Origin of the sequence: Streptomyces sp. RKAG337, from assembly GCF_023701715.1 — a bacterium.
Taxonomy (GTDB): Bacteria; Actinomycetota; Actinomycetes; order Streptomycetales; family Streptomycetaceae; genus Actinacidiphila.
Genome location: NZ_JAJOZA010000001.1, coordinates 7,049,445 through 7,161,421 on the forward strand (window position 1 = coordinate 7,049,445; position 111,977 = coordinate 7,161,421).

Below are 111,977 nucleotides of genomic sequence, written 5' to 3' on the forward strand. Positions count from 1 at the left end.
CGATGTCCTCGTACTGCGCCTTGGGTATGGCGCAGTCGCGCTCGATCCACTCGGCGTTCCGGCAGACCGAGCCGTCCGGGCGGGTGTACGTCCCCTGCAGCTGGGAGTAGGCGCCGTAGTGGATGAACATGCCGAAGTGGTCGTCGCGCCACCACTGGGTGCGGGCGCTGGTGAAGGGGTCGTCGTAGGCGTAGTTGGTGCCGGGGCCGGCGGCGGCCGGTGCGGCGGTGGGGGGCGCGGCGGCGGTGGCCGGGCCGCCGGTCAGGCCGATGGCCGTGACCAGGGCGACCACGAAGGCGAGTGCCAGGTGGAGGGTGCGTGCTGAGCGGCTCATGGGCATCTCCGTTGATGCGGGGACAGGGCTCATTCGCAGGACAGAACGAAGGCAGGGCTATGGCAGGGCTATGACAGAACGAGAAGCTTTCATCCGATGTCTAGTGCTGGTCGGCGACAACCGTCAAGGGAAGTTGCCGGATACACGCCGCTCCACGGCAATTTCCCATCCCGCGCTCGCACTTGAAGGGGGAAGTCATCCAATCTTTGACGCGTGACTACCAGGTACGGCCCGCCCGCAGCAGCTGGTCGCGGACCAGGGCGACATGCGGGATTTCACCGGCGCCGGGGCGCTGGGCGAGGTAGGCGGTGTTGATGGGCGGGTCCTCGGGTTCGAGGAGCGCGACGAGGGCCCCGGAGGCGAGTTCGGCGGCGCAGAGGTAGCGCGGCAGGACGGTGACCCCGGCTCCGGCGACGACCGCGGCGAGTACACCGCGAAGATCCGGGACGGTGATGGCGGCCTGGGTGGACAGCCGGGTGCCGAACACATGGCGCCAGTAGCGGCGGGCGATCGGCAGGTCCTCCGCGTAGGTGATCAGCGGGGCGGCGCGCAGCGCGGCCGGACCCTCGGCCGCGACGGTGCCGGAGCCGATCCGCCCGGCCCAGGAGGGTGCCGCGACGAGGACGAACTCCTCGTCCATGAGCGGGACGGCGGTGACGCTGCGGCCGCGCGGCCGGACCGTCGAGATCACGAGGTCGTAGCGGCCGGCGCGGAGTCCTTCCAGCAGGTCGTCGGTGAGGCCGGTGGTGATCCGCAGCCGCACGCCCTCCCCGGTCAGCGGAGCCAGCGCCGGGAGCGCCCGGAGGCAGAGCAGCTCGGCGGGCCCGGCCAGATGCACCGGCTCCGCGGGGGTCCGCCGGTCGGAGTGGTCCCGTCCGGTGACCGCCGCGAGGGCGTCCAGCGGTGCCGAGACATCGGCCGCCAGCTGGTCGGCGACCGCTGTGGACGCGACACCGCGCGGCAGCCGGTCGAAGAGCTGCCGCCCCAGCCGCTCCTCCAGGGCCCGCACCTGGGTCGTCACCGTCGGCTGTGACAGGCCGAGCAGCCTCGCGCCCGCGGTGAAGGAGCCGGCCCGGTGCACGGCCAGGAAGGTCCGCAGCAAGGTGAGGTCCACGGGGGCGGGTACGGATCCCGGTCCCGGCAGCTCCGATCCATCGGGATTCCTATGGGTCATGGTGGTGATTCTATTGGATTTCGATGGATCGGCGGCCTACGTTCGAGATCGACAGCGATCTGACACTCCGCGTACGGAATGTCGGACCGTCGCCCCCACCGAGAGATGTGACATGGCAAAGATCCTGTTCGTGATGACCGGTGCCGACCACTGGACGCTGGCCGACGGCACCAAGCACCCCACCGGATTCTGGGCCGAGGAGGCCGTGGCCCCCTACCGTGCCTTCACCGGTGCCGGCCACGAGATCGTGATCGCCACCCCCGGCGGAGTCGTCCCCACGGTCGACCGGGGAAGCCTCGCGCCGGAGGTGAACGGCGGCCAGGAGGCCGCCGACGCGATCGTCGCCGAGCTCGCCGCGATGACCGCCCTGAAGAAGCCCGCCAAGCTCGAAGAGATCGAACTGGCCGACTACGACGCGGTGTTCTACCCGGGTGGCCACGGTCCGATGGAGGATCTGGCCGTCAACGCCGACTCCGGCCGGCTGCTGACCGCCGCGCTGGACTCCGGCAAGCCGCTCGGAGTGGTCTGCCACGCCCCCGCCGCGCTGCTCGCCGCCACCCGTCCCGACGGCACCTCGCCCTTCGCCGGCTACCGGCTGACCGGCTTCACCAACGTCGAGGAGACCCAGGCGGGCTTCGCCGACAAGGCGAAGTGGCTGCTCCAGGACCGGCTCGTCGAGATCGGCGCGGACTTCCAGGAGAGCGACGCGTGGGCGCCGTACGTGGTCGTCGACCGCAACCTGATCACCGGCCAGAACCCGGCCTCGTCCGTGCCGCTCGCCGCCGAGCTCCTCAAGGCGCTGGGCTGACCGTCCGATGCCCACCGACCGGCTGACCGAGGTACTCGACGCCACCTACACCTGCCTGACCAGGTACGGCGTACGGCGCACCACCATGGACGACATCGCCTCCACGATGGAGGTGTCCCGGTCGGCGGTCTACCAGTACGTCCGAGGCAAGGACGACGCCTTCCGCCGGCTCGCCGAGCGCCTGCACATCCGGGCGCTCGAGCGGGCCCGGCGGGCGGCGGCCGCCGACGTCCCGGCCCCGGAACGGATCCGGGGCATCCTGGCGGCCAGGATCGACCTGGTGCGGGAACTCACCGGGGAATCCCCGCACACCGCCGAACTGCTGGACGGGAAAGCCCGGTTGTTCGGCGACATCTGCCATGACTTCACGACCGACCTGCGCGCCCTGCTGATCGGGGTGTTCGCCGAAGCCGGCACGGGTCCGTCCGACGCGGCCGACGCCGCCGACATCTGTCTCGCCCTGGTCAGGGGACTCGAAGCCACCGAAGACGGTGCGCGGCTGCTCCGCCCGGCCACCGACGCCCTGCTGGCCGGACTGCCGCCCTGACGCCCTGGCCGGCTCCCGGCCCCGCTTCCGGACGGGTCACTCCGCCAGGCCCTCCGGAAGACCGCCGGTGTGCACCACGGCCAGCGACCGGGTGGCACGGGTCAGGGCGACATAGAGATCACTGGCCCCGCGCGCGGAACCGGAGACGATGAGCGCCGGCTCGACGACGATCACCGAGTCGAACTCCAGCCCCTTGGCCTGCCGGGGTTCGAGCAGCACCAGCGGCTGCGTCAGATCGGGCTCCTCGCCCGCCAGCACCCCGGGGAGTTTCCCGGCCAGTGCCTCGTGCAGCGCCCGCGGCGCGATCACCGCGAGCCGGCCGTCGTCCGGGGTCTCCAGGGACGCGGCCTCCGCGACCGTACGGACGAGGTCGTCCGTGACGCACACCCGGGGCCGTACTCCCGTCGAGCGCACCGAGCGCGGCGGCTCGTACGACGGGTCGGCGGCCCGCGCCACACCGGCCGCCAGCTCCATGATCTCGGCCGGTGTGCGGTAGTTGACGCCCAGCCGCACATGGCTCCAGCGGTCGCCGACGTACGGGTTCAGGATCTGCCGCCAGGAGTCGCAGCCCGCCGGATCGCCGGTCTGGGCGGGGTCGCCGACCAGGGTCAGCGAACGGGTCGGGCAGCGGCGCATCAGCAGCCGCCACGCCATCGCGGACAGCTCCTGCGCCTCGTCCACGATGATGTGGCCGAAGGCCCAGGTGCGGTCGGCGGCGGCGCGTTCCGCGGCGCTGCGGCGGTCGGTCTCCTCGTGCCGGTCGGCGAAGCGCTCGGCGTCGATGAGGTCGTGGGCGGTCAGCACCTCGGACTCCCCGTCCTCGAACTCGAAGGAGCGCGAGCCGTAGGACAGTTCCAGAACTCCCTGGGCGTAGGCCACCTGCTCGCCGCGCTCCCGCGCCGCCGCGGCCCGCGCCGCCCGGTCGTCCTCGCCGAGCAGTTCGGCGGCCTCGTCCAGCAGCGGGATGTCGCCGACGGTCCAGTCGCCACCGGTGCGGCGGACCAGCTCGGCGTCCGCGTCCGGCAGCTGGACGGGATCGGCGAGGAAGTCGCCGACCAGCTGCTGCGGGGTGAGGTAGGGCCAGTACGCGTCGATGGCGGCGTGCACCGCGGGGTTGTCGTTCAGCTCGCGGCCCAGCTGCTCGACCTCCTCCGGGCCGAGGAAGTTCTCCCCGTCGTACGGGTCCGCGCCCAGCCGGTCGGCGAGCTGTGCGGTGAGCGCGTCGAGGACGAAGCGGCCGAAGTGGGCGCGGGCGAGGTTGTGCGGCAGGCGGGTCTGGCGCGCGCAGTGCCGGGCGTCCTCGGCGACGGCCCGCTCCAGCAGCAGCGTCTCGCGCTCGTGCTGGATGGGCAGGGCAGGATCGGGGACGGTCTGCCGGTCGCGCAGCACCCGCGCGAGGACATCGGCCATGCCGGCCCGCCCCTTGACGGCGGCGGCCCCGGGGCTGTCCGTCCCGGTGGCGGAGACGCCGGGGAAGAGCTCTCCCACGGTCGACAGCAGCACGCCGGTCTCGCCGAGCGACGGCAGCACCTCGCCGATGTAGCCGAGGAAGGCCGGGTTGGGCCCGACGATCAGCACCGCGCGGCGGGCCAGCTGCTCCCGGTACGCGTAGAGCAGATACGCCGCGCGGTGCAGTGCGACGGCGGTCTTGCCGGTCCCGGGCCCGCCCTCGACGACGAGCACGCCCCGGTGCGGGGCGCGGATGATCTCGTCCTGTTCGGCCTGGATGGTCTGCACGATGTCGGCCATCCGGCCGGTGCGGGCGGCACCGAGCGCGGCGAGGAGCACGGCGTCCCCGCGCGGGTCCTCGTACCCGGTGCGGACCTGGTCGGTGAGGTCCAGGACCTCGTCGTGCAGCGCGGTGACGGTGCGGCCGACGGTGGTGAGGTGCCGGCGACGGCGCAGGCCCATCGGGGAATGCCCGGTGGCGAGATAGAAAGGACGTGCGACGGGGGCCCGCCAGTCCACGACGAGCGGGGTACGGTCCGCGTCGTCCTGCCGGATTCCGATACGGCCGATGTGATGGCGTATGCCATCGGCGAAGTCGATTCGCCCGAAGCAGAGCCCGGACTCCACGGAATTCAGCGCGGAGAGCCGGTCGGTCCGCTCGGTGGCGAGCACATCGCGCTCGAGGCGGGCCTGGAGACCCTTGCCCACCTGGGCAAAGGACGCCTGGACTGCGGTCTCGGCCTGCTCCCGGAGCGTGTCGAGGCGCTCGTAGAGCCGTGAGACGAATTGCTGTTCATTCTGCAATTCCTCGGTTGACAATTCAGCTCCTGACGCGGTACAGTGTCCACATAAGAATTCTCCGCGCTGTTTTGACGCGCGAAGACATGAAACACCTAATATACGCAAGGAAATACCCCGGACGTCAATACGTCCGGGGTATTTTCTGCCCGGAATGATTTCGGGCGGCGCGGCGCGGCGTCCGTCAGCGGGAGGCGGGGGCGGCCCCGGCCGGGCCCGGTGCACCGGGCTGGTCCGCGTCCCGGCCGGTCGCGGCCGGGCCGACCAGTTCCTTGAGGACGTCGGCCATGGTGACGAAGCCGATGCTGCGGCCCTGCTCGTCGACGACCGAGGCGAGGTGGGCCCGGCCCGCGCGCAGGGCGGTGAGGACGTCGTCGAGGGGGCTGGCGGCACTGACCGTGGTGATCGGGCGCAGCGCCGTACGGGGGAACGGCCGGTCCCGCGGCTCGGTGAACAGGGCGTCCTTGACGTGCAGATAGCCCAGCACCCGGCCGTCGCCCTCCGCTACCGGGAAGCGCGAGAAGCCGGACCGGGCGGACAGCTGCTCCAGGTCCTCCGGGGTGATGCCGAGCGGGGCGCGGACGACGCGGTCGGTCGGCAGCGCCACCTCGCCCACGGGCCGGCGGCCCAGCTCCAGGGCGTCCTGCAGACGTTCGGTGGCCCGCGAGTCCAGCAGTCCCGCCAGACCGGCGTCGGTCACCATGCGGGACAGCTGGGCGTCGGAGAAGACCGCCGCGACCTCGTCCTTGGTCTCCACCCGGAGCAGCCTCAGCAGGGTGTTCGCGAAGGCGTTGATCGTGAAGATCACCGGCCGCAGCGCCCGGGTGAAGGTGACCAGCGGCGGGCCGAGCGCGAGCGCGCTGCGCGCGGGAGCGGCGAGCGCGATGTTCTTGGGGACCATCTCGCCGATGAGCATGTGGAGATAGGTGGCGACGGACAGGGCGATCACGAAGGCGATCGGGTGGATAAGCGCGTCGGGCACGTTGGCGGCGTGGAAGACCGGTTCGAGCAGATGCGCGATGGCCGGTTCCGCGACGATGCCGAGCACCAGGGTGCAGACCGTGATGCCGAGCTGGGCGGCGGCGAGCAGCGGTGACAGGTGCTCCAGGCCCCAGATGACGCTGCGGGCGCGCCGGTCCCCTTCGTCGGCGCGCGACTCGATCTGGCTGCGGCGTACCGAGATCATCGCGAACTCGGCGCCGACGAAGAAGGCGTTGACGACGAGGGTCAGGGCGCCGATGAGGAGTTGCAGGGCGGTCATCGGGCGCTCTCCCCGTTCGGTGCCGACCGGGTGTCGGCGGCGGGCGGTGCGACGATCCGGACGCGCGAGGCGCGCCGGCCGGCCGCCTCGGTGACCTCCAGCCGCCAGCCGTCGAGCTCGACGGTGTCCCCGGTGGCCGGGATCCGGCCGAGGCGCTGGGCGACGAGTCCGGCGAGGGTCTCGTAAGGGCCTTCGGGGGCGTGCAGGCCGATCTCCTCCAGCTGGTCGTCGGTGCGGGTCGCGCCGTCCGCGTCGTAGCTCCGCCGGCCGTCGGCGTCCTCGCCGGTGAACGTCAGGTCGGACAGCTCGTGCGGGTCGTGCTCGTCGCGCACCTCGCCGACGACCTCCTCGACGATGTCCTCCAGGGTGACCACACCGGCCGTGCCGCCGTACTCGTCGATGACGACGGCCATCGACTGCTTGCCGCCGAGCCGGTCCAGCAACCGGTCGACGGTCAGCGATTCGGGCACCAGCAGCGGTTCGCGCAGCAGCGAGGTGACCGGGAAGCGCGGGCGGCGCCCGGCGGGGACGGCCAGCACGTCCTTGATGTGGGCGGTGCCGATGACGGAGTCGAGGGTGCCGCGGTAGACGGGGAAGCGGGACAGGCCGGTGGCGCGGGTCGCGTCGGCGACGTCCTCGGCGGTGGCGCGCGAGTCGAGCGCGGTGACCTGGACGCGCGGTGTCATCACGTTCTCCGCGGTGAGTTCCGACAGGTTCAGGGTGCGGACGAACAGCTCGGCCGTGTCGGCCTCCAGCGTGCCGGCCTTGGCGGAGTGCCGGGCCAGCGCCACCAGCTCCTGCGGGCCGCGCGCGGAGGCCAGCTCCTCCGCGGGCTCCAGGCCCATCCGGCGCAGCATCCGGTTGGCGGTGTCGTTCAGATGTCGGATCAGCGGGCCGAACGCGGCGGTGAAGGCGCGCTGCGGGGCGGCGACGGCCTTGGCCACCGGCAGCGGCCGGGAGATCGCCCAGTTCTTCGGGACCAGTTCGCCGACGACCATCAGCAGCACGGTCGACAGCGCGGTGCCCAGCACCAGCGCGGCCGAGGAGGCCGCGGAGTCCGGCAGCCCGGCGGCCCGCATCGGACCGGTGAGCAGCTTGGTGACGGAGCCCTTGGAGAGCATGCCGATCACCAGGCCGGTGACCGTGATCCCCAACTGCGCGCCGGACAGCTGGAGCGTCAGGGTGCGGACGGCCTGCAGTGCGGCGGACGCACCGCGCTCACCGGCCTGCTCGGCGCGTTCCAGCTCGCCGCGTTCGATCGTCGTCAGCGAGAACTCGGCCGCGACGAAGACACCGCAGGCGAGGGTGAGCAGCAGAGCGACCACCAGGAGGAGCACTTCGGTCATCGGGTCACCTCCGTCCCATGATCGGGCAGAGGTGGTCGGTCCGCACGGCACCGGCTACTGGGAGGTTCGTCCATGGAGGGACGCTCACACCTTCCTGGGGTCGTTCCGTCGGAGGACTCGAGCACGCTCATAGTAAAGGAAAGGCAAAGGCGCGGCGTGGCGCGGGGCCTCCCGAGAGTTCGGCGGGTCGCTCACGGCGCCACGCGCGGGCTACCCCACGGTGTTGCGCGAACTCGTTCCGTGATCGCCCCAGGTCACTGTTTCACGCCGTTTTCGATCGAGTGGGAAGGGTCTCCAGGAGGCTTCCGGTGAGGGTGCCGAGGGATAGGGTGGAGGCTTCCCGCGACCCGCCCCGGAGGTGCCTGCCCGGTGTCCGACAGCTTTGTCCACCTGCACAATCACACCCAGTTCTCGCTTCTCGACGGCGCGCAGAAGCTGCCCATCCTCTTCAAGAAGATCGAGGAGGAGGGGATGCCGGCCGTGGCCATGTCGGACCACGGCAACATGTTCGGCGCGTACGAGTTCTTCCAGGTGGCGAAGAGGGGCCCGGTCAAGCCGATCATCGGCATCGAGGCCTATGTGGCGCCGTCCTCGCGGCGCAACCGGAAGCCGGAGTTCTGGGGCCCCGGCGGGCAGCGGGCCGTCTCGGACGACGGCGAGGGCAGCAAGGACGTCAGCGGCGGCGGCCGCTTCACCCATATGACGATGTGGGCCGAGCACGCGCAGGGGCTGCGGAACCTCTTCCGGCTCTCCTCGCTCGCGAGCTTCGAGGGCTTCTACGGCAAGCCCCGTATGGACCGCGAACTGATCTCCCAGCACGCCTCGGGGATCATCGCGACCACGGGCTGCCCCTCGGGCGAGATCCAGACCCGGATCCGGCTCGGCCAGTTCGACGCGGCCCTCCAGGCGGCCTCCGACTTCCAGGACATGTTCGGGCGGGAGAACTACTTCCTGGAGCTGATGGACCACGGCCTGGACCTCGAGCGCAACGTCCGCGAGGACCTGCTCAGGATCGCCAGGGAGCTGAAGATCCCGCTCCTGGCGACCAACGACTCGCACTACGTGCACGAGAGCGAGGCCGACTCGCACGACACGCTGCTGTGCGTCGGCGTCGGCAAGAACAAGGACGACCCGGGCCGCTTCCGGTTCAACGGGACCGGCTACTACATCAAGACCGCGGCCGAGATGCGGGAGCTGTTCTCCGAGCTGCCCGAGGCGTGCGACAACACGCTGCTGATCGCCGAGCGCATCCAGGACTACGACGAGGTCTTCGCCGAGGTCAACCAGATGCCGCAGTTCGTGGTGCCCGAGGGCGAGGACCAGGAGTCCTGGCTGCGCAAGGAGTGCATGCGCGGCCTGGCGATGCGGTACGGCGACCCCATCCCGGACGCCGTCATGGAGCGCTTCGAGACCGAGATGAAGATCATCGGTCCGATGGGGTTCTCCAGCTACTTCCTCGTCGTCGCCGACATCTGCAAGTACGCCCGTGACAACGACGTGCCCGTCGGCCCCGGCCGTGGTTCCGCGACCGGTTCCATCGTCGCGTACGCCACCCGCATCACCGAGCTGTGCCCCCTGGAGCACGGGCTGCTGTTCGAGCGGTTCCTGAACCCCGAGCGCATCAACCCGCCCGACGTCGACCTCGACTTCGACGACCGCCAGCGCGACCGGATGGTGCGCTACGTCACCGAGAAGTACGGGGAGGAGTACACCGCCCAGGTCAACACGTTCGGCACCATCAAGGCCAAGGCCGCGGTCAAGGACTCCTCCCGGGTCCTTGGCTACCCCTTCGCGATGGGCGACCGCATCACCAAGGCGATGCCCGCCGACGTGATGGGCAAGGGCGTCCCGCTCACCGGCATGTTCGACCCCTCGCACCCCCGCTACGGCGAGGCCGGCGAGATCCGGCAGATGTACGACAACGAGCCGGACGTCAAGCGCGTCATCGACACCGCGAAGGGCATCGAGGGCCTGGTCCGCGGCACCGGTGTGCACGCGGCCGCGGTGATCCTCTCGAAGACACCTCTGCTGGACCTGATCCCGATGCACCGCCGGGACAAGGACGGCGTGATCATCACCGGCTTCGACTACCCCAGTTGCGAAAACATGGGGCTGGTCAAGATGGACTTCCTGGGTCTCCGGAACCTGGGCATCATCCATCACGCCCTGAAGATCGTGAAGGAGAACCGGGGGGTCGACCTCAAGACCGAGACCATCCCGCTGGACGACGCCACCACCTACGAACTGATGGCCCGCGGCGACACCCTGGGCGTCTTCCAGCTCGACGGCGGCGCCATGCGCGCCCTGCTGAAGCTGATGGAGCCCACCCGGTTCGAGGACATCGCGGCCGTCCTCGCCCTGTACCGGCCGGGCCCGATGGCCGCCAACGCGCACACCAACTACGCGCACCGCAAGAACGCCCGCCAGGAGATCGAGCCGATCCACCCCGAGCTGCGCGAAGCGCTCGACCCGATCCTGGGCACCACGTTCCACCTGCTCGTGTACCAGGAGCAGATCATGGCCATCGCCCGGGAACTGGCCGGCTACAGCCTCGGCGGCGCCGACCTGCTGCGCCGCGCGATGGGCAAGAAGAAGCCCGAGGTACTGGCGGCCGAGTGGGAGAAGTTCCACGGCGGCATGCAGACCAACGGTTACAGCGAGGAGTCCATCAAGGCGCTGTGGGACGTCATGCTCCCGTTCTCCGGCTACGCGTTCAACAAGTCGCACACCGCCGGCTACGGACTCGTCTCGTACTGGACCGCCTACCTCAAGGCGAACTACCCCGCCGAGTACATGGCGGCGCTGCTCACCTCGGTGGACGACGACAAGGACAAGGCCGCCATCTACCTGGCCGACGCCCGCAAGATGGGCGTCAACGTGCTGCCGCCGGACGTGAACGAGTCCACCGCGGACTTCACCGCCGTCGGCGACGACGTCCGGTTCGGTCTGAAGTCGGTGCGCAACGTGGGCACCAACGTCATCGAGTCGCTGGTCGCCTCCCGCAAGTCCAAGGGCAAGTACACGGCGTTCAGCGACTTCCTCGACAAGGCCGAGATCACCACGCTCAACAAGCGTGCCGTGGAATCCCTGATCAAGGCCGGCGCCTTCGACTCGCTCGGACACACCCGCAAGGGGCTGTCCGCGGTCCACGAGGACGCCATCGACGCGATCATCCCGGTCAAGAAGGCCGAGGCGTACGGGCAGGACGACCTGTTCGGCGCGCTCGACAGCGGTGACGGCGGCGGTGGCGGCGGCTTCGGTCTGGACTTCAAGATCGGTGAGGACGAGTGGCCGCGCAAGCAGCTGCTGTCGACCGAGCGCGAGATGCTGGGCCTGTACGTCTCGGCGCACCCGCTGGACGGGGCCGAGCACATCCTCGCCCGCAACCGTGACACCTCCATCGCCGATCTGGTCGCCTCCGGGCAGACCCAGGGCGTGGTGAAGCTCGCGGGGCTGATCACCACCGTCGAGCGGCGGATGACGAAGCAGGGCAACGCGTGGGCGATCGTGCACCTCGCCGACCGTGACGCGAACATGGAGATCTGCTTCTTCCCCGCCTCCTACCAGCTGGTGCAGCACGCGCTGATCCCGGACACCGTGGTCGCGGTGACCGGACGGATCAACGACCGCGACGGAACGATCAACATCGCCGGTCAGGAACTGATGGAGCTGGACATCTCGTCCGCGGAGTACGGCGGCAAGCCGCCCGTCCAGCTGTTCATGCGGGCCCACAAGCTCAACCAGCCGACGATCAACGAGCTCAAGCGGATCCTGCGCGCCCACCCGGGCGACAGCCCGGTGCGCATGCGGGTCCGCGGGCCGGAGAAGACCACGGTCTTCGAGCTGGGGTTCCTGGTGAACCACGAGACCATCGCCTCCGACATCAAGGGCTCCTTCGGCGCCGAGAGCTGGCTGGGCGTGGCATGACCGGCCAGTGGTCTCCGTCCCGCCCGTTTCCGGGCTGACGGGACGGAGACCACTGGCCGCGGGGCGGGCCGGCTGTTTGACTGCGCCGCATGAACGACCTTCACCTCCGCGCGGCGGACCCCTCGGACATCGCGGCCGTACTCGGCCTCTGGCAGGTGGCGGCCGAGGGCGCCAGCATCAGTGACGACGAGCAGGGCGTGGCCCGGCTGATCGCCCGGGACCCGGAGGCGCTGCTCCTGGCCGAACGCGACGGTGTGCTCCTGGGATCGGTGATCTCCGGCTTCGACGGCTGGCGGTGCCACATCTACCGGCTGGCCGTGCACCCCGCCGCCCGGCGCCAGGGGATCGCCGCGGCGCTGCTGGCGGCGACGGAGGAACGGTTCGTCGCGCTCGGCGGGCGGCGGGCGGACGCGATGGTCCTGGAGCGCAACGAGCTGGCGCACCACGCCTGGAAGGCGGCCGGCTACGGCCCGGAGGAGCCGTGGCGGCGCTGGACCAAGCCGCTGCGCTAGCCGCTGAGCATCCCGCCGGCCGGCGGGATCCGCCCGCGGCCCACTTGCCGCCACTAGCGGATCGGCGCTAGCTTGTAGGTATGGCCAAGACCCAGTTGAACGTGCGGGTGGAAGAGTCCACCGCCGAAACGGCCCGGGACCGGGCTTCGCGCCGGGGCATCAGCGTGAACCGGTACATCGAAGAGCTCGTCCAGCAGGACGCGGGTGAACGCGGACGCACCTTCGTCGAGGCCGCGGCCGACTTCATGAAGAGCTATGAGTCGGTGTTCGCGGAGGAGTTCGGCACGGAGCACGAAGGCAGCCGTTGAGCCTGCGTATCGACCTGGCCTGGCTGCTCATGGTCGCCGAGCACAACACCCCTGGCGACCCACAGGTCACCGACTGGGGCGCGCTGCTCGCGGCGGTGAGCCGGCACCAGGCGGAGATCTTCGGCACCCCCGTCTACCCCGACCCGCACGACCGCGCCGCCGCACTGCTGCAGATACTCGTGCACGTTCCCGCCCTGGAGCGGTCCAACGCGATGTTCGCCTCGGCGGTCGCGTACGCCTACCTCGTCGCCAGCGGACTCAAGGTCACCACCTCGCCGGAACAGGTCCGTGATCTGGCCCGGCTGGTCAAGGACGGCTCCGCCGGCGTCGGCCGGATCGCGGACGAGCTGCGCGGCTGGGGCGGATAGCCGGACGGGGTCCAGCACCCGTCCGGCCGGAGCACCGTCGCTAGCCGAGTCCCTCGGTCCGGGTGAACTCCTCCGCGTCCCACACACCACCGAGCTGCGGAGCCAGCCAGCCCGGCGCGGCGGCGCGGAACTCCTCGGGCGTGAGAGTGCTCGCACCGGCCGGGAGCACACCGAGCAGCGGTACACCCGCCGACTCCGGGAGGTCGACCAGGTTGCAGCGGGCCGCCAGGTCCGGTTCTGCCGGCCAGCTGCCGACGATGAGTCCGGCGCACCGCAGGTCCCGCGCGGCCAGCGCCTCCGTCGTCAGCGCGGCCGTGTTGAGCGTGCCGAGACCGGCGGGCACCACCACGAGTACGGCGGCGCCGAGCAGCTTCGCCACATCGGCCAGCGTCGAGCCGCCGTCGTCGAAGCGCACCAGCAGTCCGCCCGCGCCCTCGATCAGCACCACGTCGTGCACGGCCGACAGCTTCGCGGCCGCCTCGGCGATCTCGGTCGGACGCACCGGGTGCAGTCCCGCCCGCCGGGCCGCGGTCGCGGGCGCCAACGGCTCGGGGTAGCGGGCGAGTTCGACCGCGGTGACCCCGCCGGCCAGCCGCGCGACCTCGGCCGCGTCACCCGGCTCACCCTCCGCGAGGCCCGTCTGGGCGGGTTTGAGAACGGCGACGCTCAGCCCCTGCGCCAGTGCCGCCGCGGCGACCGCCGCGGTCACCACGGTCTTCCCGATCTCCGTGCCCGTCCCCGTGACCGCCAGTACCGCCATGTGACCGCTTCCTCCTCGTGTCGATGCGGACGGCGCGCCGACCCTCCCGCGCCGTCCGCCCCCGGTTGTCAGCCCGAGGTTGTCAGCCCCGGTCGTCAGCCCGCGCGCGCGGCTGCCAGGACCGCCGCACAGATCCGCGCCACGTCCTCGTCCCCGGTGACGTAGGGCGGCATGATGTACACCAGATCACGGAACGGGCGCAGCCACACACCCGCCCCCACCGCGGCCCGGGTGGCCGCGGCCATGTCGACCTGGTGGTCGAGCTGGACGACACCGATCGCGCCGAGCACACGCACGTCCCGTACGCCCGGCAGTGCGGCGGCGGGCGCCAGTCCGTCGAGCAGTCCGGCCTCGATGCGTTTGACCTCGCCCGCCCAGTCCTGCGACAGCAGCAGGTCGATCGAGGCACAGGCGACGGCCGCCGCCAGCGGGTTGCCCATGAACGTCGGGCCGTGCGCGAGCACCGGGACCTCGCCGCGCGAGATGCCGTCGGCGACCCGGGTGGTGCACAACGTCGCCGCCATCGTCAGATAACCGCCGGTCAGCGCCTTGCCCAGACACATCACGTCGGGGGAGACACCGGCGTGCTCCGCCGCGAAGAGGGCGCCGGTGCGGCCGAAGCCGGTGGCGATCTCGTCGAACACCAGCAGCACGTCGTGCTCGTCGCACGCCTCGCGCAGCACCCGCAGATAGGCGGGCGAGTGGAACCGCATCCCGCCGGCGCCCTGCACCACCGGCTCGACGATGACCGCCGCCAGCTCGTCGGCGTGACGGCCGATCAGCTCCCGCAGATGGGCCACGTAGCGCGGGTCGGGCCCGGCGTCGAAACCGGACGGCGGTGCGTCGGCGAAGACCTGCCGGGGGAGCGCCCCCGACCACAGTTCGTGCATCCCGCCTTCGGGGTCGCACACCGACATCGGCTGCCAGGTGTCCCCGTGGTAGCCGCCGCGCCAGGTCAGCAGCCGCTGCTTGGCCGGCCGGCCCAGCGAACGCCAGTACTGCAGGCACATCTTGATCGCGACCTCGACCGACACCGAGCCGGAGTCGGCGAGGAAGACATGGCGCAGCGGCTCCGGGGTGATCTCCACCAAACGCGCCGCGAGCCGGACGGCGGGCTCATGGGTGAGCCCGCCGAACATCACATGGCTGACCCGGTCGAGCTGGCCGCGCGCCGCCTCGTTGAGGACCGGGTGGTTGTAGCCGTGGATCGCCGACCACCAGGACGCCATGCCGTCGATCAGCTCGGTCCTGCCCTCCGCCGGGGCGGCCAGCCGCAGCCGGACCCCGGACGCCGATGCGACGATCAGCGGCTCCTGACGGCCGGGCATCGGCCCGTACGGATGCCAGACGTGCTCCCGGTCCAGCGCCAGCAGCGCGTCGGGGGTCAGCGCCTCCGGAGCCGGCGGCGCGGTGAGGGGCTCAGGCATTGGGCGGCAGGTCCGTTCCCGCGCCGCGCCGGCGGACGGCGACCAGTCCGGTACGGGTGGCACCCGCCGGGACGGGCTTTTGGGCCGGTGCGCCGGCGGGCTCCGCCACCGGCTCGGGCGCGCTCTGCGCAGCGCCGCCACAGGGACCGCAGCCCCCGCCGTCGGCGTGCGAACCGCAGCCCGCGTCCTCGCTCTGCGAGCCGCAGCCGCCACCCGCTTCGTGCGAGCCGCAGCCGCCACCGGCGTGCGCCACGTCCGCGCGGTGCTGCGGGAGGGTGACCGTACCCGCGCCTTCCACCTCGAAGCCGGCGTCGGCGATCATGTCGAGGTCGGCCTGGCCGGCCTGGCCCTCGCTGGTCAGATAGTCGCCCAGGAAGATCGAGTTCACCAGGTGCAGCGCGAGCGGCTGCAGGGTGCGCAGGTGCACCTCGCGGCCGCCGGCGAGCCGGACCTCGACGTCGGGGCAGACGAACCGCACCATCGCCAGGATCCGCAGGGCGCGCTGCGGGGTGAGGTTCCACTCCTCGGCCAGCGGGGTGCCCTCGAACGGGATGAGGAAGTTGACCGGCACCGAGTCCGGGTCCAGCTCGCGCAGCGCGAAGACCACGTCCACGAGGTCGGCGTCGGTCTCGCCCATGCCCGCGATCAGACCGGAGCACGCGGACAGCCCGGCGGCCTGCGCCTGCTGCACGGTGTCCACCCGGTCGGCGTACGTGTGCGTGGTGGTGATGCCCCCGTACGTCGCCTCGGAGGTGTTCAGGTTGTGGTTGTACGCGTCCGCGCCGGCATCGCGCAGCCGGTCCGCCTGCCCGGCGGAGAGCAGGCCCAGGCACGCACAGACCTCGATGCCCTCGTTCTGCTCCTTGATCGCCTCGATGGTCCGGGAGACCCGGTCCACATCGCGGTCCGTGGGACCACGCCCGCTGGCGACCAGGCACACCCGCTTGGCCCCGCCCGCGACACCGGCCGTCGCGGCGGCCGCCGCCTCGTCCGGTTTGAGCCAGGTGTACTTCAGGATCCCGGCCGTGGAGCCGAGCCGCTGCGAGCAGTACGAGCAGTCCTCCGGGCACAGCCCGGACTTGAGGTTGACCAGGTAGTTGAGCTTCACACGGCGCCCGAACCACTGGCGCCGCACCTTGCCGGCCGCGGTCACCACATCGAGCAGGTCATCGTCGGAGGTCGCCAGTACGGCAAGCGCCTCATCCCGGGTGGGCAGCTCTCGGCGCAGCCCCTTGTCCACCAGCGTGTTCAGCAGATCCATAGGGGCGATCCTGGCCCACCGAGGGGCCGAGAGCCAATGATGGACCGCACAACAGGGGTGGCTACAGGTGTGTGTATCGCCACACCCTGTCCGGGCGGCCCGACCAGTACGTTGCTGCCAGGCCCACCCGCACCTCCGCACCGCCCCGCCGGACCCCCCTGGCGGACCCGCCCGAGCCCGCCCCGCCGACCCCAGGGACCCCGATGAGCCGCGACCCGTTCGACTGGATCGACGCCCACGCCGAGCGGCGCCGCGAGGCCGGTCTCGTCCGCACCCTGCGACCGCGGCAGGCGGAGTCGGCTCTGCTGGACCTGGCGGGCAACGACTACCTCGGGCTGGCCCGGCACCCCCGGGTCACCCGGGCCGGGGCCGACGCCTGTCTGCTCTGGGGCGCGGGCTCCACCGGCTCCCGGCTGGTCACCGGCACCACCGAGCTGCACACCGAACTGGAGGCGGAGCTCGCCGCCTTCTGCGGGTTCGAGGCCGCCCTGGTCTTCGCCTCGGGCTACGCCGCGAACCTGGCCGCCGTCACCGCGCTGACCGGGCCCGGCACCCTCATCGTCTCCGACACCTCCAACCACGCCTCGCTCATCGACGGCTGCCGGCTGTCGCGCGCCGACACCGAGGTCGTCGCGCACCGCGACACGGAAGCGGTGCGCAAGTCGCTGGACGCGCACGACGGGCCCGCCGTCGTCGTCTCCGACTCGGTCTTCTCCGTCGACGGAGACGCGGCCCCGCTCGCCGGACTGGCCGCCGCCTGCCGCGAGCACGGCGCCGCGCTGCTCGTCGACGACGCCCACGGACTGGGCGTCCTGGGCGAGGGCGGGCGGGGCGCGGCCTGGGCCGCGGGGCTGGCCGGCGCGCCCGATGTGGTCGTCACCGCCACGCTCTCGAAATCGCTGGGCAGCCAGGGCGGCGTGGTGCTCGGCCCGGCCCGGGTGATCGAGCACCTGGTGAACGCCGCCCGCACCTTCATCTTCGACACCGGGCTCGCGCCCGCCGCGGCGGGCGCCGCCCTCGGCGCGCTGCGCCTGCTGCGTGACGAGCCGGAGCGCGCGGAGCGGGCCCGCGTGGTGGCCCTGCAGCTGTACGACCGGCTGACCGCGGCGGGGCTGCGGTCGGCGCGGCCGGACGCCTGCGTCGTCGCGGTGCGTGCTCCGTCGGCCGGGGAGGCGCTGCAGTGGGCGGCGGACTGCAGGACCGCCGGCCTGGCGGTGGGATGCTTCCGCCCGCCGTCGGTGCCCGACGGCATCTCGCGGCTGCGGCTGACCGCCCGCGGCGACCTGACGGATCAGCAGATCGCCGAGGCGGTCGAGGTGATCGTGCGCACCGCGCCGCGGGACTCAGCCCGGTCCGGCGAACTCACCGGCGCGTAGCGCCCGTACGAAGCTGTCCCAGGCGGCCGGCGCGAACAGCAGCGCCGGTCCCTGAGGGTTCTTGGAGTCGCGTACGGCCAGCGGTCCTGCGGACAACCGGGCCGTTTCGACGCAATTGTTGGCCGCGGTGCTGTAGCTGCTGCGCTGCCACCGTGCCGCACAAAGCGTTGTGCTGGAGGAAACGTACCGAGGCAGTACCGGCATATGGTGCCTCCTTACGCGCCTTTGCTGTTCCCGGAGCCGATCCAGGAGTCGCTCCCGGAGCCGATCCCGGAAATGAACGCCAATGAGTCGTCGTACGACAGGGCGTGGGAGCGCAATCGGTCGAACGCGGCGCTGTACGCCCTGAGATCCTCTTGTCGATCCACATAGAGACTACTCGTCAAATGGTCGATAACAACAACGTCCAGATCGGCGATGAGCGGGAATGAGAAGATTACGAAAGATCCCGTAACACCTATGTGGCCGCCCGCGGTGAAGGGCAGAACCTGCAGCCGTATCCGCGGCATCCTGGCGGCTTCCGCGAGGTGTCGCAACTGCGCCCCCATGACCTGTTCTCCACCGACCTTGCGCCGCAGCACCGCCTCGTCGAGCAGAGCGTGCAGCTCCAGTGGGGAGTCCTGCTCCAGCACGGCCTGCCGGGCCGTCCGCACCTCGACCAGGGCGTCGACCTCCCGTGCCCCGAGCCGCGGGAGGACCGACCGGGTGAGCGCGCGGGCGTACGCCGGGGTCTGCAACAGGCCGGGCACCACGCTGTTCTCCATGGTGCGCGCCCGGCAGGCGCCGGTTTCCAGACTGATGAAGTCGCGGTACTCCGGGGGCAGTACGTCGCGGAAGTCGTGCCACCAGCCGCGCTGGGTACCCTTCCCGGCCAAGGTCGCCAGCAGGTCGCGCAGTTCACGGTCGCGGACCCCGTAGATGTCCAGCAGGCAGGCCACGTCCTCCGGCCGCGCGCTGCTGCGGCCGGTCTCGACACGGCTCACCTTCGACTGGTGCCAGCCGGCCCTGCGGGCGGCCTCGCCGCTCGTCATCCCGGCCAGATCGCGTTGCCGCCGGAGTTCCGCTCCGAGCTTTCGGCGTCGTACCGCGGGGATCTGTTGCATCGCGCGCCGCTCCTCCTGAAGGGACTTTTCAGACCGTCACCAGTGCGACAGTCTGCGCCTGAATACGTTCTCGCGTAGCAGGGTTCACCGCTTTGAGCGACAGATATATGCATATCGCTGTGGATCGGCCGCAATAGCGGCACCATAGGTGGCACTCTGGCGCGAAGTAGCCGTCCGCGGCTCCCTGCGGGCAGACCGCACGACGGAGTCTCGGGGCACGGCGGGAAAGGGACAGCGTCGCCATGGCAGACCTCCAGGAAGCATCCGTCACCCTGCCGAGCGACCCCGCCTCGGTCACCACGGCTCGCCGGTACGTGTGCGGGCTGCTGGCGGACTGGGGGATGCCGGAGAACGCGCCCGCCGTCGACGCGGTGCGGCTGATCGTCTCCGAACTCGCCACCAACGCCGTGCTGCACACGCTCGGCCAGTCACCCACCTTCACCGTCGACGTCCAGCTGGAGCGGTCCGAGCAGCTGCGGATCGGGGTCACCGACAGCCATCCGCGCTGGCCGCAGCGGCTGCCGGCCGCCGTCCAGCAGGACAACGGGCGCGGCATGGTCATCATCCGCCACCTCACCGCGGAATCCGGCGGCCGGCTCTCGGTCACCCCCACGCCGGACGGCGGCAAGACCGTCTGGATCATGCTCCCCTGGGCGGTTCCGGTGCAGTGAGCGGTGCGACGCGGCCGGTGCGCCGTGACCGGTGCGCCGTGATCGGGGCCCGGGAGACCGGACCGGGATGTCAGGCCTGGGCCGCGACCAGGAGCGCCTCCGCACCCACCGGGACGTATCCGGCGGCCAGGAAGGCGCGCACGCTGGCGGCGTTGCCCGGGGCGATCTGAGCCCACAGCGGACGGCCGTCGGGCACCAGGTGGCGGGCGGCGCGGGCGAGGCGGCGGCCCAGACCCGTTCCGCGCGCGCCGGGGTCGACCTCCAGGGCCGCTTCCCAGCGGCCGCCGACGCCCCGGCCGATCAGTACGGTGCCGCCAGGTGTCGTCCAGGCCCGTACGTCGTCACGGCGCCGCAGCGCGCGGGCGATCCGCGGATGGGCGCGGTCGGTGGCCGGCTCCAGTCGCAGATCCGGCGGCCCCGGCAGCGGCCGGGCGAGCAGCATCATGTCGATGTTCTCCACCCGCCGGCCGACGCGCCGGCCCAGGGCGTCCAGGAACGCGGGGCTGAGCGGCGCGGCGAGATCGCCAGGGGCCAGCAGGCCGAGCATCCAGCCGTGGTCGGTATCGGTGAACACGACGGCGTGCGCGGCGAAGGAGAAGACCCCGGCGTCGCGCTCCGAAGGCTGCGGCACCATGGTCACTCCGCCGTCCGGGGCGGGCAGGACGCCCTGCTCCACGTCGGCCAGGATCCGCGGCAGGCTCATGCCTGCGCGGCCTCAGCCGCCTGCGTCGCCGCGGCCGCCGCCCGGGCGCGTTCGGGGGCGCTGCGCTCGACGCAGAACTCGTTGCCCTCCGGGTCGGCCATGTACACCCATCCCGTTCCGTCCGGCCTCCGCTGGTCACTGACCACGGTTGCGCCCAGCCCCGCCAGCCGCTCGACCGTCTCGTCGCGGGTACCGGTGGGCGGCTGGATGTCCAGGTGCACCCGGTTCTTGGCGGACTTGCCCTCGGGCACCCGGATGAACAGCAGTCTGGGGACGCCCGGTTGGCCCGGATCTATGAGCACCTCGGCGTCGCCCGGGTCGGAGTCCTCCAGTACGTAGCCGGTCAGTTCGGCCCAGAACACGGCGAGGCGGTACGGATCGGCGGCGTCGAAGGTGATGTGGCGGACGGGGTTGAGATAGGTCATATGCGGCTCCCGGCCGGTGGGTTGGTCCCGAACGGGGTCAACATAGCCGTCAGGCGGGCGTCCTTGCCGGGAATATCGGCCCGCCCCGCGCAACGGCCGCGCGGGACCGAGGCGTCCGGGCCCCGCGCGCCGTCAGCGGACCCGGCCGTACCAGACACTGCCGGTCCAGATCTTCTCCAGCCGGACCCGGGTGCCGGTCTTGGGGGCGTGCCAGATCTTGCCGCTGCCGGCGTAGATGCCGACGTGGTAGACGCTGCTGCCGGTGTGGAAGAACACCAGGTCGCCGACCTGGCGGCTCGACGCCGTGATGTGCTTGGTGCTGTTGTACTGGGCGCCGGTGGTGCGGGGCAGCTTCTTGCCGGCCTTGTTGAACGAGTACAGGGTGAGTCCTGAACAGTCGAAGCGGTTCGGCCCCGCGGCACCGTACTGGTACGGCGAGCCCTTCTTCGACGCCGCGACGCTCAAGGCCTTGGCGGAGACGGTGGCCGCGTCGGCGTGGGTGGCGGTGGCCGGCAGCAGGGCGGGGACCGCGACAGCGGCGGCGGTGAGGACCGAGGCGGCCCCCAGACGGGACAGACGTGTGGACATGCCGGACCTGGCCATGCGAAACCCTTCGTCGTCCGCTTGCGAAGGATGACCTGTCGGGTTCGGGCAGGCGAAGAATCCCGGCCGCTGACGCGGCTTCACCCCAAGGGGACGGCCTGGATACCGCTGGGCCGGCCCCGTCGTGCCTGGGTCCTCCGTTCCTGCCGTTGCAGTGTCGACCGGGCATCCGGGCGGCGGCAGGATTGGGCGTCCGCTCGGACCGCCCCACCACGGCGGCGGGGTCTTGTCGTCGAAGGGAGCATGACTCACGAATGCGCTCGGATCGGTACACAAACGGCTTTATGTGATTCTCATCACCCATCACCTATTCGGGTGGACGGAACGCCGACCGCTGCCGTTTCCGCCCGGGCGCACGCCGGTTGACCTGGGGCGGAGGCAATGACCGTGACGGGCGGACGTCGCAAGTCGGTGCTGCAACATCCACCCGTCACGCGCAAGGGTGACTACTCCGAACGTGCGGGCGGATGTCGCCCCGATGGGCCGTCAGTGGTCCGGCTGCGGCGGGACGGTCACCAGGGACGCCCGCCGCTCGCCGTCCAGGACGCGCAGCGCCCTGCCCAGCGTGCCCGTGTGCACCTCGGTCTCGCCGCGGTCGTGCATCACCGCCAGCGCCTCGCGCAGCGCCGTCGCCCTGCCGACCAGGGCCTGGGCGGCGCGCAGCGCGCCGTAGGTGTCGCGGGAACGGGACGGGTTGATCCGTCCCAGCAGGTCCACGATCTCCAGATAGCGGTCGACGAGTTCGCCCTCGGAGCGCGTCAGGGCCGGCAGCGGCGGCGGTTCCGGCACCACCGGTGTCACCGGATGCCGTGCGCGGTGCCGCTGGTCTTCCGGCTGAGGGTGACCCGGTCGACGATTCCGTAGGCCAGCGCCTGCGTGGCGTCGAGGATCATGTCGCGCTCGATGTCGGCGCTGACCCGCTCGGGCTCCTGGCCGGTGTGGCGCACCAGCAGCGCCTCCAACTGCTCCCGGGTGCGCAGCAGTTCGCGGGCCTGGATCTCCAGGTCCGCGATGGTGCCCTGTACGGCCTGGCCGAAGGACGGCTGGTGGATGAGGACCCGCGCGCCCGGCGTGATCATGCGCTTGCCGGGCGCCCCGGCGGCGAGCAGCACGGCGGCGGCCGAGGCCGCCTGGCCGATGCAGACCGTGGACACGTCGCAGGTGACGAACTGCATCGTGTCGTAGATCGCGGTCATGGCGGTGAACGAGCCGCCGGGGGAGTTGATGTACAGCGAGATGTCCTGCCCGGGTGCCGAGCTCTCCAGATGGATGAACTGCGCCATGACGTCGTTGGCGGAGGTGTCGTCGATCTGCGTCCCGAGGATGACGACGCGTTCCTGCAGCAGCTTGGAGTACGGGTCCATGGTGCGGGTCCCGGAGCTGGTGCGTTCGGTGAACTCGGGCAGGACGTAGCGGGCGGTGGGTCGGATCATGGCGGCACCTCCATGTAAAAAATGTACAGGACGTACATCTCGATATGATGGGGAGCATGGCCCATGAAGTCCCGGTGACACAAGCGCGTGCGGAGCTCGCGGAACTGATCAACCGCGTTGTCTACGGCGGTGAGCAGGTGGTGCTGACGCGCCACGGCAAGCCGCTCGTCGCCCTGGTCTCCGCCGCTGACCTGCAGCGACTGCGCGATCTTGATGCGGCGGCCGAGGAGCCGGTGATCAGCACGGTCTCCTCGTACGGCTCCCGGGCGTCCGCCACGGGCGAACGCCGCCGCTTCGGCATCGCCGCCGAACACCGCGGCCCGGACGCCGGGGATCGGCGTCCGGGCCGCGAATGAGACGGTCGGAGCGGTCGTCGTGCATGAGGTGCGGTGCGCACCGCCGGGCGCGCGCCCGTGCGGTGCGCGCTCAGCCCGTCAGAAGGTGAGCTTCCAGCTGTTGATGTAGCCGGTGTCGGCGCGGGCGACGTCCTGGACCTTGAGCTTCCAGACGCCGTTGGCGACCTCGCTGGAGGCGTTGACGGTGTAGGTGGCGACCACGTTGTCCGCGGAGTCCGACCCGCTGGAGTTCTTCAGCCGGTAGGCGGTGCCGTCGGGGGCGACCAGGTCGATGACCAGGTCACCGCGGTAGGTGTGGACGATGTTGACGCCCACCTGCAGGGCGCTGGGCGCGTTGCCCGTGATGCCGCTGACGGTGACCGACGAGGTGACCGCGGCGCCCGCGTCCGGGATGGCGACGTCCGTGGTGTTCTCGAAGACCGTGCCGGTCGGCGGTGTCGTGGTCCCGGTGCTCAGGTTCCAGACCGCGTACGCGATGGCGTCGCTGTTGTTGTCCAGCGCGCTGTCGTTGAGGTTGGCGGAGGTGTCGCACGAGCGGTGGTAGCAGGCGTCGAACGCCTGGCCCGAGGTGCCGCCCCACTTCTGCGCCTGTGCGGCGGTCTTGGTGTAGTCCGCGCCGCTGAAGAGCCCGCCGACCGGCACGCCCGCGTCCTTGAAGGGGGCGTGGTCCGACCGGCCGTCGCCCTCGGTCTCGATCTCGGTCGGGATGCCCTTGGAGGCGAAGAAGTTCTTGAAGACGGTCTCGAGCGCCGCGTTGTCGTCGTAGACGAAGTACCCGGGGTTGGGCGAGCCGATCATGTCGAAGTTGAGATAGGCGTCGATCTTCGACCGCTCGGCGGCCGGCAGGTTGTTGACGTAGTAGGTGGAGCCGACCATCCCCAGCTCCTCCGCGCCGAACCAGCCGAAGCGCAGGTGCTTGGTGGGCTGCAGCCCGGCGCGCGAGACGGCGAGGGCGACCTCCAGCGTGCCGGCGGTTCCGGAGCCGTTGTCGTTGATGCCGGGGCCGGCGGTGACGGAGTCCAGATGCGCGCCGTTCATCACCACGTGGTTGGCGTCGCCGCCCGGCCAGTCGGCTATCAGGTTGTAGCCGGTGGAACCACTGGAAGTGAACTGCTGGATGGTGGTGGTGTAGCCGGCCGCGTCCAGCTTGCCCTTGACGTAGTCGAGGGAGGCCTTGTAGCCGGGCCGCCCGTGGGCGCGGTTTCCGCTGTTGGCGGTCGCGATGGACTGCAGTTGGGTCAGGTGCGCCTTGACGTTGGCGACCGGGATGTCCGGTGCGGCGACGGTCGGCGCGGGCGCGGCCGGGGCGGTGGCCGCGGCAGTGGCCGCGGGCGATGCGCTGATGAGGGCCGCCGAGAGCGCGGTGACCGCGCCGATGGCGGTCAGGGCATGGCGCAGCGTCAGTCTTGTGGACACGTGGTGCTCCGTTTTCCGTGGTGGGGGCGCGGAACGAACGAGGCACGCCGCGGCGTCGACCGCGGCGCGCAGGAGCGTCTTCTGGCCAGAAGTCTCTTTGATGCGGACATGATGATCCGGCGGTCCCGAAGGAGGCGTCAAGGGCGATAACCGGACAGGAAGTTCCGGTGAACGGACGAAGCCAGGCAAAGGCGTTGCAAAAGACCCGCAAAGTGGGGCCCTGGGGCTCACGCCACCGCACGCCGACCGGTACACACTGGCGACTCCGACCAGGGCACTGCGCGTAACGTGAGTTAACGCCGGTGAAACGCCGCCGAACTAACGTTCCGCACCCGATCGACTGTGAGGTGTGGCCGTGCAACTGACCCCCCATGAGCAGGAGCGCCTGCTCGTACACGTCGCCGCCGACGTGGCGGACCGGCGCCGCGCGCGCGGGCTGCGGCTCAACCACCCCGAGTCCATCGCGCTGATCACCGCGCACATCCTCGAAGGCGCCCGCGACGGCCGCACCGTCGCCGAGCTGATGGCCTCGGGCCGCACGGTGCTGAGCCGGGCCGACGTCATGGACGGCATCCCCGAGATGATCCCGGACGTGCAGGTCGAGGCCACCTTTCCCGACGGGACCAAGCTGGTCACCGTGCACGACCCGATCGTCTGACGAGGAGGCCCACCGATGATTCCCGGAGAGATCCTCCACGCGGACGAGCCCGTGCCGCTCAACGCCGGAAAGCCCGTCACCCGGCTGACGGTGCTCAACACCGCCGACCGTCCGGTCCAGGTCGGCTCCCACTACCACTTCGCCGAGGCCAACCCCGGTCTGGACTTCGACCGCGCGGCCGCCCACGGCCTGCGGCTGTCCGTCGCCGCCGGCACCGCCGTGCGCTTCGAGCCGGGCATCCCGGTCGCGGTGGAGCTGGTCCCCATCGGCGGTGCGCGCATCGTCGCCGGGCTGCGCGGCGAGACCGCGGGAGCCCTCGATGGCTGAACTCACCCGCGCCGTATACGCCGACCTGTTCGGCCCTACGGCGGGCGACCGGATCCGGCTCGCCGACACCGACCTGCTGATCGAGGTCGAGCGCGATCTGTCCGGCGGCCCGGCCGGCTCCGGCGACGAGGCGGTCTTCGGCGGCGGGAAGGTGATCCGCGAGTCCATGGGGCAGTCCCGGGCGACCCGCGCGGAAGGCACCCCCGACACCGTCATCACCGGCGCGGTCGTCCTGGACCACTGGGGCGTCGTCAAGGCGGACATCGGCATCCGGGACGGCCGTATCGCCGCGATCGGCAAGGCCGGGAACCCCGAGACGATGGACGGCGTGCATCCGGACCTGGTGATCGGACCCGAGACCGAGATCATCGCGGGCAACGGCAGGATCCTCACCGCCGGAGCGGTCGACGCGCACGTCCACTTCATCTCGCCGACCGTCGTCGACCAGGCCCTGTCCGCCGGGGTGACGACCATCGTCGGCGGCGGCACGGGCCCCGCCGAGGGCAGCAAGGCCACCACTGTCACCCCGGGACCCTGGCACCTGGCCCGGATGTTCGCGGCGCTGGAGGCGTATCCGGTCAACATCGGACTGCTCGGCAAGGGCAACACCGTGTCGTCCGAGGCGATGTACAGCCAGCTGCGCGGCGGCGCCGTGGGATTCAAGATCCATGAGGACTGGGGGGCGACCCCGGCCGCCATCGACGCCTGTCTGACGGTGTGCGACGCCACCGGAGCGCAGCTCGCCATCCACACCGACACCCTGAACGAGGCCGGCTTCGTCGAGGACACCCTCGCCGCCATCGCCGGGCGCGGCATCCACGCCTACCACACCGAAGGTGCGGGCGGCGGGCACGCACCCGACATCATCACCGTCGTCTCCCGGCCCAACGTGCTGCCGTCCTCGACCAATCCCACCCGGCCGCACACCGTCAACACCGTCGAGGAGCACCTCGACATGCTGATGGTCTGCCATCACCTCAACCCGGCCGTCCCCGAGGACCTCGCCTTCGCGGAATCGCGCATCAGGCCCTCGACGATCGCCGCCGAGGACTTCCTGCACGACCTCGGCGCGATCAGCATCATCAGCTCCGACTCCCAGGCCATGGGGCGGGTCGGCGAGGTCGTGCTGCGGACCTGGCAGACCGCGCACGTGATGAAGAAGCGCCGTGGATCCCTGCCCGGGGACGGGCGCGCGGACAACCACCGGGCTCGTCGCTATGTCGCCAAATACACCATCAACCCGGCAGTCGCGCAGGGCCTGGACCAGGAGATCGGCTCGGTCGAGACCGGAAAGCTCGCCGACCTCGTCCTGTGGGAACCGGCGTTCTTCGGCGTCAAGCCGCTGCTCGTCATCAAGGGCGGCCAGATCGCCTACGCGCAGATGGGCGACGCCAACGCCTCCATCCCGACCCCCCAGCCGGTGTTGCCCCGGCCCATGTTCGGCGCCGTCGGACGTGCCCCGGCCGCCAACTCCTTCAACTTCACCACCCACACCGCGCTCGACGACGGACTCCCGGACCGGCTCGGCCTCGGCAAGCGGTTCCTGCCGATCCGCAGCACCCGGGCACTGACCAAGGCCGACATGCGGGAGAACGACGCCCTGCCACGCGTCGAGGTCGACCCCGACACCTTCACCGTGCGCATCGACGGCGAGGTCGTCGAACCGGCACCCGCCGCCGAACTGCCCATGGCCCAGCGCTACTTCCTCTTCTGATGACGTCGAGTGCCACGGTGCCCACGACGGCACCGGCCCCCGCCGCCAGGGCCGCGCTGCTGATGCTGGCCGACGGACGGTTCCCGGCCGGCGGCCACGCCCACTCCGGCGGTGGCGAGGCGGCCGTCACCGCCGGCCTCATCCATGACCCGGCGAGTCTCGCCGCCTTCTGCCGGGGCCGACTGCACACCTCGGGGCTGGTGGCCGCCGCGCTCGCCGCGGCGGCCTGCGCGGGTCTCGACCCACTGCTGCTCGACGCCGCCGCCGACGCCCGCACCCCGTCACCCGCACTGCGCGCCACCGCCCGCAAGCTGGGCCGGCAACTGATGCGCGCCGCGCGGGCCGCCTGGCCCGCAGCGGAACTCGACCGGCTCGCCGCCGCCCGCCCGCGCGGCGCCCATCAGCCGATCGTGCTCGGTGTCACCGCCCGTGCCGCGGGCCTGACCCCACTGGACGCGGCGCACGTGGCGGCCTACGAAGCCGTCACCGGACCGACCACCGCCGCCGTCCGGCTGCTCGGCCTCGACCCCTTTTCCGTCGGTGCCGTCCTGGCCCGCCTCGCCCCCGAACTCGACGCCGTGGCCGAACGCGCCGCCCTGGCCGCCGCCCGCGCCGCGACGGAAGGGCTCGAAGCCCTGCCCGCCGCGTCCGCGCCGCTGCTCGACCTCCACGCCGAGCAGCACGCGGCCTGGCCCGTCCGGCTCTTCGCCTCCTGACCCCGGGACGACCGCGAACCTCCCGGCCGTCCGCCGCCATCCGACCGACCCTGGAGCCGACCATGCACCTCGACCACCCGGACACCTACCCCGAGCGCTACACCTACGGCACCCCCGCCCGCCGTCCCGACGGCACCCGCCGGGCCCTGCGGGTGGGCCTCGGCGGACCCGTCGGCTCCGGCAAGACCGCCACCGTCGCCGCGCTCTGCCGCCGGTTGCGCGACGAGCTGTCCATCGCGGTGGTCACCAACGACATCTACACCCGCGAGGACGCCGAGTTCCTGCTGCGCAACGCGGTCCTGCCCCCCGAGCGCATCAGCGCGGTGGAGACCGGCGCCTGCCCGCACACCGCGATCCGCGACGACATCTCCGCCAACCTCGAAGCCGTCGAGGACCTGGAGGACGCGGTCGGGCCGCTGGACCTCGTCCTGGTCGAGTCGGGCGGCGACAACCTCACCGCCACGTTCTCCAAGGGCCTGGTGGACGCACAGATCTTCGTCATCGACGTCGCGGGCGGCGACAAGATCCCCCGCAAGGGCGGGCCCGGCGTGACCACCTCGGACCTGCTGGTCGTCAACAAGACCGACCTCGCCCCGCTGGTGGGCGCCGACCTCGGCGTCATGGCCCGCGACGCCAAGGCCCAGCGCGGCGACCTCCCGGTCGTCTTCACCGCGCTGACCGCCGAGGACGGCATCGCCCCGGTCGCCGACTGGATCCGCGAGCGGCTCGCCGCCTGGACCGCGGACCGGACATGACCGCCGCTGTCACGGGCGGGTCGCGCGCCGCTGGGGTGGGCGCCGCCGCCCGCATCACCGCCGTGGCCGACGGGCGCGGCGGGACCGTGCTGCCGGTGCTCGCCGGCGACGGTCCGTTCGCGCTGCGCCGTACGCGGGCCACCGGCAGCGGCGCCCAGGTCACGGTCATCGGCGCGATGAGCGCCCCGCTGGGCGGCGACCGGCTGGAGCTGTCCGCCGAGGTGGGCGCGGCCGCCGAGCTGACGGTGACCAGCGCGGCCGCGACCATCTCGCTGCCGGGCACGTCGGGTGAACCCGCCACGTACGACGTGCGGTTGGTCGTCGGCCAGGACGCGGTCCTGCGCTGGCTGCCCGAGCAGGTCATCGCGGCCGCGGGCAGCGACCTGCGGATGACCACCCGTGTCGAACTCGCGGCGGGCGCCCGGCTCGTCTACCGCGACGAGCAGGTGCTCGGCCGCGCGGGGGAGCGGCCGGGGCGGCTCACCACCCGCCTGACCGTGCACCGCGCAGGGGAGCTCCTGCTGGACCAGGAGCTGTCGTTCGGTCCCGGCGTCCCGGGCTGGGACGGTCCCGCGGTCCTGCACCGGTACCGTTCCGTCGGCCAACTCCTCGTCGTGTCGCCCGACTTCGCCCATGAACCGCCGACGGCCGCACTCCTCGCGGCGGACCCCGGCGCCGGCCAGGCCGTCAGCACCCCGCTCGCCGGTCCCGCCGTCCTGGTCACGGCCGTGGCGCCCGACGCGTTGTGCCTGCGCCGGTTGCTCGACAAGGCGATGCGAACGGTGCTGCCGAACGGTGACGGTTCCGGTGCCCACCACCCGCAGACCGCCGCGGCCGAACGCGTTAGCGTGGCCCGATGAGCACTTCGATCAACGACGCAGCGGTACCGGCCCCGTCCCCCGGCCGCGAAGGCCCCACCGCGACGCGCGAGGCACAGCCCCACGAGGTCGGACCGGTACGCACGACGTACGCGCCCGACCGCGACGGCGACCCGGACCCCGGCGAAATCGTCTGGACGTGGGTGCCGTTCGAGGAGAACGACGGCCGCGGCAAGGACCGCCCGGTGCTGGTCGTGGCCCGCGAGTCGGCCGGCACGCTGCTGGCCGTCCAGCTGTCCAGCAAGCGCCATGACGAGGACCGCGAATGGGTGCCGATCGGTACCGGATCCTGGGACGCGGCCGGCCGCGAGTCCTGGGTCGACCTCGACCGTGTGCTGCGCGTGCACCCCGACGGGATGCGCCGGGAGGCCTGCGCGCTGGACCGTCCGCGCTTCGACCGCGTGGTGGGACGGCTGACGGAACGCTACGGCTGGAGCTGACCGCGCCCGCGCCGCAGCCCCCGCACTCGCGGGCCCGCCGGGGCCGTCAGATCGCACACCATGTCACGTATTGGTAAAGAATCGCCGGTGTGACCTGTTCACAGGCACCTCACAGCCGAAAGGATCCTTTCGAATCTCTGTGATCACCGTGACCACAAGTCGCGGGTCAGTAGGGGGAGGAACTCCTTGAGACGCACTGTTGTGCTCGTCTCCACCGGCGCTCTCATAGCGGGCGCCATAGCCGCCGCTCCGGCGGCCACCGCCGGAGACAAGCGGCCCACCGGCCAGCACCAGCCGAGCGGACTCGCCGAGTCCATCGGCGTGGAGATCGCGGCCGCCCGTGCGGCCCAGAAGGGCATCGACTGGGCCACGTGTCCGGCCGACTGGGGCATCCCGGCCCCTGTCCAATGCGGCTACGTCACCGTTCCGGTGGACTACGCCAGGCCGTTCGGCAAGACCATCAAGATCGCGGTCGACCGGGCCGGCAGCACCGGCACCCCGGCCGAGCGCCAGGGCGCACTGCTCTACAACCCCGGCGGCCCCGGCGGTTCGGGCCTGCGGTTCCCGCTCCGGATCACCAACAAGTCGGCGCTGTGGGTGAACACCGCCAAGGCGTACGACTTCGTGGGCTTCGACCCGCGCGGCGTCGGCCACTCGGCGCCGATCTCCTGCCAGGACCCGCAGGAGTACGTGAAGGCCCCGAAGGCCGACCCGGTGCCGAGCAATGAGGCGGACAAGGCCGCGCAGCGCAAGCTCGCCGCCGCGTACGCCAAGGGCTGCCTGGAGCGCACCGGCGCGCAGATGCTCTCGCAGATGACGACGGCCAACACGGCCCGCGACATCGACGTGGTGCGGGCCGCCCTGCACGAGAAGAAGCTGAACTACATCGGCGTCTCCTACGGCACCTACCTCGGTGGCGTGTACGCGACGCTCTTCCCGACCCATGTGCGCCGCATGATCATCGACAGTGTGGTCAACCCGGACGACGACCAGGTCTGGTACCAGAACAACCTGGACCAGGACGTGGCCTTCCAGGGCCGCTGGGACGACTGGAAGGCGTGGGTCGCCAAGTACGACTCCGTCTACCACATCGGTGACACCCCGGCGAAGGTGCAGACGCAGTGGGAAGCCCTGCGCGCCGCCGCCAAGGCGAACCCGATCGGCGGGGTCGTCGGCCCGGCCGAGCTGCTCGGCTTCTTCCAGGGCGCGGCGTACTACGACTCGTCGTGGGCGACCGTCGCGGGCGTGTGGAGCAAGTACCGCGCGGGTGACACCCAGGCGCTCGTCGGTGCCGCAGGACCGGACATGTCCGACACCGCCGGCAACATCTCGTCGGAGAACGGCACCGCGGTGTACACCGCGGTGGAGTGCACCGACACCAAGTGGCCGACCAGTTGGAAGAAGTGGGACCGTGACAACACGGAGCTCCACCAGAAGTACCCCTTCCTGACCTGGTCCAACGCCTGGATGAACCTGCCGTGCGCCACCTGGGGCGTCAAGCAGCAGACCCCGGTCGACGTACGGTCGCACCGCGGGCTGCCCGGTGTCCTCATCGTGCAGAGCACCCGTGACGCGGCCACGCCGTACACCGGGGCGCTCGAGATGCACCGGCGTCTGCAGGGCTCGCAGCTCATCACGGAGAACGGCGCCGGCTCGCACGGCGTCACCGGCCTGGTCAACCCGTGCATCAACAGCCGGGTGGACGACTACCTGATCAAGGGCAAGCTCGACGGCCACGACGTCGTGTGCACTCCGCACGCCGTACCGGTCCCCGCCGCTTCCTAGGTCTCCCGGCTCGATCGGAAACACCTCGCCCCGGTCCGTCATGGACCGGGGCGAGGTCGTTCCCGGATGTCGCGACGGGCCGGGTCAGCGGAGCAGTTTGCGTTTCGCCCGCTCGAACTCCGGCCGGGTCAGCAGGCCGCGCTTCATCAGCCCCGCGAGCCGCTCCAGCTCGTCCGCCAGTGAGACGGGCGGCGGCGTGGCGGGCGTTCTGGGAGCCCGGGACTGCTTGCCGATCGCGGCTTCGACGGCCCGGCACAGGACCTCGAAGTCCGCCTGCTGCTCCTTGCCGAAGGTCACCGAGGAATCGGTCCTGGGGGCAGCGCCGCTGCCGGTGCCTCCCGTGTTCCCGCCCAGCAGGATGAAGCGGATGCTCCCGTAGCCGGTCCAGCCGGGGGCCTTCCAGCGGACGGCGCCGATCCCGGCGACCGGCAGCCGCTCCACCCGCTTGCCCAGCAGGCCGGGCCGCCGGATCGTCACCTGCTCACCGTCGAAATCGACGTGCACATTCCTGCTGCTGGCATCCATGTCGCCCCCTGAGCGCCGATGGACCGGCATCCTTCCACGGCGCAGGTCCGCGTGGGGCGATACGACGAATCGGACGGGCCCGGCGGGCGGACCGCCGCCCGCGTGTCGCGGGGGACCCCGGCGGAGCGGGTAACTTGGCTGGATCATCCAGGCGAGGCGAAGGCACAGCGATGGCGAAGCTCAACGGCAAGATCAAGTGGTTCAACCCGGGGAAGGGCTTCGGTTTCATCACCCCGGCCGACGGCGGCGCTGACGTCTTCGTCCACGGCAAGAACATCGAGGGCAACGTCGCCGACGACAAAGCGGTGGAGTACGAGCTCGGCGACGGCCCCAAGGGCCCGCACGCGCTGAACGTGAAGGTCGTCTAGCGGCCGCTGCGGTCGGTGCGCCCGGCGGATCGGCTGCTCCTACAGCAGTACGAACATCGCGGCGCTCGCCGCGCCGACCGAGGCGCCGGCCACGGTCTGCGCGACGGAATGGTAGGTCAGCGCGACGCGCGACCAGCACACGGCGGCGACCAGCACATAGCCGAGCAGCCACCAGGGCGAGGCGACGACGGCGAGCAGCGCGACGACGCCGGAGGCCACCGCCGAGTCCACGCTGATCTTCCAGACCGTGTTCACGACCAGCAGGACGACGGTCACCGCCCACAGCGAGACCATCGCGATGAGGATGTCGGCCGGCGCGTGGGCCAGGAGCATCACCGCTGCACCGATCCCGATGGAGCCGAGGATGACGGCGAAGATCGGTGCCCGCTGCGTACGGTCCACCACATGCCGGTCGCCCCAGGTGCCGCGCTTGCGCTCCCACTCGATGTAGGCGGCCGGGACGACCCCGGCGCACAGCGCCGCGAACAGCCCCCACGCCGCACCGCTCAGGTTGCCCCCCGCGGCGGTCCCGAGACCGACCAGGCCGGCGAGCAGGGCGTTGCGGGGCTGCAGGACATCGGTGACGATGCGCGCCGTGGCCTCCAGCCTCGTACGGGCCGCTCCACGGGCACGACGGACTGCTGTGACGGGCTGCTGTGGGGTCGTCGCGGAGGTTTCGGCGGCCGGGTTTTCGGCGGCTTCGCATTCGGCGGCGGGGGATTTGATCAAGTGGCGCACCGGGTCAGGGTAGAGCCATCCCCCCGTGGCCGGGACGCGCGGGGCGACCGGTGTCGCGGAGCGCTCCAGCGGTCACTCGGGGCGGGCCTGTACCTCGGGCCCGCCACCACGCCAGTCGATGAGCGGATGGTCCTCGAGCTCCACATCGTCCAGACCGGCCCGGCGCAGGAACTCCACGATGTCCGGGAGCGAGTACGCGCGGCCGACCGGCGTGCCGCCGATCGTCACCCGCCGTGTGCCGTTCTCCAGCGGGTAGACGACGACCTGCTGTGCTTCTGGATCCATATCCCTAGGCTGCGTGTTCGAGCGGCCCGGCGCATCTCTTGTGGCGTATTGGGTTCACTCCCTTCACTCCTTTCAATCGCCGGCCAGGTCACGGCGGCGGAAACCGGTCAGTCCCACGGCCGCCACCATGGCAGCGACCACGACGAGCCAGAGGTACGGCGCCGCCTCCTGATGCCCGCCCGGCGCCTTGGGCAGATGGGTGAAGGGTGAGAGATCGAGCATCAGCTGGGGGAGGTGGAGGACGGGTCCGAGCTGTCCGCACAGCAGGAAGGCGGCGAGGACCCCCCAGGCCGCCGCTGAGGCCTTCGGTATCCAGCCGAAGAGAACCAGGGACAGCGCCGCGGTGACCCACACCGCCGGAGCCTGGGCCAGTGCCGCTCCGGTCAGCGCGGGCAGTCGCCCGCTGATGTCGCCGATGGTGGCGCCGTAGGCCAGCCCCGCGGACACTCCGCCGACCGTGAGCAGCACGAACGTGCCGAAGGCGGGGAAGACCAGGTGGCTGCAGGCCCAGCGCACCCGGCCGACGGCGTTGGCCAGCAGGGGTTCCGCCAGCCGGCCGGTCTCTTCCGAGCGCAGCCGCAACGTGCTCTGTACGGCGTAGGCCGCGGCGAGCATGCCGAGCAGTCCCATGGCGGTGGCGAAGAAGGAGTCGGTCAGGGCGCCCGGTCCCCCCATGCGGCGGACCATGTCCCCCAGTTGCGCGTTGTCCTCGACGATGCCGGAGATCGAGTTGCCCACCGAGCCGTAGAGCGCTCCCGCGACGGCGAAGCCGGCGGCCCAGCTGTACAGGGCGCCGCGCTGCAGCCGCCAGGCGAGGGCGAACGGGCCGTTCAGCGACGCCGCGCCCTCGGCCGGTCCGGGGCGGGCGGGGAGCAGCCCGGCACCCAGGTCACGTCTCGCCACCAGGACGTAGCCGGCCCCGGTCGTGACCGCGGTGAAGGCGGCCACGAGCCCGAGCACCCACCACCGGTCCCCGGCGAACGGCCGGAGGTTCTCGGTCCAACCGAGCGGCGAGGCCCACACGAGGGGCGATGCGGCGTCCGCCGACGCCGCATCGCCGCTGGCGCGGAGCAGGAACGCGAGCCCCAGCACGGCCCCGGCAAGCCCCTTGGCGACCCGAGCGCTCGCGGTGAGCTGGGCGGTGACCGCCGCGACACCCGCGAACATCAGCCCGCTGGCGGCGAGAGCGAGCCCCAGGGCGGCCGATCCGGCGACCGACTGGCCGAGCACCGTCAGCGCGGCGGCGACGATCAGCGCGAGGGCCGCATTGGCCGTCAGGGCGGTCAGCAGTCCCGCGGTGAGCGGCGCCCGCCGTCCCACCACACCGGAACTGAGCAGTTCCTGGCGGCCGCTCTCCTCCTCCTCGCGGGTGTGCCGGATCACGATGAGGATGCTCATCAGACCGGTCAGCGCGGCGCCGATACATCCCATCCGCCACGCGGTGAGCGCACCGGTGCTCTCCCCGCTGAACGCCGGCCCGTACAGCGCCCGCAGGGAACTGTTGACGTTCATGCTGCGGGCGAAATCCGTCCGCTCCTTGAGCGTGCCGTACAACTTCTCCAGGGACAGGCAGCTGCTGAGCACCGCGGCGGTCAGGGCGTAGACCCAGGCCGGGATCATGATCCGGTCCCGGCGCAGCGCCAGCCGGGTCAGCACCCCGGTGCCGGTGGCGGTGCCCGTGCCGTGCACCGGGACGCCCACGTCGGTGGCACTCATCGGGCCACCGCTTCCGGCACGGCCTGGTAGTGGCGCAGGAAGAGCTCTTCCAGGGTCGGCGGCCGGCTCGTCAGGCTGCGGACCCCGGACTCGCCGAGCTGCCGCAGGACGGCGTCGAGTTGATCGGTGTCGACCTGCAGACTGACCCGGTGCCCCCGGACGTCCAGGCCGTGCACTCCGGGCAGGTCCGCCAACCCGTGCGGGGAGCCGCCGAGTTCGGCGGTGATCGCGGTACGGGTGAGATGGCGCAGTTCGTCGAGGGTGCCGGTTTCGACGGTGCGCCCCTGGCGGATGATGCTGACCCGGTCGCACAGCGCCTCGACCTCGCTGAGGATGTGGCTCGACAGCAGCACGGTGACGCCGCGCTCGCGGGCGTCGGTCACGCACTCCTGGAACACCTCCTCCATCAGGGGGTCCAGACCCGACGTCGGCTCGTCCAGGATGAGCAGCTCCGCCTCCGCCGCGAACGCCGCGACCAGCGCGACCTTCTGCCGGTTGCCCTTGGAGTAGGCCCGCCCCTTGGTGGTGGGGTCGAGCTGGAAGCGGTCCAGCAACCGGGCTCTGCGGTCGGTGTTCAGACCGCCGCGGAGCCGGCCCAGCAGATCGATGGCCTCACCACCGCTGAGATTGCGCCACAGGGTGACATCGCCGGGCACGTAGGCGATCCGGCGGTGCAGGGCGACCGCGTCCCGCCAGGGATCTCCGCCGAGCAGCCGGGCGGTGCCGCCGTCCGGGCGCAACAGGCCGAGCAGGACACGGATCGCGGTCGACTTCCCCGCGCCGTTCGGTCCGAGGAAACCGTGCACTTCCCCCGTTCGGACACTGAGGTCGAGCCCGTCCAGAGCATGGGTGCGGCCGAACGACTTGTGGAGTGCGGCCACGCTGATTGCCGTCGTCATGATTCTGAACGTACAGTAGATTCACAAAGTTGTGAAGATAGAGAATTGTATAAACTCCGGACCGGGCAGGCGGGCGACAACCGGCCGGGCGGCAACGGGCCAGGCGGTAGCCGTCCGGCGGGCGATCGGGAGGCGGACATGGCACAGGAGCAGAGCCACAGCGAAGGCGCGGGGGTGCTGACGTTCGTCGAGCGGTTCGCCGCCGAGCTGGTCGAGGCCGGCATGCCGCGCATGCCCGGCCGGGTCTTCGCCGCCCTGATCGCGTCGGAGCAGGGCGCTCTGACCTCCGCGGAACTGAGCGAACGCCTCCAGGTCAGCCCTGCGGCGGTCTCCGGCGCGGTCCGCTACCTCGCCCAGGTCGGCATGATCGGCCGCGAGCGCGACCCCGGTTCGCGCCGCGAGCGCTACCGGCTGCACAACGACCAGTGGTACGAGACGTTCACCCGCCGGGACGCGATCATCGGCCGGTGGGAGCACACCCTGCGCGCCGGCGTCGAGGCGCTCGGCCCCGGCACCCAGGCCGGCTCCCGCATCGAGGAGACCGCGGAGTTCTTCGCGTTCCTGCAGAAGGAACTCCACTCGATGATGGACCGCTGGCGCGACCACAAGGAACAGCTCCGCGAGGACAAGGAACAGCTCCGCGACGAGAAGGACCAGCTCCACGAGCACCAGCCCTAGCTCTGCGGGCGTCACCGAGCACGGCGCCCCGTCAGACCGCGTCGTCGTCCCGGATCCGGATGAACCGTACGGTCGCCTGCCGTCCCGTCCGGACCCGGACCTCGACCAACGGGCCGTCGCGCACCGGTCGCAGGGGCGATCCGTCCTCGTCCCTGACCTCAGGACCGAGCAGCCCGGCGACCGCCGCCGCGATCCGCCCGGCGGCGACCGGGTCGAGACGGGGTGAGGTCTGAGCGCGGGTCGCGTCGTCGAACTCGACCAGCACCGAGTCGGGGCGCCGCCCGGAGCCGATGACGCCGACCAGCCGGGCGTCGACGGTCTCGGCGTGCCGCACCTTGATCCACCCCGGCCGGGCGCCGGGCCGGTACGCGGAGCCGAGCCCCTTGCAGACCAGGCCCTCCACGCCGTGCGGCACCAGGGTCTCGTACCAGTCCAGCGCCACCGCGCGATCCGTGGTCGCCAGCACGGTCTGCACCTGCGGCCCCAGGTCGCGCAGCGCCGTGCGCAGCAGCTTCCAGCGGTCGGCGAGCGGCAGGTCCCGGATGTCGCTGCCCGGAACGGCGAGGCAGTCGAAGGCGACGTACGCCACGGCGATGCCCGCCGCACGGCGCTGCGCGTCGGGGCGCAGCAGCTCGGTGAAGGCGAACTTCCCGTCGGCCCAGGCGCAGATCTCACCGTCGAGGACGAGCCCGGCGGGCAGCGCCCGGGTGAGGGCGGCGGCGATGCCGGGGAACTCGGCGGCGATGTCGCGCCCGGAGCGGGTCTGCAGGACCGTGCGGTCACCGAGGGCGAACGCGACGGCGCGGAAGCCGTCCAGCTTGACGCTGTACTGCACTCCGCCGGGCAGCGCGTCCTCGGCCGGGATGTCGGCTTCCGTGCGGGGGCGCATCACGTCGACCCGCGGCCGCAGGACGACCGGGTCCGGACGGTTCACGAGGGCCGCCAAACCAGGGGCCGCCAAACCAGGGGCCGCCTCACCAGGGGCCGCGTCATGAGGGCCGCGTCATGACGGCAGCTTCCCGGCCCGCTTCCGTTCCAGGAGCGGAGCGAGCAGGTCTCCGTGGTCGGCCACGCGGTCGGGGACGTCGGCGATGGTGAAGGAGAGCCGCCCGGGGTCGTCGCACTCCTCGATCTCGTCCCACGACACGGGCGTGGACACGGTGGGCGTGGCGCGGGCGCGGACGGTGTACGGGGCGGCGGTGGTCTTCTTCGCCGAGTTCTGCGACCAGTCGATGAAGATCTTCTCGGTGCGCAGGTTCTTGGTCATCCTCGACACCACCTGATCGGGATGGTCCGCCTCCAGCTCCTTCGCGAGCGCCTTGGCGTAGGCCGCGGCCTGCTCGGGCGAGGCGCCGGTCAGCGGCGCGTACAGATGCAGGCCCTTGGAGCCCGACGTCTTCGCCCAGGACTCGATGCCGTCGGCGCGGAGGCGCTCACGCAGCAGCAGGGCGACGGCGCAGCAGTCGACCACGGTGCGGTCCTCGCCGGGGTCCAGGTCGAACACGAGCCGGTCCGCCGTTCCGGGCGCGGCGGCCTTCCACTGCGGTACGTGCAGCTCGATGCACGCCAGGTTCGCCGCCCACACGAGGGTGGCGAGGTCGTTGATCTGCACCTGCTCCATCTCCTCGCCGCTGCTGCGCTCGGTGACCGACGTCGTCACCCAGCTGGGGGTACCGGACGGCGGTCTCTTGGCGAAGAAGGACGTGGCGTCCACCCCGCTGGGGGCGCGCAGGAACGACAGGGGCCGGCCGCGCAGGTGTGGCAGCAGGACGGGGGCGATGGTGGCGTAGTAGTGCACCAGCTCGCCCTTGGTCGTGCCGGTCCGCGGATACAGGATCCGCTCCAAGTGGGTGAGGGTCAGTTTGCGGCCCTCGATCTCCGTGATCGGCATAGTATGAAATCTCTCACATTTAGGGACAAAACGATGAGATCGCTCTGGAGCGGCACGCTGTCCTTCGGCCTGGTCGCCGTACCCGTCAAGCTCGGTTCGGCCGTCAGCAGCCACAAGCTCGGCTTCCGGCAGATCCACACAGCCGACCACGGGCGGGTGCGTCTCCAAAAGGTCTGTGCACTCGACGAGCAGGTCCTCACCCAGGCCGAGATCGGCAGGGCGTACGAAACGGCCGACGATCAGCTGATCGAGATCTCCGACGACGAGTTGAAGGCCCTGCCGCTCCCCACGGCCAAGACCATCGAGGTCAGCGGGTTCCTCGACGCCGACAGCGTCGACTTCCTGAAGCTCGACACGCCCTACTTCCTCGCCCCGGCCGATGCCGCCGCCAACAAGGCCTACGTCCTGATGCGCGAAGCGCTCCAGCGGTCGGGCAAGGCGGCCGTCGGCAAGCTCGCGATGCACAACAGCGAGCACCTCGCGCTGGTGCGCGCCCATGACGACGTGCTGATCCTGCAGACCCTGCGCTGGCCCGACGAGGTCAAGTCGACGTCCGAGGCCGCCCCGACCGGCAAGGTGAACATCACCGACGCCGAACTCGACCTCGCCGACACCCTCATCAACGCCCTCGGCGAGGCCGACCTGGAGGAGTACACGGACAACTACGCCGAAGCCGTACAGGCCCTCGTCAGCGCGAAGGTCGAGGGCGGCGAAGCACCCGCCGCGGCCGATGGATCCGGAGGCGGCGGCAAGGTCGTCGACCTGATGGCGGCCCTGGAGGCCAGCGTCGCCCAGGCCAGGAGCGCCCGCTCCGACAACGCCGCCGACGCGACCGTCACGCCCATCAAGAAGCCGGCGAAGAAGACCGCCGCCAAGCGCGCGGCTCCGGCGCAGAAATCGACACCCAAGAGCAACGACACCAAGAAGTCCACCGCGAAGAAGACCACGGCGAAGAAGACCACGGCGACGAGATCAGCAGGCGGGACGGCCACGAAGACGACGGCCACGAAAACAACGGCCAAGAAGGCCGCGGCGAAGCCGGCGAAGAAGACCGCCGCGAAGACCGCGGCCGGCAAGAGCCGCAGCGCCTGAACCGCCGTCCGTCGCGCATCCGTGTCCCGTCCGGCCGATACTGGTCAGGTGGACAGTGGTCGTACGGCAACCGCGCCCTCCGGCGTGATCGACGAGGCGGTCCAGTGCCTGCCCGCGCCCGCGCTGCGGCCCTACATCGCGGGGTACTGCGGTTACCGGCAGGACGGCGTCCCGCCCACCCGGCACCGGGGCATGCCCTCGCCCTTCCTGACGCTGATCTTCACCCTCGACGACCCGCTGACCGTGGAGCTGCACCCCGACCCACGGCAGGCGCCGGCCCGCTACGACGCGCTGCTCGGCGGTCTGCACACCACATCGGCGCTGATCACCCATGGGGGACGCCAGTCCGGGATCCAGGTGGCGCTCAGCCCGCTTGGCGCGCGGGCCCTGCTGCACCTGCCCGCGGGTGAACTCGCCAACGCCGACCTCCCGGCCGACGCCGTCCTGGGACGACTCGCCGATGAGGTACGGGCCCGGCTGCGCGACGCGCCCGGCTGGCGGCAGCGGTTCGCCGTCCTCGACCGCGTCCTGTGGCGCTACGCGCGCCCGGAATCCGCCGTCCCGCCACAAGTGGTCCGCGCCTGGGACCTGTTGGTGCATTCCGGCGGCGCAATGTCCGCGTCGGCGCTCGCCAAGGACGTGGGCTGGAGCGGCAGGCATCTGGCCGGCCGGTTCCACACCGAGATCGGACTGAGCCCCAAGGCGGCGGCCCGGGTCATCCGCTTCGACCGGGCGCGGCGGCTGCTGGTCGTCCGGGCCTGCGGCAGGGGAGGTGACGTCCTGGCCGGCCGGGACGGCGCGGACGGGCCGGCGGGTGCGTACCGTCCCAGCAGCCCGAACGGTCTGGCGGATCTCGCGGCCGACTGCGGCTACTTCGACTAGGCACACCTCGCGCGCGAGTTCCGCTCCCTGGCCGGCTGCGCGCCGAGCCGCTGGCTGGCCGAGGAGTTCCGAAACGTCCAAGCCTTCGCCGCCCCCTCGGCGGCAGAGTGGACAGCGGACGAGGACAGCGGGGCCGTCCACCACTGAAACAGCTCCGCCGCAGCACCGACCCGAGGAGGTCCGGCCCGCATGGACGCCACCGACAGCACCAGTGCCACCGACACGACCAACGAGACCACCGCCGCCACGGACGATAAGGCGCCCCCGCCCCAGGTGTGGCCCAGTCTGCGGGCCCGTGACGCTCGCGCGCTGATCCGGTTCCTGGTCGAGGCGTTCGGCTTCGAGGAGACCGTCGTCTACGGCGAGGGCGACCGTGTGGACCACGCCCAGCTCGACTGGCCGCCGGGCGGCGGCATCATGCTCGGCAGCGTCCCCGAGGAGGGCGCGGCGGACCATGTCGCCCTGGTACCGGGCACCTTCGGCGGCTACGTCGTCACCGACGAGCCCGACGCGCTGTACGCCCGTGCCCGGGCGGCGGGAGCCGAGATCATCATGGAGCTGACCGACACCGACTACGGCTCGCGTGACTTCGCCGCCCGTGACCCCGAGGGGAACCGGTGGTTCTTCGGCACGTACCGCGGTGCGCCGCGGAAGTAGGGAACCGCGAACGGGGGAGGGGGCGGTGCCGCCGGGAATGCCGGCCGTACCGCCCCCTCGGGGTGCGTGGAGCTCAGTTCGCGGGGCCCGCGCCGGACGCGGGCGAACCGTACCGGCGCTCGAAGCGCTCGACGCGGCCCGCGGTGTCCAGCACGCGGGACGTACCCGTGTAGAACGGGTGGCTCGCCGAGGACGTCTCCACGTCGACGACGGGGTAGACGCTGCCGTCCTCCCACTCCACGGTCTTGTCACTGTCCGCGGTCGAACGCGTCAGGAATGCGAAGTCCGCTGAACGGTCGCGGAAGACGACCGGGCGGGAGACGGGGTGGATGCCGAACTTCATGGGGTTACCTTCCGTTGTGCGGAACGGGTGGGGCTGCCGGTCCTCGTTGCCGGCGGGATGCGCGCGGCGGGTGTGATCCGTTGGGTCCGTGTGATGCGGCTGAACCGTGTGGGGTCAGCGCTCCTCGCGGAAGAGGACGTGCTGTCCGGCGGCCGGGTCGTACTTGCGCAGCACGAGACGGTCGGGGTTGTTGCGACGGCTCTTGCGCGTGACGTAACTCTGGCCGGTGCCGGCCGTCGAACGCAGGGTGATGACGGGACGGGCGTCACTGCGTGCCATGGGATTCCCTTCCGATGCGGTGGTCCAGGACACCGAACAGAATGATTGTCATTGTCATTCGGTATCTGCTCGTCTCAACGCGACCCACCGCCCGCACATTCCCGATCCGGGAACTCGCTCACAGCAATGGCCGTTCACTGTGTGTGACCACTTGCGCGGGGGTGGGGTGCAGATCGACGCGACATGTGCCGGGAGGAGGGAGGAGGTCTCGTTATGCCGAGGCGGGGGCGGTGGGGTGCGGTCTTCGATACGCTGACGACCCCGGGAAGGGACTCCTGGAGAGCGCTCTCCAGGACGTGCTATAAAGACCGGCATGAGCGAAGTCCTCCGACCGGCACTTTCGGGACCTCCCACGCTGGAGGATGTGGCCCGCGTGGCGGGTGTCTCGCGTGCGACGGTCTCCCGGGTCATCAACGGGACCCGCAATGTCGACCCGGCCATCCAGGAGACGGTCCGCCAGGCCATCGCCGCGACCGGCTACGTGCCCAACACCGCGGCCCGGTCACTGGTGACCCGGCGTACCGGGGCCATCGCGCTGGTGGTGTCCGGTGCGGGCGGCCCCGGGCCGGACGACGCGGTCCGCAGCGAGGTGTTCGTGGACCCGTTCTTCGGCCGGGTCGTCAGTGGTGTGGTGGGGTTCCTGCGGCCGTTGGGGATGCATCCGGTGCTGATGCTGGCCGAGACCGGCCCGGCGCGCGACCAGGTGGTGGCGTATCTGCGGCAGGGCAATGCCGACGGGGCGATGGTGGTGTCCACGCACGCGGGTGATCCGCTGCCGGAGCAGATCACCGAGGCGGGGGTGCCCGCGGTGTTGTTCGCCCGGCCGGCCCGGCCGATCCCGATCAGTTATGTCGATGTCGCGCATCAGGACGGGGCCAGGCTGGCGGCCGACCGGCTGGTGGAGCGCGGCTGCCGGGAGGTGGTGACGATCTCCGGTCCGCTGGACGTCCCGGCCAGCCAGGACCGGCTGACCGGCTTCCGCGAGGCGATGGCCCGCCACGGCATCCCCTATGTGCCGTGCGCGGAGGGCAACTTCACCCAGGACAGCGGTGAGGCCGCGATGGAACGCCTGCTGGCCGAACACCCCCGACTCGACGGGGTCTTCGCCGCCAACGACCTGATGGCCCAGGGGGCCCTGCTCGTCCTGCGCGACCACGGCCGCCATGTCCCCGACGACGTGAAGGTCATCGGCTTCGACGACAGCAGCGCCGCCACCGCGTCACGCCCCGCACTGACCACCGTCCGGCAGCCCGTCGAGGACATGGCGGGCGAAATGGCCCGTCTCCTCCTCGACCGCATCAGCACACCCCAGCAGCGCATCACCTCCGTCATCTTCGAACCGACCCTCGTCATCCGGCAGTCCGCCTGACGCCTCGGCTCCGGCATTCCGGCTCAGCTCCGACATCCCGGCTCGGTGGATTGGAGAGCGCTCTCCAGTCCTTGGGCGGGGACGCCTGACATGAGCCCCGCCGCCGGGGCGTCCCGTGCCGTGGACCGGCCCCCATCGGGCACCATGGGTGGCATGACCACCATGATCGACGCCGAATGGCGTGCATTCATCAGCGAGGGAACCCGTACCGGCAAGCTCGCCACCGTCCGCGCCGACGGGCGGCCGCACCTCGCCCCCGTCTGGTTCCTCCTCGACGGGGACGACCTGGTCCTCAACACCGGCAAGGAGACCGTCAAGGGCCGCAACCTCGCCCGCGACGGCCGGGTGAGCATCTGCGTCGACGACGACCGTCCGCCGTTCTCGTTCGTGGTCATCGAGGGCAAGGCCCGGATCAGCGAGGACCTGCCGGAGGTCCGCGACTGGGCGACCCGTATCGCCCACCGCTACATGGGCCCCGACCGGGCCGAGGCGTACGGCGCCCGCAACGGCGTCCCGGGCGAACTCCTCGTCCGCGTGCACATCGACAAGGTCATCACGGTCAGGGGCGTCGCCGACTAGCGCAGGTCCGGCCGTTCGCGATCGGCCGGACAGGCCCCCTGGGAGACGTGCCGGTGTCAGGCGGCCGCGCCGCCGAACTCGCGCAGGGCCTCCTCCACGATCGCCTCCAGGCGGGCGTGGTGCGCGCCGCGCCAGTACACGCGCTCGCAGGCCGCGCACTGCGCGAACACGTCGTACGAGCGCTGTGTGCCGTGCCGCAGCTGGTCCTGGACCGACTCCTTGTCGGCGTCGGCGAGCGGACCGTTGCAGGCCACGCACCGGGACCACGGGGTGAGCACGGGCGCGAAGCGCTGCAGCACGTCGCGGAGTTGATCCTCGGGGCGGTCGCTGTAGATGTACGCCCCGGCCCAGATCTCCCGCCGCCGGAGCAGCCCGCGGTCGCGGGAGAGCATGACGCGCCGCTCCTTCGCGGAGAGTGCGGCCAGCGCGGGATCGCCGATGTCCTCGTTCTCGTAGGCGGCGTCGACGCCCAGCAGGCGCAGTCGCCGCGCGAGGGTGCCGAGGTGGACGTCGAGCAGGAACCGCAGGGGCGCTCCCGGCACGTGCTGGGGCCGCTCGACGGCCTCGACATGAACGGTTTCGCCAGCGGCGGGGATGTGCGAGACGGGCACGGCGCCGCCGTCGACGAGCAGCTGGCCGGCCTCGGTGAGCGGGACGCCCAGCGATTCGACGACATGGCCGAGCGTCGAGGTGCCGTCGGTGACGACCGTGCTCGGGCCCTGCCGCCGCTCAGCGGGGACGAAGAGGTGCAGCTCAGGGGCGAAAGTGAGGTCGATCTCCGGTCCGTTCACGCGGTCAGGATGTCATCACGGGGCGGCGCCGGGCCAGTTGATTCCGCCGGGTGTCCCCAGCGGGCACCCGATGATTGTTAGATAACTTTCCTAACAGACTATTGACTTGCGCCGGTTCGCGGACCGACTCTGCGGTGACCCTGCTGGATCCCCCTGGCAACGGAGGCACCATGAGCCGCACCATGAGCCGGCGCGCTCTTGTCGCGTTCCTCGCGACCGCCTGTCTCGTCCTCATCTCGGCGTTCGCGGGACTGGTGAACGCGGCGCCGAGTTCCGCGGCCCCCGCGGCCACGACGCAACAGACGTTCCTGACGTTCTACGGCTGGTACGACAACACACCGCCCGGCGGCGACATCTCCTACCCGCAGATCCACAACACGGCCGGCGGTACCGGCACGTTCGCGGATCCGATCACCTTCGCGACCTCCAAGGCGGAGCTCCCGGCCGGCACGAAGGTGTGGGTCGAGCGGGTCAGGAAGTACTTCATCATGGAGGACAGCTGCCAGGAGTGCGAGGCGGACTGGAGCGAGGAGGGGCCCAACGGCGGCCCCGGCCTGCACCACATCGACCTGTGGCTGGGCGGCAAGGGCGGCAACGCGATGAACGCGATCGACTGCGAGGACGCGCTGACGCACTACAACGCCGACAACACGCCGACGATGGAACCGGTCGTCGTCAACCCCGCCTCGAACGAGCCCTACGACGCCACGCCGATCTTCAACACCGGCACCGGCAAGTGCTACGGCGGCGCTCAGCCCAACACCACGGTCGGCCAGTACAAGAACGTCTCGACGGCGCAGTGCATGGATGATCCCGGCAACAGCTCCACCTCCGGCACCGCCCTCAAGACCGCCGCCTGCAACGGTGCGGCGAGCCAGCGCTTCACCTTCCACGGCGCGTTCATGGTGATCAACAACCTCTGCGCGGCGACCTCCGGCAGCAGCATCGTCCTCAACGCCTGCACGGGCGGCCCGACCCAGCAGTGGTCGGTCAACCCGAACGGCACGATCTCCGACATGCAGACCGGCCAGAAGTGCTTCCGGGCTTCGGGCGGCAATACGGTCGCCGGCAGCTGCTCCGGCACCGCGAGCCAGTGGGCCTTCACGCCCGCCTCCGCCACCAACGACTTCTCGCTGTCGCTGAACCCGACCGCGGGTTCGGTCAACGCGGGAGCGTCGACGACCTCGACGGTGTCCGTGCCGGTGGCCTCCGGTACGGCGGAGCCGGTGACGCTCACCGCCACCGGCGCCCCGTCGGGTGTCAGCGTGAGCTTCGCGCCCTCGACGGTGACCGCGGGCGGCACCTCGGTGATGACGGTGTCGGCCACCGCCGCCGCCACCGCCGGCTCCGCGGCTCTCACGGTCACCGGGACCTCGGCATCGGCCGCGCACTCGACGGGGTACGCACTGACCGTCAACGCTCCCGGCGGCGGCCCGGTGCTGCTCTCCCAGGGCAGGACGGCGACGGCCTCCTCGGTCGAATCGACCTCCTTCGCGGCGGCGGCCGCCTTCGACGGCAACCTCACCACCACCCGGTGGGCCAGCAAGGAGGGCACCGACCCGCAGTGGCTGCGCGTCGATCTGGGCGCCACCGCGAACGTCAGCCACGTCAAGCTCCTCTGGGAGGCCGCGTACGGCAAGGCGTACACGATCCAGACCTCCCCGGACGGCACGACCTGGACGACGATCTACTCCACCACCACCGGCAACGGTGCCACCGACGACCTGACCGGCCTCACCGGAACCGGCCGCTACGTCCGGGTCAACGGCACCGCCCGGGGCACCGCTTACGGCTACTCCCTCTACGAGATGCAGGTGTACGGAACGACCGCCTCGTAGCGGATCAGGGAGTGACGGCAACCGTCCACGCGCCCGCGCGTGGACGGTTGCTTATGCGGGTGCGCGTCTGAGCGATGGTCCGTGGTCGCGCCGGCGACTTGACTGGAGCCATGAGCAACCAGCCGAACACGACCGTCCGTCACCCCGCAGGGAGAAGCGAAACGATGAGTGCCGCCCACCCCACCAACGGCGCCCCGAACATCCACCCGACGCCCCAGGCTCCCCTCCACCACCCGGCGCCGCCGGTCCCCGCCCGCAAGAGCGCCGCCGGCCCCGTGCTGGGCGCCGCCACCGTCGCCACGGCACTCATGGCGGGTCTCTTCTTCAGCTTCGACGTCGCGGTCATGCCGGGCCTGGGCCGCGGTGACGACCGGACGTTCATCGGCGCGATGCAGAACATCAACGTGGCCATCGAGAACCCGGTGTTCTTCCTCGCGTTCTTCGGCGCCCTGGTGCTGACGGGCGTCGCGGCCTTCCAGCAGCGGCGGCTGGGGCGGCGCGCCGTGTTCGGCTGGGTACTGGCGTCGGTGGCGCTCTACGTCGTGGCGCTCCTCGTCACGATGGGCGCGAACATCCCGCTCAACGACGAGCTCGCGAAGGCCGGCGACCCCGCGCACATCCGTGATCCGGCTGCGGTGCGCGACAAGTTCGAGAACACCTGGATCGCGTTGAACATGGTGCGGACGGCGGCGTGCACGGTGGCCGTCGGCTGCCTGAGCCGGGCACTGTTCCTGCACGGCCGGGGCGACGCCGGGGCGGGCAGCCGTTGAGCGCCCCGACGGGCCGGTCCCGCACCGCGAGAAGCGGGTGCGGGACCGTCTGCTGCACGAGGCACGGGGACCGGGCGGGGACGGCGCGCGGCGCGGGGGGACGGATGGTCAGGGCAGGACGACGCCGGTCGTTCCCTCGTTGCCGTCACCGGAGTTGACCGTGCCGCGCGGTTCGAACATCAGGATCCGGGTCCCGGGCTCAGCCACCGGCTTGTGCAGGGTGCCCCGCGGCACGGTGAACACCTCGTGCGGGCCCAGCTCGACGGTGCCGTCCGGGAGTTCCAGCCGCAGCCGGCCGGCGAGGACGAGGAAGAACTCGTCGGTGTCCGCGTGCCGGTGCTCGGAGAACTCGCCCTCGACGTTGGCGACCTTGACGTCGTAGTCGTTCACCTGGGCCAGGACGTGCGGCAGCCACTTCTCGGGGACGGCGTCCATGACGGTGTCGATGTTGCGCTTCCCGCCCGGGAGGGCCGGTGCCTCCGTGATGGATTCGATGCGCGGCGCGGCGATCTCCGCGTAGTCCTTGGCCGAGAGCGCCAGGGAACGGTCCAGCCGGGCCGCGTTGAAGAAGATCTCATCGTGGTCCAGCAGCGCCGGGTCCACGATGAGTTCCAGCTTCTCGTCGAACGAGAACGGCAGCACGGTGCCGCTGACACTGCCGGCCAGGCGCTCGGCGGTCTCCTTCGGCGCGAACGAGATGTACGTCCCGCCGAACAGCGCCTTCACCGCGCCGAGGTCAAGCCGCCGGTCACCGGGCACGACGGCGAGGACGTACTTGGTGGTCTTCTTGCCGAGCTTGACCATGACGATGATGCATTTCGCCGCCTGCGCCAGCGCGTTGCCCCGCAGCTCGCTGACCAGCTCGGTGGCGCCCTGCGGCGCGTGGTCGATGGTCCGGTAGACCGCACCGTGCTCGTCGAGCACTGCGATCAGCCCGTTGTACGTCGCGTGCTCGTTCGTTTCCGCCGTGTCCTCGGTGTCGGTCATGACTCATTAAACCTCGCGGCGAAAGCGGCGCGGGTGGGGGAGTCCTCGCGCCGGTCCAGCACCGGGAAGACGACCTCGTCGAACCGGCCGGCGAAGCGCCCGCCGCCGGTCAGATGGCGGTGGAAGGCGTCCGCGACCTGCGCGGGATCGCACTGGAAGACCCCACAGCCCCAGGCGCCCAGCACCAGCCGCCGGTAGCCCTGGGCGGCGGCGACCTCCAGCACACGCTCCGCACGCGTCAGCAGCGCCCGCGGGATCCGGTCCACCCGGTCGGGGTGATTACGGGTGATCACACCGGCGTTCGGCGCGGGAGAGGTCAGGAAGCCCGCCTCGTAGGGCTCCTCCAGCAGCGCGCCGCGGTCGTCGCGGAAGACCGGTACGGCGGGGGAGTGCACGACCCGGTCGGTGTAGAAGGGGTCGCGGTCGGCACGGTGGACGGCGTAGAAGTCCGGTGTGCTCACCACACACGTGTACAGGGCCGAGGCGCGGCACAGCGACTCCTCCTGCGCCTGGGCGCCGTTGAGGTAACCACCGCCCGGGTTGCGGGCCGAGGAGAAGTTGAGGACGGCGACGGGCCCGTCCGAGGAGTCCGTCAGCCGGCGCGCGGCCTGGAGGCTGCTCTCGCCGGTCACGCCGAAGGCGGTGGCCGCGGGCGGACCGGACGGCGGAGGCACGTCCACCGGCTCCGGCCCGAACAGCCGGGTCCCGGCGACCGCGCGTGCGACGCCGGCGGCGATCGGGACGTCCCGTCCGCTGGGCGCCGGGTACCAACCCGCCGCGACGATCTCCTGGGTGTGCCGGGCGATGCCGCGCAGCCGGGCGCTCATGCTCCGCACCGTGTTCTGTTCGTGTTCACGGGTCCTGACCCTATGGCCCTCACCTGCGCTGGAACCAGCGGTTTACGTACCGCCGGCCCGGCCGCCGACCGGGTTCCGGCAGCCATCCGGCCGGGTTCCAGCCGCCTCCCAGCCGGGTGCGGCCCGTCGGCGGACGCGGACCTTGCGAACGCGACAGTCGCGATATAGCGTAAGTCTGGTCCGCGTCCGATCAGGAGGTTGCCCGGTGTCCGACACCCCAGCGGAGTCCCGTTCCGCCGACATCGACCTGCGCGCGTCGGACCAGGAACGCGACCAGACCGCCGCGATTCTCGCCGACGCGCTCGCGACCGGCCGGCTCACCACGGACGAGCACGCCGAGCGGCTCGAAGCCACGTACTCCGCGCGCACCCGCGGTGAACTCGCCCCGATCACCGGCGATCTGCCGGAGCCGGCGGCGGGCGCGAACCTGGTCGCCCCCACCGACGCGGACCCCGTCGACGCCCTCTTCAGCAAGATCCGGCGCGGCGGCCAGTGGCCCGTCCCGCCGCACACCGTCGCGCGCGCCCGGTTCGGCGCCGTCGTGATCGACCTGCGGCAGGCGGTGTTCACCCGCCGCGAGGTCGTCATCGAGGCCGGTTCGTTCTGCGGCAAGGTCGAGATCCTCGTCCCCGACAGCGCGCGGGTCTACGACACCGGGACCGCCCTGTTCGGCAAGCGCTCCCAGCTCGGCGGACACGACAAGACCAAGGAGGACTGGGACGAGGACGGCCCCGTGGTGCACATCACCGGCCGGTCCGTGTTCGGCCACGTCCGGGTCATGCGCAGCTACAAGTACCCCTGGCGCGACGGCCGCTAGGCCCTGTCTTCAAACTGGCGGCGTCCGCCCGCAGGGCGGGCCCGGCGGCGTCTGGTGCGTGCGATCGCAAGGCGGAGGGTCGCCCCTGTACTGGACGTACTGGGGCGGGCCCGACAACTGGGGGCACCTCCCAGCGGTAGCTGGGGGAGAGCGTGCGTGCCAGGCGCCGCCGGGCAGGCGCCAGTTTGAAGACAGGGCCTAAAGCGTGTTGCAGAAGGCTGTGATCTGGGAATATCCGGTGTATGGCTGGGGTGTTGAGGGTCGAGCGGGTGTGGGTGGAGACGTTCACGGGGCTGCGGATGCGGCAGTTTGATGGTCTGTTGCGGGTGGTGCGGGAGCGGGGCGGCGATGGGCCGCGGATCGGTCGGCCGTGGTGTCTGCCCCTGGGCGAGCGGGTGCTGCTGGTCGCGGTGTACTACCGGACGAACCTCACGATGCGGCAGTTGGCGCCGCTGTTCGGGGTCTCGCCGGCCACCGTGTGCCGAGTCATCCAGCGGCTGGGCCCGCAGCTCGCGCTGGAGCCGATAGCCCGCCGGGACGAGGCCGTGGACCGGTTGTGGATCGTGGACGGCACCCTGATCCCGGTCCGCGACCGAACAGTGGCCGCCTCATCGCGAAACTATCGGTTCTCGGCGAACGTGCAGGTCATCATCGATGCGGACACGAGGCTGGTGGTGGCCGCGGCCCGTCCGGTTCCCGGCAACCGGGCCGATGCCCGGGTCTGGCGGGAGTCAGGTCTGTCCGCCCACTGCACGGGTGTGACGGTGCTCGGCGACGGCGCGTACATCAACACCGGACTCGTCGTCCCGCACCGCAAACGCCCGGGCCGGGCGCTACTGCCGGGCGAGGAAACGGACAATGCCGAGCACCGCAAAGTCCGCGCCCGCGTCGAGCACACCTTCGCCCGTATGAAGAACTACAAGATCCTCCGCGACTGCCGACAGCACGGCGACGGCCTCCACCACGCTGTCCAAGCCGTAGCCCACATGCACAACCTGGCCCTCGCCGCATGACCAAAGCCTCCGCAAACAAGGCCCTGACCTGCCCATACGCGGAGATCTGCAACACGCTTTAGAGCGGCGGCCGGGACGGCTGGTCGTCCTGCGGTTCACTCTTTCCCGACGGCCGGCGCAGCCGTGCCGTGACGCCGCGCGCCTGCTCGGCCTTGACCTCGTTCGCGTAGCGGTCGACGTACTCCTGGCCGGACATCGCCAGGATCGCGTACATGATCTCGTCGGTCGCCGACCGCACCACGTACCGCTCCCCCTCCATGCCCTCGAACCGGCTGAACTCCAGCGGCGTGCCGAACCGGATCGTGACCCGGCCCAGCCGGGGGAGCTTGCGGCCGGGCGGCTGCAGTTCGAAGGTGCCCACCATCGCGCACGGGATCACCGGCACCTGAGCCGTGATCGCCATCGCCGCGACCCCGGTGCGCCCCTTGTACAGCCGGCCGTCGTGCGACCGGGTGCCCTCCGGATAGATGCCCAGCAGATGGCCCCGCCGCAGCACCGCGAGACCGGACTTCAGCGCCGCCTCGGAGGCCTTGCCGCCCGCCCGGTCCACCGGGATCTGGCCCACCCCGCGGAAGAACGCGGCGGTCAGCCGGCCCTTGAGCCCGGCGCCGGTGAAGTACTCGGCCTTGGCCAGGAAGGTGATCCGGCGCGGCAGGATCGCCGGCATCAGGAAGTGGTCGGAGAACGACAGGTGGTTGCCCGCGACGATCGCGGCCCCGTCGTCCGGAATGTGCTCCAGCCCCTCGATCCGCGGCCGGAACAGCAGCCGCAGCAACGGCCCAAGGATCACGTATTTGAGCACGTGGTAGAACACGCGGCCCGTTTCCCCCCTCCACGCCGGGGAACGCCCGCACCCCGGTGACCAGGCACAGTAGTGCCGATACGGGCGGCGCGCGAGAGTACCGGTAAGCGCGGTGCCGGAGCACGGGGCCCTTCGGGTGAACCGGGTGGCCGGGAGGTGCGGTCGCGGGGTGGGCCCGTGGTCAGCGGGGCGCCCGGATGGCGAGCACACCAGCGGTGCACAGCCCCAGCAGCACCCAGGCGAACCACAGCCAGGCGTTCGCGCCCAGCACGACCGTGTAGGCGGACACGGCCACCAGGGACGCCACGGTGCACACCGCCATCGTCTTCGCGGGTGTCGGCATGAGGCCCTCCTCCCCGAGCATCCCAGGACGACCCGCCCGGTGGCGGCCCGCTCTCCATGGTGACCGGCCGCCGCCTCCGGCGCTACCAGTCGCCGTCGGTGACCTGGCCGTCGTCCTTGAGTTTCTTCACCTGGCCGGGCTGGACCGGCGCCCACGGCTGCTGGTCGTCGCCCAGCCAGTCGCCCACCGGTTTCACGTCCGCCAGCGGGGCCGCGGCCGCCAGATCGGCGGCGTCCGCGTCGTAGTAGTCGAACCAGGGCAGGCCCGCCGCGTTGTAGGCCGCCCGGTCCACCGGGGACGGCGGCGGCGCCTCGCCGGTGATCTGCCGCCACTGCGGGGCGGTCGCCAGATGGACGAAGACCCGGCCCGACGGGGCCGGCCGCCAGTCGCCCGGCAGCCGCTCGTCGCGGTACACCTCCTGGCGCATCCGGCCGCCCGCGCCCAGGCCCATCGACGGTGCGGCCGGGGCGGCCATGGCCGCCCTCGGCATCGCCGCGCCGTAGCCCGCCATGGGCGGCATCCCCTCGTCCTCCTCGGCCGCGACGCCCCAGGGGCCGCGGGTGGCCACCGCGCGCCGCTCCTGCTCGGCGCGCCAGACCGCGAGCGGCTCGTCCCGCAGCTCGAAGACCTGCAGCTGCACCCCGCCCCAGACCTCCTCGCCGGAGACCTGGCCCTCCACGGTCGCCCCCAGGCCCAGCGGCACCGCCACGAACTGCCGGATCGTGCCGGATCCGGAGTTGATGCCGTCCAGCCAGGGCTGCCGGGGCAGCACCACGTAGTTCTGCGGATCCTGTGACAGCCGGTCGCTCCACGGCTGCCCCGAGACCGCGCACACCTTGCCCACGCCCACCTGGAGCGCGGCCGGCACCGGCGAGGAGAAGCTCAGCCACATCGCCTCGCGCTGGTACACCGGCAGCACCACACCGCCGCGGGTCAGCCACTCGGCGGGCGCCCGGTCCGGATAGTCCGCCACTCTGCGCAGCGGGAAACTGCCGATCCCCGGCGGCAGCGGATGTGTCCCCGTCTCGGGCAGCCGCAACGTGCGCATGAAGCGCACCGTCACTCCGCCCGGCAGCTCCAGCGCTCCGCCCGATATCCGCACCTGGTCCCCCATCTCGCGCCTCCCCTTAGTCAGCTGTGTCAGCCGCGACCGCGAGCATCCAATGATGCCAAATAGGCGTTGTACGCCACCAGCTCCGCGTCCCCGTCACGGTCGGCCGCGCGATCCGACCGCCGCGCCTGCCGCTGATCGGAGGTGTACCACTGGAACAGCAGGGCCACCAGCACGAGGACCGACGGGATCTCGCTGAACGCCCAGGCGATGCCGCCCGCCGCGCTCTGGTCCTGCAATGGATCTACCCCGAGGGACGCCGGGGGATGCAGGAACGTGGTCACCATCGGCTCGGTGCCCATCATCAGGGCGATACCGAAGAACGCGTGGAACGGCATCCCCGCGAACAGCTCCAGCATCCGCATGATGTGGCTGGGGCGGTGCGGCCCCGGATCCACGCCCATGATCGGCCAGAAGAAGACCAGGCCGACGGCGAGGAAGTGGGTCATCATCGCGATGTGTCCCAGCCGGCTGCCCATCAGGAAGTCGAAGATCGGCGAGAAGTACACCGCGTACAGGCTCGCGATGAACAGCGGGATCGTGAACGCGGGATGGGTGACGACCCGCATGTAGCGGCTGTGCAGGAAGACCACCAGCAGCTCACGCGGCCCCTTGCGGCCGCGGCCGTGCGCCGTCGCGGGCAGCGCCCGCAGGGCCAGCGTCACCGGAGCGCCCAGCAGCAGCAGGATGGGGGAGAGCATGCTGACGACCATGTGCTGCACCATGTGCACGCTGAACATGACCATGCCGTAGTCGTTCATCGCGGTGCACATCACCGAGGCCACGGTCAGCACACCCAGCACGAAGGCGACGATCCGGCCGGCCGGCCAGCGATCGCCGCGCCGCCACAGCCGCACCACGCCCCAGCCGTACAGCCCGAGAGCCAGCAGACAGCCCGCCAGGAAGACCGGGTCGCCGCTGAACTCCAGCGCCCGACCGAGGGTGAACGGCGGCAAGTCCATGGGCATGCCGTGCCCGCCGTGGTCCATGGGTCACTCTCTCCTGTTCGTGCCGACTGCCCGCCCGCGCCGTCCGGCATTGTGCCGATTCGACCCGTGCGCCCGCACCAGACTAGAGCCGCCCCCGGCCGGTGATGCGGCCGGGGGCGGCCCCGTACGTCGGAAGCGGGCGTCAGCCCGGCACAGCGTCCGCCGCACGGCGGACGGGACCGGCTACAGGACGCACTCGGCCTCGATGTAGCGCTCGGCCGGCACGGTCTTGAGGTGCTCGACGGCCTCGGCCAGCGGCACCAGCTTGATGTCGGTGCCGCGCAGCGCCGTCATCATGCCGAAGTCACCGTTGTGGACGGCCTCCACCGCGTGCCAGCCGAACCGGGTGGCGAGCACCCGGTCGTAGGCGGTGGGCGTGCCACCACGCTGCACATGGCCCAGGATCACCGGCCGCGCCTCCTTGCCGAGGCGCTGCTCCAGCTCCACCGACAGCTGGGTGGCGACTCCGGTGAACCGCTCGTGGCCGTAGATGTCCTTGGCGCCGGACGAGAACTCCATCGAGCCCTCCCGCGGCTTGGCGCCCTCGGACACCACGACGATCGCGAACTTCTTGCCGGCCGCGAAGCGCTTGCCGACCAGATCGGCGAGCTCGCCGATGTCGAAGGGCCGCTCCGGCACCACGATGGCGTGCGCGCCGGCCGCCATGCCGGAGTGCAGGGCGATCCAGCCGGTGTGCCGGCCCATGACCTCGACGATCAGCACCCGCTGGTGCGATTCGGCGGTGGTCTTGAGACGGTCGAGGGCCTCGGTGGCGACCATGACGGCCGTGTCGAACCCGAAGGTGACGTCCGTCGACGCGATGTCGTTGTCGATCGTCTTGGGCACGCCCACGATCGGCAGACCGGCGTCCGACAGCAGCTTGGCCGCCTTCAGGGTGCCCTCACCGCCGATCGGGATGATCGCGTCCAGACCCAGGTCCCGTACATGGCCCCTGGCCTGCTCCACGCCACCGCGCAAATGCGCGGGCTGCACCCGGGACGAGCCCAGAATCGTTCCGCCGCGGGCCAGGATGCCGCTGACGGCGTCCAGGTCCAGCTTGCGGTAGTCGCACTCCAGCAGGCCCTTCCAGCCGTCGTGGAACCCGATGACCTCATCGCCGTGGTCGACCACGGCGCGGTGCACCACCGACCGGATGACGGCATTGAGTCCGGGGCAGTCTCCGCCGCTCGTCAGCACACCAATACGCATTGCTCTCGCACTCCCGCGATTTCCAAACGGACGGCCGGACCCCGTCGTCCGGATGGAACCCCCGTTACCTTAGCCAGCCGCAGGCGGACGGCGCACAGCCGCCCGCACTGCGGACACCGCTCACCGCCTCAGGCGGGCTGACCCGCCGCCGCGATCCGCTCCGTGCGCAGCGCCTCGAACCACTGGTCGTCGACCGGCGGCAGGGCGTTCACGTCCAGCGCCAGCTTCAGCAGCAGGTCGGCGATCTGCGGATTGCGGGCCATGACCGGGCCGTGCATGTATGTGCCGAAGACCGTGTCGTTGTACGCGCCCTCGGTGCCGTCACCGGTCCCGTTGCCCTTGCCGTACCGGACGGTCGCCAGCGGGCGCGCGCTCGGGCCGACGTGGGTGATGCCCTGGTGGTTCTCGAAACCCGTCAGCGGCGGCAGGCCGAGCCGCGGGTCGATGTCGGCCAGGACGTCGCCGACGCAGCGCTCGCCGTCGCCGCGCACGCTGACGACGTCGAGCAGGCCCAGGCCGGCCTCGGGGCGGCCCAGGTCGTTCACGAACTCATGGCCGAGGATCTGGTAGCCGGCGCACACCGAGAAGACGATCGCGCCGTTGGCGACCGCGCGGTTCAGTCCGCCGTCGCGGCGCAGCCGCTCCGCGGCGAGGCGCTGCGGGCGGTCCTCACCGCCGCCGATCAGGTAGATGTCCCCGGAGGTGGGGATCGGCTGGTCGGACCGGACGTCGATCCGGCTGACATTGAGGCGGCGCTGGCGGGCACGCCGCTCCACGACGAGGGCGTTGCCCTGGTCGCCGTAGGTGCTCAGCAGGTCCGGGTAGACCCACACCAGGCGAAGGCTGGAATCGCTCATGCTTGCTTCTCCTTGTCCGGGTCAGTTGCCGACGCGGCGGCGCAGGTCCTGGAAGGCCGTGTAGTTGGCGATGGTCTCGATCCGTCCGGGGGGCGCCGAGCGCACCGCCTCGTCGACGTCCGCGCAGACGCGGAAGTCCAGTCCCGCGACCTCCAGGCGGACCGCGAGGTCCAGCTTGCGGTCGCCGATGACGTAGATCGGGTGCCCGGCGAGCCGGGTGTAGTCCACGTCCCACAGCCAGGAGGTGTCGGTGCCGTCCGCGCCGCGGGCGTTGACGGACAGGATCACCGGGGTGGGCGGGCCGTCGATGAGGGAGAACGTCTCCAGCCAGCCGGCCGGGTTCTTCGCCAGCAGCAGCCGCAGCTCGCGCTCCAGGTAGGTGACGACGTCGTAGCGTCCGGCCACCGCCTGCACCGCGTACATCCGCTCCAGCGCGACCTTCGGCTCCACCCCGAAGGCGGCCGCGGCCGCGGCGGACACGGCCGCGTTGGACTTGTTGGCCCGGCCCGGCAGTTGCAGGCGGATCGGCCAGGCTGCGCCGTACGGGTCGATGACGTGGTCGCCGGAGAGCGCCCAGGTCGGTGTGGGACGGCGGAAGCCGCAGTCACCGCAGAACCAGTCGTCGGAGGGGCGCTGCAGGACGCCGCCGCACGACGGGCACGACCAGGCGTCGTCCTTCCACTCCTGGCCGGCGGCGACCCACACCACGGTGGGGCAGGAGGAGGCGGCCCAGGTGATCAGCGGGTCGTCGGCGTTGGCGATGACGATGGCGTCCGTGCCGGACAGGCCCTCGCGCCAGTGCTCGGCGAGCATGCGGGTCTCGGCCGCGCGGTCGAGCTGGTCGCGGGAGAGGTTGAGCAGGGCGATGGCCTTGGGGGCGACGTCGCGGGCGACACCGGCCAGGTACTTCTCGTCGACCTCGATCACGCCGTAGCGGGCGTCCGCGCCGCCGGCGAGCGCCGAGGTGATACCGGCCGGCATGTTCGCGCCCAGAGCGTTGGAGACCACCGTGCCGTTGGCCCGCAGCGCCTCCGCGAGCAGCCGGGTCGTCGTCGTCTTGCCGTTGGTGGCGGACACCAGCACGACATCGAGGTGCCCGGCCAGCCGGGCCAGCAGATCGGGGTCGACCCTCAGGGCCACCCGTCCGCCGATCACCGATCCGCTGCCGCGACCCGCCGCACGGGACACCGCCGCAGCCGCCTTGCCCGCCGTCACGGCCAGCTTGGCCCGCGGAGTCAGTGGCTCCGAGTTGCCTGCCATCGTCTAACATCCTCCTCGCGTCCGGCCCCCACACCTGCACAAGCCTCGCGGTGGCCGAGTGTCCGCCCCTCCACGCCGATCCAACACCCGGGAGGCCTCGGTCTCGGAGCAGCCTATCTACATTCGCGCGCGGCCCCCGCACCGTCCGCCCCGTCACGTACAGGCTCTACGCTTGCCGGCATGCGACGCGGCACCATCCCCGGCAGTACCGGCACCATCCGTCCGATGCGTCTGATCGGCGACCCGGTGCTCCATGCGCCGTGCGCCGAGGTCACCGCGTTCGACGCCGAACTGGCCCGGCTCGTCGAGGACATGTTCGCCACCATGTACTCGGCCGACGGCGTCGGGCTGGCCGCCAACCAGATCGGTACAGCCCTGCGGGTGTTCGTCTACGACTGCCCCGACGACGAGGACGTACGGCACCTGGGACACGTCGTCAACCCGCGGTTGGCGGAGGTGGACGGCGTCACCGTCACCGGTTCCGAGGGGTGTCTGTCGCTGCCGGGCATCAACGCGGGCACCACCCGCCACGACCACGCGGTGGTGGAGGGCTTCGACGTCCGCGGTGAGCCGGTGCGGATCGCCGGCACCGGCTTCTTCGCCCGCTGTCTGCAGCACGAGTGCGACCACCTCGACGGCGGCCTGTTCACCGACCGCCTCGGCGGGCTGCGCCGCCGCCGTGCGCTGCGGGCCGCGCGCCGGGCGCCCTGGGCGCGGCAGAACTAGGGCTGCCCGGCGGGGTTGCGGCTTTCAGGTTCTGGTTTCTGGGTTCTGGCGGGGTTCGCCGGATTCCGGGTTCTGGATTCCGGGTCGGTTCCGGGTTCTACAGGCCGGGGCTGCCCGCCCGGTCGCCGGCCGCGGCCAGCCGCCCCCACAGCAGGTCGGCGAGGTGGCTGACCAACTGGTCGCGTGAGACGGGGCGTTCGCTGAGCCACCAGTCGCCCGCCGCGTGCATCATGCCGACGATGCCGTGACCCCAGACCCGTGCCAGCTCCTGGCTCTGCGGGCCCAGGTCGAGCCGCTCGGCGATCACCTCGGCCAGGTCCTCACCCATCCGCCGCAGCAGCGAGGAGGAGTGCCGGCCGCCGTCGAAGCCCTTCTCCCCGTCACCCGGCGCCTCGGCCGGGTGCATCAGGAAGCGGTACACCTGGGGGCGGGTCTCGATCGCGGCGAGATAGGCGTGCAGCGTGGCCTCCACCCGGTCGCGGCGGTCGTTGCCGGAGTCGAGGGCGGCGCGCAGCGAGGCGAGCAGCGCGTCGGTGTGCCGCTGAGCGAGCGCCCGGTACAGGCCGCTCTTGTCGCCGAAGTGACGATAGAGAATCGGCTTGGTGATTCCGGCTTCGGCGGCGATGGCGTTCATGGAAGCTTCGGGTCCGTCCCGCAGTACGACGCGGTCGGCGGCCTCGAGCAGCTCTTTACGCCGTCGCTCCGTCGCCGTCCGCTGGTCCTGCCGCTGGCCGGTGTCCACCAGGTACTCCCTGTCTGTTCGATTTCGTGCACTCTGCGCAACGTAACACCCCGGTCGGGGCGGCCGGGTTCACGGCGGGGAGTTGACAGCCCCTACTCGCGGGTAACAGACTGATGTTACCGCAAGTAACAACCAGGTGGAGGGGACATGGGCGACTTCACGCTCGAGCTCAACGACGACCAGAAGTCCGTGCGCGACTGGATCCACGGCTTCGCGGCCGACGTGATGCGCCCGGCGGCCGCGGAGTGGGACGAGCGCGAAGAGACGCCCTGGCCGGTCATCCAGGAGGCCGCCAAGATCGGTCTCTACTCCCTCGACTTCTACGCCCAGCAGTTCTTCGACCCCACCGGCCTCGGCATCCCCATGGCCATGGAGGAGCTGTTCTGGGGCGACGCGGGCATCGGCCTGTCCATCGTCGGCACCGGACTGGCGGCCGTCGGCGTCCTCGCCAACGGCACCGAGGAGCAGATCGGCACCTGGGTCCCGCAGATGTACGGCGACGTCAACGACGTCAAGGTCGCCGCCTTCTGCTCCTCCGAGCCGGACGCGGGATCCGACGTCTCCGCGATGCGCACCCGCGCGGTCTACGACGAGGCCAAGGACGAATGGGTGCTCAACGGCACCAAGACCTGGGCGACCAACGGCGGCATCGCGGCCGTCCACGTCGTCGTCGCGGTCGTCGACCCCGAGCTCGGCTCCAAGGGCCACGCCTCGTTCATCGTCCCGCCGAACACCCCCGGCCTGTCCCAGGGCCAGAAGTTCAAGAAGCACGGCATCCGCGCGTCCCACACCGCCGAGGTCGTCCTCGAGGACTGCCGCATCCCCGGCGAATGCCTCCTGGGCGGCAAGGAGAAGCTCGACGAGCGCCTCGCCCGCGCCCACGAGCGCGCCAAGACCGGCGGCGAGCGGGTCAAGAACGCCGCGATGGCCACCTTCGAGGCCTCCCGCCCGGCCGTCGGCGCCCAGGCGGTCGGCATCGCCCGCGCCGCCTACGAGGTCGCCCTCGACTACGCGAAGACCCGCGTCCAGTTCGGCCGCCCGATCATCGACAACCAGGGCATCGCCTTCCAGCTCGCCGACATGCGCACCCAGATCGACGCCGCCCGCCTCCTGGTCTGGCGCGCCTCCTGGATGGCCGCGGCCGGCCGGCCCTTCACCTCGGCCGAGGGCTCCATGTCCAAGCTCTACGCCGGCGAGACCGCCAAGACCGTCACCGCCCAGGCCATGCAGATCCTCGGCGGCAACGGCTACACCCGCGAATACCCGGTCGAGCGCATGCACCGCGATGCCGCGATCTACACGATCTTCGAGGGCACGAGCGAGATCCAGCGCCTGGTCATCGCCCGCACCCTGTCCGGCCTGCCGATCCGCTGACGCTGATCCCGTTCCGACAGCCGCGTCCCCTTCGCTCCACGAAGGGGACGCGGCTGTCGTGCCGGCGCGCCCGGTGGGTCATCTGGGGGCCGGGGCGAGGGTTCTTGCGGCTGCCAGGGCCAGGTGCCAGGGGTATTCGGTGGGCTGGTCCTCGTCCGGGAGGTTGGGGACGAAGCCGCCTTCGCCGTACAGGACCGTCACGCCGGCCAGTCGCAACTCGCCCAGGGAGCGCTCGAATTGGGGGTGCTGGACGAAGGCGGAGTTCAGGCAGGGCATGGCCACCGTGGGGATGCCCTTGCCGAGGGCTTCGGCCACGACGCCCACCACGAAGTGGTTGGTGATCCCGAGTGCCCACTGGTTGATGGTGTTGAACGTGGCCGGTGCGAAGAGGATCACGTCGGGCGGGGGCCAGACGTCCGGTTCGCCGGGGAGTTTGTACTGGGAGCGCACCGGGTGGCCGGTCAGGGCGGCGAGGCCGTCGAGGTGGTCGCCGAGCCAGTGGGCCGCGGTGGGGGTGAGACCCAGACACACGTCCCAGCCGGCGGCCTGCGCGTCGTCGATCACCCGGGCTATGTCGAAGACGGGCGGGGCGGCCGAGCCGAACAGGTACAGGGTGCGAGAGTCCATGGCCCCATCACATCCTGGCCGGACGATCATGCGCAACCAGCCCCGGACCGGCCTCAGCTGTGGCGTTCGCCGCCGTCGGACAGCAGGGCCACCGTCCCCGTCACCGCGGCCAGGGCGCCCGCGGCGATGACGGAGGTCGAGCCGACGGTGCCCGTCAGCGCCGGGAGGACGAGTACGACCGCGCTGAGGGAGAGCAGCGCGGACACCGCCGCGAGGACGAGCTTCCAGTTCTGGACGGCCATCCGCCCACCTTACGGACGAACCCACCGCGGGGGAGCCGGATCCGCTTCACGGGGGCGGGGGTTGGGTGCCGGACCGGGAGCGCAGGGCTTCCTCGAACTCGTCGAGGGTCTCCATCTGCAGTTCCGCGCCGCGGCGGACCATGCGTTCCCGGGTGGTGTCGCCCTGCCAGCCGTCGAGGACGGTCCGGACCGCGTCCCAGCGCGGCGGCGCACCGTCGCGGACCGCCTGCGCCGATTCGGCGACGGCCTCGCGGAGTACGCGGGCGAACTCCGCCGCGGACGGTACGGGGTCGGCGTCCCGTCCGGGCAGATGGGCCTCCATCAGCATGCCCACGCGGCCCATCGCGGAGAGGACCGTGTCGGCGTCCTGCGCGGCCCGGCGGGACAGCCCGCGGTGCCGGACGGGTTCGGCGTCGGCGCGTGCGACGGCCTGGTCCCAGGTGGCGCTGGCCGCACGGGCGTCGAGCAGCGCCTCCCGGACCGTCGAGGAGCGCCGTTTGGCCGGATCCGCGAAACCCTCCAGGACAGCGGCTGTGTACCCGGCGGTGGCCTCCAGCCGCTCCGCGAGCCGGTCCCGCAGCCGCGGGGTCTCCCAGGCGGGGAACACGGCGTAGGCCGCCATCGCCAGCACCCCGCCGAGCAGCGTCAGCAGGACGCGTTCGGGAACGGTCTGGGTCCACTCGCTGCCGCCCATGCCCAGCAGCAGCACCGCGTACGCCGAGACGCAGGCCTGCGAGACCATGTAGCCGGTGCGCATCAGCAGATACATCAGGGCGATGGACAGAACGGCGAGGCCCGCGCACAGGTAGACGCCCGGTGACGCCGCCTGCATCACGCCGGTGGCGACGGTCACTCCCAGCAGCGTCCCGACGAACCGGGCCACACCGCGCGCGTAGGTCTGGGAGAAGTCCGGGCGCATCACCATGACCGAGGCCATCGGCGCCCAGTACCCGTGGCCCAGCGGCAGCGCCGTTCCGATCAGATAGCCCGTGGTGGCGACCGTGGACATCCGCACCGCGTGCCGGAACACCGGTGACTGCCAGCGCATCTGCCGGCGCATGGCCCGCGCGGCCAGCGGTACGAGCCGCGGCAGGGTGGGGCGCAGCAGATGGGCGGACTCGGTGGCGTCCGAGGGGCCCGAGCCGTTGGCGCTCTCCACGGCGGCGCCGAGCAGGCTGATCAGCCGGGCGGCGGCCCGGCGGGCCGAACCGGTCAGCTCCGCCTCCGGCTCCGGCACCTCCAGGAAGGCGTTGACCGCCTTCGGCAGTTTCACCGGCCTCGCGTGCCGGATCGCGCGGGCCACCGAGTCCAGCACCGTCGCGGCCGCCGCCAGCAGTTCGCGGGCCCGGTCCCGTTCCGGTCCCTCGGCCGCGGCACCGACCGAGGGATCGGCGAGCGACGCCAGCACCGGCCGGATCCGCTCCGCCAGCGCCCGCTTGCCGTGCAGTTCCTCCGGACGGCGCCGGGCCTCCCACGGGGTCACCGCGGCCGCGCTGCGCGCCGTCATCAGCGGTTCGGGATCGAACGGGGCGTGCGGATCCTGGCGCAGCCGCCGGGCGTAGTCCGCCTCGGCGGCGAACGCGTCCGAGAGGGCGTCCCGTTGCGCTCCCCAGCGGCGGATGGGGAAGAGCACGATGAGCGTGGCCTGCACCAGCCCGCCGAAGGCGATCACCGCGGCATGTCCCAGGGCGTCCATGACGGACGTGGGCAGCGTGACGACGACCAGCATGACGGCGATGGTGAGGGCCGCGACGATGCCGGACGTCGGGCCGAGCGACCACGCCATGCCGGCCAGGAAGGACCAGACGGCCAGCAGCACGACGAAGGCGAGGAGGTGCGAAGCGGCCAGGTACCCCAGGAAGGTGCTGACGGCGAGGGCGGCGCCGGCGGCGAGGGCGAGCACCGGGCGGGAGCGCCAGCTCCGCTGGAAGGTGGCGGTGCCCGCGGCGAAGGCACCGAAGGCGGACGACGCGGCCACGGCGGGGGAGGACAGCCACAGGGCCAGGCCGATCACGATCGCGACCCCGGCCGCACCACGGACGGCCACCAGGGGTTCGAGCCTGGTCCGCTCGACGCGCAACCCGGAGCGGCCGGTCTCCTTCAGCGCGCGCAACCAGGTCATGATCCAGAGGATAGGTGGAAACGCCGGAGAACCGGCTTTCCCTGTCGACGGGGCGGGCGTACGCGTGCGTAGCGTCCCGGCCGTTGGGTAGGCGCGGGCAGCGGCTGCGTCGGTAACGACGACAAACCGACAGAGCAACACAGCAACACAGCGACACGACGTGAAGGAGAAGTCCATGGCCTATCCCGACCCGACCGTCATCCGGGCGAGCGTTCCCCCGGTGCCCGATCCGCAACCGACGCCGCAGCCCCCGGACCCCGCTCAGCCGGACCCGGTCCCGCGCCCGGTGCCGCAGCCCGGCCCGGGTCCGATGCCGCCCGGCCCGCCGCTGCCGTCGCCCGAACCCCTGCCGCGGCCGGAGCCGACACCGCGTCCCGACCCGGTGCCCGACCCGGCTCCGCTGCCCATGTGAGGCCCGGCGAGGCCGTGTGAGGCCGTGTGTGGCCGCCGTGTGACGCGCCCGTAGCGACCCTGTGGCGACTCCGCAGTGATCCCGTAGTGACCGGAATCCACGTTCCGCCGGCATCCCCCTGCCGCGCGGGGCGTGGCTTCTGGTTCAATAGGGCCCATGGCCAGCCTCACTGACATCGCGACAGGTCGCACCGACCTCGAGCCCTTCTGGCCGTCCCGGCAGGGACACCACTTCGACCGAGAGTGTTGCCGCGCGATCACCGCGCGGACCCGCCCTCCCCGCTGACCTGCGGACAATGGCCTCCGGCCGTCGCCGTCAGCAGTACGGAATCCGGTACCGCGCAATACGTCGTCCAGCCAACGACCCTTCGCGCGAAAGAGCCGAACCCATGTCGAACACCCAGTCCCTGAACCTCCCTGCCGTCAGCCTCTCCCAGCAGTCCGCCGGCGGGACCACCACCCCGCTCCGCTCGCGGCTGCGTGCCGTACGCCCCGACGAGGTCCCGCCCGCCCCCGACTTCCTGCCGCCCGGTGCCACGTGGATGCCGGCGCCCGGCCATGTGCTGCCGACCGTTCCCGGTCAGCAGCGGATGGTCGGCTACCTGGTTCTCGTTCCCGCGGAAGTGGGACCGGTCGCGGTGGAGGCGGTGCCCGAACCGGCGCACGATCCCGGCGCCCGGGTACGGATCGACGCCGAGCGCCGTACGGCGGCGGTGGACGGCCGTCCGCTCGACCTGACCTACCTGGAGTTCGAGCTCCTCGCCCACCTCGTCGCCAACCCGCACCGGGTGCACTCCCGCGACCAGCTCGTCACCACGGTCTGGGGCTACGGTCACGTGGGCGACGGCCGTACCGTCGACGTGCATGTGGCGCGGCTGCGCCGCAAGCTCGGCGCCGAGCACCGCGGCAGCATCGTGACCGTCCGCCGGGTGGGATACAAGTACGCACCGGTGGCGGCTACGGCACTACGGTGACCGGCCAGCGTCCGGCCTTGACCAGCCGGATGGCGACCGAACCGACGATGCGGTGGCCGGCGTGCTCGGAGGCGCCGACCACCACCGCGTCGGCCTTGAGTGAGTCCGCCGCGGTGACCAGCCCGTTGTAGGGGTCGCCGCGGAGGGTGTGGAACTCCCAGCGGACGGCGAACATCCCCTGGAGCCGCTCCGCCGACCGGCGGATCTCGGCCATCAGCTCGTCGGCGACCTCGGTGGTGACCTCGGCCACCGGGGCGCCGAGGAGTGCGCCGGTGACGATGACCGGCTGTACATAGACGACGGCGAGCAGGGCGTTCTGCCGCCGCGCCAGGCCGGCGGCGTAGGACACCGCCCGCCACGAGGAATCGGAGCCGTCCGCTCCGGCGACGATGACCTTGGGTCCGTCCGTTCCGCGCTCGAACGGCGCGGGCTCCTTGTCCACCACGTATCGAGGCTAGCCCCCGCCCTCCGGCACCGTTGGGCGCCTCCGCTTTCTTGATCACCCGAATGGCCGTATTGCCACGACACGCGGGCTTTTGGGATGCAGGATTTCGGTGAGGAGCCCCAGAGAGAACCTGCAGTCCTGTGGCTCCCGGGCCGCCGACGTGCCGCCCGCATCTCTGAGCCAACAGCCAAAGCCGGCAGTGCCGGCAACGGGGAGGTTTGCGATGCCGAGGGTGACCACCAGCGTGATCGTGTCGAGGCCGGCCGCCGAGGTCTTCGACTTCCTTGCCGACGCCCGGAATCTTTCGCTGTGGAGTTCGGGTGTCGCCGGGGTCGACGGGGATGCCGTGCCGCCGGGCGCGAACGCCGAGTACGGCTACCGCTATCCCGGACGGCACCGGGCGCACCGGCTGGTGTGCGCGGGCTACGAGCCCTGCCGGCACATCGTGTTCCGGGGCCAGCGCATGTGGAGCCCGCTGGGCACCCAGGTCCCCGAGTACGGCTTCGACCTGCTGCCGCACGGCGGCGGCACGCTGGTGCGGCTCTCGGTGCACAGTTCGCTGGGAGCCGGGATGGCGCTGTTCTCGCCGGTCGTGGCGATGGCCTGGCGGCGGGACCTGCCGGTCGACGCCCGCAAGCTCTGCGAGGCGCTCGGCGGTCTGCACGCCGCGCCCCGCGCGCTGGAGGCCGTACGCACGGCCGAGCCGGCGGTGCCGACCCCCGAGCCGCCGTTCGACTACGCCCCGGCCGCCCGGGTGTTCCAGCCCGGCGTCGGAGCGTAGGTCCCCCGGAGGGGAAGCGGGGGGACTGCGGGCGGCGGAATTGCAGGAAACCAGTGGAGTCGAACATCACTCATTGAGTGTTAAACTAAGTAGGAAAGGTGGCGGGAAACCGCTCCTTTCCCCAAGTTGCCCCGGCCCGGTCCCCCCGTCCTGGCCGGGGCTCCTTTGCGTCCAAGGGGCCCCAACTGTGTCCCGGTCCAAGGGGCCCAGCTGCGTCCCGGGGGCCCAGCGCGCCCGACAACGCAGTGGTGGCGTGGGATGCGCTCCCACGCCACCTGTGACCGCGGCTGTCCGTCTGCCAGGTCGAACTCGTCGATCCGGGGTCGAGCTGGTCGAGCTAGTCGATGCTCCGCAGGATGTGCGACTCGGCCATGTCGTCCTCGTAGCCCGCCAGCTTGATCGGCGCGGACCGGGCCCAGACGTCGAGGTTGCGCACTTCCTTCAGCGGCGGAGGCCATTCACCTAGTCCGGGCGTGGCCTGGTTGCGCTGCTTGGTCTTCTCGGGTGTCACCGCGCACTCCATTCATTTCGAGTGAACCGGATGCGCCGACGCGGCCTACGACCGGGCGTCGGACACCCGGTGGGGCATATGTATCGAGCGGGTGCGGACGCGGTGGCGCCTGGTGCGGAGCCGGAAGGGCGGCCATGGTGGGTGGACGCTTCCCGGGACAGGCTCTGGGCGCTGGTTGCTGCCCCATGAGCCTGTTCGTTCCGCTCAGAGTAAGCCCGCCGAACGGTTCCGACCAGCCGATTTCCTCCCTGGGTCACCCCTAAGAGAACCCCAGTACACATGCGCGCCACTCAAGGGCTCCTCAAGGGTTGCGGGCCCTGGGCACCGGTGAGGTTTCCGACCCCGCCGCGCGGGGGCCGGGAGAGCGGTTGTTACCGTGCCGGGTGCTCCGAAGCAAGCGATCCGACGATTCGGCGGAACCCGGGGAACCCCAGGAGACCGCACCAGGCACGGCCGCCACCCCGCCACCTGCCCTGATACCCCGCCGTACCGCCGGTCGTGTGTTCGCGGACCTGACCCCGCTGCGCGAGTCCCCGCACTTCCGCCGGCTGTGGTTCGGCAACATGGTCTCCTGGATCGGCCAGCAGATGACCGCGATGGCGGTCTCCCTGCAGGTCTACGCGATCACCGGCTCCAGCTTCTCGGTCGGACTGGTGGGCCTCTGCTCCCTGGTCCCGCTGGTCATATTCGGGCTCTACGGCGGCGCCATCGCCGACGCCGTGGACCGCCGCAAACTCGGCCTGGCCAGCGCCCTCGGCGCGACCGTCCTGTCCGGGGTCCTGGCGGGCGCGGCCCTGCTCGACCTGCGACAGGTCTGGCTGCTGTACGCGATCGTCGCCCTGCAGTCCGTCTGCTTCGCCCTGAACTCGCCGGCCCGCTCCTCGATGATCCCGCGCCTGCTCCCGCCGGACCAGCTGCCCGCCGCCAACGCCCTCGCCTCGCTCGCCGGCGGCCTCGGCACGATGGCGGGGCCCATGCTCGGCGGCGTCATCGTCGGCCTGTGGGGCTACCAGGCCGCTTACCTGATCGACGTGGTCACCTTCGCCGCCTCCCTCTACGCCATGTGGCGACTGCCCGCCATGACCCCGGAACGCGACGCGTCGACGGCCGCCGGCACCCGTCGCGGATGGGCCTCGGTGCTGGACGGACTGCGCTTCCTGGCCGGCCGGCCCAACCTGCGGATGACGTTCTTCACCGACATGGCCGCGATGGTGCTCGCCCAGCCGCGCGTACTCTTCCCGGCCATCGCCGTCATCTGGTTCGCGGGCGACGCAAAGACCGTAGGCCTGCTCATCGCCGCCCCGGCCGTCGGAGCGCTGCTCGGCGGCCTCTTCTCCGGCTGGCTCGGCCGCATCCACCGCCAGGGACTCGCGGTCCTGGTCTCGGTCGCCTGCTGGGGCGCGGCCGTCGCCGTCTTCGGCCTCACCCGCAACCTGTGGCTCGGACTCCTCTTCCTCGCACTGGCCGGCTGCGCCGACACCATCTCCATGGTCTTCCGCAACACCATGCTCCAGGCCGCCGCCCCCGACGACATGCGCGGCCGCCTCCAGGGCGTCTTCATCGTCGTCGTCGCGGGCGGCCCCCGCCTGGGCGACTTCCTCGCCGGCTCGGCCGCCGACCTCTTCTCACCGGCCACCGCCATCGTGGGCGGAGGCCTGGCGTGCATCGCGGTCGTCATCACGCTGGCGGCACTACAGCCGAGGTTCGCGCGCTACGACTCACGCAACCCGGTTCCGTAACGCTCGCGCTCGGCGGTCAGCCCACGGGCGGGGGAGTGCAGGTACCCCGCGTGATGGACCGGTAGGCGTTGCTCTGGTTAGCGGCGGCCGGCTTCGTCGAGATCCGCACACCCCACATGCGGTTGCAGTTGAGGCCGTCGAAGGTGTGGGGCCTGCTGAAGGTGAACTCCCCGCTGAAAGTGAATGTCTCCGAGGGCCCGTCCGTCACGGTGGGGTTGCCCTTGGCGTCAGCGTCGTACCACGTCAACGTGATGGTGAAGGATCCGGTGCTGCCCTTGCCGATGGAGAACGAGGCCGTCGCGTTCGACCCACGGATTACCGCGAACGTGTCGACCGAGACGGATGTGACCACTGCTGGCGGCGGCTTCGACGTAGTCGTCGACGACGTCGTCGGAACCGTCGTCGGTGGGTCCGTCGGTGCGGTAGTTGCCGGTGTCGTGGGCGGGGTCGTCAGAGTGGTGGTCGTGCTGTCCGTCGGTGTCGGCGTCGTGGACGTTGACGCTGATGTCGTCGGTGTGAGGCTCGGGCCGACGGTCGCGCCGCCCGGGGGCGTGGTGGCGGGCGGCTCGCCGGTTCCGGTGAGCTGTGTGGTGACGGAGGGCGGGGCCGAGAGGCCGTCGGTGTGGTGCGGGGCCTTGCCGGTGCCGGCGAGGGCGACGACCGTGCCGGCGGTGGCGAGGGCCAGCAGGGCGACGCTGCCGCCCACCAACGCGGCGGCGCGCCCGCGCGGCAGCCGCCGTGGCTTGCCGCCGCCGAACGGCAGGCCCGCGCCGGCGCCCGGAGCGGGCGGGGTCGGCGGTGGGGGTGCGGTGGCGTCGCCGAGGGCGCTCGGCAGCAGGGCGGCGAGCAGCGCGACGATCGCGACGAGCGCCCGGCGTCCGCGGCGCTCCCAGTCCGGGCCGTACGCGGTGGCGGCGGCCGCTTCGAGTTCGGTGAGGAAGGCGGCGGCGCTCACCGGACGTTCGTCGGCGCTCTTGGCGAGCCCGTGCCCGATCAGTGCCCGCAGTTCCTCGGGCGCGCGGTGCTCCGGAATCGGCGCGGTGATGTGCTGGACCGCCAGCTCGGCCATGGTCGCCCCGGTGTACGGGCGCTCACCGGTGAGGCATTCGAAGAACGTCGCCGTCGCCGCGTAGACGTCGGTAGCGGGTGACGCCGGCTCGCCGCGCCACTGCTCGGGTGCCATGTAGGGCGGCGTACCGGCGCTCGGGGCGTCGGCGCCCTGCCGGACGGCGATGCCGAAGTCCACCAGCGTGGAGACGCCGTTGTTCGAGACCATCACGTTGCCGGGCTTGTAGTCGCGGTGCACGACCCCGGCGGCATGGGCCGCGGCCAGACCGAGCAGCGACCCCTTCAGCACCGACAGCGCCGCCTCGGGAACGGCCGCGCCGTTCGTCCGCAGCATCGCCCCCAGCGATACGCCCTCGATGAGCTCCATGACGATCGCCGCGCCTTCGGCGGTCTCCACGTAGTCGTAGACGCGCACCACGTGCGGGGAGTCCAGCTGCCGCAGGAGCTGGGCCTCGTCGCGGAAGCTGCCGAGGAGGCCGGGCCGCGCCCGGCTCTCCTCGTTCAGGTACTTGACCGCGACCTCGGCGCCACTGCGCTCGTCGACCGCGTGCACCACTTTGCCGCTGCCGCCCTCTCCCAGGACACGCAGTGCGCGGTAGCCGGGAAGGGACCACTCGGGTTCTGACCGTCTGGGCTCTCGTGGGTCGGACATCGTCGTGCGCACCTCGTCGAATCGGACGGGCTCCGGCGCGGGATTTCCGCGGAGCTACCGGTTGATGGGTGGACGCCTGTACGCAGCCGGTGGTTGCACGGGAGCGTGTTCGATTATGGACGACGGTCCAGCGCCGTGTCCGGCATTCGGCGGAGGTGCTCGGAGGTGCCCGTCGGCGCTCAGCCGGCCTGCACCGCGGCGAGCTGCTCCGCCAGCACATCGGTGGTCACGAAGGTCAGGCCGGCCAGCGCGACGTGCTTCCAGCGCACGTTGCCCTCGCCGTCGAGCAGGAAGACCGAGCGGCGCAGACCGAGTCCGGGGACGGCGATGCCGTAGGCCTTGGCCACGGTGCGGTCGGTGTCGGCCAGCAGCGGGAAGCCGAGCCGGTGCTTGCGGGCGAAGGACTCGTGGCTGTCCAGGTCCTGCGGGCTGATGCCCCACACCGTGGCGCCCAGGCCGGTGAAACGGTCCAGGTCGGAGGTGTAGGAGCAGAGCTGCTTGGTGCACACGGCCGTGTCGTCGCCGGGGTAGAAGACCAGGAGCAGCGGGTTGCCGCGCTGTCCGGCGAGCGCGTAGTCGGCCCGTTCCGCGTCGGCGTCGCCCTGGCCGAGGACGAGCCCGGGCAGGGTGAAGTCGGGGGCCGGCGTACCCACTGCGGGCTGCTTGGACATGTGCGCTCCCTTGGCCTCGGCGTCGGCGCCGCCCGGCGGCGGAACGCGATCACCGTGTTGCGCAGATGGTAGAGCCTGCCCGGTCGCACTCCGGAGGCCGGGCAGGCCCTGGTCGTTCAGGTCACCGCGGTCGAACGGATCATGTTCGTCCGTCCGGCCGGTCGTGCCGGGTGCCGGGATCAGCCGCAGGTGAGGCGGGGAAGGGCCCAGTCGGCGTGATCGGAGGTGTTGCCGTTGCCGCCGTCGGTGACGACGAGCTTCAGTTCCAGACCGCCGGTGAGATCGGCCGTCAGATGCTTCGCCGCGTCGCTGACGGTGACCAGACCGCTGTCGGCGACCTTGGTGCCGTCCCGGAAGATCTGGAAGACCACCGATCCGTTGGTCGCCGACTCGTCGTCCACGCCCACATCCGTGGCCAGGGACGTGCAGGTGCCGCCGAGGTAGTAGGTGACGGCGCTGGCGGCGTGGGTGCCCAGGCCCTTGGCGTAGGTGGCTCCGTTGATCGTGAGGGTGCGTCCGTCTCCCGCGGGCTGCTCGCCGTTGCTGTGGTCGCGTTCGACCGGGCCCCAGCCGTTCGCCGACGACGTCCAGTTGAGGTCACTGAGGGCGCTGGTACCGGCCGCCGGGCCGTTGCCGCAGGCCAGTTTGGCGTCGGCCCAGTCGGCGTGGTCGTAGTTGATGCCGTCGCCGCCGTCGGTGACGACCAGCTTCAGCTGGCTTCCGCCGGTCAGGTCCGCGGTCAGGTGCTTGGGGCCGTCACTGGCCGACCGCACGCCGCTGTCGGCGACCTTGGTGCCGTCCCGGTAGAGCTGGAAGATCACCGTGCCAGGACTGGACACCTCGTCGTCCACGCCCACGTCGACGTTGACCGAACGGCAGCTGCCGCCCAGGTAGTAGCTGATCTCGCTGGGGCGTGGGTGCCCAGGCCCTTGGCGTAGGCGGTGCCGTTGATGGTGAGGGCGTGTCCGTCACCGGCGGCCTGTTCGCCGTTGCTGTGGTCGCGTTCGACCGGGCCCCAGCCGTTGGTGGCCGACGTCCAGGGCAGATCGCTGAGCTGGTTGATCCCGGTCGGCGGCGGGACGGGGCTGCCGGGTGTCACCCGGAACATCACCGTGCCGTGCGCGGGCACCGTGGCGCTGATGGTGCCGGTGGTGGAGCTGGTCTGCTTTGACCACAGGTCCTTCAGCGCGTACGAGGACGCGCCGCCGATACCGGCCGCCTCGGCGGTCGTCGAGATCGTCTGCGCTGACCCGTTCTCGTTGGTCAGGGTCACCGACCGGTCGCCACCGGCCAGCGCCTTGGTCATCACGACCTTGCCGCCGGAGCTGGACACCACGGTGCCCTGCTTGCCGAGGCTGTCCTGGTCGACGGCGATGACGTCGGTGTTCTTGAGGACGGCGAGCGTCGCGGCGCTCGCGGTGCGCAGATCGCTGCCGATCAGCAGGGGCGCGGCCATCTGCGACCAGAGGCTGAAGTGGGTGCGGTACTCGGTGTCCGTCATCCCGCCGTTGCCGACCTCGAGCATGTCCGGGTCGTTCCAGGCGCCCGGCTTGGCGTACGGGGCGAGCGACTGGTTCTGGTGGGCGATGCCGATCATGCTGGACCAGGAGTCGCTGATGTCGCCGGTGGTGCGCCAGGAGTTGCCGACGTTCGCGGCCCAGTTCCAGGGCTGGTTGGAGCCCCACTCACAGATGCTGTAGAGGATCGGGCGGCCGGTGGCCTTGAGGGCGTCGCCCATGGCCTTGTACCGGGTCTGGGCGTCCGCACCGGTGTTGTTGCAGTTGTCGTACTTGAGGTAGTCGACACCCCAGGACGCCCACAGGTTGGCGTCCTGCTGCTCGTGGCCGAGCCCGCCGGGGAAGCCGAGGGTGTCGCAGGTCTTGGTGCCGGCACTCGAGTAGAGGCCGAACTTGAGGCCCTTGGAGTGCACGTAGTCCGCGACGGCCTTGATGCCGTTGGGGAAGCGCGCCGGATCGGGAACTAGGTTTCCGGCGGCGTCACGGTTGGGCAGCGCCCAGCAGTCGTCGATGTTGACATAGCTGTAACCGGCGCTCTTCAGGCCCTGCGAGACGAAGATGTCGGCGATGCCCTTGACCATCGTCTCGTTGAACTCCGCCCGGCAGTGGGTGGAGTTCCAGTTGTTGAACCCCATCTGCGGGGTCAGTGCGAGGCCGTTGTCGACGGCCGCGGCGGGTGCCGCCGTGGCCAGTTGCACGGTCACGGCGGCGGTGGCGGCAAGCGCTCCACCTCCCGTGATGAGTGCCAGGGAGGCGGCCAGGGCCGCCAAACGCTGTCTGATGGTGTGGCGTTCGGGCTGCATGTGCGGCTCCATGCGAGGGTAAATGGCGCACAATTCAACGGGGTCGAACGAAAGCAACCACATCACAGCGGTACTGACAGGACATGTCAAGAAGTTCGACCCGGAAGCGCGATGCGCTTCCGGGTCGAGGGCCCCCGTTCGCCGGGGAGTTGGAGCGCCGCCGAGGCGCCTGGCGGCACCTCCCCGCGGTAGCTGGGCGACTAAGGCGACGGCAGTACGCACACCACCCCGGGAGCGGCGAACGGCCGCCCGGTCAGGGTCAGTTTCCCGGTCCTGGTGTCGACATTCAGGACGGTGACCGTGTTGGACTTCTGGTTGGCGGCGAAGAGCAGCCGGCCCGTCGGGTCGAAGGCGATGTGCCGGGGGAAGTCGCCACCCACCGGGACGGTGTCCAGCAGGCGCAGGGTCGCGCCGGCGGACTCGACGGCATAGCGGGTGATGCTGTTGTGACCGCGGTTGGCGAGGTACGCGAACGCCCCGTCGGCGGTGACCAGCAACTGCGCCGGATAGCTCTTGACGCTCCCGGTCCCGGTGGACTGGGGTGCGCCGGGGGTCAGTTTCCCGGTCGTGGCGTTGTACGCGCAGACCACGACGGTGTTGTCCAGCTCGTTGGCCAGGTAGGCGAACTTGCCGCCGGGGTGGAACGTCAGCGACCGCGGCCCGGCGCCGGGCCGCAGTGCGGCGAAGGAGACCTGGTGCAGCGTGCCGGCCGTCTCGTCGAGCTGGTACGTGTACACGGTGTCGTTGCCGAGGTCGACGGCGAGGACGAATCGGCCGTCGGGGGCCGTGATGATCTGGTGGGCGTGCGGCCCGTCCTGCCCGGGTCCCGGCGGCGGGCTGCTGTGCCGGACGAGGGCGGTCCGCGCGCCCAGTTTCCCGTCCTGGCCTATCGGGTGCACGGCGACGCTGCCCGAGTCGTAGTTCGCGCTGAGCAGGTATCGGCCGCCCGGGTGAACGGACAGATGGCACGGTCCGTCGCCGCCGGTGGGCCGCGACCCGAGCACCTTCGGTGCGCCGTTGCTGCCGCCGTGCAGCGCTATCGCGGTCACGGCGCCCGGTGAGCGCTCGTTGACGGTGTACAGCGTGCCGGTGGACGGGCCGAAGGCCAGGAAGGACGGATCCGCGACTCCGGACACCACCCCGGTGGACGTGATCGCACCCGTCGAGGGCTCGTAGGCCGTCAGTGCGACGCCCTTGCCGCCCCCGCTCACGGAGGTGTAGACGCCGAGACAGAGCGGCCTGGTCTCGATGGCGGAAGGTTTCCGCGCCGTGGCCGCCGGCAGCTCCGTCCGCGCGGTGGCCCCGGGGGCGCACCCCAGTCCCGCTGTGGCGGCTGCCGCCGCCGCGGCGGCGAGCAGACCTCGCCTGCCCATGCCTGCGTTGGCCTCCACGCGACACACCTCCCGATACTGCGTTGCCGGTCCGCTGCTGTGCGGTGCTCCAGGGGAGCAGAGTCCGCCGACCGCCGCAACGCGTGTTGCGCGTGGTGCAACGTATCCACCCCCGCGGATCCCGAACCGGCCACCGGCGAATCGCCGTCCGTATGCCCCCCATTCGCGCGGCCGTTCGCGACGGGCCAGGTGGGAGGGTGCGCGCGGGATCGCGACAGCCGCTGGAAGACACGACCTAGCCGGGAGTACGGTCCTGCCAGCCGTGCAGCGAGATTCGCGGGCCGTCGTCGAGGACGCAGCGCAGTGCGTGACCCGTGCTGGGCACCATCTCCCCGGGGAGGGCGTCGATGTCGAACCAGCGGACCGCGGAGTGTTTCTCCGGCTCGCTGTTGACGGGCTCTCCCGACCAGTCGTGCGTGGTGAAGACGACGGTGAGAAAACCGTTGGGGGATTCGACGCCCCAGGCACCGTGGATGACGTGGGCGACACGGAGCGCCGCCGGGTCCACCATGAGGCCCGTCTCCTCCCGCAGTTCACGGGCGGCCGTGTCCGTGACGGGTTCACCCGGATCGCTCTTGCCGATGGGGAGATCCCATTTGCCCTGGCAGTACTTCGCCCCAGGACCGCGTTGCAGCAGCACGACCCGCCGCTTCCCGGCATCGTGGACGATCACTGCCGCGGCGAGCAGGGTCATCGAGTCCAGCGCGGGCGCGAGCGCGCCGGACCTGTCGGCGGCCGGAGGAAGGGCCATGGGAATCCTTTCGTCGGTGGCGGGAGCGGACGCACGGGTCGGGCGGGATCAGATCCAGCCGGGGCTGTCCGTGCCCCACAGGGTGGGCGGACGGGTCCAGTCGCCGGGGCCACCGGCGTAGCCGACCGGCGGGCGGGCGTACTGGAGGCGGCCGTACGGGGAGGGCGTTTCGGCCAGCCAGGAGCCGGGGTCGTAGGCCGCCGCACCGTCGGTTGCGGCGGGGCGGATGCCGTGCGTCAGCCAGGAGGCGGTTCCCGCCAGGGAGAACCGCAGATGCCGGCCTCCACCGGTGTCCTGGCGGTCGGTGAGCGCACGCAGCACCGCGGCGGCGAGCAGATATCCGGTGCCGTGGTCCAGGGCCTGGGCGGGGAGCACTCCGGGGTGTCCGTCGGATGCGGCCTCGATCCCGGCGATGCCGCAGGCGGCCTGCACGAGGCTGTCGAAGCCGCGGCGGCCCGCCCATGGCCCCTCCCAGCCCCACGCGCACAGCTGGGCGACGATCAGCCCGGGCCGCCGCTCCAGCAGTTCCCGCGGAGCGAGACCGTGCCGGTCCAGGGCGCCCGGTCGGTAGCCGGTGATCACGACGTCGGCCGAGGAGAGCAGTTCCTCGAACAGCAGCCGGTCCTTGGGCACATCGAGGTCCAGCAGCGTCGAGCGCTTGCCGAACCCCGTATCGGCATGGGCGTCGGGATGCTCCGGGAGCCGGGGGGAATCGACGCGCAGCACATCGGCGCCGAGCAGCGCCAGCGTGCGGGTGGCCACCGGTCCTGCGATGACCCTGGTCAGATCGAGCACCCTGACACCGGCGGCCGGCAGCGCCGCCGCGCTCAGGGTCCCGGCCGCGCCGTCCCTGGTCCGACGGGACTCGACGAGGGGGAGTTCCGCCCGGTGGCCCGCCGCCGTGGCGACGGCCACGGCGAGCCCGCCCGCCGCGTGAACCGTCTCCTGGATCTCCAGGGCGGGACGGGTCAGCAGCCGCTCCGCGAGCTGCTGGGCCAGTGCGCCCTCGTCGCCCTCGTCCGGGATCTCCAGGGCGGTCAGCAGCCGGGCGCGGTGGTGCGGGTAGTTGGCGTGGGTCCTGACCCAGCCGTCGGCCGCCCGCCAGAAGCCGGAGAGCGGGGCGAACGACGTCGGTTTCCGGCCGTCGATCCGCAGATGCCGTTCACTGACGAAGGCGGTGGCCACCGCTCCCTCGTCCACCCGCACCTCCGGTACGGATCCGCCGGCGCGGCGCGCGAACAGCTCCGCGGCCGCCAGCGAGCACACCCCCACCGTCGCGCGCGCCAGCTCCCGCACCGGAAGCCGGGACGGCGGCACACCGCTCGACGCGATGTACGACACCCCTTCGACCAGCTCCGCCCGACCGCCGAGTGCGGCCCAGGCGTGAGCGGTCGCCACGTCGATTCCCTCAGTCATCGGCCCATTGTGCTGCAGGCCCCGACCGGCGGCCCAAGCCGGTTCACCCCCACGCCGCCCGTGCGGATCCGGGACGGCGCCCGCTTTCACGCCCCGTGCGAACGGCGCGCGCCGGCGCACGCTGTTCGCACGGTGACGCGCGGGCCGGGAAGGGGGAAGCTCGGAGACAGTCCCGATCCTCCCGTACGACAGGCGAAAGGGGTGCAGCAGAGGCACCGTCCGTGCACGCCCGGCCCGGTGTGAGCGGATCCGAGAAGCGGCGTTCCAGCGGGCGTTCGCGCCATCCGCCTCCCAGACGCCGTCAGACGCCGTGATGCCGTCACGACGTCCCACCCCGCCCCGAAACCGAGGCGGGGCGGGGTGGCGTGTCCGGCCACGGCACGGTGCACCTCCTCGGCGGGTCCTTCAGAGGACCGCGCTGAGGAATTCGCGGGTGCGGGTGTGCTCCGGGGCCTCGAACAGCTGGTCCGGAGGCCCGGCTTCGAGGACGTGGCCGTGGTCGAACATCATCACCCGGTCGGAGACATCGCGGGCGAAGCCCATCTCGTGCGTCACGCAGAGCATGGTGATGTCGGTGCTCAGGGCGATGTCCCGCAGGACGTCGAGCACACCTGCCACGAGCTCCGGGTCGAGCGCGGACGTCACCTCGTCGAGGAGGAGGATGTCGGGCCGCATGGCGAGCGCGCGGGCGATGGCGACACGTTGCTGCTGGCCGCCGGAGAGCTGCGTCGGATGGGCGTCGCACTTGTCGGCCAGGCCCACCAGGTCCAGCAGCTCGCGGCCGCGTTCCGCGGCCTCGTCGCGGCTGAGGCCGAGGACGTGAACGGGCGCCTCGGTCACGTTCTCCAGCACCTTCATGTTGGGGAACAGGTTGAACTGCTGGAAGACCATGCCGATCCGGCGTCGCCGTTCTCGGAGGTACTTCTCGTTCGCCGGCACCAGTCTGTCCCGGCCTCCCGGCATGTGGGAGAAGAGCTCCCCGTCGACATGAATGGTGCCCTCGGTGACGCGTTCGAGGGTCATGAGCAGCCGCAGGATGGTGGTCTTGCCGGAGCCGCTCGGCCCGATCAGGGTCACCCGCTCACCTCGTCGCAGCCCGAAGTCGAGCTGGTCCAGGACCGTGTGGTCGCCGAACCGCTTCACCACCTGGTCGAAGCGGACCATGTCCGCGACCGGGGAATCGTTGCGGAGAGCGTCGCCCTTCTCGGTGAGCGCGTCGGTCCCGGACTCGGCGTGGCTGCCGGGGCCGGTCTCTTCCTTGGGGTCGGTGTCACTGAGCAAGGCGCTTCTCCAGTCTTCTCATCAGCATCGAGGTCGGGTAGCTCGCGACGAGGAAGATCGCGGCGGCGAGGGTGAAGGCCTCCAGATAGGCGAAGTGGACGCTGCCGTACTCGTTCGCCTCGTGGACCATCTCCTGCACGGTGATCACCGAGAGGAACGGCGTCTCCTTGAACATGGAGATCACGTAGTTGCCCAGTGCCGGCACGACCTTGCGGACGGCCTGCGGCAGGATCACCGCGCGCCACACCCGGCCGCGCGGCAGCGAGAGCGCGACGGCCGCCTCCCACTGTCCCTGGGGTACGGCGTCGATCCCGGCGCGGTACACCTCGGAGGTGTACATCGCGTAGTGGATGCCGAGGACGGCGATGCCGATGGTCAGCGGATCCAGGCTGGGCACCAGCACCCAGACGGCGAACAGCTGGATCATCACCGGGGTGGAGCGTACGAACTCCACGACGATGCGGACGGGCACGGTGACCCAGCGGGTCGGGGCGCGGCGGAGCACGGCGATCAGCAGTCCGAGCACCATGGCGACGACGGATCCGAGCACCGTGGCGAGCAGAGTGATCCCGAAGCCGTGCAGGACCACGGGCAGTCCCTCACGGGCGGTGTTCCAGTCCCACATCACACACCACCCGCCCGTGCGGCACGGCCGTCGGGATCAGTGATGCCGGCGGACGGCGGCTTGAGGACGTGGCGCAGTCCGCTGCCCTGGCCCAGCCGGGCCTTGGCCACCGCCTCCAGGGCGTTCATCAGCAGCGTCAGCGCGTAGGCGAGCACGAAGTAGATGACCAGGAGCGTCACGTACGCGGCCGCGGTGTTGCCCGTCGTCGAGCGCAACTGGTCCATCTGGAACGTCAGATCGGAGATGGTGATCAACGACAACAGCGGTGTGGACTTGAGCAGCTGGATGAGCAGATTGTTGAACGGCGGGATCATCTGGACCCAGGCCTGGGGCAGGATCACCCGGCGCATCCGCTGCCAGGGGCTCAGGTTGAGCGCGACGGCCGCCTCCCACTGCGCCCGGGGTACGGCGTTCAGCGCGCCGCGCACCACTTCGGAGCCGTAGGCGCCGTAGTTGAGGCCGAAGGCCACGACCGCGCACGCCATCGGCTCAAGCTTGAACCCGAGGATCGGCAGCGCGAAGAACAGCCAGAACAGCTGGACGTACAGGGAGGTACCGCGGAGGAACTCGACGACCACCCGCGACAGGCCGCGGACGAGAAGGTGTTCCGAGCGGGACATGAAGCCGAGGACGAAGGCGAGGACGAGGGCCAGCAGCGCGCTGAGCACGGTGGCCTGGAGGGTGACGGAGACGCCCTGCCACACACTCGGCAGGGACCGGGAGAACTGTGTGAGGAATTCGCTCATCAGGTACGCCCATCACGCCTTGCACAGGTCGGCTGTCCGCAGGGTGGCCGGCGGTACCTCCTGCTTGGTGAAGCCGTACTTCCCGATCAGCGCGACATAGTGCTCGGGGTCGCCGGTGATCTTCTTCAACTGGCCGTTGAACGCGTCCCGCAGCGAGGTGGCGTTCTGCCGGAAGACGGCGCCGCCGGGGCTGTACTGCTTCTTGCCCTTCAGCTCCGGCAGGAACGGTTCGAGCACCTCGACGTCCGCGCCCTTGTTGGTCTTCGCCAGCCAGCGCAGGGATATCCCGGTCAGGGCGAACGCGTCGATCCGTCCCGCGACCAGCGCGTCGAGCCCGTCCTGCTGCTTGGCCAGCGACTTGACCTTGGAGTCCCCGACACCGGCACCGGCGGCGTACCCGGCCTCGACCGCGGCCGTCAGCACTCCGACGCCGGCGCCCTTCGCGGCGCACGAGGCGAGGTCGCTCAGACCCTTGGGATTGCCCTTGCGCACCATCAGCGCGGTGGGGGAGATGAACTCCGGTTCCGAGAAGATGACCTTGTCGCACCGCTCCGGGGTGATCGCCATGCCGGCGCTCACCACGTCGAAACGGTCCGCCGCCAGTCCGGGGATGAGGGCGCCGAAGTCCGTGAGGGTGGGGCGCAGGTCGGCCACCCCGAGCCCGGCGAAGATCTCCTTGTGCAGGGTCGGGGCCTCACCGGCCAGCGCCGTGCCGTCCTTGAACCCGTACGGCGCCTCGCCGGCGAACCCGACCCGCACGTACCCCTGTTTCCTGAGCTTCGCCAACAGGTCGCCCTCGCCCTTCGGCGCTCCCGTTCCCGTCTCGGTGCGGCTGCACGCCGTGAGCAGCCCCGGTACCACCGCCATACCCGTCAAGGTGGTGGTCCCGAGCAGGAATCCTCTGCGGGAGAAGGAGCTGCGCTGCGACATGGATGGTCCCTTCGGTCACGTGCGCCACCTGGTGCGTGACGCCACATGAGGGCCGCCCCTACCCGGCAACACCGTTTGCATTCAAGGAAATCGCAGGTGGGGGTGGTTATCCGCAGATGTGTGGGATGCACGGGTTGGGCCGGTTACGCGGCGGGGACCATTTGACGCGAGAGGTGCCACGCCGCGACGATCAACGGCATGGAAGCGCGGGTAATGCGGGCCGGTGACCGTGTGCCGATGCCCTGGAGCAACGGCGGCGGCGTGACGCGTGAGATCACGGTGGACCCGGTGCACGCGGGCCTGGCCGACTTCGGCTGGCGGGTGAGCCTCGCCGATGTCGTGGAGGACGGGCCCTACTCGGCCCTTGCGGACGTCGACAGGATCATCACCGTGGTCGACGGGCCGGGGATGGTGCTGACGATCGACGGTGCCGCCCACCCACCGATTCGTCCGCTGCGCCCGTTCGCGTTCCCCGGCGACGCCGCCACCGACTGCCGGCTGACGGGCGGGCCCATCGTCAATCTCAACGTGATGACCCGGCGCGGACGGGCGGCGGCGACGGTCGGGATCGTGGACGGCGCGCAAACGGCTGAGGTCCCCGTGAACGGCTCCGTGCTCCTCGTCGCCCTGACCGACGACGTCGGCTTCCTCATCGACCCCGGTTCCGTTCCAGCCGTCGCTCCTGAGGACACCCGCCTCGCCCGCTTCGACGCGGTGCTCGTGTCGGGGACGGGTACCGAAATCGCGGCCCTGCGGTCCGAGGGCAGCGCGGCCGTCATCATCCTCGGGCCCGCAGGCGCGTTCTAGGCCCTAGCCGGACAGCTCGGCGCCGCACCGCGGACAGCGGGCGGGTGGCGGGCCGTCGGACACCGCGTCGCACTGCGGGCAGACGCGGTCGAGCCAGCAGGCGGACTCGCCGCCCTCCGGATCCGCGACGGTGTCGGGCGGACCCGCGGAGCCGTCCCGGTCGGCCGGTCCCGCCGGTTCCGCGGGTTCGACGGGGTTCGTGGGGCTCATGGCGACCACTCTTCCACGACGCCACGGCGCATTGTCAGTGGTGGGCGGCACGATGTCCTCATGACCGAGATCACCACGGCCCAGTTGGCCGACGCCGAGTCGTACGCGCGGGCCGTCTCCGAGGCCACCGAAGCGTCCGCCGCCTACTACAGCGGCGGGGACTCCCGCCTCGACGACGCCACGTACGACCGGTTGGCGCGGGCGATCGCGGCCTACGAGGCCGAGCACCCCGCCGAGATCGTGCCGGCGTCGCCGACCGGAAAGGTCGCGGGCGGCGCGGTGCCGGCCGGCGAGGTGGAACATTCGGCGCGGATGATGTCACTGGACAACGTCTTCGACGGTGCCGAACTCTCGGCCTGGGCGGACTCCCTGGCCAAGCGGCTCGGCGGACCGGTGACGGGCGGCTACGCGGTCGAGCCGAAGCTGGACGGGGTCGCCGTCGCCGCGCGCTACCGGGAGGGCCGCCTGGTCCAGCTGGTCACCCGTGGCGACGGCAGCCATGGCGAGGACGTCTCCCACGCCATCGGGACCATCGCCGGACTGCCGGACCGGCTCGACACCCCGGTGACGTTCGAGGTCCGCGGTGAAGTGCTGCTGACCACGGAGCAGTTCGAGCAGGCCAACGTCATACGCGCCGAGTTCGGCGCCACACCGTTCGCCAACCCCCGCAACGGGGCGGCCGGCACCCTGCGGGCGAAGGAGCGGCCGTACGTCATCGAGATGACGTTCTGGGCCTACTCGGGACTGCCGCTGGAGGACGGTTCGGCGGAGCTCGCGTCGCTGGCCCATAGTCGCGTCATGGAGATCGTCGCGGAGGCGGGAGTGCAGACCACCGCGGCCACTCCCGTGGGGCTGCGCACCTGCGCCTCGATCGACGAGGTCCAGAAGCGCGTCGAGGAGATCGCCGCGCTGCGGGCCGCGCTGCCGTTCGGCATCGACGGAGTGGTGATCAAGGCGGACGACCCGGCCGACCAGGAGAAGGCCGGCTTCAGCTCCCGCGCCCCGCGATGGGCGATCGCCTACAAGCTGCCCGCCGTGGAGCGCGTCACCCGGCTGCTCGCCGTGGAGTGGAACGTCGGCAGGACCGGCGTCATAGCGCCGCGCGCCGTGCTCGAACCCGTCGAGATCGACGGCAGCACCGTCACCTACGCGACGCTGCACAACCCGGCCGACATCACCCGCCGGGACCTGCGGATCGGCGACCAGGTCACCGTCTACAAGGCCGGTGACATCATCCCGCGCATCGAGGCCCCGGTGGTCCAGCTCCGCACCGGGGCGGAGACGCTGATCGACTTCCCCGCCGAATGCCCCCGCTGCGCCTCCGACATCGACACCACTCAGGAGCGCTGGCGCTGTGTGCGCGGCCGGGAGTGCGGGCAGCTCGCCTCGATCCGCTACGCGGTTGCGCGGGACTGCCTCGACATCGACGGGATGGGGCACAAGCTGGTCACACAGCTGGTGGAGTCCGGTCAGGTCACCGACTTCGCCGACGTGTTCACCCTCGATCGCGAGCAGGTGCTGGGGCTGGACCGGATGGGCGAGGTGAGCGCGGACAAGCTGCTGGCGACGATCGCGGCCGCCAAGGACCGGCCGCTGAACCGGGTGTTCTGCGCGCTCGGCGTCCTCGGCACCGGCCGGAGCATGTCCCGGCGGATCGCCCGGCACTTCGGCACCATGGAGGCCATCCGCGCGGCGGACGCCGCAGCGCTGGAGGCAGTCGCCGGCATCGGCGCGGAGAAGGCCAGGGTCGTGGTCGCCCAGATCGCCGAACTGGCCCCGCTCATCGACAAGCTGACGGCCGCCGGGGTGAACATGACCGAGCCCGGAGTGCCGGCGCGGATGCCCGGCGAGGGCGACGCCGACGCCGACGGCACGGCGGAGCCGCAGGGGGCCGTTCCGGCCGGCCCGCTGGCGGACCTGACGGTCGTGGTCACCGGCAGCATGACCGGTGCGCTGGCGGAGCTGTCCCGTACGGCGATGAACGAGCTGATCGAGAGTGCGGGCGGCAGGGCGTCGTCGAGCGTGTCGAAGAAGACCAGCCTGCTGGTCGCGGGGGAGAAGGCGGGTTCCAAGAGGGCCAAGGCGGAGGAGCTCGGGATCCGGGTGATCGCCCCGGAGGAGTTCGCCGAGCTGCTCGGCGACCTCATACCGTGAGTGGCGTGCGGCGGGGCCGCACTGCGGAGCGCTACGCGGTGGCCTCGCCCAGGTAGACCCAGAGCGCGTCCTCGCGGACGAAGCGGCTCACCTCGTGCTGCGAGTCCGTGTCGCCGTGCAGGCGGTAGTGGGCGCGGAACTCCACCGTGCCCTCGGTGTGGAAGGCGCTGCCGTCCGTCGTCCCGACGATCTCCAGCCGGGTCCACTGCTGATCCGGCTCGAACTCGATGCCGGACGGCCGGGTGGTGGAGTGCCACGTCCTGAGCAGGTACGCGGCATCGCGGACGGCGAACGCGCTGAAGCGCGAGCGCATCAGCCGCTCCGCGGTGGGAGCCGCGGCCTGGCCGCTGTGGAGCCTGCCGCAGCAGTCGCGGTAGGACGCTTCCAGTCCGCAGGGGCAGGGAGAGGCGGGCCGGGCCGTCACCGATGGGCGTGTGCTGTTCCGTGTCACACCCTCATTGTGACGGCCCCCGGGCACCCGGAACTACGAGGCCACGGCCTGCGGTGCGGAGGACGGCCCGGACTCCGCGGCGAGCCGCTGCCTGGCGGCCTCGACCGCCCGGCCGACCGTGCGGAAACCGGTGATCACGCACAGGGTGTAGGCGGTGTCCTCGAGCCGGCGGTGCTCCAGCGACCCGGCCGAGTCGCCCCGGGCCTGCGCGGCGAGCGACTCGTAGCGCTCCAGTAAGTCGCGCAGGACGGCGGGATGGGCCATCAGCATGGTCGTACTCCTTGGGTGAGTGGCACGAGGTGCCCGACGGGACGGCGTTCGGTGCCTGTCGGGAGTGTTCTCGTCCTGGTTCTCGATTCCCACGAGATCGCCTCGACGACCGGACGATCCGACGACTGGACGACCCGTGGTGCGCCGAGGGTTCCCGGCCCTACGGCGCCTACCCGTGTCCCGGGGAGCGATGCCGCACATCGTCCAGAATCCGGGACAGCGGCAGCGGCTGACGGCGTACCCGTACCTCCAGCAGGGCGCGGAAGCAGGTGTCGCACAGAGCCAGCGGCGCGCGCAGGCCGAGGTCGCGGACCGTCCGATCGGTACGGCCGCACTCGTCACAGGCCGCCAGATCCGCTGATCCCGCCATGCTGTCGATGCTGCTCCCGGATCGGGCCGCGGGGTAGGGGGCATCCCGGTCTCATGGGCGCGGGCCCGGTGGAAAGGGTGCGCCGCCCATTCGCCCACCGGAACGCCGGAAGATCGTCCAACGTGCCTGTGGGGCACGGCGGTTGACAACCGGCGGCCCGTTGGGGGAGACGGTCGCGGGCGAATGGTAAAGAGCCTTGACAGTCCGTTGGTCTAGTCCAATCATGGGCACTGCTCGGCTCTCCTCGTGACACCGCACCGCGTATCCCCCCATTCACCGGCTCATTCTGTGGGAGCGTTCATGAGACGACCAAGATCCGTCCGAGTACTGCTGACCGCACTGGCCACGGCCGCCGCGTCCCTCGGCCTGGTGGTCGCCGGCGGCACCGCCGCGCATGCCGCGACGCCCATCCCCGCCCATGTCTTCGCGCCGTACTTCGAGGCGTACAACGGCGACAGCATGTCGGCACTGTCCGCGCAGTCCGGTGCGAAGTACCTGACGATGGCGTTCATCCAGACGCCGTCGAAGGGTTCCTGCACGCCGTACTGGAACGGCGACACGGGCATGCCGATCGCCCAGTCCAGCTTCGGTGCCGACATCGCGGCCATGCGGGCGGCCGGCGGCGACGTCATCCCGTCCTTCGGCGGCTACACCGCGGACAACACCGGCACCGAGCTGGCGGACAGCTGCACGAACGTCAACTCCATCGCCGCCGCCTTCGAGAACGTCATCACCACCTACGACGTGACGCGCATCGACCTCGACATCGAGGACAACTCGCTCACCAACACCGCCGGTATCGACCGCCGGAACAAGGCGATCAAGCTGGTCGAGGACTGGGCGGCGGCCAACGGGCGCACCGTCCAGTTCTCCTACACCCTGCCGACCACCACCAGCGGCCTGGCCTCCAGCGGACTGGCCGTCCTGCGCAACGCCGTGACGAACAACGCCCGCATCGACGTCGTGAACCTGATGACGTTCGACTACTACGACGGCGCCTCCCACCAAATGGCGACCGACACCCAGACCGCCACCACCGGCCTGCGCGGCCAACTGGGCACGCTCTACCCCGCGAAGAGCGACGCGCAGCTGTGGGGGATGGTCGGCATCACGGAGATGCCCGGCATCGACGACTTCGGCGCCGCCGAGACGTTCCAGACCGCCGACGCGGCCACGGTCTACAACTGGGCCGTCTCCAAGGGCATCGCCTCGCTGTCCTTCTGGGCACTCCAGCGCGACAACGGCGGCTGCCCCGGCACCGGGGGATCGGACTCCTGCTCGGGCATCGCGCAGAGCACCTGGTTCTTCAGCCACGCCTTCGAGCCGTTCACCGGCGGCGGAGGTCCGGTCACCAACGACTTCTCGGTCAGCACCACACCCGCCTCCGGGTCGGTGAACCCCGGCGCCTCGGTGACCGCGACGGTGAAGACCGCCGTCACGGCCGGCTCGGCGCAGACCGTCAACCTGACCGCGTCCGGCGCCCCCGCGGGTGTGACGGTCGGCGTCAGTCCCGCCTCGGTCACCGCAGGCGGGTCCGCGACGCTGACGGCCACCGCCTCCGCCACGGCGGCGGCCGGAACGTACGCGGTGACGGTCACCGGCTCGGCGGCGTCCGGCAGCCACCCGACGACGTACACCCTCACCGTCACCGGCCCCGGCGGGTCGGGCGTGCTGGTCAACGGCGGCCTGGAGAGCGGGAGCCCGACCCCGTGGACCTGCCAGCCCGGGGGAGCGGTGGTCGCCAGTCCGGTGCACACCGGCACCCACGCGCTGCTGGTGGCGCCCACCTCGGGCCAGACCGGCCAGTGCGGGCAGAGCGTCGCCCTGTCGCCGAACCACAGCTACACGCTGTCCGGTTGGGTGCAGGGCAGTTACGCCTACCTCGGGGTGAGCGGCGGCGCTTCGGCGAGCACCTGGACGTCGTCCGGCGGCTGGACCAAGCTCACCGTCCCCTTCACCACCGGCGCCTCCGGAACGGTCACCGTGTACCTGCACGGCTGGTACGCCCAGGGCAACGTCTACGGGGACGACTTCTCGATCACGTAGCACCCTCGTTACCCTGGTCCCGGCCTGCCCGGTCGGCGGGCCGTCCTCTACAGTCGCACCCAACGTCTACAATTCTGTAGACGTTGGGTGTGCCCATGAGGGCCCTCGTTGACAACGGCGCCGCCAAGCCGGTCATTCGCAATTTCCAGGGACGGGACCAATGAGCGCGATCGGCGTCGGCCAAGCCGCCATTCTCGGAGTGGTGGAAGGGCTCACCGAATTCCTCCCGGTGTCCTCCACCGGCCACCTCAAGATCACCGAGGGGCTGATGAACATCCCGGTGGACGACAAGGCGGTGGTCGGCTTCACGGCCGTCATCCAGGTCGGGGCCATCGCCGCCGTCCTGGTCTACTTCTTCCGCGACATCGTGCGGTTCGCGAGCGCCTGGGGACATGGCATCGCGAACAAGAGCGAACGCGACAGCCACGACTACAAGTTCGCCTGGTGGGTCATCTACGCCACCATCCCGATCGTCATCGTCGGCCTCCTCGCCAAGCCGCTCATCGACGGCCCGCTCGCCTCGCTGTGGGTGGTGGCCGGCTCGCTGATCGGCGGCAGCATCGTGATGTGGGTGGCCGAACAGCTGGCCAGGTTCAAGCGCGGTGAGGACGAGATCACCCTCAAGGACGCCATGATCGTGGGCTCCTCCCAGATCCTCGCGCTGCTCTTCCCCGGCTTCTCCCGTTCCGGCGCCACGATCTCCACCGGGCTGATCCTCGACCTGGACCGGCTGGCCGCGACCCGCCTCTCGTTCTTCCTGTCCATCCCGGCGCTGACCGGCGCGGGGCTCTACGAGCTCAAGGACGCCACCGGCGGCGGCGTCGACCTGCTCCCCCTCGTCGTGGGCACGGTGGTGTCGTTCGTGGTCGCCTACGCCTCGATCGCCTGGCTGCTGAAGTACGTCGCCAAGCACTCGTTCAACATCTTCGTCGTCTACCGCATCATCATCGGGATCCTGCTGTTCTCCCTGCTCGGCACCGGTGTCCTGAGCGCCTGAGGACCCGCCGGAACCGTCAGGTGTGTGCCCGGAGCGCCGGGGTATACGACGCCTCGACGGTGTGGACTTCCGGAGGAGGACGACATGGCGGGCTCGGTAGTGACGAGGACCTCCCCGACCGCTGTGCGGTTGCCGGAGGCGGACGTGGACCGGGCGGAACTGCCGCGGGTGGAGTGCCCGGGAAAGCTCGCCCCCAAGGACGCGCGGCAGCTGTCGAAGCTGTTCTTCGACCGGCTGCGAGAGCTCGACGAGGGCACCCACGAATACCAGTACGCCCGCAACACCCTCATCGAGCTGAACATCTCGCTGGTGAACTTCGCCGCCGGGCGGTTCCGCAACCGGTCCGAGCCGCGCGAGGACATCGTGCAGGTCGGGACGATCGGCCTGATCAAGGCGATCGACCGGTTCGACCTGTCGCGCGAGGTGGAGTTCACCACGTTCGCCATTCCGTACATCACCGGCGAGATCAAGCGCTTCTTCCGGGACACCAGCTGGGCCGTGCACGTACCGCGGCGGCTGCAGGAGCTGCGCCTGGAGCTGGCCAAGGCCACCGAGGAGCTGGCCGGCCGGCTGGACCGCGCGCCCACCACCGATGAGCTGGCGGCGCTGCTCGACCTCACTCCGGCGGAGGTCACCGAGGGCCAGCTGGCCAGCAACGGCTACGTCGCCGGGTCCATCGACATCCCCGCGGGCGAGGAGGAGGGCAGCGGCGAAGGCGTGCTGGCCGACCGGCTCGGTGACCTCGACCCCGCGCTGGAGTTCGTGGAGAACCTCCAGTCCCTCAAGCCACTGCTGGCCGAGCTCGCCCCCCGCGACCGCCGCATCCTGAACATGCGGTTCGGCGCCGAGATGACCCAGGCGGAGATCGGCGCGGAACTGGGGATCTCGCAGATGCACGTGTCGCGGCTGCTCACCCGGACCCTGACGCGGCTGCGCGGGCAGCTGCTGATCCAGGAGTGATCCGCCGGCAGAAGACCGCCGGTGGGGCCGCTCGTGGACCGTGCGCGAGCGGCCCCACCGGCGTGGTGAACCGGCCGCGGTGGTCCGGCCGGCGGACCGGCGGCCCTACGCGGTGAGGGCGAAGTACACGCGCAGCGTCGTGCCGGCCGCCGTCGTGTGCATCCGCACCAGGTCGGCGAGGTGGTTGACGAGCAGCATCCCGCGGCCGCCGGGAGTGGCGCGCACGACGGGGATACGGCCGACGAGCGGATCGGTGAGGTGTCCGCGGTCGCGCAGCTCGCAGACGAGGTGGCCGTCCTCGGTCCACAGCCGCAGAGTGCCGGAGCCGCCGCCGTGCAGGACGGTGTTGGTGGCCAGTTCGTTGACGGCCAGCTCCACGTCCGGGATCCGGCCCGGGTCCAGGCCGGCGCCGACGGCGTACCGGGACGCGGCGAGCCGGGGCTCGGTCAGGGTCACGTTGTCGAAGGCGAGGGTCAGCGCGCCGTCCGGGGCCTCGGGCAGCGGCAGGTTCCACTTCGCGACGACGTAGGTGGGGGCGTAGTCCGGGCTGCGGACGCTGCCCGCGCCGTCGATGAGGACGGGGTGGGTGGCCGCGGCGTCGGCCAGGACGTCCGGGCTGAGCCGGTCGACGTCGTAGGGGCACAGGATCGTGACGTCGCGGTCGGCGAAGGCGAGGTTGATCAGTGCCTCGTGCTGGACGCAGGCCGGGTACTCGGTGGCCGAGCGGCCCCGCCAGATCGGCTCGCCGATGATCCGCACCCGGCGGCCGGGGTGGGCGTCGGCGAAGGCCCGCAGCACACCGGGGATGATCCGGCCCGGATTGCGGCCGGCCCGTGTCATGTCGAGCAGGCTCACCTCGGCGGCGCGGTCGGCGAGCGCCTTCTCCAGCAGGGCGAGGTTCGGGCCGGGAACGGCTACGGCGACCGGCTCGCCCCGGTCGAGTCCCTCGGTGATGAAGGGCACGGTTCCGGCGAGATAGGCGTCGCTGCCGCGGTAGAGGAGCGCCGGATGCGCGAACCCGCCGCGGCGAGTCGTGTCCTGCGGTATCGCGCTCATCTCCACTACCCCTCCATCGACAGCGGCCCCGTCCGCGACCACACCGCGGCTTCCGCCCTCAAGGATGCATTGTGCTCGATGGGGAGTCTGCCCGCCCCGGACCAAAGGATGGCACCCCGGTGACCCCTGCCCCGCGAGGCGGCCGTGGAAGAAGTTCTGGCGCGTGGCGCGGGAAGGCGGGATGCTGGGCTAGCCTGCGAAGTGCAGGGCAACATTTGTCATGTGGCAATGAAGGTGGAAGTGCCTCGGGCACCCGCTCGGCATGCGGTGACGACGTGATGGCGGGATGGGGACTGACATGGGCGACATGGTGGATGCGGACGCGCGGGTGAAACCACCGCGCGGCCGGGCAGGCGGTGCGCGGAACCGTGCGGACGACCGGGCGCCGGACCACGCGGCGGACTCCGCCGACCGCGGCGGACCGGTCGGCGAAGCGGAGCTCCGGCGGCTGCTCGCCGGCCTCACCGCCGTCCGTGACGGCGACTTCGGCACCCGGCTGCCCGGTGACACTGCGCTGCTCGGCGAGATCGCCACCGTGTTCAACGGGATGGTCGACCAGCTGTCGCTGTTCACCTCCGAAGTGACCCGGGTGGCCCGCGAGGTCGGCAGCGACGGCCGGCTCGGCGGCCAGGCGGTCGTACCGGGCGTGTCCGGCACCTGGAAGGACCTCACCGACTCCGTCAACGTCATGGCGGGCAATCTCACCACCCAGGTCCGCTCGATCGCCCAGGTCTCGACGGCCGTCGCCAAGGGCGACCTCTCGCAGAAGATCAGTGTCGAGGCCAAGGGCGAGGTCGCCGCGCTCGCCGAAGCGATCAACACCATGGTCGGCACCCTGTCCGCCTTCGCCGACGAGGTGACCCGGGTGGCCCGTGAGGTCGGCACCGAGGGCATGCTCGGCGGCCAGGCCAGGGTGCCGAACGTGGCCGGCACCTGGAAGGACCTGACCGACAACGTCAACTCCATGGCGAACAACCTCACCAGCCAGGTCCGCAACATCGCGCAGGTGACCACGGCCGTCGCCCGGGGCGACCTGACCCGCAAGATCGACGTGGACGCGCGCGGTGAGATCCTCGAGCTCAAGACCACCATCAACACGATGGTCGACCAGCTGTCGTCGTTCGCGGCCGAGGTCACCCGCGTCGCCCGCGAGGTGGGCAGCGAAGGACGGCTCGGCGGTCAGGCCGAGGTCGAGGGCGTCTCGGGCACCTGGAAGCGGCTCACGGAGAACGTCAACGAGCTGGCCGGGAACCTCACGCGGCAGGTCCGCGCCATCGCGGAGGTCACCGGCGCCGTCGCCGAGGGCGACCTGACCCGGTCGATCTCGGTGGACGCCTCCGGCGAGGTCGCCGACCTCAAGGACAACATCAACTCCATGGTGGAGTCGCTGCGCGAGACGACCCGGGCCAACCAGGAGCAGGACTGGCTCAAGTCGAACCTCGCCCGGATCTCCGGCCTCATGCAGGGCCGCCGGGACCTCGGCATCGTCGCCGAACTGATCATGGACGAGCTGACGCCGCTCGTCGCCGCGCAGTACGGCGCGTTCTACCTCGCCGAGGACGCCCCCGAGGGCACCGAGCTGCAGCTGATCTGCTCCTACGGCTATCCGTCCGGTACCGGATCGCAGGACCGGCCGAGCCGGTTCAAGCTCGGCCAGTCCCTCGTCGGCCAGGCGGCCCGCAGCCGCCGCACCATCGCCGTCGACGACATCCCGGCCGGCTATGTGATCTCCTCCGGGCTCGGCCACACACCGCCCGCCAGCCTGATCGTGCTGCCGATCGTCGTCGAGGGCCAGGTGCTGGGCGTCATCGAGCTCGCCTCGGTGCACCGCTTCACCCAGATCCACCGGGACTTCCTGGACCAGCTGATGGAGACCATCGGCGCCAACGTCAACACCATCGTGGCCAACGCCCGCACCGACGAGCTGCTGGGCGAGTCGCAGCGGCTCGCCGCCGAGTTGCAGGCCCGCTCCAGCGAACTGCAGGTCAGGCAGGAGGAGCTGCAGAGCTCCAACGCCGAACTGGAGGAGAAGGCGGCGCTGCTGGCCACCCAGAACCGCGACATCGAGACCAAGAACCTGGAGATCGAGCAGGCCCGCCAGGAGCTGGAGGAGCGTGCCCAGCAGCTCGCGCTCGCCTCCAAGTACAAGTCCGAGTTCCTCGCCAACATGAGCCACGAGCTGCGCACCCCGCTCAACAGCCTGCTGGTGCTGGCCCAGTTGCTCGCCCAGAACCCGCACCACAACCTCACGCCCAAGCAGGTCGAGTACGCCGGCGTCATCCACTCCGCCGGATCCGACCTCCTCCAGCTGATCAACGACATCCTCGACCTGTCCAAGGTCGAGGCGGGCCGGATGGACGTCGCCCCCGAATGGGTCCCGCTGCGCCAGCTGGTGGACTACGTGGAATCCACCTTCCGTCCGCTGACCTCGCAGAAGGGCCTGGAGTTCCGGGTCGAGGTGGCTTCCGGTACGCCGATGGAGGTCCTCACCGACGACGCCCGGCTGCGCCAGGTGCTGGGCAACCTGATGTCGAACGCCGTGAAGTTCACCGAAGCGGGCGAGGTCGCGCTGCGCGTCTTCGTGGCCCCGCCCGGCGACCTTCCGGCGGCGGCGCTCTCCCAGGGACCCATGCTGGCCCTGGAGGTCCGCGACACCGGGATCGGGATCGCGGAACAACAGCTCGAAGCGATCTTCGGGGCGTTCCAGCAGGCCGACGGCACCACCAGCCGCCGCTACGGCGGCACCGGCCTGGGCCTGTCCATCAGCCGGGAGATCGCCCAGCTGCTGGGCGGCTCCATCCAGGCGGCCAGCGTGCCCGGCGAGGGCAGCGTCTTCACCTTCCATCTGCCCGTCGCCCAGCCCGACTTCGCCGCGCTGCACGGGGCGGCGACCGGCGACGCGACGGCGGAGCCGCTCGTCCTGTCGTCCCCGGAACCGGACCGGGACCGGGACCGGAACGAGAACCGGGACCGCGGCCACGACCACGACCGCCGCCGGGACCTCGGTCGGGACCCCGGCCGGGAGGGGGCGCTGGAGACGGAGCGGCGCCGGCTGCTCGTCATCGAGGACCAGCCCCGCGGACTGCTCTCGCTCGTCGCCGAGAGCGTCGTCGCCGAACTCGACCACGGCCGCGGTCCGGCCGATCCGCGCGGCCGGGTCCGGCTGCGCAGCGCCGCGGGGGCGGCGGAGGCCGTGGAGGCGCTCGCCACCGAGCCGTACGACTGCGTGGTGCTCGGACTCGACGCGAACGGCGAGGCCGGACTGCGCTCGCTCGACGCGATCATGAGCGAACCGGCGCTGCGCGAGGTGCCGGTCCTCGTCCACCCCACCCGGCGGCTCGACCCCGAGCGGGAACGGCAGATCGCCGAGCGGGCCCGCACCCGTCCGCTGGAGGTGCTCTCCGGACTGGACGAGCTCCGGGAGCGCATCGCCCGCCATCTGAAGTCCTACCGGCCGCGGGAGACCGCTCGCGGCGCCGCCGCCGTCGGACTCGACGGCCGGACGATCCTGGTCATCGACGACGACACCCGCAATGTCTTCGCGCTCACCAGCATGCTCGAACTCCACGGCGTCCGGGTCCTGCACGCGGAGGACGGCCGCAAGGGCATCGACACCCTGGACCTGAACCCCGGCATCGACCTGATCCTGATGGATGTGATGATGCCGGAGATGGACGGGTACGCGGCCACCGCCGCGATCCGCGCGATGCCCCACTACGCCGATCTGCCGATCATCGCGGTGACCGCCAAGGCCATGCACGGCGACCGGGAGAAGAGCCTGGCCTCCGGCGCCAACGACTACGTCACCAAGCCGGTGGACTCCGCGGCCCTGGTGGCCTGCATACGGCGCTGGCTGCGGTAGAGCAGCCGGCACCCGCCAGCCGCGCCACTCACCTCACCCGCACCGCCCGGGCCGTCGACACCGCGGCCGGCGGCGGCCCCCGTGCCGAAACCGCTCTTCCGACCCGAAGGACCCGCGCCCGTGAACGACCCCACCCCCGAGTCCGTGCCGGACACCGGGCGGCCGGTGCCCCCCGGACCGCTCGCGGGGACCGGCGCGGGCGGATCCGGTGTGGAGCGGCTGGCGGCGGTCGTGGAGCGGCTGCGCCGCAGGCTCGACGCGCAGCAGAACGCGGCCGCCACGCAGGGGCTGCTCGATGTGGCGAAGGGCATCCTGGTCGAACGCGGCGTGGACGGACCCGCCGAGGCCGCCAGACACCTGGAGGAACTCGCCGCCCGCGCCGGGCTGCCGGCCGCCGAGCTGGCCGCCGACATCGTCAACGAAGCGGCACACGACCCGTTGTCGCGGGCCGTCCCGGCTCCGGACGACGGCGCCGACCGCGCCGCGCCTCCGGTGTCCGTCCGGCTGCGGATCGCCGAGGCCGGAGCGCTCAGCGGCACCGACGCGCAGACGGTCGCCCAGTCGCTGCTGGTCCACGCGCTGGAGCCGTTGGGCGCCACCGCTGCGGCGGTGTGGCAGGCCGACCAGGACGGTTCGCTCACCCTCGCCGGCAGCGCGGGATTCCCCCCGGCGGAGGCCGTCCGCTGGCGGTACGTGCCGCCCCGCGTCGGAACGCTGGCCCAGCAGGCGCTGCTGTCGGGGCGGACGCTGTGGCACGGCGCCCCGCCGGCGTCGGCCGCGTCCATCGGCCTGTCCGGCAGCGGTGCCGGCGCCCGGGCGCTGATCCCCGCGCAGCGGGCCGGCCGCACGGTCGGAGTCCTGGAAGTGTGCTGGCCGGAGCCCGGCACACCGCTGCCGCGCGCCGTCCACCGTCAGCTCACCGCCCTCGCCGGGCTGTGCGCGCACACGCTGGAGGGGACCGGCTCCGCCGCACCCGGCGGCGGAGCGGTCCGGGACGACAGCGCCACCCGGCTCGGCGGCCTCGCCGAAGGCCTCCTGGACCCCGCGCTGGTCCTCCAACCGCTGCTGGACGACCAGGGCCGGATCTGCGACTTCCGGATCACGTACACCAACGAGCACTTCACGGACTTCGCCGGCCGCCCGCGGGCCGACATCACCGGGCGACCGCTGCTGGAGGCCTACCCGCTCGCGGCCGCGGACGGCGGCCTGTACGAGCGGGCGCTGCGCGTCCACACCACCGGCGAGCCGTTCCGCACCGAGCGGACGGTCCTGCCGGCCGCCCCCGAGGGCACGGCGCCGCACCCGACGGCCGCGCTGGGCATCGGACGGTACGGCGACGCCCTGCTGGTGAGCTGGCGCACCCATAACGAGGCGACCCGGCTGGCGGCACTGGTCGAGCACACCCAGCGGCTGGGCCGGATCGGCGGGTTCGAGGAGACCCCGGCCACCGGCGAGGTCATCTGGAACAGCCAGCTGTTCGACATCTACGGGCTGCCGCCGGACTCCGCGCCGATTCCGCTGGAACGGCTGCGCCACCACGCCCACCCCGACGACGCCGACATCATCGGACGGTTCCTGCGGGAGGTGCTGCACCAGCGCGGGTCCGGCTCCACGGCCTTCCGGCTGCTGCGCCCCGACGGAGTCGTCCGGTACATCCGGGTGGTCGCGGAACCGGCGGCCGGCCCGGAAGGCGGCCCGATGACCGTGCACGGCGCCTACCAGGACGTCTCCGCGCAGCACTGGACGGAGGTCGCGCTGGCAGCCACCCGCAACCAGCTCGCCGACTCCGAGCAGCGGGCCGACGAACGCGACCTGCTCGCCCTGCAGCTCCAGCGCGCCATCATGCCGGCGGCCCCCGCGCCCATCGACGCGTCCGGGCTGCAGGTCGCGGTCCGCTACCGGCCCGCGGAGAAGGGCCACCTGGTCGGCGGCGACTGGTACGACGCCGTCGTGCTGCCCAGCAAGCAGGTCCTGCTGGTGGTCGGTGACATCGCGGGGCACGGGATCGACGCCGCCACCGGCATGGTCGTGCTGCGCAACGCCCTGCGCGGCCTGGCCGCGACCGGTGCGGGACCCGGCCGGATGCTGGGCTGGCTCAACACCGTCGCCCACCGGCTCACCGAACACGTCACCGCCACCGTCGTCTGCGGGCTGTACGACCCGTCGACCCGGGTGGTCCGCTGGGCCCGTGCCGGGCACCCGCCGCCGGTGCTGGTCCGCGGCGCGCGGTCCACGGTGCTGCCGCTGCCCGCCGGCATCCTGCTCGGCGCCGTCGCCGAGGCGAGCTACGCGGAGGAGACGGTCGTCCTGGAGCCGGGGGACACCCTGCTGCTCTACACCGACGGGCTGTTGGAGCGCCGGGACCGTACCGTCAATCAGTCCCTGGAGCAGCTGCTGCGCGATGCCGGGCCGCCCACCGGCGACCTGGAGGAGGACCTCGACCGGCTGCTCACCCACAGCAATTCCGACACCGACGACGACACCTGCATCATCGGATTCCGGCTACGGTGAACATCACCGCGGTGAACACCCCGCGCGCCGCGGACGGCGCCTACGCGATGTGCGCGGCGACCGTGTGCGCCGGGAGCGGCGACGCCTCGGAAGCGGCGGCGTCCCGGAACGCGCGCAACCCGCTCAGCAGGGCCGTCCGCGCGGCCGGCTGCATCGTGGCCAGCACCTGCGACAGCTGCTCGCGGCGCCGGGCCCGCAACTCGTCGAGGAACTTCACGCCGCGTCCGCTGAGCCGCAGCCGGACCTCGCGCCGGCTCGCCGGATTGGGATCGCGCTCCAGGTATCCGACGGCCTGCAGCCGGTCGCAGAGTCTGCTGACGGACGGCGGGGCCGAGCCCAGCGCTTCGGACAGGGTGCGGAGATTGATGCCCTCGTTGTCCGCGAGTATGAACAGCACCCGCAGCTGTGAGGCGGACACCGGAGCCGCGGAATCGTCACGTCCACGGCCCCACAACACCTCGAGAAGCTCAGTGATCTCCGAGGCGGCGCCTGCCGCCTCCTCGAGGTGGGTTGCGGATCGGGAGGAGTGCATAGCCTTCACCTTCGCACTGTCCGACCCCAACTGTCAGCTTTCCGGCTCCCGCCGGTGCGTACCGACCCATCGACCGAAGGCGTGGCCAGCCACCAGTGAACGCTCTCCAGGACTCCGGGCGCGCCCTGCGCGCCGCGACGCCTCCCGCCCTGCTCGACGCCCTGCGGCCGGTCCTGGCCCGCTGCCACGACGCCCTGGACGCACAGCTGTTGATGGCCGACTACGGCCTGGGACACCTGCAGGCGATGACGGTCCCGCCGCACGGCGTCCCGGCGCTGCCGGTGGACGGATCGGGCGCGGGCCGGGCCTTCGGCTCGCAGGAACCGTACGCCGAGCGGCGGGGCGGCGGCAGCGTCCTGCACCTGCCGGTCACCGCGCGCGGTGACCGGCTCGGCGTGCTGAGTGTCACGTTCGCGGAGCCGCCGGACCCGGCCGCCACCACGGAGCTGCTGGAGATCGCCGGGCTGCTCGCCCACGAGGTGGTGGTCGCCGAGCGCGACACCGACCTCTACGTCCAGGCGCGCCGGCTGGACCGGCTCACCCTCGCCGCCGAGATGCAGTGGCAGCTGCTGCCCGCCCGCTCCTGCAGCCGGCCCGAGTTCGCCCTCGGTGCACAGCTGGAGCCCGCGTACGACACCTTCGGGGACAACTTCGACTGGTCCGCCTCGCCCGACGCGCTCACCCTGTCGATCACCAACGGGATGGGTGACGGCATCAACGCCGCGCTGCTCACCGGCCTGGGCGTGGGCGCGCTGCGCAACGCCCGGCGCGCCGGGCTCCCGCTGGCCGACCAGGCCGCGCTCGCCGACCAGGCGGTGTACGGCCAGCACCACGGCACCTGGCACCTGTCGTGCCTGCTGCTGCGGTTCGAGCTGGCCACCGGCCTGGTGGAGATCATCGACGCGGGATCGCCGAGGGCGTTCGTGCTGCGGGACGGAACGGTACGGCCCCTGACGTTCGAGGCCCAGCTCCCGCTGGGCATGTTCGACGGCACCCACTACGAACCCGAGTCGATCCGGGTGCTGCCCGGCGACCGGCTGCTGTTCGTCAGTGACGGGGTGCACGCCGTCACCGACGCCGGCGGTGAGGCGTACGGTGACCGGGCGCTGGCCCGCGCGTTCCTGGGCACCCGGCTGCTGCCCGCGGCCGATGTGCCGCGGGCCGTACTCAGGGAACTCACCACACACCGCGGCTCGTCCCAGGGGGACGACGACGCACTGGTCGTCTGCATGGACTGGTTCGGCACACCCGCCTGACCGCGCCCGCCGGACCGCACTCGCCCGGCTGCCGCCGCCTGACCGCTCCGGCCGTCAGGTGGCCGGCGCTGTGGAGGTGGAGGTGGAGGACGCCTCGGGTGCGGACCCCTCGGGTGCGGACGGCTTCGCGGCCGACAGCGGGGTGGCGATGTCCTCCAGGGAACGCCCCTCCGCCGGTACCGCCAGGAAGGCGGCGACGACGCCGGCCACCGTCATCAGTGCCGCACCGATGCAGAACGCCAGGACCGTGTCGTCGACCACCCCGGACTCGGTGAGCTTGGCGAACACCAGCGGTCCGGTGATGCCGCCCGCCGCCGTCCCGATCGCGTAGAAGAACGCGATGGCCATCGCCCGGGTCTCCATCGGGAAGATCTCGGAGACGGTGAGATACGCGCTGCTGGCCCCCGTCGAGGCGAAGAACAGCACCACGCACCAGCACGCCGTCAGCGTGTCGGCCGACAGATGCCCGGCCCCGAAGAGCCACGCGGTGCCGAACAGCAGCAGGCCGCTGCCGATGTAGGTACCCGCGATCATGGGGCGCCGGCCCCAGGTGTCGAAGAGCCGTCCCAGCAGCAGCGGACCCATCAGGTTGCCCGCGGCGATCACCGCGAAGTAGTAGCCGGTGTGCCCGGTGGGGACGTCGTAGAACGTGGTGAGGATCGCTCCGAAGCCGAAGGTGATCGCGTTGTAGAGGAACGCCTGGCCGACGAAGAGCGCCAGACCCAGCGTGGCGCGCTTGGGGTAGTCGCCGAAGACGGTCTTCGCGATGATGCCGAAGCCGATCGAGGTGCGCTGGTGGACGGTGATCTCGCCGGCGGGCTCCGGCAGCTCGCGTCCGGTCTCGCGGGTGATCTGCTCCTCGGCCGACGACACCAGCTCGTCCGCCTCCTCGCCCCGTCCGTGGATGAACATCCAGCGTGGCGACTCCGGCACATGGCGCCGCACCACCAGGATGATCAGACCCAGCACGACCCCCAGGGCGAAGGTGAGCCGCCAGCCCAGATCGGCGGGGAAGATGTTCGTGTCGAGCATGAGCACCGACAGCAGGGAGCCGGCGATGGCGCCCAGCCAGAAACTGCCGTTGATGATCAGGTCGACCCGGCCGCGGTACTTGGACGGGATCAGCTCGTCGATGGCCGAGTTGATCGCCGCGTACTCACCGCCGATGCCCAGCCCGGTCAGGAAGCGGAACGTGAAGAACCACCAGGACTGGAACGACAGCGCGGTCATCGCCGTGGCCGCGAGATAGACGGCCAGGGTGATCAGGAACAGCTTCTTGCGGCCGTAGCGGTCGGTGAGCCAGCCGAAGAACAGCGCGCCCACACAGGCCCCCGCCACGTACAGGGCGGCGGCGAGACCGGTCACCTGCGCGGACGTGATGGACAGTCCGCTGCCCTGCTCGGAGAGCCGGCCGGCGATGTTGCCGACGACGGTGACCTCGAGCCCGTCGAGGATCCACACCGTTCCCAGACCGATCACGATGGTCCAGTGCCACTTCGACCACGGCAGGCGGTCGAGGCGGGCGGGTACCGCGGTGGTTATGGTGCCGGTCTCCGCCGCGCCCGCGCCGGAACCCGCTCTGCTGTCTGTGGTGTCTGACGACGCCATGGAACGCCTCCTCGGGCGATCAGGCACGCGCGGCCGGCGCGGCGGTGTGCTCACGGATCTGGTCCGGCGTCAGATAGGCGTCGGTGTACTCGAAGTCCCGCAGCCGGGCGGGGCGCCGGGCCAGGAAGCCGATGCGGACGAAGTCGTCGCCCGCGGTGGCGTTGAGCAGCCAGTTGGTCATCACCCGCACCTTGGCGACATTGGTCCGCAGCGCCATCAGGTGGTAGCCGCGGGCCACGGCCTGCGCCGGCAGACCGGCGAGGTCGATGCCCAGCGGCCGGGAGACCGCGTCCGTCCCGCCGAGGTCGACGACCAGGCCGAGGTCCTTGTGCACGTAGGGGCGCGACGGTTGGCCGCGCAGTGCCGCGACGACATTGCCCGCGACCGCCTTGCCCTGCCGCTGGGAGTGCTGCGCCGTGGGCGCGCAGATCCGGCCGTCGCCCCGGGCCAGATCCGGAACGGCGGCGGCGTCGCCCAGTGCGAAGACGCCGTCCAGGCCGGGGACCTCCATCGACGGGGTCACCACGAGGCGTCCCTTGACCGTCTCCGTGCCCAGGGTCCCCATCAGGGGGCTGGCGGCGACGCCCGCCGTCCAGACCAGCGTGCGGCAGGGCAGTTCCCGCCCGTCGGTGAGGGTCACGCTCTCCGGGGCGGCCTTGGCGACGGAGACGCCCAGCGACACCTCGACGCCGCGCTTGCGCAGCATCGTCATGGCCTTGCGGCCCAACTCGTCGCCGAGTTCCGGCATGAGCTTGTCGGCGATGTCGACCAGATGCCACTTGATCAGTGACGGGTCCAGCCGCGGATAGCGCTTGAGGGCGCCGGTGGTGAGCCGCTGCAGACAGGCGGCCGTCTCCGTACCGGCGTAGCCGCCGCCCACCACCACGAACTGCAGCCGGGCCGCCTGCTCCGCGCGGTCCGTGCTGTTCGCGGCGAGATCGAGCTGCGCGATGACGTGGTCGCGCAGATACGCCGCCTCGGCCAGTGTCTTCATTCCCCGCGCGTTCTCCTCCAGCCCCGGAATGTCGAAGCTGCGGGTGATGCTGCCGGGCGCCAGGACCAGGTAGTCGTAGGCGATGTCGGTGATCTCGTCGGTGGTCCTGCGCACGATGCAGACCTTCGCCCGCGGATCGACACCGATCGCCCCACCCGGCACGACGGCCGTCCGCCGCAGCACCCGGCGCAGCGAGACCGCCACCGACTGCGGCGTCAGGACACCGGAGGCGACCTGCGGCAGCAGCGGCAGGTACAGCGAGTATCCGAAGGGGGTGACCAGCGAGATCTGCGCCTCGTCGGGACCCAGCAGCTGCTCCAGCCGGCGCGCGCACTCCAGCCCGGCGAACCCGCCTCCCACGACGACGATCCGGGGTCGGTCCATGTCCACAGCCTCCGTTGTCCGTAACGCGGGTCGGCGACGCGGCGACGGATCGCGGTACCGGGGTATCGCGATGTCGTGCGGGCCGCGGCCCGGTCGGACGGTGCGAACGGGCCTCATGGGGTTCGGCTAACCCGCGACCCGGTGGGGAAAACATCTCGTCACCCGATTGATCGGGCCGAGGAGCGGAAGGCGTAGGGGCAGGAGAACAGGGCAGTCGGACCACCGCCGCGATGAGGCGGATCCTGGTGAAGCAGAAGGAGGCAGCGCTGTGCCCAAGGCAGCGAAAGTCGTGTACAAACCGATCGGTCTCATCGTCGGGATGGCGGGCGGCGCGGTGGCCGGCCTGATCTTCCGGAAGGTGTGGGACCGGGTCGGGCCCGGCGACGCTCCGGAACCGCTCGAGAGCGACCACACATGGGGTGAGGTGCTCGCCGCCGCGGCCATCGAGGGCCTGATCTTCTCGGTGGTCCGCGCGGCGGTACAGCGCGGCGGCGCCGTCGGCTGGCGCCGCGTCACCGGTACCTGGCCAGGTGACTAGGTCGGCTCGGCGCCGGCCGGCAGCGCGACATCAAGGGCCGCTCGTCGATGACCGGGGCCGAGCCGACGAAGGCGCTCGGCCGCAGGGCGGACTACTGCCGGTAGGTCTCCAGCAGCCGCAGCCAGACCTCGCTGATCGTCGGGTAGGCGGGGACGGCGTGCCAGAGGCGGTCGACGGGGATCTCGCCCGCGACGGCCATGGTGGCGGACTGCAGCAGTTCGCTGACGCCGGGGCCGGTGAAGGTGGCGCCGATGAGGTGGCCGCGGTCCAGGTCGATGACGATGCGGGCCTGGCCGCGGTAGCCGTCCGCGTAGAGGGACGCGCCGGCGACCCGGCCGAGGTCGTGGTCGACGACGCGGATCCGGCGTCCGGCGCGTTCGGCCTCCTGGGCGGTCAGGCCGACGGAGGCGATCTCGGGTTCGGTGAACACCACCTGCGGTACCGCCGCCACATCGGCGGTCGCGGCGTGCGGACCCCACGGCGAGGTGTCCAGCGGCCGGCCGGCCGCGAGGTCGCCGATGGCGGCGCCCGCGATCCGCGCCTGGTACTTGCCCTGATGAGTCAGCAGGGCGCGGTGGTTGACGTCGCCGACCGCGTACAGCCAGCCGCCGTCGACGGCGGTGACCCGGCAGGAGTCGTCGACTTCCAGCCATGATCCATCGGTGAGCCCGACGGTCTCCAGGCCGAGGCCGTCGGTCCGCGGGGCGCGGCCGGTGGCGAAGAGGACCTCGTCCGCCTCGATCTCCTCCCCGCCCTCCAGGATCACGGTCACCGGTGCGGACGGCGACTCCCGGCGGACGGCCGCCACGTCGACCCCGGTGCGTACGACGGCGCCCGCCTCGGTCAGTGACGTCGCGACGGACTCGCCCGCGAACGGTTCCATCCTGGGCAGCAGTTGGGCGCCGCGCACCAGGAGGGTGACCTCGGAGCCCAGCGCCCGCCAGGCCGTCGCCATCTCGACGCCGACCACGCCGCCGCCCACCACGACCAGCCGGCCGGGCACGGCCGGCGAGGACGTGGCCTCCCGGCTCGTCCACGGGTGCGCCTCGTCGAGGCCGGGCAGTTCCGGCAGGACGGCGCGGCTGCCGGTGCAGACCGCGACGGCGTGCCGGGCGGTCAGCGTCCGTTCCGTTCCCTCGGGTGTGCGGACGACGACCTGGCGCGGCCCGTCGAGCCGCCCTTCGCCGCGCACCAGGTCGACATCGACGGATTCCAGCCAGGCGGCCTGTCCGTCGTCCTTCCAGTGCGAGGCGAAATCGTCGCGCCGGGCCAGCACCGCGGCGGCGTCGAGACCGCCGCTCACCGCTTCGCGGGAACCGGCGACGGCGCGGGCGCCCGCCAGCGCGGCCACCGGGCGCAGCAGCGCCTTGCTGGGCATGCAGGCCCAGTAGGAGCATTCGCCGCCGATGAGTTCGCTCTCCACGACGACGGTGGTGAGGCCCGCGGCGCGGGTGCGGTCCGCGAGGTTCTCTCCCACCGGGCCCGCGCCGATCACGATGACGTCGTACGTCGTGGTCCCGGATGACTGGGGTGAGGGGCTCATGAGAGGGCCTGTCTGCAGGGGGCGGGCGTCCGGAAGTCATCTTCGCCCAACGGCCCGGGTACGGCCACCACCCGTCGCGCGGGCGCGGCGGCAGCGGAAAGGGCGTGGTGGGGCGAGTTCCATTTGATTGGTCCAGACCCTTGACGCGACCATGATCACGCGAGTTCAATCACCCCTTGAACTAAGTGGTGATAAAAGAAGCCGCGCTTCCGCAACTTCCTTACCCGGCCTTCTCCGGCGGCCGCCGCCGACCCCCACCAGATCACCGGCGGCTCGTCCCACCACAGCTGATGCACGGCCGCACACCAGCCGTGCACCGGTCGCACCACCGGCCACGACACGCCCGGAGCCGCACCACACCGGGGCGTGCCGCAGCCTGCGCACCACCGGTCAGGACTCCGCCACCCCTGGGGCGGCGGGCACCCCCACGCGCTCCCCGGCGCACGTTCCGAAGGACAGCCATGCCCTGGTCACGCCTGAAGAAAACCCTGGTCGCCGCGGCGATCCCGATCATGTCCGGAGGTCTGCTGCTCGGCAGCAGCCCGGCCGCGAACGCCGCCGCCAACCCCGGACCCGGATTCCCCGCGCACTACGCGGCTCCTTACGTCGAGACCTGGAACTCGCCCTCGGCGATGGCCAGTGCGCAGGCCGCCACCGGCCTCAAGTACTTCACGCTCGCCTTCGTCATCGGCGGCGGCGGATGCAACGCGACGTTCAACGGCAACACCGACATAGGTGACGCCGGATGGACCAACGCCATCAACAGCCTGCGCGCCTCCGGCGGCGATGTCATCGCCTCCTTCGGCGGCGCCGCCGGCACCGAACTCGGCCAGGCGTGTACGTCGGTCTCCTCGCTCCAGGCGCAGTACAAGAGAGTCGTCGACACCCTCAACCTGACCCGTATCGACCTGGACATCGAAGGCGGGGCGCTCAACGACACCGCCGCCAACGACCGCCGCAACCAGGCACTCGCCGCCCTGCAGCAGCAGTACGCGGCGGCCGGCCGCACCCTCGCCGTCGACTACACCCTCCCGGTCAATCCGACCGGGCTGGAGTCCAACTCCATCAGCCTGCTGAACAACGCGAAGAGCCGCGGCCTCAACGTCAGCGTCGTCAACATCATGACGATGGACTACGGGCCCTCGATGGACATGGGCCAGGCCGCCATCAACGCCGCCACCGCCCTGCACGGCCAGCTCGGCCAGATCTGGAACACCAAGACCTCCGACCAGCTGTGGGCGATGGAGGGCAACACCCCCATGATCGGGGTGAACGACTCGACCAACGAGGTCTTCAGCACCGCCAACGCCACCTCGCTGGAGACCTTCGCCGCCAGCCACGGCATCCAGGAACTGTCCTTCTGGGCACTGGGCCGGGACAAGGCCTGCGCCAGCAACGGCACCCTGTCCGACAGCTGCAGCGGCACCTCGCAGAGCCCGTACCAGTTCGCCCGCACCTTCAACGCGATCACCGGCAACAACGGTGGCGGCGGGACCGAGCCCACCGGGCGGATCACCGGCATCGCCGGCAAGTGCGTCGACGCGGCGGCCGCGAGTTCGGCCAACGGCACCGCCGTACAGCTCTACGACTGCAACGGCACCGGCGCCCAGAACTGGACCGTCGCCGCGGACGGCTCCCTGAAGGCGCTGGGCAAGTGCATGGACGCCACCGGCCAGGGCACCGCCAACGGGACGAAGATCCAGCTGTGGGACTGCTCCGGCGGCGGCGCCCAGAAGTGGACCCGCTCCGGCAACACGCTGGTGAACCCCGCCTCGGGCCGCTGCCTCGACGCCACCGGGCAGAGCTCGGCCAACGGCACGCGCCTCCAGCTGTGGGACTGCGCGGGGTCGGCCAATCAGCAGTGGGCGCTCCCCAGCTGATGACCGCCGCACCCCACAACGACAGGAGTACTCCGTGACCGCACGACACTCGAACCATCCGCTCACCGCCCGAAGAGCGGCACCGCTGGCGCTGGCGTTCGTCGTCCTCGCCATGACCTGCTGGACGCTCCTGGCGCCGGCCGGCAAGGCGTCCGCGGCGGCGCTGCCCACCGGGCTCGTCACCGTCGCCAACAAGAACAGCGGCCTGTGCGCGGACGCCCGCGCCGCCTCGACGGCCAACGGCACCGCCGTGCAGCAGTACACCTGCAACGGCACCGCCGCGCAGCAGTGGCAGTTCCAGGCCACCAGTGACGGCTACGTCCGGGTCAACAGCCAGGGCAACGCAGCCCAGGTGTGGGACGTCGCCGACGTCTCCACCGCCGACGGCGGCCTGATCCACCTGTGGACCTACGGCGGCGGCAACAACCAGCAGTGGCTGCCGGTCGAGGAGACCGGCGGCTCGTACCACTTCGTCAGCCGCAACAGCGGCAAGTGCCTGGACGTGCCGAGTGCCTCGACCGCCAACAGCGTCCAGCTGCAGCAGTGGGCCTGCAACGGCAGCACGGCCCAGTCCTTCCAGGTGACCCCGGCGACCGGCACCCCGCCGGACAACCCGCCCGGCACCCCTGACCTGGGCCCCAACGTCTCCGTCTTCGACCCGTCGATGTCCGCGTCGACGATCCAGAGCCGGCTGAACACCGTCTTCGGCCAGCAGGAGACCAACCAGTTCGGCGCCAACCGCTTCGCGCTGCTGTTCAAGCCGGGCACCTACAACGCCGATGTCAACGTCGGCTTCTACACACAGGTGGCCGGTCTCGGCCTGTCGCCCGACGCGGTCACCATCAACGGCGGTGTGCACGCGGAAGCCGACTGGTTCCAGGGCAACGCCACCCAGAACTTCTGGCGCTCCGCCGAGAACCTCTCCGTCAACCCCACCTCGGGCACCGACCGGTGGGCCGTCTCGCAGGCCGCGCCGTACCGGCGTATGCATGTGCGCGGCAATCTCGCACTGGACGACGGCGGCTGGTCCAGCGGCGGCTTCATGGCCGACTCCAAGGTCGACGGCCAGGTGCGCTCCGGTTCGCAGCAGCAGTGGCTGTCACGGAACAGCCAGTGGGGCAGCTGGACCGGATCCAACTGGAACATGGTCTTCGTCGGCGACCCCAACGCGCCCGCCAACACCTTCCCCAATCCGCCCTACACCACGGTGAACCAGACCCCCGTCACACGTGAGAAGCCGTTCCTCTACATCGACGCGGCGGGCGCCTACCAGGTGTTCGTCCCCGCACTGCGGGCGAACTCGACGGGCACCACCTGGGCCAACGGCACGGCCGCCGGCTCCTCGCTGCCCATCAGCCAGTTCTTCATCGTCAAGCAGGGCGCGACCTCGGCCGACATCAACGGGGCCCTCGCGCAGGGCAAGAACCTGCTGTTCACCCCGGGCGTCTACCACCTCAACGACACGATCAGGGTGACCCGTCCCGACACCGTCGTCCTCGGTCTGGGCCTCGCCACGCTGGTCCCGGACAACGGCGTGACCGCGATGTCGGTCGCCGACGTCGACGGAGTGAAGCTGGCCGGACTGCTGATCGACGCCGGTTCGGTGAACTCCGCGACGCTCATGCAGGTCGGTCCGGCCGGCTCCAACCAGAGCCACTCGGCCGACCCGACCTCCCTGCACGACGTGTTCTTCCGCATCGGCGGCGCGGGCGTCGGAAAGGCCACCCAGAGTCTGGTGGTCAACAGCTCCAACGTCATCGGCGACCACATGTGGCTGTGGCGGGCCGACCACGGCAGCGGCGTCGGATGGACGTCCAACACCGCTGCCACCGGACTGGTCGTGAACGGCAACAACGTCACGATGTACGGGCTGTTCGTCGAGCACTACCAGCAGTACCAGACCATCTGGAACGGCAACGGCGGCCGCACGTACTTCTACCAGAACGAGCTTCCCTACGATCCGCCGAACCAGGCGGCCTGGATGAACGGGGGCACCCGAGGCTACGCCGCCTACAAGGTCGCGGACTCGGTCACCAGTCATGAGGCATGGGGCTTCGGCAGCTACTGCTACTTCAGCAGCAATCCCGCGGTCGTCGAGGAGCACTCCTTCGAAGTACCGAACACCTCGGGTGTGAAGTTCCACAACATGGTGACCGTCTCCCTGGGCGGCACCGGAACCATCAACCACGTCATCAACTCCACCGGCGGCCCGTCCAACTCGGGCAGCAACGTCGCCAACCTCGTCAGCTACCCGTAGTTCACGATGCCGCGCCCGGCCGCTGTCACCAGCGGCCGGGCGCGGCATTCGCAGGTACCGGCGGCTACCGGTTCGCGGGGACCGTGGCGGTGGCGGTGTTCCAGCCCGAGACCCGCACGCGGGGCGCGGAGCCGTGCAGGTCAGCGGTCCGGTACGAGGCGGTGAGCGTCACCGACTCGCCGGGCCAGAGACTCACTTCGTTGTCGGACCAGGTCACCGGCAGCACCGGGGCGCCGGCGCCGTCCACCAGATGGGCGTCGGTCAGCAGCGCGGGCGCCTTGCCCGTGCCCGTGTTGCTGAGGGTGACCGAGGTGGTGGACGTGCCGTCGCTTCCGGCGGTGGTCCGTGCCGTCGCGGTGACGGTGGCCGGAGCCAGGGAACTGAGTCCCTTGAGGTCGGCGTAGGCGGTCGTGGGGGTGTAGTACCAGTCGGTGTTGTCCCAGTCCAGGACGTCCTGCCGGGTGGAGAGCCAGTACACGTTGCGGCTGACCTCGGCGCCCGAGGAGTCCGTCAGTACGAGCTTGGCCAGATAGGTGGTGGACAGCCCGCTCACCGTGGACGGCACGGTGAGCGCGGTGGTCTTGGCGCCGTCGCCGCCGACCGTCAGTCCGGTACTGGTCCTGTCGTACTTCATGGTCCCGTCGGTGTTGTACAGGCTCACCCGGGCGGTGAGTCCGGACGCGGACGCGTGCCGGTTGTTGACCAGGACCACCGAGCGGGTGTCGTACGAGTACTGCACGTGCAGCGGTTCGTTGGCCTTCTTGGCGCCGAAGTAGGCGCCGCCCTGGTCGAGATAGCGGTCGACCAGCTGCCAGTGCAGTGAGGTCCAGCCGCTGTTGAACATCCAGTAGATGACTCCGGTCGCCGGCTGGGAGCTGTCGGAGGCGTTGCGGCCGTAGGACTCGAACTGGGCGCGGACGGCCTCGTACTGGGCCAGCTGCGCCTTGCGGACGTAGTCGTCCAGGCCGGTCGGCTTGCCGTAGCGGCCGGTCAGCGCGTTGCCGAAGAGCTTGAGGTCCTTGAAGGTCGACGAGGGCGAGCGGTGGTACTGCGGGGCGGTGGGGTCCTTCCAGAGGGTTTCGAGTTCGGCTGGGGACAGCGTGCGGCGCAGGGTGTCCAGGGTGGGGATGTCGGGGCCGGCGCTGGTCTCGGAGTTGAAGCCGGTGGCGCCGCCCTCGCGTTTGGCGTACCAGTAGTTGGGCGGCACCCAGTCGTAGGGTCCGCTCATCTTCATGCCGGACGGTCCCGACAGCGGTGCGGACTTGGCGGAGGCGGCCGCGACCACGGGTGTCGGCCAGTCGGCGGCCTTCAGGGCGTCGACGTAGCCCTTCTCGATGGTGGCGTCGGGGGCGAAGTCGCTGCCGATGAGAAACGAGATGACGCTGGGGTGGTCGCGCAGCCGCGCGGCCTCACCGGCCATGGACGCCTTGGCGACGGGGTAGTCGGCCGCGGTCCACTTGTCGCCGGGCTCGCCGCCGTTGACGTTGCCCTCCCACTTGTCGCAGCACTCCCAGCCGGGCATCGTCAGGATGCCGTACCGGTCGGCGAGGTCGAAGAACTCGTCAGGTTCGATGTGGCCTTCGAGCCGGATGGTGTTGAGGCCCAGATCGAGCGCGTACCGCAGCCGGTCCTCGGTGTACGTGCGGTCCCAGCGCAGGAACACGTCGGGTGACCAGCCACCGCCCTTGATGAGCAGCTTGCGGCCGTTGACGGAGTACTGGCGCGCGCCGTTGCCGTCCACGGGTGCCTTGACGTCCCGGATCCCGAAGCGCTCCTGCGCGCTGTCGGATGCGGTGCCCGAGACGGTGGCGGTCAGCCGCAGGTCGTACATCGACTGGGCGCCCATGCCGGCCGGCCACCACACCGCGGGCTGGTTCAGCCGCAGTTGGGGGTAGCCGGACGGCGCGAAGGCGACCGCCTTGGTCTCGTGTGCCGCGAGGCCGACGTTCTGGCTGAAGGTGATGGCGCCGATCGTGCCGGACACGGTCGTCGTGACCGGGTCCGCGGTGTCGTTGCGGACCTGTGCCTTCACGGTCAGGTCGGCCGAGCCGAGGGACGGCAGTGCGAGGGCGGTGACCACGTGCGCGTCCCGCAGCGCCACCGGTCCGCCGCGGCGCACCAGGACGTCCCGGACCAGGCCCATGTTCTCGTCGGGCGGCGGCTGGAGCCAGTCGATCCACCCCATGGTCAGGTTCTTCCGGGGATCGTTCGGCTGGACGAGGAAGGCGACGGTGTTGGTACCCGCCCTGACCTGGGAGGTGACGTCCAGCTCATGCCGGGTGTAGGCGCCGGCCACCGCGTCCTTGGTCGCGATCCGGACGCCGTTGACGTACACGTCGGCGGCGGAGACGACGCCGCTGAAGTCCAGATAGGTGCGCGCGGACGTGTCGCTGACGGTGAAGTCGGAGCGGTACCACCACGGGACGGCGAAGTCCGCGGTGGGGATCTTCTTGAGGTTCTGCGAGTAGAACGGGTCCGGGTAGCGGCCGGTGGCGAGCAGCGCCGCGAGCACGGTGGAGCGCGGACCGGCCGGGTACCAGCCGGCGGCCGGGTAGCCGGGTGTGGAGACCGTGGTGGGGGAGTCGGTGACCTTGGCGGACGACTGGATGGCGTAGCCGGTGAGGGCGGTCGCCGAGCCCGGCTCCGGCGCGGTCACGGTGACCGGTGCCGCCGCGCGGGCGGCGGCGGGGGCCGGAGGAGCGGCGTTGGCGGGGAGGACGAGGGCGAGGGCGAGACCGAGGACGGCGAATGCCGCCGCGGTGGCCTGCCGTCGACGGTGTGGTGCCGGACGGAGGAACACGCTGGATCTCCCAGTGGCTCGTGGGGGGTTCGCGCCTGGGCGGGGGTGCCGAGTTTCAAGTTAAGGAACGTTACTAATGCGGTTCCCCTGAATTTAGGGAGCCGGGCAGGCCGTGTCAACGGCGCCTGGGAGACATGCGCGTGCCGGCGCGGCCCCGCGGTGGCGGGACGGCGCCGGCACGAGGGAGTGTCGGTCCGCGGCGGACGGGTGTCAGTCCTTGTCGGGCCCCTGGGCGCGCACCTGCTCGACGTGTTCCAGGGAACCGCGCAGGTCGCCGAGCCAGTCGTCGGCGTTGCGCTGGACCAGCCGTACGCACCAGGCCAGCGCGTCGCTGCGGCTGCGGGCGACGCCCCCCGCGATCAGGGTGTCGAGCACCTGGCGCTCGGGCTGGCGCAGTCGCGTCATGACCGGCGCGGCGACCGTGGTGTACCAGCCGCGGGTGTCCGCGCACTGCACACCCCACGACACCTTCCGCCCGTACTTCTCCTCGGCCTCCCGGGCCACCTCCATGCGGGCGCCGCGGGTGCGCCCGCGGAACTCCGCGATGCGCCCCTCCTGGGCCGCGTCCCGCTCCGCCTGCGAGACGTCCGCGGCCAGTTCGGGCTCGGGGATCCGGCCGACGACGGTGATCTCCTCCCGGTCGACGGTGACGTCCAGGAGCTCGGTGAACAGTCCTTCCGGCAGGCGCCCGGCGAACCAGCCGCGTACCGCTTCACGATCCTTCGCTGTAATCATGTAATCAAAATTACTCCTCACGACCGGAGGGGCAAGCGATTTTCGCTGTTTACTTCGAGGGGACGGGTAGGCAGGGACGGACGGACTGGTCGGCGGCGACGACAGGGAGACCGATGGACGGCGGACACGGGCTGGACCGGACGGGGACCCGGAGCGTGAAGTGGCTGACCGCGGGCGTGGAGCAGGACGCCGGGCGGATCCCGCTGGGCGTGGCCGATATGGACCTGCCGGGATTCCCGGCCCTCTACACGGCGCTCCGGGACCGGCTGGACCATCACGCACTGGGGTACACCCGGGCCGATCCCGCCGCCCGGGAGCTGGTCGCGCGCTGGTACGCCCGCCGCCACGCGGCCGCGATCGACCCCGACTGGGTGGTGCTGCTGCCGTTCGGTCCCCGCACCGCGGTACGCGTGCTGCTCGACGCGGCCGCGGCCGGTCCGGCGCCGCGCGGCCCGGTGCTGACGCCGGCGCCCGAGTACGGCGGCTTCGCGGCCGTCGCCGGCGCCGCGGGCCGGACCGTACGGGAGATCCCGCTCGACCGGACGGGCGGCGGATACCGGCTGGCGGTGGACGAGTTCGCCGACGCCTGCCGCCGGGAACCGGGCGCCGTGGTGGCGCTGAGCAGCCCGCACAACCCCACCGGCCGGGTGTGGGACGCCGCGGAACTGCACGCGCTCGCCGCGGCGGCCGCCGGCTGCGGCGGGTTGCTGATCAGCGACGAGGTGCACTGCGAGATCGTGCACCCCGGGCACCGGCACAGCACCGCCGTAGACGCCGCCGGGGAGTTCGCGCGGCACACCGTCGTCGTCCACTCGGTGGGCAAGGCCTTCAACGTCAGCGGCCTGGCGGACGCGTTCCTCCTCGTACCCGACGCCGGCCTGCGGCGGCGCGTCGTCGCCACGCTGGAGGGATTCGGCTTCTTCGAGGGCGGACGGCTGCTCGGGGCACTCGCCCAGCAGGTCGCGCTGGAACACGGCGAGCCGTGGCTGCGTTCACTGACTGCCGGGCTGACGGACCGGCGGGACCTGATCGTCACCCGGTTGGCGGACGCGGTTCCCGGAGCGGTCGAGTGCGTGCCGGAGGCGTCCTTCCTGTTGTGGCTGCGCGGAGCGGCCTTCGCCGGCGCCCGCCCGGAGGGTGTCGCGCCCGACGCCGGGATCCGGGAGGTGCTGCTGGCCGCGTGCGGCGTGGAGTTGACGGACGGCGCCGCGTTCGGGGCGGCGGGGGAGGGCTACGCACGGCTGAACTTCGCGCTGCCGGAGTCGGCGCTCGCCGAGGCCGCCGACCGGATCGCCCGTTTCGCCGAAAAGCGGCCGGGAATGCGGTCGGGGGGCAGGTGACGCATGCGGGGGGCATGTGACACAAAAGAACATCGGCCAAAAAGTTAACATATTCGAACAAACCATAAGAAAAAGTGAGCGCGATCGTCCGTAGTGAGGCACATTGGTTAGCGGCCGCCACAGCGGCCCGATGGGAGACATCACCATGCGTCACGACATGGCAGGCACCGCCAGGCGACCGGCCCGGCGGCAGCCCGGTTCCGCGGGACCGGTCACCGAGGCAGAGGCAGAGCTGTTCATCCACGGCATCTGCTTCAAGACCGGCCCACCGACCAGGGTCGGTACCG

At 71.4% G+C, this 111,977-nt stretch carries 109 protein-coding genes, 2 pseudogenes and 1 riboswitch (2 of these 112 cut by a window edge); of the genes and pseudogenes, 47 read left to right on the plus strand and 64 right to left on the minus strand.

All coding sequences use genetic code 11. The features are described from left to right. Window positions 1-340: the start of an alpha-L-fucosidase gene (locus tag LNW73_RS31160; protein ID WP_374118228.1), read on the minus strand. It extends 1,499 nt beyond the left edge of the window; 340 of the gene's 1,839 nt are visible here — the first part of the coding sequence; it begins with the start codon at window positions 338-340; the stop codon falls past the left edge of the window. 211 nt (window positions 341-551) lie between these two features. Further along, window positions 552-1,508 carry a LysR family transcriptional regulator gene (locus tag LNW73_RS31165; protein ID WP_250992231.1) on the minus strand — a complete coding sequence of 319 codons (957 nt, stop codon included), beginning with the start codon at window positions 1,506-1,508 and terminating at the stop codon, window positions 552-554. A gap of 112 nt (window positions 1,509-1,620) precedes the next feature. Between LNW73_RS31165 and LNW73_RS31170 the strand changes: the two genes are divergently transcribed. Both LNW73_RS31170 and LNW73_RS31175 read left to right on the plus strand, forming a co-directional pair. Continuing rightward, window positions 1,621-2,316, plus strand: coding sequence for a type 1 glutamine amidotransferase domain-containing protein (locus LNW73_RS31170; protein WP_250974337.1), 696 nt, complete (start codon window positions 1,621-1,623; stop codon window positions 2,314-2,316). Between the two features lie 7 nt (window positions 2,317-2,323). After that, a complete protein-coding gene (locus LNW73_RS31175; protein WP_250992232.1) occupies window positions 2,324-2,863 on the plus strand; it encodes a TetR/AcrR family transcriptional regulator in 540 nt (179 codons plus the stop codon). Between the two features lie 36 nt (window positions 2,864-2,899). On the opposite strand, the gene LNW73_RS31180 is transcribed toward LNW73_RS31175, so the two are convergent. From LNW73_RS31180 to LNW73_RS31190, 3 genes are all read right to left on the minus strand, one after another. Next, window positions 2,900-5,131: a HelD family protein gene (locus LNW73_RS31180; protein ID WP_250992233.1), complete on the minus strand. Its 2,232-nt coding sequence runs from the start codon at window positions 5,129-5,131 to the stop codon at window positions 2,900-2,902. Between the two features lie 163 nt (window positions 5,132-5,294). Continuing rightward, a complete protein-coding gene (locus LNW73_RS31185) occupies window positions 5,295-6,371 on the minus strand; it encodes a hemolysin family protein (RefSeq protein WP_250992234.1) in 1,077 nt (358 codons plus the stop codon). Next, window positions 6,368-7,717, minus strand: coding sequence for a hemolysin family protein (locus LNW73_RS31190; RefSeq protein ID WP_250992235.1), 1,350 nt, complete (start codon window positions 7,715-7,717; stop codon window positions 6,368-6,370). Before LNW73_RS31190 ends, LNW73_RS31185 begins: the two co-directional genes overlap by 4 nt. Before the next feature lie 369 nt (window positions 7,718-8,086). Here LNW73_RS31190 and dnaE point away from each other — a divergent pair, with 369 nt between their 5' ends. The 4 genes from dnaE (at window position 8,087) to LNW73_RS31210 (ending at window position 12,832) form a co-directional block, all read left to right on the plus strand. Beyond that, a complete protein-coding gene (gene dnaE / locus LNW73_RS31195) occupies window positions 8,087-11,644 on the plus strand; it encodes a DNA polymerase III subunit alpha (protein ID WP_250992236.1) in 3,558 nt (1,185 codons plus the stop codon). 89 nt (window positions 11,645-11,733) lie between these two features. Continuing rightward, a complete protein-coding gene (locus LNW73_RS31200; RefSeq protein WP_250992237.1) occupies window positions 11,734-12,156 on the plus strand; it encodes a GNAT family N-acetyltransferase in 423 nt (140 codons plus the stop codon). Window positions 12,157-12,236: 80 nt separating this feature from the next. Then, a complete protein-coding gene (locus tag LNW73_RS31205) occupies window positions 12,237-12,464 on the plus strand; it encodes an antitoxin (protein ID WP_250974330.1) in 228 nt (75 codons plus the stop codon). Further along, complete coding sequence (locus LNW73_RS31210) at window positions 12,461-12,832, plus strand: fic family toxin-antitoxin system, toxin component (RefSeq protein ID WP_138354500.1); 372 nt, start codon at window positions 12,461-12,463, stop codon at window positions 12,830-12,832. The genes LNW73_RS31205 and LNW73_RS31210 overlap by 4 nt, the downstream gene beginning before the upstream one ends. 40 nt (window positions 12,833-12,872) lie before the next feature. On the opposite strand, the gene bioD is transcribed toward LNW73_RS31210, so the two are convergent. The 3 genes from bioD to bioB all read right to left on the minus strand — a co-directional run bounded on the left by bioD (window position 12,873) and on the right by bioB (window position 16,280). Continuing rightward, window positions 12,873-13,592: a dethiobiotin synthase gene (bioD, locus tag LNW73_RS31215; protein WP_250974329.1), complete on the minus strand. Its 720-nt coding sequence runs from the start codon at window positions 13,590-13,592 to the stop codon at window positions 12,873-12,875. A gap of 95 nt (window positions 13,593-13,687) precedes the next feature. Beyond that, the gene (locus LNW73_RS31220) at window positions 13,688-15,019 is read right to left on the minus strand and encodes an adenosylmethionine--8-amino-7-oxononanoate transaminase (protein WP_250992238.1); all 1,332 of its coding nucleotides are present in this window, start codon (window positions 15,017-15,019) and stop codon (window positions 13,688-13,690) included. Next, window positions 15,012-16,280, minus strand: a complete 1,269-nt coding sequence (gene bioB / locus LNW73_RS31225; protein ID WP_250992239.1) for a biotin synthase BioB — start codon at window positions 16,278-16,280, stop codon at window positions 15,012-15,014. Before bioB ends, LNW73_RS31220 begins: the two co-directional genes overlap by 8 nt. A gap of 203 nt (window positions 16,281-16,483) precedes the next feature. Here bioB and LNW73_RS31230 point away from each other — a divergent pair, with 203 nt between their 5' ends. Beyond that, window positions 16,484-17,656 (plus strand): 8-amino-7-oxononanoate synthase, encoded by a 1,173-nt coding sequence (locus tag LNW73_RS31230; protein WP_250992240.1) that lies wholly within the window; start codon window positions 16,484-16,486, stop codon window positions 17,654-17,656. On the opposite strand, the gene LNW73_RS31235 is transcribed toward LNW73_RS31230, so the two are convergent. Further along, window positions 17,624-17,860, minus strand: coding sequence for a DUF397 domain-containing protein (locus LNW73_RS31235; protein ID WP_250992241.1), 237 nt, complete (start codon window positions 17,858-17,860; stop codon window positions 17,624-17,626). The two genes, LNW73_RS31230 and LNW73_RS31235, sit on opposite strands and share 33 nt — an antisense overlap. Before the next feature lie 11 nt (window positions 17,861-17,871). Then, window positions 17,872-18,759: a helix-turn-helix domain-containing protein gene (locus LNW73_RS31240; protein WP_250992242.1), complete on the minus strand. Its 888-nt coding sequence runs from the start codon at window positions 18,757-18,759 to the stop codon at window positions 17,872-17,874. Window positions 18,760-19,001: 242 nt separating this feature from the next. Between LNW73_RS31240 and LNW73_RS31245 the strand changes: the two genes are divergently transcribed. Continuing rightward, the gene (locus LNW73_RS31245; protein WP_250992243.1) at window positions 19,002-19,430 is read left to right on the plus strand and encodes an ATP-binding protein; all 429 of its coding nucleotides are present in this window, start codon (window positions 19,002-19,004) and stop codon (window positions 19,428-19,430) included. Window positions 19,431-19,500: 70 nt separating this feature from the next. Here LNW73_RS31245 and LNW73_RS31250 read toward each other — a convergent pair whose 3' ends face one another. The 5 genes from LNW73_RS31250 to LNW73_RS31270 form a co-directional block, all read right to left on the minus strand. Beyond that, window positions 19,501-20,133, minus strand: coding sequence for a GNAT family N-acetyltransferase (locus LNW73_RS31250; RefSeq protein WP_250992244.1), 633 nt, complete (start codon window positions 20,131-20,133; stop codon window positions 19,501-19,503). Next, window positions 20,130-20,558, minus strand: a complete 429-nt coding sequence (locus LNW73_RS31255) for a VOC family protein (protein WP_250992245.1) — start codon at window positions 20,556-20,558, stop codon at window positions 20,130-20,132. The genes LNW73_RS31250 and LNW73_RS31255 overlap by 4 nt, the downstream gene beginning before the upstream one ends. Before the next feature lie 132 nt (window positions 20,559-20,690). After that, window positions 20,691-21,146 (minus strand): C40 family peptidase, encoded by a 456-nt coding sequence (locus tag LNW73_RS31260; protein ID WP_250992246.1) that lies wholly within the window; start codon window positions 21,144-21,146, stop codon window positions 20,691-20,693. 18 nt (window positions 21,147-21,164) lie between these two features. Continuing rightward, window positions 21,165-21,328, minus strand: a riboswitch (cyclic di-AMP (ydaO/yuaA leader). 319 nt (window positions 21,329-21,647) lie between these two features. After that, entirely contained in the window at window positions 21,648-21,953 is a 306-nt protein-coding gene (locus tag LNW73_RS31265; RefSeq protein WP_250974320.1) for a hypothetical protein, read from the minus strand. A gap of 5 nt (window positions 21,954-21,958) precedes the next feature. After that, the gene (locus LNW73_RS31270) at window positions 21,959-22,594 is read right to left on the minus strand and encodes an ATP-dependent Clp protease proteolytic subunit (protein WP_250992247.1); all 636 of its coding nucleotides are present in this window, start codon (window positions 22,592-22,594) and stop codon (window positions 21,959-21,961) included. A 56-nt stretch (window positions 22,595-22,650) separates the two neighbouring features. Here LNW73_RS31270 and LNW73_RS31275 point away from each other — a divergent pair, with 56 nt between their 5' ends. Then, entirely contained in the window at window positions 22,651-22,950 is a 300-nt protein-coding gene (locus tag LNW73_RS31275; protein ID WP_250992248.1) for a type II toxin-antitoxin system Phd/YefM family antitoxin, read from the plus strand. A 78-nt stretch (window positions 22,951-23,028) separates the two neighbouring features. Here the strand turns inward: LNW73_RS31275 and LNW73_RS31280 are convergent, their stop codons facing one another. Further along, window positions 23,029-24,348, minus strand: a complete 1,320-nt coding sequence (locus LNW73_RS31280; RefSeq protein WP_285393663.1) for a M28 family metallopeptidase — start codon at window positions 24,346-24,348, stop codon at window positions 23,029-23,031. Window positions 24,349-24,721: 373 nt separating this feature from the next. Here LNW73_RS31280 and LNW73_RS31285 point away from each other — a divergent pair, with 373 nt between their 5' ends. The 8 genes from LNW73_RS31285 (at window position 24,722) to LNW73_RS31320 (ending at window position 31,639) form a co-directional block, all read left to right on the plus strand. After that, entirely contained in the window at window positions 24,722-25,024 is a 303-nt protein-coding gene (locus LNW73_RS31285; RefSeq protein WP_250992250.1) for an urease subunit gamma, read from the plus strand. A 15-nt stretch (window positions 25,025-25,039) separates the two neighbouring features. After that, a complete protein-coding gene (locus tag LNW73_RS31290; protein ID WP_250992251.1) occupies window positions 25,040-25,351 on the plus strand; it encodes an urease subunit beta in 312 nt (103 codons plus the stop codon). Further along, entirely contained in the window at window positions 25,344-27,065 is a 1,722-nt protein-coding gene (locus tag LNW73_RS31295) for an urease subunit alpha (RefSeq protein WP_250992252.1), read from the plus strand. Before LNW73_RS31290 ends, LNW73_RS31295 begins: the two co-directional genes overlap by 8 nt. Then, window positions 27,065-27,781, plus strand: a complete 717-nt coding sequence (locus LNW73_RS31300; protein WP_250974313.1) for an urease accessory protein UreF — start codon at window positions 27,065-27,067, stop codon at window positions 27,779-27,781. The genes LNW73_RS31295 and LNW73_RS31300 overlap by 1 nt, the downstream gene beginning before the upstream one ends. A gap of 62 nt (window positions 27,782-27,843) precedes the next feature. Beyond that, window positions 27,844-28,536, plus strand: a complete 693-nt coding sequence (ureG, locus tag LNW73_RS31305) for an urease accessory protein UreG (protein ID WP_250992253.1) — start codon at window positions 27,844-27,846, stop codon at window positions 28,534-28,536. Next, on the plus strand, window positions 28,533-29,396 hold the full coding sequence (locus LNW73_RS31310; protein ID WP_250992254.1) for an urease accessory protein UreD: 864 nt from the start codon (window positions 28,533-28,535) through the stop codon (window positions 29,394-29,396). The genes ureG and LNW73_RS31310 overlap by 4 nt, the downstream gene beginning before the upstream one ends. Next, the gene (locus LNW73_RS31315; protein WP_138354519.1) at window positions 29,393-29,854 is read left to right on the plus strand and encodes a type II toxin-antitoxin system PemK/MazF family toxin; all 462 of its coding nucleotides are present in this window, start codon (window positions 29,393-29,395) and stop codon (window positions 29,852-29,854) included. Before LNW73_RS31310 ends, LNW73_RS31315 begins: the two co-directional genes overlap by 4 nt. 186 nt (window positions 29,855-30,040) lie before the next feature. Next, entirely contained in the window at window positions 30,041-31,639 is a 1,599-nt protein-coding gene (locus LNW73_RS31320; protein WP_250992255.1) for an alpha/beta hydrolase, read from the plus strand. A gap of 84 nt (window positions 31,640-31,723) precedes the next feature. Here LNW73_RS31320 and LNW73_RS31325 read toward each other — a convergent pair whose 3' ends face one another. Further along, window positions 31,724-32,164, minus strand: coding sequence for a DUF4429 domain-containing protein (locus LNW73_RS31325; protein WP_250992256.1), 441 nt, complete (start codon window positions 32,162-32,164; stop codon window positions 31,724-31,726). A 170-nt stretch (window positions 32,165-32,334) separates the two neighbouring features. Between LNW73_RS31325 and LNW73_RS31330 the strand changes: the two genes are divergently transcribed. Next, the gene (locus LNW73_RS31330; RefSeq protein ID WP_250974307.1) at window positions 32,335-32,532 is read left to right on the plus strand and encodes a cold-shock protein; all 198 of its coding nucleotides are present in this window, start codon (window positions 32,335-32,337) and stop codon (window positions 32,530-32,532) included. 39 nt (window positions 32,533-32,571) lie between these two features. Here LNW73_RS31330 and LNW73_RS31335 read toward each other — a convergent pair whose 3' ends face one another. The 4 genes from LNW73_RS31335 to LNW73_RS31350 all read right to left on the minus strand — a co-directional run bounded on the left by LNW73_RS31335 (window position 32,572) and on the right by LNW73_RS31350 (window position 36,170). Further along, window positions 32,572-33,138, minus strand: coding sequence for a hypothetical protein (locus LNW73_RS31335; RefSeq protein ID WP_250993093.1), 567 nt, complete (start codon window positions 33,136-33,138; stop codon window positions 32,572-32,574). A 204-nt stretch (window positions 33,139-33,342) separates the two neighbouring features. Then, window positions 33,343-33,555, minus strand: a complete 213-nt coding sequence (locus LNW73_RS31340) for a hypothetical protein (protein WP_250992257.1) — start codon at window positions 33,553-33,555, stop codon at window positions 33,343-33,345. A gap of 72 nt (window positions 33,556-33,627) precedes the next feature. Continuing rightward, complete coding sequence (locus LNW73_RS31345; protein WP_250992258.1) at window positions 33,628-35,271, minus strand: ABC transporter permease; 1,644 nt, start codon at window positions 35,269-35,271, stop codon at window positions 33,628-33,630. Continuing rightward, window positions 35,268-36,170: an ABC transporter ATP-binding protein gene (locus LNW73_RS31350; protein ID WP_250992259.1), complete on the minus strand. Its 903-nt coding sequence runs from the start codon at window positions 36,168-36,170 to the stop codon at window positions 35,268-35,270. Before LNW73_RS31350 ends, LNW73_RS31345 begins: the two co-directional genes overlap by 4 nt. A gap of 138 nt (window positions 36,171-36,308) precedes the next feature. On the opposite strand from LNW73_RS31350, the gene LNW73_RS31355 reads away from it, so the two are divergent. After that, window positions 36,309-36,848, plus strand: a complete 540-nt coding sequence (locus LNW73_RS31355) for a GbsR/MarR family transcriptional regulator (RefSeq protein ID WP_250992260.1) — start codon at window positions 36,309-36,311, stop codon at window positions 36,846-36,848. A gap of 31 nt (window positions 36,849-36,879) precedes the next feature. On the opposite strand, the gene LNW73_RS31360 is transcribed toward LNW73_RS31355, so the two are convergent. Further along, a complete protein-coding gene (locus tag LNW73_RS31360; RefSeq protein ID WP_250992261.1) occupies window positions 36,880-37,782 on the minus strand; it encodes an ATP-dependent DNA ligase in 903 nt (300 codons plus the stop codon). 69 nt (window positions 37,783-37,851) lie between these two features. After that, window positions 37,852-38,739, minus strand: coding sequence for a non-homologous end-joining DNA ligase (ligD, locus tag LNW73_RS31365; RefSeq protein ID WP_250992262.1), 888 nt, complete (start codon window positions 38,737-38,739; stop codon window positions 37,852-37,854). Between the two features lie 33 nt (window positions 38,740-38,772). Between ligD and ku the strand changes: the two genes are divergently transcribed. From ku to LNW73_RS31380, 3 genes are all read left to right on the plus strand, one after another. Further along, on the plus strand, window positions 38,773-39,831 hold the full coding sequence (ku, locus tag LNW73_RS31370) for a non-homologous end joining protein Ku (RefSeq protein WP_250992263.1): 1,059 nt from the start codon (window positions 38,773-38,775) through the stop codon (window positions 39,829-39,831). A gap of 48 nt (window positions 39,832-39,879) precedes the next feature. Beyond that, the gene (locus LNW73_RS31375) at window positions 39,880-40,713 is read left to right on the plus strand and encodes a helix-turn-helix domain-containing protein (RefSeq protein ID WP_250992264.1); all 834 of its coding nucleotides are present in this window, start codon (window positions 39,880-39,882) and stop codon (window positions 40,711-40,713) included. Window positions 40,714-40,902: 189 nt separating this feature from the next. Continuing rightward, on the plus strand, window positions 40,903-41,370 hold the full coding sequence (locus tag LNW73_RS31380) for a VOC family protein (protein ID WP_250992265.1): 468 nt from the start codon (window positions 40,903-40,905) through the stop codon (window positions 41,368-41,370). Window positions 41,371-41,443: 73 nt separating this feature from the next. Here the strand turns inward: LNW73_RS31380 and LNW73_RS31385 are convergent, their stop codons facing one another. Both LNW73_RS31385 and rpmG read right to left on the minus strand, forming a co-directional pair. Next, complete coding sequence (locus tag LNW73_RS31385; RefSeq protein WP_250992266.1) at window positions 41,444-41,713, minus strand: type B 50S ribosomal protein L31; 270 nt, start codon at window positions 41,711-41,713, stop codon at window positions 41,444-41,446. A 114-nt stretch (window positions 41,714-41,827) separates the two neighbouring features. Next, window positions 41,828-41,992, minus strand: coding sequence for a 50S ribosomal protein L33 (gene rpmG, locus LNW73_RS31390; RefSeq protein ID WP_250974297.1), 165 nt, complete (start codon window positions 41,990-41,992; stop codon window positions 41,828-41,830). A gap of 313 nt (window positions 41,993-42,305) precedes the next feature. Here rpmG and LNW73_RS31395 point away from each other — a divergent pair, with 313 nt between their 5' ends. Continuing rightward, window positions 42,306-43,361, plus strand: a complete 1,056-nt coding sequence (locus LNW73_RS31395; protein WP_250992267.1) for a LacI family DNA-binding transcriptional regulator — start codon at window positions 42,306-42,308, stop codon at window positions 43,359-43,361. A 162-nt stretch (window positions 43,362-43,523) separates the two neighbouring features. Continuing rightward, a complete protein-coding gene (locus LNW73_RS31400; protein WP_250993094.1) occupies window positions 43,524-43,940 on the plus strand; it encodes a PPOX class F420-dependent oxidoreductase in 417 nt (138 codons plus the stop codon). Between the two features lie 56 nt (window positions 43,941-43,996). Here LNW73_RS31400 and LNW73_RS31405 read toward each other — a convergent pair whose 3' ends face one another. Beyond that, window positions 43,997-44,731: a Mut7-C ubiquitin/RNAse domain-containing protein gene (locus LNW73_RS31405; RefSeq protein WP_250992268.1), complete on the minus strand. Its 735-nt coding sequence runs from the start codon at window positions 44,729-44,731 to the stop codon at window positions 43,997-43,999. 170 nt (window positions 44,732-44,901) lie between these two features. On the opposite strand from LNW73_RS31405, the gene LNW73_RS36505 reads away from it, so the two are divergent. Further along, window positions 44,902-46,569 (plus strand): discoidin domain-containing protein, encoded by a 1,668-nt coding sequence (locus LNW73_RS36505; RefSeq protein WP_308407753.1) that lies wholly within the window; start codon window positions 44,902-44,904, stop codon window positions 46,567-46,569. Between the two features lie 164 nt (window positions 46,570-46,733). After that, complete coding sequence (locus tag LNW73_RS31420) at window positions 46,734-47,339, plus strand: anthrone oxygenase family protein (RefSeq protein ID WP_250992269.1); 606 nt, start codon at window positions 46,734-46,736, stop codon at window positions 47,337-47,339. Window positions 47,340-47,447: 108 nt separating this feature from the next. On the opposite strand, the gene LNW73_RS31425 is transcribed toward LNW73_RS31420, so the two are convergent. The 3 genes and pseudogenes from LNW73_RS31425 to LNW73_RS31435 form a co-directional block, all read right to left on the minus strand. Continuing rightward, window positions 47,448-47,774 carry a cupin domain-containing protein gene (locus tag LNW73_RS31425; protein ID WP_250993095.1) on the minus strand — a complete coding sequence of 109 codons (327 nt, stop codon included), beginning with the start codon at window positions 47,772-47,774 and terminating at the stop codon, window positions 47,448-47,450. 48 nt (window positions 47,775-47,822) lie between these two features. Further along, window positions 47,823-48,326: pseudogene (locus LNW73_RS31430) on the minus strand (YbaK/EbsC family protein); the annotation flags it as partial. Beyond that, window positions 48,323-49,153 (minus strand): TIGR02452 family protein, encoded by an 831-nt coding sequence (locus LNW73_RS31435; protein WP_250992270.1) that lies wholly within the window; start codon window positions 49,151-49,153, stop codon window positions 48,323-48,325. The pseudogene LNW73_RS31430 and the gene LNW73_RS31435, both read right to left, overlap by 4 nt. A gap of 235 nt (window positions 49,154-49,388) precedes the next feature. Between LNW73_RS31435 and LNW73_RS31440 the strand changes: the two genes are divergently transcribed. Further along, a complete protein-coding gene (locus LNW73_RS31440; RefSeq protein ID WP_250992271.1) occupies window positions 49,389-50,000 on the plus strand; it encodes a DUF1707 SHOCT-like domain-containing protein in 612 nt (203 codons plus the stop codon). A 242-nt stretch (window positions 50,001-50,242) separates the two neighbouring features. Then, on the plus strand, window positions 50,243-51,013 hold the full coding sequence (locus tag LNW73_RS31445) for a transposase family protein (protein ID WP_250988700.1): 771 nt from the start codon (window positions 50,243-50,245) through the stop codon (window positions 51,011-51,013). 58 nt (window positions 51,014-51,071) lie between these two features. Here LNW73_RS31445 and LNW73_RS31450 read toward each other — a convergent pair whose 3' ends face one another. The 7 genes from LNW73_RS31450 to LNW73_RS31480 form a co-directional block, all read right to left on the minus strand. Beyond that, complete coding sequence (locus tag LNW73_RS31450; RefSeq protein ID WP_250974290.1) at window positions 51,072-51,827, minus strand: lysophospholipid acyltransferase family protein; 756 nt, start codon at window positions 51,825-51,827, stop codon at window positions 51,072-51,074. A 169-nt stretch (window positions 51,828-51,996) separates the two neighbouring features. After that, entirely contained in the window at window positions 51,997-52,158 is a 162-nt protein-coding gene (locus tag LNW73_RS31455; protein ID WP_250974289.1) for a hypothetical protein, read from the minus strand. Between the two features lie 82 nt (window positions 52,159-52,240). Further along, a complete protein-coding gene (locus tag LNW73_RS31460; protein ID WP_250974288.1) occupies window positions 52,241-53,272 on the minus strand; it encodes a hypothetical protein in 1,032 nt (343 codons plus the stop codon). A 26-nt stretch (window positions 53,273-53,298) separates the two neighbouring features. Beyond that, window positions 53,299-54,258, minus strand: a complete 960-nt coding sequence (locus LNW73_RS31465; protein WP_250974287.1) for a cytochrome c oxidase assembly protein — start codon at window positions 54,256-54,258, stop codon at window positions 53,299-53,301. Between the two features lie 183 nt (window positions 54,259-54,441). Further along, a complete protein-coding gene (locus LNW73_RS31470; protein ID WP_138354543.1) occupies window positions 54,442-55,467 on the minus strand; it encodes a 6-phosphofructokinase in 1,026 nt (341 codons plus the stop codon). A 128-nt stretch (window positions 55,468-55,595) separates the two neighbouring features. Continuing rightward, window positions 55,596-56,324, minus strand: a complete 729-nt coding sequence (locus LNW73_RS31475) for a type 1 glutamine amidotransferase (RefSeq protein WP_250974286.1) — start codon at window positions 56,322-56,324, stop codon at window positions 55,596-55,598. 21 nt (window positions 56,325-56,345) lie between these two features. Continuing rightward, complete coding sequence (locus LNW73_RS31480) at window positions 56,346-57,584, minus strand: MurT ligase domain-containing protein (RefSeq protein WP_250974285.1); 1,239 nt, start codon at window positions 57,582-57,584, stop codon at window positions 56,346-56,348. A gap of 180 nt (window positions 57,585-57,764) precedes the next feature. On the opposite strand from LNW73_RS31480, the gene def reads away from it, so the two are divergent. After that, complete coding sequence (def, locus tag LNW73_RS31485; protein ID WP_138354546.1) at window positions 57,765-58,310, plus strand: peptide deformylase; 546 nt, start codon at window positions 57,765-57,767, stop codon at window positions 58,308-58,310. A 97-nt stretch (window positions 58,311-58,407) separates the two neighbouring features. Here def and LNW73_RS31490 read toward each other — a convergent pair whose 3' ends face one another. Next, entirely contained in the window at window positions 58,408-59,052 is a 645-nt protein-coding gene (locus LNW73_RS31490) for a TetR family transcriptional regulator (protein WP_250974284.1), read from the minus strand. A 147-nt stretch (window positions 59,053-59,199) separates the two neighbouring features. Between LNW73_RS31490 and LNW73_RS31495 the strand changes: the two genes are divergently transcribed. Beyond that, complete coding sequence (locus tag LNW73_RS31495; RefSeq protein WP_250974283.1) at window positions 59,200-60,426, plus strand: acyl-CoA dehydrogenase family protein; 1,227 nt, start codon at window positions 59,200-59,202, stop codon at window positions 60,424-60,426. 78 nt (window positions 60,427-60,504) lie between these two features. Here the strand turns inward: LNW73_RS31495 and LNW73_RS31500 are convergent, their stop codons facing one another. From LNW73_RS31500 to LNW73_RS31510, 3 genes are read right to left on the minus strand one after another with little or no spacing between them, the layout of a single operon-like run. Further along, window positions 60,505-61,053 carry a flavoprotein gene (locus tag LNW73_RS31500; protein WP_250992272.1) on the minus strand — a complete coding sequence of 183 codons (549 nt, stop codon included), beginning with the start codon at window positions 61,051-61,053 and terminating at the stop codon, window positions 60,505-60,507. 53 nt (window positions 61,054-61,106) lie between these two features. Further along, a complete protein-coding gene (locus LNW73_RS31505; RefSeq protein ID WP_250992273.1) occupies window positions 61,107-61,295 on the minus strand; it encodes a hypothetical protein in 189 nt (62 codons plus the stop codon). 46 nt (window positions 61,296-61,341) lie between these two features. Then, on the minus strand, window positions 61,342-63,417 hold the full coding sequence (locus tag LNW73_RS31510; RefSeq protein ID WP_250992274.1) for an FUSC family protein: 2,076 nt from the start codon (window positions 63,415-63,417) through the stop codon (window positions 61,342-61,344). A gap of 175 nt (window positions 63,418-63,592) precedes the next feature. Between LNW73_RS31510 and LNW73_RS31515 the strand changes: the two genes are divergently transcribed. Together LNW73_RS31515 and LNW73_RS31520 are read left to right on the plus strand one after the other, a co-directional pair. Next, entirely contained in the window at window positions 63,593-63,829 is a 237-nt protein-coding gene (locus LNW73_RS31515) for a hypothetical protein (RefSeq protein ID WP_250992275.1), read from the plus strand. A gap of 388 nt (window positions 63,830-64,217) precedes the next feature. Further along, window positions 64,218-64,802: a winged helix-turn-helix domain-containing protein gene (locus LNW73_RS31520; RefSeq protein WP_250974277.1), complete on the plus strand. Its 585-nt coding sequence runs from the start codon at window positions 64,218-64,220 to the stop codon at window positions 64,800-64,802. On the opposite strand, the gene LNW73_RS31525 is transcribed toward LNW73_RS31520, so the two are convergent. Further along, window positions 64,786-65,247, minus strand: a complete 462-nt coding sequence (locus LNW73_RS31525) for a universal stress protein (protein WP_250974276.1) — start codon at window positions 65,245-65,247, stop codon at window positions 64,786-64,788. The genes LNW73_RS31520 and LNW73_RS31525 overlap by 17 nt on opposite strands. Before the next feature lie 232 nt (window positions 65,248-65,479). On the opposite strand from LNW73_RS31525, the gene LNW73_RS31530 reads away from it, so the two are divergent. Continuing rightward, window positions 65,480-66,028, plus strand: coding sequence for an SRPBCC family protein (locus LNW73_RS31530; protein WP_250974275.1), 549 nt, complete (start codon window positions 65,480-65,482; stop codon window positions 66,026-66,028). 337 nt (window positions 66,029-66,365) lie between these two features. On the opposite strand, the gene LNW73_RS31535 is transcribed toward LNW73_RS31530, so the two are convergent. Next, complete coding sequence (locus LNW73_RS31535) at window positions 66,366-66,539, minus strand: hypothetical protein (RefSeq protein WP_250974274.1); 174 nt, start codon at window positions 66,537-66,539, stop codon at window positions 66,366-66,368. Between the two features lie 473 nt (window positions 66,540-67,012). Here LNW73_RS31535 and LNW73_RS31540 point away from each other — a divergent pair, with 473 nt between their 5' ends. Next, a complete protein-coding gene (locus tag LNW73_RS31540) occupies window positions 67,013-68,278 on the plus strand; it encodes an MFS transporter (RefSeq protein WP_250993096.1) in 1,266 nt (421 codons plus the stop codon). A gap of 16 nt (window positions 68,279-68,294) precedes the next feature. On the opposite strand, the gene LNW73_RS31545 is transcribed toward LNW73_RS31540, so the two are convergent. From LNW73_RS31545 to ehuB, 11 genes and pseudogenes are all read right to left on the minus strand, one after another. After that, entirely contained in the window at window positions 68,295-69,998 is a 1,704-nt protein-coding gene (locus tag LNW73_RS31545; RefSeq protein ID WP_250992276.1) for a serine/threonine-protein kinase, read from the minus strand. A 179-nt stretch (window positions 69,999-70,177) separates the two neighbouring features. Beyond that, window positions 70,178-70,669: a peroxiredoxin gene (locus tag LNW73_RS31550; protein ID WP_138353385.1), complete on the minus strand. Its 492-nt coding sequence runs from the start codon at window positions 70,667-70,669 to the stop codon at window positions 70,178-70,180. 179 nt (window positions 70,670-70,848) lie between these two features. Then, the gene (locus LNW73_RS36745) at window positions 70,849-71,313 is read right to left on the minus strand and encodes an NPCBM/NEW2 domain-containing protein (protein ID WP_374118288.1); all 465 of its coding nucleotides are present in this window, start codon (window positions 71,311-71,313) and stop codon (window positions 70,849-70,851) included. Then, window positions 71,305-72,989: pseudogene (locus LNW73_RS31560) on the minus strand (NPCBM/NEW2 domain-containing protein); the annotation flags it as partial. The gene LNW73_RS36745 and the pseudogene LNW73_RS31560, both read right to left, overlap by 9 nt. A gap of 200 nt (window positions 72,990-73,189) precedes the next feature. Further along, window positions 73,190-74,362 (minus strand): lactonase family protein, encoded by a 1,173-nt coding sequence (locus tag LNW73_RS31565; RefSeq protein WP_250993098.1) that lies wholly within the window; start codon window positions 74,360-74,362, stop codon window positions 73,190-73,192. Between the two features lie 253 nt (window positions 74,363-74,615). Then, window positions 74,616-75,131 carry an NUDIX domain-containing protein gene (locus LNW73_RS31570; protein WP_250992277.1) on the minus strand — a complete coding sequence of 172 codons (516 nt, stop codon included), beginning with the start codon at window positions 75,129-75,131 and terminating at the stop codon, window positions 74,616-74,618. Window positions 75,132-75,179: 48 nt separating this feature from the next. Then, entirely contained in the window at window positions 75,180-76,547 is a 1,368-nt protein-coding gene (locus LNW73_RS31575; protein WP_250992278.1) for a CoA transferase, read from the minus strand. A 405-nt stretch (window positions 76,548-76,952) separates the two neighbouring features. Beyond that, the gene (ehuA, locus tag LNW73_RS31580; protein ID WP_250993099.1) at window positions 76,953-77,711 is read right to left on the minus strand and encodes an ectoine/hydroxyectoine ABC transporter ATP-binding protein EhuA; all 759 of its coding nucleotides are present in this window, start codon (window positions 77,709-77,711) and stop codon (window positions 76,953-76,955) included. 106 nt (window positions 77,712-77,817) lie between these two features. Further along, window positions 77,818-78,453, minus strand: coding sequence for an ectoine/hydroxyectoine ABC transporter permease subunit EhuD (ehuD, locus tag LNW73_RS31585; protein ID WP_250992279.1), 636 nt, complete (start codon window positions 78,451-78,453; stop codon window positions 77,818-77,820). Next, window positions 78,453-79,199, minus strand: a complete 747-nt coding sequence (ehuC, locus tag LNW73_RS31590; protein WP_250992280.1) for an ectoine/hydroxyectoine ABC transporter permease subunit EhuC — start codon at window positions 79,197-79,199, stop codon at window positions 78,453-78,455. The genes ehuD and ehuC overlap by 1 nt, the downstream gene beginning before the upstream one ends. Before the next feature lie 12 nt (window positions 79,200-79,211). After that, window positions 79,212-80,129 (minus strand): ectoine/hydroxyectoine ABC transporter substrate-binding protein EhuB, encoded by a 918-nt coding sequence (gene ehuB, locus LNW73_RS31595; protein ID WP_250992281.1) that lies wholly within the window; start codon window positions 80,127-80,129, stop codon window positions 79,212-79,214. Window positions 80,130-80,327: 198 nt separating this feature from the next. On the opposite strand from ehuB, the gene LNW73_RS31600 reads away from it, so the two are divergent. Beyond that, complete coding sequence (locus LNW73_RS31600; protein ID WP_250992282.1) at window positions 80,328-80,936, plus strand: HutD/Ves family protein; 609 nt, start codon at window positions 80,328-80,330, stop codon at window positions 80,934-80,936. A gap of 3 nt (window positions 80,937-80,939) precedes the next feature. On the opposite strand, the gene LNW73_RS31605 is transcribed toward LNW73_RS31600, so the two are convergent. Then, on the minus strand, window positions 80,940-81,146 hold the full coding sequence (locus LNW73_RS31605; protein WP_250992283.1) for a hypothetical protein: 207 nt from the start codon (window positions 81,144-81,146) through the stop codon (window positions 80,940-80,942). A gap of 60 nt (window positions 81,147-81,206) precedes the next feature. Between LNW73_RS31605 and ligA the strand changes: the two genes are divergently transcribed. After that, window positions 81,207-83,300, plus strand: coding sequence for an NAD-dependent DNA ligase LigA (gene ligA / locus LNW73_RS31610; protein ID WP_250992284.1), 2,094 nt, complete (start codon window positions 81,207-81,209; stop codon window positions 83,298-83,300). A 31-nt stretch (window positions 83,301-83,331) separates the two neighbouring features. Here the strand turns inward: ligA and LNW73_RS31615 are convergent, their stop codons facing one another. From LNW73_RS31615 to LNW73_RS31625, 3 genes are all read right to left on the minus strand, one after another. Then, a complete protein-coding gene (locus tag LNW73_RS31615; protein WP_250992285.1) occupies window positions 83,332-83,751 on the minus strand; it encodes a YchJ family protein in 420 nt (139 codons plus the stop codon). A gap of 33 nt (window positions 83,752-83,784) precedes the next feature. Continuing rightward, complete coding sequence (locus LNW73_RS31620) at window positions 83,785-84,021, minus strand: DUF5133 domain-containing protein (protein ID WP_250974263.1); 237 nt, start codon at window positions 84,019-84,021, stop codon at window positions 83,785-83,787. Window positions 84,022-84,190: 169 nt separating this feature from the next. Further along, on the minus strand, window positions 84,191-84,391 hold the full coding sequence (locus LNW73_RS31625) for a hypothetical protein (protein WP_250974262.1): 201 nt from the start codon (window positions 84,389-84,391) through the stop codon (window positions 84,191-84,193). 300 nt (window positions 84,392-84,691) lie between these two features. Between LNW73_RS31625 and LNW73_RS31630 the strand changes: the two genes are divergently transcribed. From LNW73_RS31630 to LNW73_RS31640, 3 genes are all read left to right on the plus strand, one after another. Further along, complete coding sequence (locus LNW73_RS31630; RefSeq protein WP_250992286.1) at window positions 84,692-86,437, plus strand: glycosyl hydrolase family 18 protein; 1,746 nt, start codon at window positions 84,692-84,694, stop codon at window positions 86,435-86,437. 160 nt (window positions 86,438-86,597) lie between these two features. Continuing rightward, window positions 86,598-87,434, plus strand: coding sequence for an undecaprenyl-diphosphate phosphatase (locus LNW73_RS31635; RefSeq protein WP_250992287.1), 837 nt, complete (start codon window positions 86,598-86,600; stop codon window positions 87,432-87,434). Between the two features lie 84 nt (window positions 87,435-87,518). Beyond that, complete coding sequence (locus tag LNW73_RS31640) at window positions 87,519-88,394, plus strand: SigB/SigF/SigG family RNA polymerase sigma factor (RefSeq protein WP_250992288.1); 876 nt, start codon at window positions 87,519-87,521, stop codon at window positions 88,392-88,394. A 105-nt stretch (window positions 88,395-88,499) separates the two neighbouring features. Here the strand turns inward: LNW73_RS31640 and LNW73_RS31645 are convergent, their stop codons facing one another. Beyond that, entirely contained in the window at window positions 88,500-89,450 is a 951-nt protein-coding gene (locus LNW73_RS31645) for an anti-sigma factor RsbA family regulatory protein (RefSeq protein ID WP_250992289.1), read from the minus strand. A gap of 298 nt (window positions 89,451-89,748) precedes the next feature. Between LNW73_RS31645 and LNW73_RS31650 the strand changes: the two genes are divergently transcribed. Together LNW73_RS31650 and LNW73_RS31655 are read left to right on the plus strand one after the other, a co-directional pair. Further along, window positions 89,749-93,312, plus strand: coding sequence for a HAMP domain-containing protein (locus tag LNW73_RS31650; RefSeq protein WP_250992290.1), 3,564 nt, complete (start codon window positions 89,749-89,751; stop codon window positions 93,310-93,312). Window positions 93,313-93,432: 120 nt separating this feature from the next. Then, window positions 93,433-95,823 (plus strand): SpoIIE family protein phosphatase, encoded by a 2,391-nt coding sequence (locus LNW73_RS31655; RefSeq protein ID WP_250992291.1) that lies wholly within the window; start codon window positions 93,433-93,435, stop codon window positions 95,821-95,823. A 40-nt stretch (window positions 95,824-95,863) separates the two neighbouring features. Here the strand turns inward: LNW73_RS31655 and LNW73_RS31660 are convergent, their stop codons facing one another. Continuing rightward, window positions 95,864-96,355 (minus strand): MarR family transcriptional regulator, encoded by a 492-nt coding sequence (locus LNW73_RS31660; RefSeq protein WP_250992292.1) that lies wholly within the window; start codon window positions 96,353-96,355, stop codon window positions 95,864-95,866. A 95-nt stretch (window positions 96,356-96,450) separates the two neighbouring features. Here LNW73_RS31660 and LNW73_RS31665 point away from each other — a divergent pair, with 95 nt between their 5' ends. Further along, window positions 96,451-97,611 carry a PP2C family protein-serine/threonine phosphatase gene (locus LNW73_RS31665; RefSeq protein WP_250992293.1) on the plus strand — a complete coding sequence of 387 codons (1,161 nt, stop codon included), beginning with the start codon at window positions 96,451-96,453 and terminating at the stop codon, window positions 97,609-97,611. 54 nt (window positions 97,612-97,665) lie between these two features. Here the strand turns inward: LNW73_RS31665 and LNW73_RS31670 are convergent, their stop codons facing one another. Then, window positions 97,666-99,219, minus strand: coding sequence for an MFS transporter (locus tag LNW73_RS31670; RefSeq protein WP_250992294.1), 1,554 nt, complete (start codon window positions 99,217-99,219; stop codon window positions 97,666-97,668). A gap of 19 nt (window positions 99,220-99,238) precedes the next feature. Further along, window positions 99,239-100,597, minus strand: a complete 1,359-nt coding sequence (locus LNW73_RS31675) for an NAD(P)/FAD-dependent oxidoreductase (protein WP_250992295.1) — start codon at window positions 100,595-100,597, stop codon at window positions 99,239-99,241. Between the two features lie 268 nt (window positions 100,598-100,865). Between LNW73_RS31675 and LNW73_RS31680 the strand changes: the two genes are divergently transcribed. After that, window positions 100,866-101,135 (plus strand): DUF4235 domain-containing protein, encoded by a 270-nt coding sequence (locus tag LNW73_RS31680; protein WP_308407754.1) that lies wholly within the window; start codon window positions 100,866-100,868, stop codon window positions 101,133-101,135. A gap of 91 nt (window positions 101,136-101,226) precedes the next feature. Here the strand turns inward: LNW73_RS31680 and LNW73_RS31685 are convergent, their stop codons facing one another. Continuing rightward, entirely contained in the window at window positions 101,227-102,678 is a 1,452-nt protein-coding gene (locus LNW73_RS31685) for a dihydrolipoyl dehydrogenase family protein (protein ID WP_250992296.1), read from the minus strand. 461 nt (window positions 102,679-103,139) lie between these two features. Here LNW73_RS31685 and LNW73_RS31690 point away from each other — a divergent pair, with 461 nt between their 5' ends. Together LNW73_RS31690 and LNW73_RS31695 are read left to right on the plus strand one after the other, a co-directional pair. Beyond that, a complete protein-coding gene (locus LNW73_RS31690) occupies window positions 103,140-104,558 on the plus strand; it encodes a ricin-type beta-trefoil lectin domain protein (protein ID WP_250992297.1) in 1,419 nt (472 codons plus the stop codon). Between the two features lie 112 nt (window positions 104,559-104,670). Beyond that, a complete protein-coding gene (locus LNW73_RS31695; RefSeq protein WP_250993101.1) occupies window positions 104,671-106,815 on the plus strand; it encodes an RICIN domain-containing protein in 2,145 nt (714 codons plus the stop codon). Window positions 106,816-106,879: 64 nt separating this feature from the next. Here the strand turns inward: LNW73_RS31695 and LNW73_RS31700 are convergent, their stop codons facing one another. Both LNW73_RS31700 and LNW73_RS31705 read right to left on the minus strand, forming a co-directional pair. Beyond that, complete coding sequence (locus LNW73_RS31700) at window positions 106,880-109,615, minus strand: glycoside hydrolase family 2 protein (RefSeq protein WP_250992298.1); 2,736 nt, start codon at window positions 109,613-109,615, stop codon at window positions 106,880-106,882. 210 nt (window positions 109,616-109,825) lie between these two features. Further along, window positions 109,826-110,350, minus strand: a complete 525-nt coding sequence (locus LNW73_RS31705) for a hypothetical protein (RefSeq protein ID WP_250992299.1) — start codon at window positions 110,348-110,350, stop codon at window positions 109,826-109,828. A 113-nt stretch (window positions 110,351-110,463) separates the two neighbouring features. Between LNW73_RS31705 and LNW73_RS31710 the strand changes: the two genes are divergently transcribed. Next, the gene (locus tag LNW73_RS31710) at window positions 110,464-111,690 is read left to right on the plus strand and encodes an aminotransferase class I/II-fold pyridoxal phosphate-dependent enzyme (protein ID WP_250992300.1); all 1,227 of its coding nucleotides are present in this window, start codon (window positions 110,464-110,466) and stop codon (window positions 111,688-111,690) included. Between the two features lie 157 nt (window positions 111,691-111,847). Then, a protein-coding gene (gene egtA / locus LNW73_RS31715; RefSeq protein ID WP_250993102.1) for an ergothioneine biosynthesis glutamate--cysteine ligase EgtA crosses the window boundary here: on the plus strand, window positions 111,848-111,977 show its 5' end (the start). The gene runs 1,205 nt beyond the window's last position; only the first 130 of its 1,335 coding nucleotides appear in the window; the start codon lies at window positions 111,848-111,850; its stop codon lies beyond the right edge, outside the window.

Bases quoted from the DNA above. Each gene is read 5' to 3' on its own strand.
- LNW73_RS31605 (WP_250992283.1), bottom strand. From the start codon at position 81,146: ATGAGCCCCACGAACCCCGTCGAACCCGCGGAACCGGCGGGACCGGCC.
- LNW73_RS31170 (WP_250974337.1), top strand. From the start codon at position 1,621: ATGGCAAAGATCCTGTTCGTGATGACCGGTGCCGACCACTGGACGCTG.
- ureG (WP_250992253.1), top strand. From the start codon at position 27,844: ATGCACCTCGACCACCCGGACACCTACCCCGAGCGCTACACCTACGGC.
- LNW73_RS31520 (WP_250974277.1), top strand. From the start codon at position 64,218: ATGTCGAACACCCAGTCCCTGAACCTCCCTGCCGTCAGCCTCTCCCAG.
- LNW73_RS31330 (WP_250974307.1), top strand. From the start codon at position 32,335: ATGGCGAAGCTCAACGGCAAGATCAAGTGGTTCAACCCGGGGAAGGGC.
- LNW73_RS31255 (WP_250992245.1), bottom strand. From the start codon at position 20,558: ATGACCTATCTCAACCCCGTCCGCCACATCACCTTCGACGCCGCCGAT.
- LNW73_RS31400 (WP_250993094.1), top strand. From the start codon at position 43,524: ATGATCGACGCCGAATGGCGTGCATTCATCAGCGAGGGAACCCGTACC.
- LNW73_RS31315 (WP_138354519.1), top strand. From the start codon at position 29,393: ATGAGCACTTCGATCAACGACGCAGCGGTACCGGCCCCGTCCCCCGGC.
- LNW73_RS31640 (WP_250992288.1), top strand. From the start codon at position 87,519: ATGGCGGGCTCGGTAGTGACGAGGACCTCCCCGACCGCTGTGCGGTTG.
- LNW73_RS31455 (WP_250974289.1), bottom strand. From the start codon at position 52,158: ATGCCGACACCCGCGAAGACGATGGCGGTGTGCACCGTGGCGTCCCTG.
- LNW73_RS31420 (WP_250992269.1), top strand. From the start codon at position 46,734: ATGAGTGCCGCCCACCCCACCAACGGCGCCCCGAACATCCACCCGACG.
- LNW73_RS31380 (WP_250992265.1), top strand. From the start codon at position 40,903: ATGGACGCCACCGACAGCACCAGTGCCACCGACACGACCAACGAGACC.
- LNW73_RS31475 (WP_250974286.1), bottom strand. From the start codon at position 56,324: ATGAGCGATTCCAGCCTTCGCCTGGTGTGGGTCTACCCGGACCTGCTG.
- LNW73_RS31395 (WP_250992267.1), top strand. From the start codon at position 42,306: ATGAGCGAAGTCCTCCGACCGGCACTTTCGGGACCTCCCACGCTGGAG.
- LNW73_RS31200 (WP_250992237.1), top strand. From the start codon at position 11,734: ATGAACGACCTTCACCTCCGCGCGGCGGACCCCTCGGACATCGCGGCC.
- LNW73_RS31275 (WP_250992248.1), top strand. From the start codon at position 22,651: ATGGCCCATGAAGTCCCGGTGACACAAGCGCGTGCGGAGCTCGCGGAA.
- LNW73_RS31495 (WP_250974283.1), top strand. From the start codon at position 59,200: ATGGGCGACTTCACGCTCGAGCTCAACGACGACCAGAAGTCCGTGCGC.
- LNW73_RS31190 (WP_250992235.1), bottom strand. From the start codon at position 7,717: ATGACCGAAGTGCTCCTCCTGGTGGTCGCTCTGCTGCTCACCCTCGCC.
- LNW73_RS31295 (WP_250992252.1), top strand. From the start codon at position 25,344: ATGGCTGAACTCACCCGCGCCGTATACGCCGACCTGTTCGGCCCTACG.
- ehuA (WP_250993099.1), bottom strand. From the start codon at position 77,711: ATGGTCCGCTTCGACCAGGTGGTGAAGCGGTTCGGCGACCACACGGTC.
- LNW73_RS31460 (WP_250974288.1), bottom strand. From the start codon at position 53,272: ATGGGGGACCAGGTGCGGATATCGGGCGGAGCGCTGGAGCTGCCGGGC.
- LNW73_RS31575 (WP_250992278.1), bottom strand. From the start codon at position 76,547: ATGACTGAGGGAATCGACGTGGCGACCGCTCACGCCTGGGCCGCACTC.
- LNW73_RS31355 (WP_250992260.1), top strand. From the start codon at position 36,309: ATGGCACAGGAGCAGAGCCACAGCGAAGGCGCGGGGGTGCTGACGTTC.
- LNW73_RS31260 (WP_250992246.1), bottom strand. From the start codon at position 21,146: ATGTCCACACGTCTGTCCCGTCTGGGGGCCGCCTCGGTCCTCACCGCC.
- LNW73_RS31240 (WP_250992242.1), bottom strand. From the start codon at position 18,759: ATGCAACAGATCCCCGCGGTACGACGCCGAAAGCTCGGAGCGGAACTC.
- LNW73_RS31620 (WP_250974263.1), bottom strand. From the start codon at position 84,021: ATGCTGATGGCCCATCCCGCCGTCCTGCGCGACTTACTGGAGCGCTAC.
- LNW73_RS31630 (WP_250992286.1), top strand. From the start codon at position 84,692: ATGAGACGACCAAGATCCGTCCGAGTACTGCTGACCGCACTGGCCACG.
- LNW73_RS31710 (WP_250992300.1), top strand. From the start codon at position 110,464: ATGGACGGCGGACACGGGCTGGACCGGACGGGGACCCGGAGCGTGAAG.
- LNW73_RS31185 (WP_250992234.1), bottom strand. From the start codon at position 6,371: ATGACCGCCCTGCAACTCCTCATCGGCGCCCTGACCCTCGTCGTCAAC.
- ehuB (WP_250992281.1), bottom strand. From the start codon at position 80,129: ATGTCGCAGCGCAGCTCCTTCTCCCGCAGAGGATTCCTGCTCGGGACC.
- LNW73_RS31350 (WP_250992259.1), bottom strand. From the start codon at position 36,170: ATGACGACGGCAATCAGCGTGGCCGCACTCCACAAGTCGTTCGGCCGC.
- LNW73_RS31600 (WP_250992282.1), top strand. From the start codon at position 80,328: ATGGAAGCGCGGGTAATGCGGGCCGGTGACCGTGTGCCGATGCCCTGG.
- LNW73_RS31545 (WP_250992276.1), bottom strand. From the start codon at position 69,998: ATGTCCGACCCACGAGAGCCCAGACGGTCAGAACCCGAGTGGTCCCTT.
- LNW73_RS31515 (WP_250992275.1), top strand. From the start codon at position 63,593: ATGGCCTATCCCGACCCGACCGTCATCCGGGCGAGCGTTCCCCCGGTG.
- LNW73_RS31510 (WP_250992274.1), bottom strand. From the start codon at position 63,417: ATGACCTGGTTGCGCGCGCTGAAGGAGACCGGCCGCTCCGGGTTGCGC.
- ku (WP_250992263.1), top strand. From the start codon at position 38,773: ATGAGATCGCTCTGGAGCGGCACGCTGTCCTTCGGCCTGGTCGCCGTA.
- LNW73_RS31695 (WP_250993101.1), top strand. From the start codon at position 104,671: ATGACCTGCTGGACGCTCCTGGCGCCGGCCGGCAAGGCGTCCGCGGCG.
- LNW73_RS31670 (WP_250992294.1), bottom strand. From the start codon at position 99,219: ATGGCGTCGTCAGACACCACAGACAGCAGAGCGGGTTCCGGCGCGGGC.
- LNW73_RS31465 (WP_250974287.1), bottom strand. From the start codon at position 54,258: ATGGACCACGGCGGGCACGGCATGCCCATGGACTTGCCGCCGTTCACC.
- LNW73_RS31235 (WP_250992241.1), bottom strand. From the start codon at position 17,860: ATGCCGGTACTGCCTCGGTACGTTTCCTCCAGCACAACGCTTTGTGCG.
- LNW73_RS31685 (WP_250992296.1), bottom strand. From the start codon at position 102,678: ATGAGCCCCTCACCCCAGTCATCCGGGACCACGACGTACGACGTCATC.
- rpmG (WP_250974297.1), bottom strand. From the start codon at position 41,992: ATGGCACGCAGTGACGCCCGTCCCGTCATCACCCTGCGTTCGACGGCC.
- LNW73_RS31340 (WP_250992257.1), bottom strand. From the start codon at position 33,555: ATGGATCCAGAAGCACAGCAGGTCGTCGTCTACCCGCTGGAGAACGGC.
- LNW73_RS31220 (WP_250992238.1), bottom strand. From the start codon at position 15,019: ATGCCTGAGCCCCTCACCGCGCCGCCGGCTCCGGAGGCGCTGACCCCC.
- LNW73_RS31385 (WP_250992266.1), bottom strand. From the start codon at position 41,713: ATGAAGTTCGGCATCCACCCCGTCTCCCGCCCGGTCGTCTTCCGCGAC.
- ligD (WP_250992262.1), bottom strand. From the start codon at position 38,739: ATGCCGATCACGGAGATCGAGGGCCGCAAACTGACCCTCACCCACTTG.
- LNW73_RS31250 (WP_250992244.1), bottom strand. From the start codon at position 20,133: ATGAGCCTGCCGCGGATCCTGGCCGACGTGGAGCAGGGCGTCCTGCCC.
- LNW73_RS31625 (WP_250974262.1), bottom strand. From the start codon at position 84,391: ATGGCGGGATCAGCGGATCTGGCGGCCTGTGACGAGTGCGGCCGTACC.
- LNW73_RS31345 (WP_250992258.1), bottom strand. From the start codon at position 35,271: ATGAGTGCCACCGACGTGGGCGTCCCGGTGCACGGCACGGGCACCGCC.
- LNW73_RS31705 (WP_250992299.1), bottom strand. From the start codon at position 110,350: ATGATTACAGCGAAGGATCGTGAAGCGGTACGCGGCTGGTTCGCCGGG.
- LNW73_RS31650 (WP_250992290.1), top strand. From the start codon at position 89,749: ATGGGCGACATGGTGGATGCGGACGCGCGGGTGAAACCACCGCGCGGC.
- LNW73_RS31445 (WP_250988700.1), top strand. From the start codon at position 50,243: ATGGCTGGGGTGTTGAGGGTCGAGCGGGTGTGGGTGGAGACGTTCACG.
- LNW73_RS31435 (WP_250992270.1), bottom strand. From the start codon at position 49,153: ATGAGCGCCCGGCTGCGCGGCATCGCCCGGCACACCCAGGAGATCGTC.
- ehuD (WP_250992279.1), bottom strand. From the start codon at position 78,453: ATGTGGGACTGGAACACCGCCCGTGAGGGACTGCCCGTGGTCCTGCAC.
- LNW73_RS31425 (WP_250993095.1), bottom strand. From the start codon at position 47,774: ATGGACGCCGTCCCCGAGAAGTGGCTGCCGCACGTCCTGGCCCAGGTG.
- LNW73_RS31565 (WP_250993098.1), bottom strand. From the start codon at position 74,362: ATGGGCAGGCGAGGTCTGCTCGCCGCCGCGGCGGCGGCAGCCGCCACA.
- bioD (WP_250974329.1), bottom strand. From the start codon at position 13,592: ATGGCGGTACTGGCGGTCACGGGGACGGGCACGGAGATCGGGAAGACC.
- ligA (WP_250992284.1), top strand. From the start codon at position 81,207: ATGACCGAGATCACCACGGCCCAGTTGGCCGACGCCGAGTCGTACGCG.
- LNW73_RS31205 (WP_250974330.1), top strand. From the start codon at position 12,237: ATGGCCAAGACCCAGTTGAACGTGCGGGTGGAAGAGTCCACCGCCGAA.
- LNW73_RS31690 (WP_250992297.1), top strand. From the start codon at position 103,140: ATGCCCTGGTCACGCCTGAAGAAAACCCTGGTCGCCGCGGCGATCCCG.
- LNW73_RS31505 (WP_250992273.1), bottom strand. From the start codon at position 61,295: ATGGCCGTCCAGAACTGGAAGCTCGTCCTCGCGGCGGTGTCCGCGCTG.
- LNW73_RS31470 (WP_138354543.1), bottom strand. From the start codon at position 55,467: ATGCGTATTGGTGTGCTGACGAGCGGCGGAGACTGCCCCGGACTCAAT.
- LNW73_RS31325 (WP_250992256.1), bottom strand. From the start codon at position 32,164: ATGGATGCCAGCAGCAGGAATGTGCACGTCGATTTCGACGGTGAGCAG.
- LNW73_RS31675 (WP_250992295.1), bottom strand. From the start codon at position 100,597: ATGGACCGACCCCGGATCGTCGTCGTGGGAGGCGGGTTCGCCGGGCTG.
- LNW73_RS31230 (WP_250992240.1), top strand. From the start codon at position 16,484: ATGAGCCGCGACCCGTTCGACTGGATCGACGCCCACGCCGAGCGGCGC.
- LNW73_RS31480 (WP_250974285.1), bottom strand. From the start codon at position 57,584: ATGGCAGGCAACTCGGAGCCACTGACTCCGCGGGCCAAGCTGGCCGTG.
- LNW73_RS31270 (WP_250992247.1), bottom strand. From the start codon at position 22,594: ATGATCCGACCCACCGCCCGCTACGTCCTGCCCGAGTTCACCGAACGC.
- def (WP_138354546.1), top strand. From the start codon at position 57,765: ATGCGACGCGGCACCATCCCCGGCAGTACCGGCACCATCCGTCCGATG.
- LNW73_RS31310 (WP_250992254.1), top strand. From the start codon at position 28,533: ATGACCGCCGCTGTCACGGGCGGGTCGCGCGCCGCTGGGGTGGGCGCC.
- LNW73_RS31635 (WP_250992287.1), top strand. From the start codon at position 86,598: ATGAGCGCGATCGGCGTCGGCCAAGCCGCCATTCTCGGAGTGGTGGAA.
- LNW73_RS31165 (WP_250992231.1), bottom strand. From the start codon at position 1,508: ATGACCCATAGGAATCCCGATGGATCGGAGCTGCCGGGACCGGGATCC.
- LNW73_RS36505 (WP_308407753.1), top strand. From the start codon at position 44,902: ATGAGCCGCACCATGAGCCGGCGCGCTCTTGTCGCGTTCCTCGCGACC.
- LNW73_RS31245 (WP_250992243.1), top strand. From the start codon at position 19,002: ATGGCAGACCTCCAGGAAGCATCCGTCACCCTGCCGAGCGACCCCGCC.
- LNW73_RS31300 (WP_250974313.1), top strand. From the start codon at position 27,065: ATGACGTCGAGTGCCACGGTGCCCACGACGGCACCGGCCCCCGCCGCC.
- LNW73_RS31175 (WP_250992232.1), top strand. From the start codon at position 2,324: ATGCCCACCGACCGGCTGACCGAGGTACTCGACGCCACCTACACCTGC.
- LNW73_RS31550 (WP_138353385.1), bottom strand. From the start codon at position 70,669: ATGTCCAAGCAGCCCGCAGTGGGTACGCCGGCCCCCGACTTCACCCTG.
- LNW73_RS31660 (WP_250992292.1), bottom strand. From the start codon at position 96,355: ATGCACTCCTCCCGATCCGCAACCCACCTCGAGGAGGCGGCAGGCGCC.
- LNW73_RS31570 (WP_250992277.1), bottom strand. From the start codon at position 75,131: ATGGCCCTTCCTCCGGCCGCCGACAGGTCCGGCGCGCTCGCGCCCGCG.
- LNW73_RS31290 (WP_250992251.1), top strand. From the start codon at position 25,040: ATGATTCCCGGAGAGATCCTCCACGCGGACGAGCCCGTGCCGCTCAAC.
- ehuC (WP_250992280.1), bottom strand. From the start codon at position 79,199: ATGAGCGAATTCCTCACACAGTTCTCCCGGTCCCTGCCGAGTGTGTGG.
- LNW73_RS31500 (WP_250992272.1), bottom strand. From the start codon at position 61,053: ATGGACTCTCGCACCCTGTACCTGTTCGGCTCGGCCGCCCCGCCCGTC.
- LNW73_RS31645 (WP_250992289.1), bottom strand. From the start codon at position 89,450: ATGAGCGCGATACCGCAGGACACGACTCGCCGCGGCGGGTTCGCGCAT.
- bioB (WP_250992239.1), bottom strand. From the start codon at position 16,280: ATGGATCTGCTGAACACGCTGGTGGACAAGGGGCTGCGCCGAGAGCTG.